Source organism: Streptomyces sp. NPDC057697, assembly GCF_042799335.1.
Lineage (GTDB): Bacteria > Actinomycetota > Actinomycetes > Streptomycetales > Streptomycetaceae > Streptomyces.
The window spans coordinates 114,213-198,632 of the sequence record NZ_JBHVJA010000015.1 but is presented as its reverse complement, the minus strand read 5'-3'; the positions used below and the strand labels follow the sequence as shown (position 1 = coordinate 198,632).

Genomic DNA, 84,420 nt, shown 5'->3' with positions numbered 1-84,420 from the left:
CGGGGCGCCGTCTCGGGGGGGGCGGGTCGTTTTTCGGGACCGCGTTCTCATTCTCAACCCCGGGGCCCGCGCCCCCTGGGGGGGGTGGCGCCCCCGCCTCTCTTTACTGTTTCTTGATGAATAAAATTTGTCTACTTTGCCCGTATATGGTGGTCGATAAGGTCAGAAAGGGACTTATCGCGGCACGCCGCAAGTTGCCACGGCGCGGCCGGGAGGCTTATAAGAGGGGCGTGGCCAAGGCGAATCCGGGAATTCCGGGGACTGCCGCCATGGAGGTTTCCCCATGTTTCTCACTCCGTCCGACACGGAGAAATTGCTGCTGAGTGTCGCGGGAATGGTCGCTCGTGACAGGCGGGACCGGGGCGTACGGCTCAATTACCCCGAAGCTGTCGCGCTGCTCTCCTGCTGGGCCATGGAGCGCGCCCGCGAGGGCGCCCGCGTCAGCGATCTGATGACCGCGGGGCGGACTGTCCTCACCCGCGCCGACGTGCTGGAAGGAGTGCCCGAGATGCTGCACGACGTCCAGGTCGAGGCGACCTTCCCGGACGGGCGCAAGCTCGTCACGATCACCTCGCCGATCCCATGATCCCCGGTGAGATCCGGACCGGATCCGGTGAACTGAAAATCAATGACACCCGCACCCAATTGCAGGTGACCGTGGTGAATGACGGCGACCGGCCCATTCAAATAGGCTCACATCTGCATTTCCCCGACGCGAATCCCGCGCTTTCCTTCGACCGGTCCATGACCGAAGGATTCCGGCTCGACATTCCGTCCGGCACATCCCTGCGTTTCGAGCCCGGAGTGGGCGCCGAGGTCACCCTTGTCGCCCTGGGCGGCCGCCGGAGGGTGCCGGGCATCGTCGTGCCGGGCACCCGGGCCGGACGGACGGACGAACCGCGGGCCGGAGAAGGCGAACCGCGGGCCGGAGAAGACGAACCGCGGGCCGGAGGAGACGAACCGCGGGACGCGGAAACGGATGGCATGTGACATGGCACGAATGACCCGCGAGGCCTACGCGTCGCTCTACGGCCCCACCACCGGCGACCGCGTCCGCCTCGCCGACACCGACCTCTGGATCGAGGTCGAGGAGGACCGCTGCTTCGGCGGCGACGAGGCCGTGTTCGGCGGCGGCAAGTCCATCCGCGAATCCATGGCCCAGTCCACCGCCCCGCGCGCCGACGGCGCCCTCGACCTCGTGATCACCAATGTCGTCGTCCTCGACCACTGGGGCATCGTCAAGACCGACGTCGGCGTACGGGCCGGAAGGATCGTCGCACTCGGCCGCTCCGGCAACCCCGACATCAGCGACGGCGTCCACCCCGACCTGGTGATCGGACCCGGCACCGACGTCGTCTCCGGCGAAGGCCGCATCCTGACCGCCGGAGCCGTCGACACCCACGTCCACTTCCTCATGCCGGAGACCCTGCACGAGGCCCTCGCCACCGGCACCACCACCGTCATCGGCGGCGGCACCGGAGCCACCGAGGGGTCCAAGGCCACCACGGTCACCCCGGGCGCCTGGAACCTCGCGATGATGCACCGCTCCCTGGACCGTGTCCCGCTCAACGTCATGCTCTTCGCCAAGGGCTCCACCGTCGGCGAAGAGGCCCTGCGCGAGGCGGCGCTCGGCGGCGCGGGCGGCTACAAGGTCCACGAGGACTGGGGCGCCACCCCCGCCGCCATCGACGCCGCGCTGAAGGCGGCCGAGGCGCACGGCCTCCAGGTCGCCCTGCATGCCGACAGCCTCAACGAGGCCGGCTACGTCGAAGGAACCCTCGACGCGATCGCCGGGCGCGGCATCCACGTCTTCCACGCCGAGGGCGCGGGTGGCGGCCACGCACCCGACATCATCACCGTCGCCTCCCACCCCCACATCCTTCCGGCGTCCACCAACCCGACGCTGCCGCACACCGTCAACACCGTCGCCGAACACCTCGACATGCTGATGGTCTGCCACCACCTCAACCCGCGCGTCCCCGAGGACCTCGCCTTCGCCGAGTCCCGCATCCGCGCCACCACCATCGCCGCCGAGGACGTCCTGCACGACATCGGCGCACTCTCCATCACCTCCTCCGACGCCCAGGCCATGGGCCGCATCGGCGAGGTCGTCTGCCGCACCTGGCAGGTCGCCCACGTGATGAAGCGGCGCTTCGGGGACCGCGGCAGCGAACTGCCCGCCGACAACGAACGCGCCCGCCGCTACGTCGCCAAGTACACGATCTGCCCGGCCGTCGCCCACGGCATCGACCATGTCGTCGGCTCCGTCGAACCGGGCAAGCTCGCCGACCTGGTGCTGTGGGACCCCGCCTTCTTCGGCATCCGGCCCGCCGCCGTCATCAAGGGCGGCATGGTGGTCTGCGCGCCGCTCGGCGACGCCAACGCCGCGATCCCCACCACCCAGCCCGTCCTGCTGCGCCCCACCGCCGCCGCCGAGGCCGCCCCGCATCTCTCGGTCAGCTTCGTCGCCCCGGCCGCCCTGGACGACGGACTGGCCGAACGCCTCGGTCTGGTACGCGAGTTGGTCGCCGTCCGCCCCACCCGCCACCTCACCAAGGCGGATCTGCCGAACAACACGGCCCTCCCGGACATCGACGTCGACCCGGAGACCTTCGCCATCCGGATCGACGGAGAGCTCGTGGAGCCCGCACCCGCCGCCGAACTGCCGCTGGCCCAGCGGTACTCGATGTTCTGATGGCCGGCCTGGCACCCCTGCTGCTCGGCGACGGACGGCTCCCGGTCGGCGCCCACACCTACAGCGCGGGACTGGAACCGGCCGTCGCCGCGGGCCTCACCCGCGACCGCGTCCCCGCCCTGCTGAAGGCCCGGCTGCACACCGCGGCCGTCACCGAGGCGGCCGCCGCCGTACTCGCCCTGCGGGCCGCCGGACGGGACCCGGTGGACTACGGCCCCGTACAGCGGGCGCTCGCGGCCCGGACCCCGGCCGCACCCCTGCGCGAGGCGTCGGCGGCGCTCGGACGCGGGGTGCGGCGCCTGGCGCGGCGGCTGGACTCCGGCCACCCGGCGGTCACCGCCCTGACCGGGATCCGCCCCCGCCCGCTGCGGCCGGTGGCCCTCGGGGCGCTCGCGGCCGTCATGCGGGTGACGGAGGAGGAACTGGCCCGGGGCGTCGTCTACGACGAACTGCAGACCATCGCCTCGGCGGCGCTCAAACTGCTGCCCGGCGATCCGCTGGACTCGGTCGTCTGGATCCTCGACGCCGAGCCGCACGCGGCGGCCGCCGTGGCCGAGGCCCTGGCGGTACGCACCCCGGCCGAACTGCCCGCCCGCACACCCCCGCTCACCGAACAGTGGGCGCTCGAACACGCACGACGAGAACGGAGACTCTTCCTTGCCTGACCAGCACACCGACACCACGTCCGGCCCGCACCTCGACACCGCCCCCGGCCCGCACGCCCACCACGACGCCCCGCACCCGCCGCACGGTCACCCGGGGCGCGCCCTGCGCCTCGGTGTCGCCGGGCCGGTCGGCACCGGCAAGAGCTCGATCCTCGCCACCCTCTGCCGTGAACTGGCCGGTGAACTCGCCATGGCGGTCGTCACCAACGACATCTACACCGACGAGGACGCCCGCTTCCTCCGCTCGGCCGGGGTGCTGCCCACCGAGCGCATCCGGGCCGTCGAGACAGGCGCCTGCCCGCACACCGCGATCCGGGACGACGTCAGCGCCAACCTGGACGCCGTGGAGGACCTGGAGGAGGCGTACGGGCCGCTCGACCTGGTGCTCGTCGAGAGCGGCGGCGACAATCTCACCGCCACCTTCAGCCCGGCCCTCGCCGACGCCCAGCTCTTCTGCATCGACGTCGCGGGCGGTGGCGACGTCGCCCGCAAGGGCGGCCCAGGCATCACCGGCGCCGACCTCCTGATCATCAACAAGACCGACCTCGCGCCCCATGTGGAGGTCGACGTGGCCGCGATGGTCACCGACGCTTCGCGGGCCCGCGACGGCCTCCCGGTCCTCGCGCTCTCCAAGCACGACCCGGCCTCGGTGGCCGAACTGGCCGACTGGGTCAGGAACCTGCTCGCGCGTCACCGCTCCGGAACCCATGTCCCCACGGACCCGGGCCCGATGGCGCCCCACAGCCACAGCCACGACGGCTCGTGACCGGGGAGCCCGCCGAGCCCACGGCCGTCGCCGTGGAGCTCGACGGTTCGGGCCGCCACGTCGCCCGGGAGCTGAGCCCCGGCGCCTTCCTCGCCCCCCGGCCCCTGCTGCCGTCCCCCGACCGGCTGCGGATCGCCCTGGTCGGCACCCGGGCGGGGCTGCTCGCGGGCGACGATCTGCGGCTGGACGTGTCGGTCGGCCCCGGCGCCCGGCTGGAGCTGTCCGAGCCGTCCGGCCTGGTCGCCTACGACCACCGCGGCGGCACATCGAGCTGGCGGGCCCGCGTCGACATCGCCGAGGGCGGCGAACTCCACTGGGAAGCAAGGCCGTTCGTGATCTCCTCGGGGGCGAGGGTCGCTCGCACCATGGAGGTGTCACTGGCCGCCGGGGCGCGGATGCTCTGGCGCGACACGCTCGTTCTCGGGCGTTCCGGCGAGCGGGGCGGCGGTGTGCGGGCGATGACGCGTGCCACGTACGACGGCCGCGAGCTGCTCGTCGAGGACCTGGATCTCATGGACCCGGACGTGCGTGAACTCCCCGGCATCCTGGGCCCCCACCGCGTCATCGGCTCGGTCACCGCCCTCGGCACCGTCCCGGGCGGCCGGCCCCACCCGTACCGCATGGACCTGGCGGGGCCGGGAGCCCAGGTACGGCTGCTGGACACGGTGGCACCGGCGATCGAGGCGGAACTGGCCGCCGTCTGGGCGCAATGGCGCGCGGACGGCGGACCGGGAACGCCGGGCCGCCCGGTCACGACCGGCTGACCGCACCGCCGTCCGCCGGGCCGCGGGTCATCGCGGCCACGCACAACAGCGCGGGGACCGCCGCGACCGCGAAGCAGACGGCCGGTGACAGGCGGTCCACCAGCAGGCCCACCACCGCGACGCCCACCGACGACCCGGCGTTGACGGCGGTGTTCACCCAGGCACCCGCCTGCGTACGGCTGCCCGCGTCCACCAACTCGTCCGCGATGAGGTACGCGGTGGTCAGGGCGGGCGCGATGAACAGCCCGGCCACCGCGGTGACCACGACCAGGACGTACACATCGGGCGACAGCCCCGCCCCGACCATGGTGACGCCCAGGCCGACGGCCGCCAGCGGCAGCCGCACCCGGTGGGACGCCCGCCAGGAAATGGCGCCGTAGGCCAGTCCGCCGACCGCGCTGCCGGCCGAGAGCGCGGCGAGCACCCACGACATCGCCCCGCTCCGGTGATGCTGCTCGGCGAACGCCACCACCAGCAGGTCCAGCCCTCCCAGACAGAGCCCCACGGCCGCCGTCACCAGCACCGCGTGGCGCAGTGCGACGACGCCGAGCAGCCGCCGCCCGGTCGGTGGGGCGTCCTTGCCGGCCGCCGTGTCCCCGGACGGCGCCGCGGCCGTGGCGCGCACCGCCGGTGAGGAGACCAGTGCCAGCGTGCCCACGAACACCAGCGCGGCGCTGATCGCCACCCCGGCCGCGGGCGGGGCGGACCTCACGACCAGACCCACCAGCAACGGGCCGCTGACGAAGAGGAGTTCCTCGGCCACGCCGTCCAGGCTGTAGGCGCGCCGCAGCAGTTCCCGGTCGGCGACGAGGTCGCTCCACAGCGTCCGCATCACCGGCCCCAGCGGCGGAGTGGAGGCCCCCGCCGCGGCGGACATCACCCCCAGCAGCAACGCCGGGGCCCCCGGCCGCCAGGTGGCGTACGCCAGCGCGGAGAGCAGCGCCGCGTACAGACCGGCCATCGGCGGCAGGACCCGGCGCGGCCCGTGCCGGTCGATCAGCGCGGCACGGGCGGGGGAGAGGAAGACACTGGTCGCCCCGAACACGGCCATGACGGCCCCGGCGACGGAGTACGAGCCGGTGGAGGCGTTCACCGCCAGCATCAGGGAGAGGGAGACCATCCCGTACGACAGCCGCCCCAGCAGGGCGGCGCCGAAGGTGCGGGCGGCGTGAGGGGTGCGCAGGACGGTGGCGTACGAAGGCGTGCGCGAAGGCACGGGTGAGGGCGAGAGCATCGAGACGTTTCCTCGTGAGGGCAGCGCGGCACGGGGCGCTGCGGGCGTGCGGGGACACCGGAGCGCCGCACCCGGCGGGAGCGGGGTGCGGTCGATGCGGGGTCCTACGCACGGGAGAGGAACATGGCGGTCAAGGTATCAGGGCGACAGGGCCGCCGGGAGGGGGAGTTCGCCGGTCGCCCCCGACGGCGACCGAGGTGAGGTGTGACATCGCCTCGGGTAATGTCGGCGCCCATGTCGCCCTCCTCGTACCCCTCCCGTACCCGCCCGGACTTCGAGGCGGACGAGCGGGCCCAGCTCGTCGGCTGGCTCGACACGCAGCGGGCGACCGCCCGCTGGAAGTGCGAGGAGCTGTCGGAGGCGGACGCGCACCGCGCCGTCCTGCCGTCCTCGCCGCTCATGACGATGGCGGGTGTCATGTCACACCTCCGCTGGGCCGAACACCTCTGGTTCGAGGTCGTCCTGCTGGGGCGCCCGGCCGTGGGGCCGGTGTTCGAGGAGCCCGAGGACTCCGACATGAGGGTGGCGGGCGTGCCGCTCGCTCAGCTGCTGGAGGAGTACGACCGGCAGGTCGCGGTGTCGAACGGGATCTTCGAGGGACGGTCGCTCGACGACGTGGGCCGGCACCCGGACTTCGAGGCGTCGGGCGCGAGCCTGCGCTGGATCATGTTCCACATGATCGAGGAGACCGCCCGGCACGCGGGCCACCTGGACGCCATCAGGGAGATCCTGGACGGCAGGACGGGCCACTACTGACCCCGCGCCCGCGTCATCCGGTGATCCCGGTGTTGGCCGCCACGATCTTCCCGGCGGTCAGCCGGAGTTCGGGGAGGAAGGCGACGACCTCTGCCCCCCGTCGCACGAAGTCGTCGGTGGACGCGATGCCCAGGTCCGCGACGGCCTCGCGGAAGGCCGGCAGGCGTGCGTGGTGCAGCTCGGGAGCGTCCGCCGCCAGTACGGTGTGACATCGCGCGAAGGTCGCGACGATCCAGAACACGGCCTCGCGGTGGTCGCCCCGTTCGACGAGATGCCGGCTGCCGTCGATCGCGACCGGACGGGCCCCGGTGGTCAGGTCCCCGCTGAAGAAGAACGGCGTACGGGCGACTCCCGCGGTGGCGTCGAAGGTGCGGGCCAGCTCGTCCAGGTGGTGTCCCGTCCGGGCGGCCGACAGCCGCGCGCACCCCAGGAGCTCCAGCAGTCGCGGGTACAGGTGCGCCTGCCCGTACGTGTCGAGGACCGCTCGGGCCGCCGGGTAGCGGAGCCGGATCGTGGGGTTGCGCAGGGCGGCGGCCAGCAGGACATGGGTGGTGACCCCGGTGGGGAACAGCCATGACAGGACCTGTGTGTGGAACGGCGCCGAGACGTCGAAGGAAGCCAGGCGGGTCTCGACGCGGCGCTCGGCGTCCAGGCATCTGCGGCGCACCCAGCGCCGCTCGGTGAACCGGCGCGACACCTCGGCCCCCAGCCCGCGCAACCGGCCCGTGGGGTCGTCGACGACCGTGTCGCGGCGGAAGCTCCCCGCCAGGTGGTACGAGGAGAGCACCTCGTCCGCGGAGCCGAGCAGGTCCCACGGCAGATGGCTGACCTCCAGCAGCGCGCCCCGGAAGCGGAACTTGCCCGGCCCGGTCGGCGGGGCCGCTGCGGCGGTGACGACCACGACGTCCACGTCCGAGTACGGGGACAGCTCGGCGTCGTCCGGCAGACCCACCGTGGACCCGCTGAAGAAGGCACCACGGAAACCGGGATCGGGCCGGGCGTGCTCGGCGACCCACCGGACCGCGGCCGACCGGGCCGTACCGACTCTCACTCGAAACCACTTTCCTCCGGGGAGGGACCACCGTACGCCGGACCCGGCGCGGGCCGTGCCGGGAAGCGTGACACTCGTCGCCGGGAGACCGGCGCAGGCGTCGACCGGTCCGGGGCGCCGGGCGACCGGACCGCGCCCCGTCGGACAGAGACCCGGGAGTCCGGCAACGGGGTGGTGCCGCTCCGCCGCGAACGCCGCGCGGTTGCTCCAGCGGAATGAACTCCCCGGGCCACGCCGGTGCGCGACCGGTGCTGTGCCGGGGGGCCGGGGAGCCCGCCCCGTATAACTGCCGCACCGTCGCGAGAGCTCTCACGAAAGGACCGGCGATGACGCTCAGTGTCGAGGACCGCCTGGACATCTCCGAACTGCTCGCCCTGCACGGGCACCTGGTCGACAACGACGAACTGGACCGGCTGGACGAGCTGTTCACCGACGACATCGTCTACGAGACCTCGAACCTCGGGCACGGGGAAGTGCACGGCCTGGACGCCTTCCGGGACATGGCGCGGGCGCGGGCGGGCACGCCGGGCGCGCCCGTCGGCCACCACGTCACCAACATCGTCCTCACCGAGGCCGGGGACGGGCTGATCCACGCCCGGTCCAAGGGGATCGGCGCGGGCCCGGACGGCCAGTGCGGGAGCGTGACCTACGACGACGTGATCGTGCGCGGCGAGCGGGGGTGGCGCATCGGCCGACGCCGGATCACCCTGCACTTCACGCCCGACGGCGCGCCGGACGGTGAGGAGTCCGGCCGCTGACGGCCGCGGCCGGTGGCGCCCCTCCCGGGCGGGCGGGGCGCCACCGGCCGGGCCGCGGTCCGCGCGTCAGCCGTTCAGCATCCCCGAGGTGTCGATCACCTGACGGATCGCCCGGCCCGAGGCCAGCTCCTCCAGCGCCGTGTTGATGTCGGCCAGCGGCAGCGTGCCCGTGTGCATCAGCTCCACCGGCATCAGGCCCGCCCGCCACAGCTCCAGGAACCTCGGGATGTCCCGGCGGGGCACCGCGTCACCCATGTACGAACCCAGCAGCGACTTGCCCTCGCCCGCGAACGCCAGAGCCGGCACCTCCAGCATCCGGTCGGGCGCGGGCAGCCCCACCGAGACGACCCGGCCGCCCCGCGCCACGGCCGACAGGCACTGCGCCATCACCTTCGGGCTGCCCACCGCCTCCACCGCCAACTCGACGCCCCCGGAGGTGAGTTCGCGGACCTCGCGCACCGCGTCGTCCGGCGCGTACGCATGGCTCGCGCCCAGCCGGAGGGCCAGCTCGCGCTTCTCCCGCACCGGGTCGACCGCGACGATCGGGTACGCCCCCGCCGCGCGGGCGCCCAGCACCGCGGCGAGGCCCACCCCGCCCAGGCCGTAGACCACCGCCGACTGCCCCGGACGCAGCGCCGCCGTGTTGATCACCGCGCCCGCGCCCGTCAGCACCGCGCAGCCGAACATCGACGCCACGGCGAACGGGACGTCCCGGGGGATCGGGACCACCGACTCCTGGGCCAGCACCGCGTGTTCGGAGAACGCCGAGACGCCGAGCTGGTGGTGGACCGGGGCGCCCGAGGCGTCGGTCAGCAGGGACGGGCCGTGCAGCAGCGCCCCCGAACCGTTGGCCGCCGCGGCCTGGGCGCACAGCGCCGGCCGGCCCGCCGCGCAGTCGCCGCAGAAGCCGCAGCTCGGCACGAAGACCAGCGCCACGTGGTCGCCCGGGGAGACCCGCCCGACACCCGGACCGGTCTCCTGGACCACCCCCACCGCCTCGTGGCCCAGCGCCATCGGCAGCGGACGCACCCGGTCGCCGTTGACCACCGACAGGTCCGAGTGGCAGAGCGAGGCGGCCGCGATGCGCACCAGCACCTCGCCCTCGCGCGGCGCGCCCAGCTCCAGCTCCTCCACCTCGACCGGGCGGGTCCCGGAGTAGGGGCGGGCCGTCGACGTCCCGCGCAGCACCGCCGCACGGGTCTTCACGCGCCCACCTCCGAACGCGGGGCGCAGCGCAGCACGTCGCGGCTCTCCAGCAGCGGGACGACCTTGCCGAGCACGATCTCCTGGAAGTGCGGGGTGGCGCAGTGGGCGGTGAAGTCGTCCTCGGAGGCGTACTCCTCGTACAGCACGACCGCCCGCGGGTCCTCGGTGCCCTGGTGGACCCGGTAGGCGAGGTTGCCGGGCTCCTGGCGGGAGGCGGCGGCCATCGTGTCGAGGAGCGGGAGAACGGTGCTCTCCTCGCCCTCCTTGGTGCGGTAGCGGGCTACGACCACGTATGTCATGGGGGTTACTCCTGGGGTGGGGCGGGCCTCTTCAGCGCGGAGGGCGGGACCGGCGGCAGCTGGTCCCGGCGCAGATTCCAGAGGCGGGGGTCGGACGTGGCGGCGGCGGCGGCCGACCCGAGGGCCAGCGCCAGCGCGACGTCCGCGGGGGTCTCCACGAAGCCCGCGGCCACCGACGGGGACATCGCGCGCTGTGCCTGCGCGCTCATCCGGGCGATGATCGGGGCGGGCATGATCTCGACCAGGTCCGGCGCCCCGCGCGAGATCGCGTCCGTGGAGCGGCGCAGATTGGACCGGTCGGTGACGAACACCTTCATCATCGTCAGCAGGCCGAGCGGACGGCCCTTCTCTATCAGGGAGAGCCGGGTGCTGACCACGCCGTGCGCGCCCATGTTCCTGATGAACTCCAGCGCGCCCCGGTCCTGGGCCAGACCGGGGCTGCTGTCCACGTTCACGAACACGGTCTTCCCCGCCCGGCCCAGCGCCGGCACCACCTGCGGCAGCTGCCCCACCGCGAAGGAGGCGAGGATGCACACCTTGGCCGGTGCGGTCAGGAACTGCCGCAGCGGCTGGGTGCCGACGACCGACGCGACGACCGGGACCTCGGCGAACGCCGCGGTGAGCCGGGGGTCGAGCGGGGCACCGGACCGGGACGGGGAAGGGGTCATGGCAAGGGCCTGCCTGGGGAGGGAGGGGTTCGTGGCTGCTGCTGGACCGGTGTCAGTTCAGCGGAGACGTACCGAATCGGCTGGGAAGGCCCAGTTTGCCAGGGTTGAGGATGCCGGCCGGGTCCAGGGCCTTCTTCACCGCGACGAAGGTCGCGAAGCCCGCCCCGAGGGATTCCTCCAGGTAGGGGCCGCGCAGCAGTCCGCAGCCGTGGTGGTGGCTGAGCGCCGCCGCGTGCTCGATCAGCACGGCGTTGGCCGCGTCCCACACCGAGCGGTACCAGTCCCGGCGCGACTCGGGAGCCACGTCGCCGCGCAGCGAGAAGTAGACGCAGGCGCCGTCGGTGTACGCGTGGGACTGGTGGGCCGAGGCGGCCAGGGTGCCGGGCACCGACTGGATCGCCGCGACCACCTCGTCGTAGATCACCGGGAGGTCGGTCCAGGACGCGGCCATCTCCAGGGTGTCGGCGACGAAGCCGGGGCCGGGCGCGAAGCCGTCGGCGGACTTGCCGACCAGCATCCGCTCGTCCAGCCACCGCTCGAAGACCGCCTGGCTGTCCAGCTCGGGGCCGTACGCCTCGCACACCTCGGACGCCACCTTGATCGAGGCGTCGACGATGGCCGGGTCGCCCTCGTCGGCGATCAGCAGCAGGTTGGTCTCCGGGTGGCCGAAGTGGGTGCCCGACTCCAGGGTGTCGTACAGCCGCAGGACGGCCGGGGTCGCACCGCGCTGCATGATCCGGCGGCAGGCGTCCAGGCCCTCCGCGAAGCTCGTGAAGCCGTACGCCACGGCCTTGGCGTACTCCGGCAGCGGGTGGACCCGCAGCCGCGCCGAGACGATGACGCCGAGGGTGCCCTCGGAGCCGACGAAGAGCTGGCGCAGGTCCGGGCCGACCGCGGCGCGGGCGTAGTCGCCGTACGTGGCGCGGGTGCCGTCCGCGTGCACCACGTCCACGCCGACGACCATGTCCTCGATCTTGCCGTACCGGGTGGAGAGCTGACCGGCGCCGCGGCAGGCGATCCAGCCGCCGACCGTCGAGACGGCGAACGCGGACGGCCAGTGGCCGGTGGTGACGCCGTACTCCTCCTGGAGCTGCTTCTCGAAGAGGTCGCCGAACATGCCGGCCTGGACGTCCACGATGTTGGACTCGGCGTCGAAGCCGGTGATCGCGTTCAGCCCGCAGACGTCCAGGACGACACCGCCGAAGACGGGGAGCGCCGCACCGGTGACGTTGGAGCGCCCGGCGGACGGGGTGACCGGGACGCCCGCCTCGTGGCAGATCCGCAGCACGGCCGCGACCTGGTCGGCGTCGGCCGCCTCGACGATCACGGCGTCCGGCGTCGCGGGACGGCCCTCGGTCTCGCCGATCATCGAGCCGGCCCACCAGTCGCGGGTCCGGGCGACGACCTCCTCGCGGGCGGTGTGCACCGCGTGCGCGGCCTCGCGCAGCGCCTCGACGACGCTCCCGGGGACCTCGACGGGGTCGGCCTGGAGGGCGGCCTCACCGTCGCCGATGGGGGTGTTCCGGGCCCACTTGGCGAAGCTGGGGGCGCCGATCGTGTAGTCGCCCCGGTTGAACGGATGGGTGATGGTCTGACGGCTGATCATGCTGCTGCCCCTTCGAGGAGTACGGACTTTTCGTGACGGACGGCCGCGAGGTATTCGGAGACCGAGCGCTCCACCTCGGCCTGGGTGAGGTTCAGTTCCCGGCCGAGGACCGCGCCCACGGCCCCGGCCGCCTCGGCGGAGGCGTCCCGGGCGAACAGCCGGGCGCGCAGCCGCCGGGAGAGGACGTCGTCGACCGAGCGGGCCAGTTCGGCACGGGCCGCGTACACGACCTCGGCCCGGGTGTACGGGAGCCCCGCGACGATCGGCTCGGCCAGCGTCGGGTCGTCCTGGATCAGGTCGCCGACGAACCGGGCCTCGGTGCCGAAGCGCTCGCCGAGGTGCGCGGCGATGCCGCCGGAGGCCGCGACGGCCTCGGCGTCGTAACCGGCGCCGCCGAGCAGCGGGAGGTCGGTGGTGCGGCTCCTGCCCTTGCGGCCGAGGACGGTCATCACCTTGTCGATGACCAGCTCGCCCATGTGGCGGCTGGTGGTGAGCTTGCCGCCGGTCACCGTCACCATTCCGGTGCGGCCGACGGTGATGTGGTGGTCGCGGCGCATGTCGAGGGTGGCGCCCTCCTTGCCGCCGACCAGCGGGCGCAGACCGCCGATGGAACCGACCACGTCGTCCGGGGTGAGCTTCCCCTCGAAGGCGGTGTTGGCGCCCTCCAGCAGGAAGTCCATCTCCTCGCGGGTGCAGTGCACATCGTCGGGGGAGCCCTGGTAGTCCTCGTCCGTGGTGCCCAGCACGACGCTGTTGCCCCAGCGGGTGCAGGTCGCGCGGCGGGCCCGGCCCGGGATCGGCACGGTGACCGTGCAGTTGATCCGCACCTTGTCCCACGGCACCACGATATGGACGCCCTTGGCGGGCCTGACCTGCGGCGCGTGACCGTCGTCGGCCTTCGCGTCCAGCTCGTCGGTCCATACGCCGGTGGCGTTGACGACGGCCCGCGCGCGGATGTCGAAGGAGTCGCCGTCCGCCGATACCCGGGCGCCGGCCACCTTGCCCCTCTGCATCAGCAGGCCCTCGGCCCTGGCCCCGTTGAGGACCGTCGCACCGAGCGCCGCGGCGGTCCGCACGATGGTGAGGACGAGCCGGGCGTCGTCGGTGCGGGCGTCGAAGTACATCAGCCCGCCCTTGAGGTTCTCCGCCCGCAGCGTCGGCGCCTGCGCGAGCACCTCCGGCACGGTGAGCCGCTGGTGGAGCTTGCCGATCCGCCAGCCGCCGACCAGGTCGTACGTCCACAGCAGCCCCTCGAAGCCCTTGGCGAGGCGGGCGTCGAAGATGCCCTCCTTCTCCAGGATCGGGAAGAGGAACGGCAGCCGGTGCACCAGGTGCGGGGCGTTCTTGCGGAAGCGGTGCCGCTCCAGCAGCGAGTGGCGGACCAGGTTGACGTTGCCCTGCTCGATGTAGCGCAGACCGCCGTGCACCATCTTCGAGGACTTCGACGACGTACCGGAGGCGAAGTCGTCCTTCTCGACCAGCGCCGCGCGCAGCCCGCGCGAGGCCGCGTCGAGCACGGCGTACGCCCCGGTGATGCCGCCGCCTATGACGAGCACGTCGTACGTGTCGTCGGCCAGCCGGCGCTTGAGGGCTGCCCGGTCGAGCAGCAGGGGCGTACGGCGGGTCGCCGCGGCGCTGCGCCTCGGCTTCCGGGCGGGCATGGTGATCACAACATCAACTCCTGGTGTTTCGGTGCGGCGGCCACGAGGTCGGTGGGGGCCGCCGGTGCGACGGCCGGGGCCGTCAGTGGGGGGTGTGAGGTTCGGGGGCCTTCAGGGGGAGCAGCGCCGGATCGCCGAGGTGGGCGATCAGCACGTCGCGCCAGGCGTACCGCTGCGCGGCGCGCTCGGCGGCGGTGATCGAGGGCTCGAAGATCCGGCCGAGCGGCTGTGCCTCGACGACCTCCTCCAGCGAGGACCACAGGCCCTGGGCGACCCCGGCGAGATACGCGGTGCCGCGCAGGCTGGCGGTGGCGGAGTCGGAGACCCGCTCCAGCGGCAGGCCGGTCAGATCGGCCTGGATCCGCATCAGCGGGTCGCTGCCGGATACCCCGCCGCCGACCCGGAGCCGGGTGAACGGGGTGCCCATGGTGTCGGCGACCCCGTCGATCAGGTCGCACACCGAGTGCGCGATCCCGTCGAGCACGGCGCGGGCCAGATCGGCGCGGGTGGTGGCGAGGGTGAGCCCGGTGAGGGAGGCGGTGGCCTCCGGGTGCCAGACCGGCGTACGGACCCCGGCGAGCGCCGGGACGAAACGCGGGGTGCGGCCCGGCCGGGTGGGGACCCGGCCCGCCTCCTCACCGAGCTCCTTCGGCGAAGCGAACAGGCCCAGGTCGTCGCAGAGCCAGCGCAGCGCCGACCCCGCCGTGGAGGTGTACGCCTCCAGGCTGTAGTGGCTGATGTCGCCCTGCCGCCGGCCGGGCTGGGCGAGCACCCCGGAGATGTCCGGCCGGGGCAGGGCGGGCGTGGTGCCGGTCGCCGCGTCGACGAAGGCGCCGGTCCCGTAGACGCACATGCCCTGCCCGGCGGCGAGGCCGCCGAGCGCGACGAGTGCGGCGTGCTGGTCGCCCATGGAGGCGGCCAGCGGGACGGCGATGCCGAGGGCGGCCGGGTCGGTGGTGCCGAAACCGGCGTCGTCGGAGCGGAGCTCGGGGAGCAGGTCGAGGGGGAAGCCGAGGTGGCCGATCCACTCCTCGTCCCAGGCGTGCCGCTCCAGCAGGTAGCCACCGGTGGAGGCGGCGTTGGTCGGTGTCGTGGCGTGCACGGCGCCGCCGGTGAGCCGCCAGATCAGCCAGGTGTCGACGGTGCCGAAGAGCAGCCGGCCCGCACGGTGCGCGGCGGCCGCCTCCGGGTGCTCGGCGATCTGCCGGGCGGCCCAGAGGAACGGTGCGCGGGCGCCGACCGGCCGGCCCTGGCGGGCCAGCAGCGCGGCGTCCCACTCCGTCTCGTACGAGGTCAGCTCGGCCGCGTACCGCCGGTCCTGCCACACCACCGCGGGCAGCAGCGGCCGCCCGGTCACCCGGTCCCACAGCATCGCGGTCGCCCGCTGGGTGGAGAGCGCCACCGCGGTGATGTCGATGCCCTCCTCGCGGGCCCGGCCGACGGCCCGGCGCGCCACCTCGACGGTGGCGGTCCAGATCTCCATCGGGTCCTGCTCGACCGAGAGGTCGTCCGGATGGCTGACCTTGATCGACCGGTAGAACACCTCGTGGGCCCCGCCGGAGTCGAGCACGACTCCGGCCCGGGTGCCCGTGGTGCCCTCGTCGATGGACAGCACACCGCGCCGTGCGGCGGCGCCGGGGAACGTCTGCGTCATTGCAGCCCTTTCATTGCGAGCATCGCGAGCGAGCCGTACGGAGGGAGAGGGAGGGGAGAGCACCATCGTGGGGTGCGGCGGGCCCGGCGGCCGGTCAGCGCGCGGTCACGGACGCCGCGGATCGAGGTGAGCCGTCCGGGGCCCCGGCCTGCCGGTCCGGTCCGGGGGCCTCGTCGGGGGAGGCGGCCTTCGTCGGGTCCCACTTGATCGCCAGGCAGGTGATCAGGCCGAGCAGCGGCACGACGGAGAGCACCAGGAAGGTGTCGGCGAGCCCCAGCGAGTCCTTGATCTGCGGGAAGACGTACAGCCCCACGACACTGCCGAAGCTGCCGACCATCCCGGTGACACCGGTGCCGAGCGCGCGGACGTCGCTGCTGTACGAGAGCGCGGCGATGGACTTGCCGTTGGCGCCGGGGCCCGCGGAGTGGCAGAGGATGAACAGCACCGGCAGCAGGAACGCCACGGCCGTGGGCACCTTCTCGAAGGTCAGCCCCATCGCGAGCAGCGCCACGAAGACCCCGGCGAAGCCCGCGGCGGAGCTGAGCCGCAGTCCGAGCCTGCGGCCGAAGTAGGCGGAGAGGAGCCCGCCCGCGATGCCGAAGGCGTTGAAGACCATCGATCCGATGGTGGCCTTCTCGAAGCTCTCGCCGAAGATCGTCAGACTGATCAGCGGCAGGTACCAGCCGACCGCGAAGTACTGCATCGACTGCCCGAGCGAGATGACCGAGGAGAGCACCGTGCGCGGCAGGTACTCGCCCTTGAAGAGCAGCCCGGCCTGGCGGAAGCCGATGGCGGGCGCCTCGGTGGCGGCGCGGGTCGCCTCGTCGGGCTTCCCGGCGACGGCCTTGATCCGGTAGATCCGGTCCAGGTTGACGACGGCCTCGTCCAGCCGCCCCTTGCTCGCCAGCCAGGTCGGGCTCTCCCGCAGCATCAGCCACTGGCCCAGCAGCAGCGCGGCGGCGACCACCGCGGCCGAGCCGACCGACCAGCGCCAGATGTCGGCGCCGACGTCCAGGTTGAAGAAGACCAGGGCGAGCGCGAGGTTGCTGGTGGTGGCGACGTACCAGACGGCCTGCCACAGATTCAGCCGGCCGCCCAGCTTCGCGGGCGTGTACTCGGCGAGCAGCGCCATGGCGACGGCGAAGTCGATGCCGTACGCCACACCCACCAGGACCCGGCCGAGCCAGACGACGGTGAAGTCACCGGCGAAGGCGGCCAGCAGGGCGCCCGCGATGGCGAACACCTTGGCGATGAGCAGCGGGGGGACGCGGCCGATCCGGGTGGCGAGCCAGCCGCCGACCGGGTTGAAGACGATCGCCAGGGCCGGAGCGGTGGCCGTGAGGATCGAGACCTGCGTGCTGGTGAGCTCCATCTGGGACGTCATCGGCCCCAGACCGGCGCTCAGCGCGGCGTTCGAATAGGCGTCGAGGAACAGCCCGCCGAACACGAGAAACCAGATGACCTGCGCCCGGCCGGTGATCTTTCCCAGCCCATCGATGAGCGCAACGACGTCGGCGACGCCTTTGACGCTCGGACGTTGTGCCATGAATCCGCCTTCGAGGAAGACCCATCGGCGGCACGGGGAGCACAGAGAAACAGGCATGACGAAACCACCGACAGGTGGTCTATGTCTGTGCCTGTCAAAACACTGCGGAAAGCGCCGCAGCACGTGAACTGCAAGGAATGCGAACTACGCAGTGAGGTTAAGAACGAGTCAGGAGAAACGTCAAGGGTTTCCGGCAGGTTACTCGAACGTGACACGGGTCCGGCCGCCGGTCCTCGGCGGCGGGTGCCCGGTGGGCGGAGCGGGGCGGTCCGTGCCCGGGGCCGCCCCGCCCCACCTGCCCGGACGGGGTCAGCGCCCCGTCTGGAGGGCCGCCCAGGTGTCCGGCCCCACGATGCCGTCGGCCGTCAGCCCCCGGCTCGTCTGGTAGCCGCGCACCGCGGTCACCGTCTCCGGACCGAAGCCGCCGTCGACGCCGACCGTCGAGCCGAGCGCCGCGGTCAGGGCGCGCTGGAGCCGCTTCACCCCGTCGCCCGAGGCCCCCTGCCGGAGGCTCGGCGTCGCGCCGGCCGACAGCAGCGCGGTCCAGGTCCCGGCCCCCACCACACCGTCGGCGTCCAGCCCGCGCGCCATCTGGTACGCCGTCACCGCGGTACGGGTCGCCGTGCCGAAACTGCCGTCCACCGCGCCCGCGGCGTATCCCTGGTCGTTCAGCAGCTGCTGGACCGCCTTGACCTGGGCGCCCGTCGAACCGCTCTGCTGGGTCGCGTACGCGGCGAAGCTCAGCGCGTCGGTGCCCGCGCCGCCGCCGGTGCTCTGGCCGACCAGCTGCATGTAGCGGGTCCAGTCCCAGTAGGGGCCCGGGTCGGTGTGGTCGTTGCCCGGCGCCTCGCTGTGCCCGATGATGTGCGCCCGGTCCTTGGGGATGCCGTAGCGGTCGCAGAGGTACGCGGTCAGCGCCGCGGACGACCGGTACATCGCGTCGGTGAACCAGGACGGGTCGTCGATGAAGCCCTCGTGCTCGATGCCGAGCGCCGAGGAGTTGGCGCTCCTGGCGTGGTACGCGGTGTCGCCGTCCCGGACCATCTGGGTGATCTGGCCGTCCGAGGAACGCACCACGTAGTGGGCGCTCACCTCCGCCGTCGGGTTCTGGAACCAGCTGATCGAGCCCGCGTACGAGCCCTGTGTGACATGGACGATCACCTTGTCGATCTTCGCCGTGCGGCCCGCGGCGAAGTTGTGCGCGTCGGCCGGGACCCAGAGCGCCGAGGGGTAGTCGGGGCTCTGGGCGCGCGCCTCGGCCGCGGCGAGCGCGCCCTTGTGCGGGGCGACCGGGCGGCTGGTCACCGAGATCCGCTCGCCGCCGGGGGCGACGGCCCTGAGCCCGTCGGCCAGGAAGGTGTAGACGGTGTCGGCGTAGAGGGCGGCGGCGGAGCCCTGTCCGCCGCCGTACCGGGCGACGGCCGGGTACCAGGCGTCGATGTCGTCGCGGTCCCGGGCGTCGAGGCCGAGCTTGTCCGCGTAGCCGCGCAGCACCGCCGCGCCGCCCAGGATGTTGGCCGCGGTGTCGGTGCGGAGCTCGGCGAGCGGCTTGCCGGTGAGGGCGGCCGCCCGCTCCAGCGTCCGGTCGCCGGGGTTGCTCACCAGGTGCATCACGCCGTAGCCGCCCGCCTGGCTGGGGCGCCCGGCGTGGCCGTCGAGCCGGGTCTCGCCGTAACCGACGGCGGCGAGCAGATCGCGTGGCACGTCGAACGCCGCCGCGGCCCGTGCGAACGCCCGGTTCATCGGGTGGCCGCCGTCCGGAGAGGCGAGGGCCGGCGAGCCGGTCACGGTGAGGACGGTGGCGGTGAGGGCCGCCAGGACGGAGGCGCGGCCCCTTGTGTGGGCTGCGGCGCGGCTGGGCATACCTGCTCCTGCTCGGTGGGGGAGAGGAACGGCCCCCGGGCCCGAGTGGGGCGGACCGGGGGGCCGCGAATCGCGCTCAGCGTAGCCATCTGTCCAGGGCATGACAATCATCTGCCCGGTGTGTCGAAATCCCTTTCACTCCAATGGAGTTGGCAGGGGATCCGGCGGCCTGCCCGGGGGCGGACGGCCCGTCACGGGCAGGCCGGGGAGAGGGTTCCGGGTTACCAGCGGTCGCGGTGGATGACGTCCGCGGCCGGCCGGCGCCGCACCGGTCCGAAATTACCCTGCGGCCATCCGACCGGAATGGCGGCGTAGGTGTGCATGTCCTCGGGGATGCCGAGGGCCTGCTTCCACTCCTGTTCCAGCATCAGGTGCCAGATGGTGATGTTCGCCGCGAGCCCCAGCGCCCGCGCGGCGAGCAGGACGTTCTGCACGCCCGGGTAGACGCAGGAGCCCTCGGCGAGCGCCTGGAAGCGCTCCTGGGTGTTCATCATGTGCGCGGTCGCGGCCGGGCCGAGCGCCTGGGCGGAGGCCAGCAGCCCCTCCTCGTCCAGCCGCGGCTCGGGGAAGCGGTAGCAGGGCACGATCAGGGCCGGGGTGTCGGCGAAGTGGTCGCGCTGGTACTCGATCGCGGCGACCATCCGGCCGTACGCCGCCTCGTCCATGCCCTTCGGCGCGTACTTCCCGGTCGTCGCCAGATAGGCGTCCACGCACCGCTTCCACAGCGGCGCCAGACGCGCCATCACCTCGCGATCGGTGACCACGACGTACTCGTAGCACTGCATGTTGCCGCCGCTGGGACCCCAGACGGCCGCCTGTATGAGCTGTTCCAGCGTCTCGTCCGGCACCGGTTCCGGCTTCAGGCGGCGCATCGCCCGCATGGTGGACATCGTCGGGAAGAGCGCGGGCCCGTCGGAGCGGGGCGTGTCGATCGTCATGATCGCGGAGTGTACGGGCCGGACACCGGCTCCGGGAGGGCTGCCGACCGCCCGGAACCAACGAATTCGTACACCTGGACGTCCCCCCACCGCACGGGGGAACGGCGATCGGAATCACCTTCGCGAAGGCGTATAAATGGTTCCTCCGGACCAGCCGGCGTCCCCCGATGGCACTCACACCTCACGCGGCAGGGCGTCACCGCGTACGAGAGCGCAGGAGCGCCGCATGAGCACGGCAGAAGAGATCAACACCTTGCTGGTGGCGAACTTCGGCACCGACCCGCTCGCCATCCGGCCCGAGGTGTCGCTCCGTCACCTCCGGCTCGACTCACTGGCGCTGGAGGAACTGCGGCTGCTCATCGAGGACCGGATGGGCATCGATCTGGACGACGTCCAGCTGACCTCGCGGGACACCGTCGGCCAACTTGTCGACGCGGTGCACCGCAAGGCCGCCGCGTGACGGGCCGCCCGTACCGCCCGGAGCCCTTCGCCGCCGCCGTCACCGGGATCGGCCTGGTGACCGCCGCGGGCGCCGGGACCGAGGCGACCTGGCGCGAGGTCTCTGCGCCATCGGCCGCCCCCTCGGTCCCGCACCGGCCCGAACTCCACGGCCTGCCCTGCGACTTCATGTACACCATCACCGGCCTCGACCCTCGGGAACTGCTCGGGGTGGCGACCGCGCGGCTGATGGACCGCTTCTCGCAACTGGCCGTCGTCGCGGCCCGCGAGGCCGTCGCCGACGCGGGCCTCGACCCCTCGGCCTGGGACGCCGGACGGGTCGCCGTCGTCATCGGCTCCGCACACGGCGGACTGCCGTTCTACGACGAGCAGCACACCACTCTCACCGAACGCGGCGCCCGCCGGGTCTCCCCGAAGCTCGCCCCGCTCACCGTCGTCAACGGCGCGGCCAGCAGTGTCGCCACCGACCTCGGCGCGCTCGGTCCGAGCCAGGCCGTCTCCACCGCCTGCTCCTCCGGCACCGTCGCCCTCGGCACCGCCCACCAGATGCTCCGCACCGGCGCCTGCGACATCGTCGTCGCGGGCGGCGCCGAATCGGTCTGCTCCCGGCTGCTGATCGCGAGCGCCTGCCGGCTCAAGGCCGTCTCCACCCGGCGCGACGCCCCGGAGACGGCCTGCCGCCCGTTCGACATCCACCGGGACGGCTTCGTCGTCGGTGAGGGCGCCGGGCTCCTGGTGCTGGAACGCCCCGAGCACGCCCGCGCCCGGGGCGCCACCGTCCGCGCGCACGTCGCGGGATACGGCGCCGCCAGCGACGCCTACTCCGCCGTCGCCCCCGACCCCGGGGGCCTGGGCATCGAACGGGCCCTGCGCTCCGCGCTCGCCGACGCCGGGCTCGGCGCCGGGGACATCGGCCATGTCAACGCCCACGGCACCTCGACCGTCGCCAACGACCTCATCGAGGCGACGATGCTGCGCCGGGTCCTCGGCGAGCACCCCCTGGTCACCTCGACGAAGGCGATGACCGGCCACACCCTGGGCGCCGCCGGCGGCATCGAGACCGCGCTGACCGTGCTGGCCCTCCAGCACCGGCTCGTACCGCCCACCGTCAACCTCGACGCCCCCGACCCCGCGATCCCCGTCGACGTGGTGCGCAAGGAGGCCCGGCCGGGCCTGTTCGACGCGGCCGTCAAGACCTCGCTCGGTTTCGGCGGACACAACGCCGCACTCGTCCTCACCAGGGCCTGACCCGGAAACCGAGAGGCACCGAACCATGGCCGAGGAGATCATCCGGACCCTGTCGGTGGACGGGCTGCGCTACGGCTACCGGGTCCTGCGGCAGCCCTCGCCGCGCACCGAGCCGGTCATCGTTCTCGGCGGCGCGCTCCAGGGGATGTACGGCTGGCCGCAGATGGACGACCATCTGGGACCGCTCGCCTCCGTGGTCACCGCCGACCTGCCCGGCATGGGCGGCGCGGACCCGCTCCCGCCCGGCGCGGGCGACGACATCCTGTACGACGCCGTCACCGGCATCATCGACGATCTGGGCGTGCCCGGGGTCAACCTGTTCGGCTTCTCCTACGGCACCTCGATCGCCTTCGGCTGCGCGCGCCGCGACCCCGGCCGGATCGCCCGGCTGGTCCTCGGCGGGGTGCCCGCCCACATCAGCGACGCGCAGCGGGCGGAGTGGAGCCGGGCCGTCGCCCGGCTGGACACCGGCGACCTGGAGGGGCTGGCCGGTCTGGCCGCCGGGGTGCTGATGTGCCAGGACCCGGAACGCAAGGTCCACCGGGGCGAGCTGGCCCGGCGCTATGTGCGCCGCTCGTTCCTCCACGCCCTCACCCACTCCCCGCACGCCGCCCGGTCGCTGCACCGGGCCCTGGCCCGGCAGCCGGACTTCTCCGGCGGACTGGCCGGAGTGCCGGCCCTGGTCTTCGCGGGCGAGCACGACACGGTGACCTCGCCCGAGCGGCAGCGGGCCTTCGCCGCCACGATCGAGGGCAGCAGGTTCGTCACGATCGGGGAGTCCGACCACTGGGTGGTCCTGGAGCGCCCCGACGACGTCGCTGACCTCGCGGCCCGCTTCTTCACCGACCGCCCGCTGGAGCCGGCGCCCGGACTGGCGGCCCTCCCGGCGCAGTCGCGGACCTCGCGGTCCGCGGCCGGACCGGACTTCGCCGATGTTCCGTAGCCCCCGGCCCGCTCCGGCGTGCCCCGTCACCGCCCCGCCCCGACCAGTCCCAGGAAGGAACGGTCATGGACAAGCCCGAGTTCGTCTACGCCCTCTACATCCAGACCACCGCCGATGAGCTCTACCGGGCGCTGACCGACCCCGGGCTCATCAGGGTCTACATGGGCGGCTACGGCCCCGACTCCACCTGGGAGGCGGGCGCTCCGGTCCGCTGGAAGATGGACCCGGACGGAGAGTTCGAGGAGGTCGGCCAGCGGGTCCTGGAGGCGGAGCCCGGCCGGCGGCTCGCGTACACCTGGCACACCCTCCAGCCCATGCACCGCCAGATGTTCGACTTCGCCTCGGACGAGGAGTGGGGGAGGGCGGTCCGGGAGCGGTCGAAGGTCGCCTTCGACATCGAGCCGGCCGAGGACCCCGAGATGGGGATCAGGCTGACGGTCACCCACGACGGCTTCGACAGCCCGGACAGCAGGATGCTGGAGGGCGTGCGTGAAGGCTGGATCGCGATCCTCTCGACGCTCAAGACGCTTCTGGAGGGCGGGAAGTTCCTCGACGAACCGGCCTGACGGGCGGCGCGGTGCGGGCCGGGCCCGCCCTCCGGCGGAGGCTCAGGCGCCCGGCACCCGGTCGAGGAAACCGCTGACCGAGGCGATGCGCCCGTCCTCGGCGAGGGCGATCACGTCCGACCCGGCGACGGGCGCCGAGCCGTCGGCGGAGACCAGCTCCCAGCTGAAGCGCACCAGGTCGTGATGCCCGTCCGGGGTGCCCGCGAGCCGGAACTCGAAGCCCGGGAACTGCTGGTGGGCGCCGTCGATCGCGGCCGCGAGGCCCTCGTGGCCCCGCACATCGGCCAGCGGGTCGGTGTACGTGGCGGTCTCGGTGAAGGCGGCCGCGACGGCCTTCGCCGTCTCCTCGGCGGTCGTCGCGTTCCAGGCGGCGAAGTAGCGCCGGACGGCGTCCTCGTGAACGGTCATCGTGCTGTTCCTCTCCTCGTGGCCCGGCCCCGGCCGGGCCCTCGTGGGCTCGTGAGGAACACGATGTCCGACCCGCGCGGAGGCGTCGATTACCTCCGGGGTCATGGTCCGGCGGGGGAGCCGGACCGCCTCCTCATCCCTGGCCGTCCGACACCACGTGCATGGCCGCCTCCTCGGCCGACGCCCCGGCTCCGTCGATGCCGACGTCCTCGCCCGCCATGGTGTCCGGCTCGTCGATGTCCAGCTGGCGGGTGAGCCGCCCGGCGCGTACCGTGCCGACCTCGGTGTCCCAGAGCTCGCCGTCGCCGTCGGTCAGATCGCCCAGGCCGTCACCGGCGCTGCCGGGGAAGTCGGGGAGCTCACGGGCCAGGCGGCCGTCCAGCGACTCGCCGTCGTGCTGCTCGGCGGCGGTGGTGCCCCGGTCCTCCACGGCCCATGGGCGCTCGGGCGGGGAGTAGCCCTCGTCGAGCGCGTCGGTCAGCCCCCGGTTGTCCAGGGTGTCCTCGACGTCGAGCTGCTCGGTGAGGTCCGCGGCCTCCGGCTGCTGGGGCTGGTAGACGTCGTCTCCCCTGTCGGCATCCATGATGGTGTCTCCCTTCCCGGCTTCGGGGATCCCGGGCGTGCGTGCCGTACACACGACTCGGGGTGAAGGGGGCTTCTCATGCGGTATGCACCCGAGTGCTGTCGAACCGCCCGTATGGCTTCAGGATAAGTGGGACGGGCGCGAGCCCGCAGCCGTGGACCTCCGGCCGGGCGCCGGGGCCCGGTCGGAGAGACGATGGAAGACGCGGGCGTAACAGGCCCTGCCCCATCCGCATCGGAGAACGGACATGGATTACCCGGAGAGCTACCAATTGGTATTTCAGGCGTCCGCCGTGGAGGACGACACGGTGACCGTGCGGCGCACGGAGCGGTCGGGGGCGGGCGGATTTCCGATCTACGAGGACGAGACCGGAATCGTGCGCGCGGAGATCAGCGACCGGGGCGAGGTGCGCATGCTGGCCAGCGGCGGACACCAGGTGCTCGGCACCCCGCTGGTGGTGCGGGAGACGAGCGGCTGAACGGGCCGGTGGCCGTCAGCCCTCGGTCCAGCCGTGGTTCTTGGCGAATTGCAGCAACCCGCGCCGGACCTGCAGGATCTGGGCCCCGGTCAGCGAGGGCGCGGACTCCAGCAGGACATCGGTCACGTCCCGGGTGTACTCGGCGGCGCTGAGCACATCGCACAGGGCGTCGTCGTCGGCCGCACCGGAGGCGGAGACCCCGAGCGGCCTCGGCGGAGTCAGCGGCTTTCCGTCGGGTCCCTCGGCGAGCCGGACGGAGGAGGCCTTCAGCCCCCGGTCGCCGTCCTCGATCTCGAACTCGACCGCCGTGCCCGTATGGACGTAGGACTCGGGGATCAGCATGTCGTTCACATGGAGGAAGACGTCCTCACCCCCGTGCTCGGGCGCGATGAAGCCGTATCCCCGAGCTCCGTCGAACCGCACAACGCGACCAGAAACCACACCGACCCCCAGAAAAGAACCGGGCCCCTTGCCCGTACACCACACATGGCTCGCTCGGAGAATAGCCCCGACCGGCCGGGTGGCGCGACCCGGCCGGGGGCAATTCCCCCTCCCCGGGCCGGGCGGCTCAGCGGACCCGGCGCGCGGGCGGGGCCGCGCTCCCGGCCGCCAGCGGGGAGCGGGCCAGCTCCATGCAGCCCGCCGCGATCAGGGCGATCGCGACCAGTTCCGGCAGCACCCACCAGCCGGTGCGCAGCTCCTCGCCGAACAGCGTCACCCCGTACACCACGCTGATCAGCGCGTCCCCGAGGGTCAGCATCGGCTGGACGGCGACCAGGGTGCCCGCCTGGAGGGCGTTCTGGAGGAGGAAGAGGGCGCCCACCCCGGCCGCCGCGGTGGCGTACAGCTGCCAGGACGTCAGCAGCGCCCCCGCTCCGCCGCCCCCTTCCAGCCGCGCCATGGCGTCCTTCATGAGCGCGGCCGTCAGCGCGTACCCGCACGCCGCGGCGAGGCCGAGCAGGGCGCCCCGGGTGTTGCCCCGGCTGCCCAGGGCCGCGGAGATCAGCGCGGCCTCGAAGAGCCCGGTCAGGATCAGGGTGGGGATCCAGGCCGCTCCGTGCACGGAGGTGCTGCCGCCGCCGGGCGCCGCGGAGGCCATGCCCAGGGCCAGTCCGAGGGTCACGGCCGCCACCCCGTACCAGACCCGCGGGGGCAGCCGGACGCGCATGACGCACGCGGCCATCAGCAGGGTGGCGGGCAGCTCGATCACGAAGATCGGCTGGACCACGGCGATCGCTCCGGTCGCCAGGGCCACGGCCTGGCAGACGGCCGCGACGATCACCAGCCCGATCCCGGCGAGCCAGAGCGGCCGGCGCAGCAGATGTCCGATCAGCGACAGGCGCATCGCCTCGCTGTCGGGGACGGTGCGGGCGGCGCGGCGCTGGAGCACGGAGGCGGCGCCGTTGCTGAGCGCGGTCAGCACGGCGAACAGGACACTGATCACCGCCCCATGATGCGGTCGGCGGGGCCGTGATCCGGGGTCCCGCGGCAGGACGGCATGGCGGGCCGCCCCCGTGGCGCGGACCGGACCCGCCCGCGGGGCCGCGCGGTGGGGCGTCCGCCCGTCCGCCCGGACTACGGCGTGGTCGCGCCGTGGTCCGGGCGGAGCGCCTGCCAGGCGTCGGCGGCGGCGGTCGCGGGGTGGACGGGGGCGTCGTGCAGCCAGTGGCTGACGAGCCCCATGACGGCCCCCGTGGCGCAGTGGGCGCGCATCTCGACGACCGGGGAGCCGGCCGGGCCGACCCCGGCCTCGACCAGCTGGAGTGTCACCTGCTCGGCGACCAGCTGGTGCAGCCGGTTGATGAAGCGTGCCGAACCGCACGGGCCGAGCATCCGGCGGTAGAGGACCGCGTTCGCGTCGACGTGGTCCAGGATGTCGACGAAGGCCGGGGGCATGTCCCGCGGCAGCACCACCAGAGGACACCGGGCGACCAGCCCGACCAGCCCGGCCAGCTCGTTCTCCATGGCGTCCAGCAGCAACTCGTCCAGGTCGCGGTAGTGCTGATAGACCGTCGCGCGGTTGATGGTGGCCCGCTCGGCGACGTGGGCGACGGTGATGGACTCGGGCTCGTGTTCGGTGGCGAGCTCCAGGACGGCGGCCCGCAGCAGGGCGCGGGTCCGCTGTACCCGGGGATCGACGCGCTTGGTCATTTGCCCAGCCTACACCGGTTAGGCGACAGGTGTCGCGGACTGTGAGCCGTCCAGCGCCCGCCCCGGCCCGCGGCTCGGGTCCTCCAGCAGCAGCCCGTATTCGAGGGCCCGGACGACCGCGAGCGTGCGGTTGGGACAGTTCAGTTTGGCCAGGACGTTGCCGACCAGCCGCTTCACGCCGTGCTCGGAGATCTGCAGCCGCCGGGCGGTCTGCTTGTTGCTCAGCCCCTCGGCCACCAGACGGAGCACCTGGAGTTCGCGCGGGGTCAGTCCGGTGCCCGGCGCTCCCCAGGGCTGTGCCTCGGTGGCCGGCCGGCCGTTCTGCCGCAGCACCCGCCGGGCGAGCGCCGTCGACACGTAGAACTTGCCGGCCATGACGTCCGAGACGGCGTCGGCGAAGACCCGCGGCGTGAGCCCGGACCAGTCGACCAGGGCCTGGACGCAGGAGTGGGTGGTGCGGGGCACCCCGAGCGCGTCGGAGTCGTCGACGAGCAGCAGGAGCCGGACCGGGCGCTCGGTCAGGCCGTCGGCGGTGGCCGGGTTCTCGGTGGCCGCGAGTTCGGCGGCGGACACCACGACCAGGTCGCAGCTGTCGACACCGGCGCGCAGGGCTTCCTCGCCGGTGCTGAAACAGCTGACGTCGGCGACATCCGGAAGGAGACGGAGCATTCCCTCGACCCCGTATCTGAGGACCTCGTTCTGCAGGATCAGCGCGATTCGGAGACCGGTCTCGTCTGATCGGGTTACCACTTGAAATCCTCCTATGTGGAATATCGACTGCAAGCAGGGACGGCGATCGCGGACACGAGGTCGGTCCGGGTGGGCAGGTCGGTGACCGACCAGCTGTCGAATTCGCATCCCGTGACCCTGTGGTTCACTCTCGCGCAAGCCTGTCCGGGGGATACCTCGATCGTCCCGAGTTCGGCTTCTATGCCTATTCCGCTGGCCTTGACGACCGCTTCCTTCCGGGTCCAGCAGCGGAGGAACTCGACCGCGCGGAATTGCGGCGCGACGTCACCGAGATGGCGTCGTTCACCGGCGCTCAGAACCGAGTGCGCGAGCGAGGACACATCCATCGGGCGCACCCGCTCCAGGTCCACGCCCACCCGGACGCCCTCGGCGGCGGCGCACACCCAGTACGGCCCGGACCGGGAGAGACTGAACTCCCAGCGTGTGCGCGGTCTGTCGATGCGCGGCCGGCCGTGGCGCACCCGGCCGCACCCTGCGCACGGGCGGCGGCCGAATCGGATCTCCGCCGGATCGCACTCCAGGATTCCGGCGAGACATCGTCGTACCCCGGCATGCGCGGCGGCGAAGTATACGGAACGCAGCGGATCGCGAAAAGCCGCGACACGCCCGTGCTCCTCGGGAGAGAGAAGGCCGAGATCGCTCGGGGCGACCCGGCCGGTGGACCGCCCGTACTGGACGACCACGCCGTCCGGTACCTCGTCGCGATCGATTTGTTTCAAAAGATCTGCGGCGAACATGTTCACAGAAACGAAACACCCCCCGTGTTCGTGCAGGACGACTCTCGGCCGTTCGCTGCGTTCCCAATGCAACACGGCTCCGCTGTACTTCCGCTGTACGTTCCAAATTCCGCGATGCCCGCATCGGACGTGACCCCCGGTAAGCCTCCTTTCATTTCGCCGTTGCCGTTCGGGCCGCCGGTGCGGACTACCCGATCGGGCAGCCCGGACGGGGCGCCCGGAGGCGGCCGCGGTGGACCCCGGACGGCCCCCTCGGGTCGGCCTCCCGACGGGGCGCCGGTTGCTGTGAGGATGCTCCCGAATCTGCCGACGCCCGTACGGAGGCCATCGATGACGACCACATCAGATCCCGACCTGAGCGGCCTTGAGACGGACGTGTGCGTGGTCGGCGGAGGAGCCACCGCCCTCTACGGCGCGCTGCTGTGCGCGCGGGCCGGCCGGTCGGTCGTCCTGGTCTCCCCGCAGCCCGGGTTCGAGGCCGCGGGGGCGGGCATCTCACCGCTGCTGGCCCCGCCGACCCTCGGGCTGCTGGCCGCCTCGGGGATCGACGAGCAGCTCACCGCGGCCGGCCGCGAGGTCCTGGGTGTGGACGACCACGGCAGCACGGGGATGCTCTCCAGCTGGCGGTACGCCGACCACGCCGGAATCGCCCGGCCCTACGGCCTGACCGTGCCGACCGGGACCACCGTCCAGGCACTCCTCGCCGAACTGCGCGCACAGCCGTCCGCCACCGTGCTGAGCGGCGAGCGCGTCGTCTCGGTGGAGCAGGACGCGGAACGCGTCCTGCTCGGCTTCGAAGGGACCGCCGGGCAGGACGGCGACGGTTCCGCGCGGCGACGGATCGCGGCCCGTTACGCGGTGGCCGCCGACGGCCGGCAGTCCGCGCTGCGCGACCTGGTGGGCGTCCGGCCGGAGGTCTCGGCCTTCGACCGCCCGGCCTGGCTGCTGGTCGCACCGGACGTGCCGGGGCGCGAATCCGTGCTGCTGGTCCGGCACCGGGCCCCGCGCGCCCTGTTCACCATCCCCACGCCGGGCCCCTCGTCGGCCATCGTCTGGTCGCCCGACCGGGACCAGGAGGAGCAGCTGGAACAGGGCGGCCCGGCCGCGCTGGCCGAACAGGTCAAGGAGGTCGACCCCGAGCTGTCCGAGTGGCTGGGCACCGTCGGCGGCCGTACCTCGCCGGTGATGCGGCTGGGCTTCTCGCTCTGGCGGGCCCCTTCCTGGCGGGTCGGCCGGGTGCTGCTGGTCGGCGAGAGCGTGCACGGGCTCCACACGCTCGGCGGCCAGGGGCTCAACCAGTCGTTGCAGAGCGCCGCGTCGGCGGCCGCGGCGATCGACGCGGCCCTCGCCTCCGGCGACCCGGCGGCGGTCGAGGAGTACGAGCGGGTGCGCCGCCCGCACGTCGAGCGGCTCCAGGACCTCCAGTGGAATCTGCAGGCGCTGGGCTACGGCACCGCTCCGGCGGTGAAGGGCGCGCACGAGGACTTCATCGACGTCATGACGGCGCTGCCCGCCGCACTCGCCGCCCAGCTCGCCGGCGGCGACCGCCGGGCCTGACCCGGCCGCGCGAGCGGGACCGATGAGAGGGAGGGCGCCCCCGGCCGGGGGCGCCCTCCCTCTCATCGGTCCCGTGGTCAGCGGCCCGGCGCCGGGACCCGCCGCTCCGGCGTGCGGGCGGCGGACGGACGGGTTCCGCCGCCGAGTTCGTACGCGGCCCGGAGCCCCTGCTCGACCGCCCGGACGGCGTTCAGGTCCCGGGCGTCGGCCGCGCCGCCCACCATCCGGTACGGGACGCCGAGGCCGCTCAGCAGCGGACGGAGTCCGTCCGCCGGAACCTGCCCGGCTGCGATCACCACCGAATCGGCGGGCAGCCGCCGCCGCACACCGTCCGCGTCGGTCAGCAGGACGCCGCCCGGCAGGACGGCCTCGTAGCGGACACCGGTCAGCCACTCGGTGCCATGGCGCCTCAGCTCGGCCAGCACCGCCCACCGGGTGCTGCGGCCCATGCCGTCGCCGATCCGGCCCGAGCGGCGCAGCAGCGTCACCGAGCGGCGCGGGACCAGCAGATGGGCCAGGTCCACGGCGATGCCGCCGCCGCCGATCACCACGACCCGGTCGCCCAGCGCCTGGGGGCGGGCGAACGCCTCCCGGTAGTCGACGACGTGCGGCAGGTGCTCGCCCGGCAGCCCGGCGGGCCGCGGGACCACCCCCGTCGCGGCCAGCACCCCGTCGAAGCGCCGCAGCGACTCGGCGTCCGCGCCCTCGACGGGGTGGTTCAGCCGCACCGTCACCCCGAGCCGGCGCAGCTCCCCGGCGAAGTACCGCACGGTGGCGCCGAAATCGGCCTTGCCGGGGACGAGCCGGGCGAGCCGGAACTGGCCGCCGAGTTCCGGCCCGGCCTCGAAGAGCTCCACCCGGTGGCCGAACGCCGCCAGCGCCCGAGCGCCCTCCAGCCCGGCGGGACCGCCGCCGACCACCGCGAAACGGCCGTGCCCGGCCCGGCGCCGACGCGCGGGCGCCGGGAACTCGGTCTCCCGCCCGGCCCTCGGATTGACCAGACAGGAGACCGGTTCGTCGCCGAGCGAACGGTCGATGCACGCCTCGTTGCAGGCGAGGCAGACGTTCGGCGCCGGGCCGTTCACCAGCCGGGACTTGCGGACGATCTCCGGGTCGGCCAGGAACGGCCGGGCCATGGACACGAAGTCGGCGTCCTCGCGGGCCAGGACCCGCTCCGCGAGCTCCAGCCGGTTGATCCGGTTGGAGGCGATCACCGGGGTGGGCAGTCCGGCCCGCCGCAGCGAACGGCGGATCTCCCGGGCGTGCCCCACCCAGGCGCCCGGCTCCACCACGCTCTGCACGGTCGGAGTCCGGGACTCGTGCCAGCCGACGCCCACGCCGAGCGCCGCGACCCCGGCGCGGGCCAGCAGGCGGGCGAAGCGGTGCACCTCGTCGGCCGTGCTGGACCCCTCCATCAGGTCGGCGCCGGAGATCCGGAACAGCACGGGGAACCCGGGGCCGACCGACGCCCGCACGGCGTCCAGCACCGCGAGCGGCAGCCGCATCCGGCGCCGGGCGTCACCGCCCCAGTGGTCCTCGCGCAGATTGGTCAGCGGCGAGAGGAACTGGTTGAGCAGATAGCCCTCGCAGGCCATCACCTCCACCGCGTCGAAGCCCAGCTCGCGGGCGCGCGCCGCACCGGCCGCGTACGCGTCGAGCAGCCGGGCCACGCCGTCCCCGTCCAGTGCGCGCGGCACCCCGAAGGGCCCCGGCACCGCCGACGGCGCGACCGGGGTACGGCCGGTCGCCGCGGGTGAGGTCCAGCGGCCGGCGTGGAAGAGCTGGAGGGCGATCCGCCCGCCCTCGCGGTGGACGGCGTCCGCCCAGGCCGCGAGGGCCCGGTGGCGGGCGGGGTCGTCGATCCGGGCGTAGTGCCGCCCGCCGGAGCCCTCCGGGCTCACCGCGCAGCCGCCGGTGACGATGAGCCCGGCGCCGCCCCGGGCGCGCTCGGCGTAGAAGGCGGCCATGGCGGCGCCGCCGTCCTCGCGGGTCTCCAGATTGAGGTGCATGGCACCCATGACGATCCGGTTGGCGAGCGTCAGCCCGCCGATGTCGCCGGGGCGGAACACATGCTTCAGCACCTGGGGGCCTTTCGTCGGGAGCGGACCGGAGCGGACCGGACCGGAGCGGACCGGACCGGAGCGGAGCGGGCCGGAGCGGGCGGGGCCCGGCGTGGGGCACGGAGCCGTCCTCAGCTCTCCCCGGCCGGCCGAGGGGGCAGGCTGAGCGGCGGGGAGGCGTCGGCGAAGAACGGCGGGGCGACCACGCTCAGCCCGCCGTCCACCACCAGGGTCTGCCCGGTGACGTACTCCGAGGCGGGCGAGAGCAGGAACGCGATGGCGTCCGCCACCTCCTGGACGCTGCCGGGCCTGCCCTTAGGAATCCGGTCGAGCACCGTGTCCATGCCGGGCATGCCGGGCACACCGTAGAAGAACTCCAGCGAGTCCGAATCGATCAGCCCGCCGTTCACCGCGTTCACATTGACGCCGTACGGAGCGAACTCCAGCGCCATGTAGCGCACCCAGGACTCCAGCGCCGCCTTCATCGACCCGAGCGCGGCGTACGTCGGATAGGCGCGGATGCTGCCGTAGCTCGACAGCGCCACGATCCGCCCGCCGTCGTCCATCAGCCGGACGGCCTGCTGGGCGCCGAGCACGAACGGCCGGAGGTTCATCGCGTACGACCGGTCCAGATGGTGCGGCTTCAGATCCATGATGTTCTTGAACGCGCCGGCCGCCGCGTTGGAGACGAAGTGGTCCAGGCGCCCGAACTCCGCCCGCACCGCCGCGAACAGCTCCTCGACGCCCTCCACCGACTCCACGTCCGCGCGCACGGCCAGACCCCGGCCGCCGGCCTCCTCCACCTCGGCCACCGTCTTGTCGGCCAGATCGGCGTTCTTCTTGTAGTTCACCACCACGGTGGCGCCGCCCCGGCCGAGGGTGAGCGCGAGCGCCCTGCCGATCCCCCTGGACGCACCGGTGATCAGCGCGACCCGGTCCGTGAACGGTCCGGCGACGGGGCTCACCGCCCGGCCCCCGCACCGTTCAGGAGCTCCCGGAACACGACCGCCTTCTGGATCTCGTTGGTGCCCTCCTCGAAGCGCTGGGCCCGCGCGTCCCGGTACACCCGCTCGATGGTGCTGCTCTTCCAGTACCCCGAACCCCCGTGCACCTGAAGGGCCTTGTCGGTGACCCGGGTGAGCATGTCGACCGCCGTCAGCTTGGCCATCGAGGAGAGCTTCGCCGCCTCCGGCCCACCGGCCTCCCAGCGGCGCGCCGCGTGCAGGGCCAGCTGGCGGCTCGCCTCGATGTCGGCCTCGTTCTCCGCGAGCATGAACTGGAGCGCCTGCCGGGAGGTCAGCGGCCTGCCGAAGGTCACCCGGCCACGGGCGTACTCCAGCGCCAGCTCCTGGGCCCGGCTCGCCAGCCCCACACAGCTCATCGCCACCGATATCCGGGACGGCGTCAGGAACCCGCCCAGGGCGACCGCCAGACCGTCCCCCTCGGCGCCGAGGCGGTTGGCCACCGGCACGGGGGTGCGGTCGAAGGTCAGCCGGGCGTGGTCGGTGCCCACCACGCCCATGGTCCGCGAGGTGTCCTCGACCGTCACGCCCGGGGCGTCGCGCGGCACCATGAGCGCCACCGTCCCCTCGTGGCCGCTGCTGCCCGCCACCCGCGCGGCCAGCAGCCAGTAGTCGCAGCGCACCCCGAAGGTGATCAGGTGCTTCGCGCCGGTCAGGTAGTACGTGTCGCCCTCCCGGACCACGGTCGAGCGCAGGTCCGCGCCGGAACCGGCCTGCGGTTCGGTGAGGGTGAAGGCGACCCTGATCCGGCCCGCCACCGAGGGCAGCACGAACCTCTCGCGCTGCTCGGGGGTGGCGAACGCGTCCATCGCCCGCCAGGTGCCGTTGACCACGTGCACGATCATCCGGATCGAGGCGTGCGAGCGGGAGAACAGCTCGATCAGCTCCATCCACTGCGGGAAGGAGACACCGCGCCCGCCGTACTCGGGCGGCGCGGCCAGCGACAGATGGCCGCGCTCGCGCAGCTCCGTCCACAGCTCCTGCGGCACCGTGCCCGAGGACTCGATCCGGTGCGCCCACGCCTCGGCGGGCCCGGCGACGTACTCGGCGATCTCGGCCCGGAGCAGCGCGAACGCCGCCGGGTCGAGGGCGGTCGCGCGCGGGGCGACATCCGTGGTGTTCATACGTGCTGCTCCTCGGGGACGGTCCGCGGCGGGGCGTCCGCCCGCTCGCGGAGGACGAACTTCTGTACCTTGCCCGCGGGGTTGCGCGGCAGCCGGTCCACCAGCCGGAGCCGCTCCGGCCAGTAGTGCTTGGAGACCTGGTGCTGTTCCAGGTACTTGCGCATCGCTTCCAGATCGAGGTCGCAGCCGTCGGCGAGCGCGACGAAGGCGCAGGCGCGTTCGCCGAGCCGCTCGTCGGGCATCGCGACCACCGCCACCTCGTCGACCGAGGGATGGCGGTGCAGCAACTCCTCGATCTCCGCGACCGGCACCTTCTCGCCGCCCCGGTTGATGACGTCCTTGACGCGCCCGGTGATCCGCAGGCAGCCGTCGGCGCCGATCACCGCCAGATCGCCGGTCCGGTACCAGCCGTCCCCGGTCCACACCTCGGCGGTGAGGTCGGGGCGGTCGAGATAGCCGACGAAGGGGGTCGGGGTGTGGATCTCCAGATTGCCCTCGCGGCCCGCCGCGAGCACCGTGCCGGTGTCGTCGGTGACCCGCAGCCGGACCCCGTCCATCGCGCGGCCGTCGGAGCCCCATGCCGTGGAGGGCTCGTCGTCCGGCGCGGACAGCGCCCCCAGGCAGGTCTCGGTGGTGCCGAACGCCCCGCACACGGCGGCGCCCAGCACCCGCGTGGCCCGCTCGGCGAGATGGCGCGGCACGGCGGCGCCGGCGACCACGAAGACCCGCAGCGCGGACGGGGCCGGGCGGCCGTCCGTCACCTCCCGCACCAGATCGGCCAGGAACGGGGTCGCCGCCTGGACGAAGGTGGCGCGGTGCTCCCGCAGCGCCCGCAGCGCCGTCCCGGCGTCCCACTGCGCCTGCACCAGCTGGGGCACGCCCAGGGTGACGCCCAGCCACATGCCGTAGAGGAATCCGGTCTGATGGGCGAGCGGGGAGGGGATGTGGACGACGTCGCCGTCGTCGAGGCCCAGCCGTTCGATCTGGAGGCGGACCGCGTGGGCGAGGGTGCCGTGGCGGTGCAGTACGCCCTTGGGCTCGCCGGTGGTGCCGGAGGTGAAGAGCAACTGGGCGAGCGCGTCGGGAGCGGGACCGCGGGCGGCGGAGGCGGCGGGGTCCGGCTCGGCGGCGGTGACCGTCGCGTTCCAGTCCGACCAGCCGAGTCCCGAGTCCTCGGCGGGCAGCTCCACCGGGGCACGGTCGGCGGAGACCACCGAGACATGGCGCAGCGCGCCCCGCGCGGCCGGGTCCTCGGCGAGCCAGGCCGCGGTCTCCCGGCCGTGCTCGCGGTCGCGGAAGCGGTCGGGGACCAGCAGCACCCGTGCGCCGGAGCGGCGCAGGGCGAAGGCCATCTCGCGCCGGCGGAAGATCGGCATCAGCGGGCAGCAGACCGCGCCGATCCGCAGCACCGCCAGCGACACCTCGACGAACTCGGCCCAGTTGGGCAGCTGGTAGGCCACCGGCTCGCCCGGCTCCACACCGAGGGACCGCAGGGTCGCGGCCGCCCTGTCCACCCGCCGGTCCAGTTCGCGCCAGGTGAGCGAGGTGTCGCCACCGGGGCGGACGTCCACCACGGCGGGGGCGTCCGGCCGCTGCCGGGCCCAGTGCCGCAGCAGATCGGGCAGCGACTCCGGCGGTTCGGCGGGCGCGGCCGGTTCGACGGACATCCGGAGCCCGAGGCCGGTCATGTCGTCCAGGAAGGCCGGGTAGGAGATCCGGTAGGCGCGCGGATAGGTCAGGGTGCTGGTCCCACGGGCCCTGGTGCCCGCCAGCGCGAGCGACATCAGCACCCGGTGGTCGTTGTACGAGGAGAGCCGGGCGCCCCGCAGTCCGGAGACCCCGCGGACCAGCAGCCGGTCGCCCGCCACACGGAGGTCGCCGCCCATCGAGTTGAGCTGGAGCATCGCCGCGACCCGGTCGGACTCCTTGAGCCGGACATGGCCGATGTGCTCGAAGACCGTCTCGCCCTCCGCGAAGGCCGCCAGTGCGGCGAGAGCCGGAAGCATGTCGGGGATGCCCCGGCAGTCCACGGTGGTGGCGCGCAGCCGGACGCCGTCATGGCGTATCCGCAGGCCGCCCGCCCGCGCGTCGAGCTCCATGGGCACGCCCATCCGCCCGACCACGTCGAGGAAGCGCGCCTCCGGGTGGTCCACCGGATCGCCGTCGAGCCGGGTGATGCCGCGCAGCAGCACGTCGGAGGGGTGCAGCGCGGCGGCGGCGATGCCGAACGCGGCGGAGCCGAGGTCCGGCGGGATCGTCAGATCGGTCGGGTCGGCCCGCTGGCCGGGCTCGATCTCGAACCGCCGCCAGTCGTCCGAGACGTCCACCCGCAGGCCGAAGCGGCGCATCATCGCCACCGTCAGCTCGACGTACGGCTGTTCGTTGACCGGGCCCGCCACCTCGATGACCGTGCGCCCGGTGGCGAACGGGGCGAGCAGGACCAGTCCGGACACCCACTGGGACAGGGTGCCGGGAACGACCACGTGCCCGCCGGACGGACGGCCCGGCCGCACCCGCACCGGAGGGCAGCCGTCCGCCGCGTCCAGCCGGACGCCCAGCTCGCGCAGGGCGTCCAGCAGCGGACCCGACGGCCGGCGCTGGAAGTACTTCTGGCCGGTGACGGTGACGGGGGTGTCGGCGAGCGCGGCGAGCCCCAGCATGAAGTACAGCGTGGTCCCGGAACTCCCGGCCGTGACGCTCTCGCGGCGCGGCCGGTAGGGGCCGCCCCGTACGACGTAGCTGTCGCCGTCGACGGTGATCCGGGTGCCGAGGTCGCGCAGCAGCCGGACGGTGTACCGCACGTGGCGGGCGTCCGAGACGCCGGTGATCCGGCTGGTGCCCTCGGCGAGCGAGGCGAGTATCAGCGCCCGGTGCACGTGGTACTTGGACGGCGGAACCGTGAGCTCACCCCTGAGTGGCTGCCGGTTCGGCCTGAGCGTGAGAAACATGAACTGCCTTTCCGGCTCGGCGGGTCGGGGCGGGGCGGCGGCTCATTCCGGGATCGTGCCGTGCTCCAGGTAGGCGACGGCGCGGCCCACCGTGCTGAGCCGGTCGAAGACCTCGTTCGGCACCTCGACACCGAAGCGGCGCTGGACCAGCACGAACACGGAGACGATCGACAGCGAGTCGAGTTCCAGGTCGTCGACGAACGAGGACTCCGGGGTCACCTGGTCGGCCGGGACCTCGGCGACCTCGTCGAGGATCTCCTTGAGGGTCTGCAGGGTGTCGCTCTGAACGGTGCTCATGGTGGTCTCCTGACGGACGGATCGGATGTCGTCGGTGAGGGCGGGAGGCGCGGCGGCCGGGACGGGCGCGGTCACCGGCGCCGAGGGCAGCCGGATCACCTGCCCCGCCCAGACCAGGCCGGTCCCGAAGGACAGCAGCAGGGCGAGGCCGCCGGGCGTCGCGTCGCCGGACGCCAACATCTCCTGCATGGCGAGGGGGATGGACACGGCGGAGGTGTTGCCGTGGGTCTCGATGCCGCGGGCCACCGACACGTGGTCCGGCAGCTTCAGTTCGCCGACCAGCTGGTCGGTGATCCGGGCATTGGCCTGGTGCGGGATGAAGGAGTCGAGCGCGTCGGCGCTCACCCCGGCGCGTTCCAGGGCGCGTTCGGCGACCGGGCCCAGGTGGTACGCGGCCCACTTGAACACCTCGCGGCCGTTCATGGTGATCCGCGGCCAGGGGGTGCCCGGGTCGTCGCGCAGCGCGCTCCAGGCGGCGCTCTGGCGGATGGCGTCCTTCCGGGAGCCGTCCGAGCCCCAGGCGACCGGCCCGATTCCGGCCTGCTCGCTCGGGCCGACGACGACCGCGCCGGCGCCGTCACCGAACAGGAAGGCGGTGCCCCTGTCCCGGGTGTCGGTCAGCTCGGAGAGCCGCTCCACCGCGATCAGCAGGACGTACGAGGCGCTCTCGGCGGCCACCATGTCGGAGGCCAGCGCGAGGCCGTAGCAGAATCCGGCGCAGCCCGCCGAGATGTCGAAGGCGCCGGGGGCCGGTGCGCCGATCCGGTGCGCGACCCCGGCCGCGAGCGAGGGGAACTGGTGCAGGTGCGAGACGGTCGAGACGATGACGCAGCCCACCTGGCCGGCGGTGATCCCGGCGTTCTCCAGGGCCCGTTCGGCGGCCGTGGCGGCCATGAACTCCACCGTCTCCGACGGGGCGGCCCAGTGCCGCAGCCGGATCCCGGAACGGCTGCGGATCCACTCGTCCGAGGAGTCGATCCGCTCGCAGATCATCGCGTTGGTGACCGGCCGCGAAGGAAGGTAGGTGCCGAGCCCCAGCAGCCCGGCCGCCGCGCCCCGCAACGTCGCGGAGGCCGCCGCCGAGGGGGCGCTCACGACGCGACCGCCACGGGCCCGAAGTCCTGCGGCCCGCACCAGCGCACCAGCGCGGCGCCCATGCTGAAGCCCGAGCCGAACGCCGTGAGCAGCACCTGGTCGCCGGGGGAGAGACGGCCGAGGTCCTCGGCCTCCCTGAGCACCAGGGGCACACTGGCGCCCGAGGTGTTCCCGTACTTCTGGATGTTGACGACCGTCCGGTCCATCGACACGCCGAGTTCGCGCATGATCCCCCGGAGGATGTACAGGTTCGCCTGGTGCAGCGCGAAGAGGTCGATGTCGTCGGCGGTCCGGCCCGCGGTGTCCAGCAGCTCCTTGATGAACCCCGGCACCTCGCCGACCGCGAACGCGTGCACGGCCTTGCCGTCCAGCGAACCGAAGTTGTCCCCGAAGCCGCTGCTCATCGGGGTTCCGTCGCGGCGGTGGCGCTTCTCGCGGGTCACCCGGACCGACTCGTAGCCGGACGGGTCGCTGCGCAGCAGCGTGGTGCCGATCCCGCGGCCGGGGGTGCAGCGCTCCAGCAGGTAGCAGGCCGCCCCGTCGCCGAAGATGACCGCCGGGCCGGGGTCCTTCCAGTCCATGGTCCGGGTGCTGACGTCCGCCATCACCACGGCGACCCGGCGGAACTGCCCGGTGGCGATGTACTTGGCGCCGACGTCCAGGGCGAACACCCCGCCGGGACAGGCGCCGCTGTTGATGTCGAAGCCGGTCGCGCCGGTCGCACCGGCCTTGCGGATGACGAGCATCGCGGTGGGCGGCGTCATGTTGTCCGGCGTGTACGTCCCGCAGACGACCAGGTCGACATCGGCGGGGGTGATCCCCGCGCGCTCGCAGGCGTCCAGCAGCGCCGCCGTGCCGAGGTCCGAGGTCCATTGGCCCTCGGCGGCCATCCGGCGGTTCTCCACGCCGATGTTCGCCCGGATCCAGTCGTCCCGGGTCAGGAGGATCTCCTCCAGATCGGCGTTGCTGAGGTTCTTCTCCGGCAGATAGCGGCCGACGGACCGGATGCCCACGCCCCAGGGCCGCTCTTCGGTGCCCGAATTATTCATGATCGGTCTGCAACTCACTTTCGGAATGGAGGAGTCGAACGCGGAATCAGGCGATGCGGCGCCGGGCTTCCCGGCGGTTCGCCCGTGCCTTCTCCCAGGCGGCGACCGCCTTTTCCACCAGATGCGGATGTCCGTGCAGCACCTCGGCCAGGGCCCGTTCCGCCTCGGCGGAATCGGCGAGGAATTCCATTTCCTGCCGGCCGTTTCGCGCGCGCAGGAAGTTGTCGCCCATCACCACGACCTTCCCGTCGCGCAGCACACGGGAGCAGAGCACCGTGCCCGCCAGCGGGGAGTCCTCGGAGGAGCGGTGGAAGTCGACGATCCAGGCGTAGTCGGCGGCCTCCAGGTGCTGGTCGCCGATCCGGTAGACCGGCGCCCAGACCCCGTCCGGGCCGGCCCGCAGCAGGGTGCGGAAGCCCTCGCGCTGCACCACCCGGAATCGCCATCCGTGCTGCTCCTGGGGCTCGTCGGTCATCAGCAGCGGCTCCGGCGGCGAGAGCATCAGGAAGCCGACGTCCACCAGCCATTCACGCCCCTCGGCCTCGACGACGAGCGCCAGGTGGTCCCAGTGCGGCCACCATTCGTTGCTGACCCGCCACATCTGGCCGGCCACCAGCCGCACCCCGAATCCGAGGGAGCGCAGGAACGCGCCGAACAGGGGCGTGGTCTCCAGGCACGTACCGCCGCGCCGCAGCCGCACCACCCGGTCGAACGCGTCCGCGAGATCCAGCGTCGGCACCCCGCCGTCGAGCGTGTCGAGCATTTCGTACGGAATCGCGAGCAGATGGGCCGAGCACAGTGCCCGAAGGCATTCGGCACTCGCCTCCAGGGGCCCGTCGTATCCCAGACGGCGCACGTAATCGCTCCACGGGAATGCTCCGGAACCCGAAGACGTGGACGAGTTGAATGCGGCGGATTCCAAGGGATTCTCCGATGGCTGTGGATACGGGAGTCACGGGGTGACCGGCCTGTGCCGTGATGAAGTCTCCGGGGAGCGCGGCAGCGGCCAGAAGACCCGACTGCCCTGACCGAAGGTGCAGCCCGATGACCCCGCTCCGGCGGTGAGATTCGGGTAGCTGGATCAGGTCTTGGCGGCTCCGGCGGGGCGGGCGACAGTACGCAGGACACCGGTCGTCGTCGGCGGAGCTCCCGCCGCCGGCCGGGACCCGCAGCCATCCTGCGGAGTCACCCGCGACCCTGGAGAGGCGACGATGAACAGCAACGCCGTGGAAGCGGACGGGGCCGGGACGGCCCGGCGCCCGGCGAACCGCAGCATCCTGTCGGTGCCGCCCGAACTGGCCGCCGAGCAGCTGATCGCCCGGATGGGCATCGAGATCACCTCGTGGGACGCGGACCGGATGGTCGGCACCATGCCGGTGGCGGGCAACCGCCAGCCGTTCGGCTGGCTCCACGGCGGTGCCAACGCGGTCCTCGCCGAGACGCTCGGCTCGCTGGCCGCCGGAATGCACGTGGCGCCCCGGGGCGCGGTCGCCGGGCTCGAACTGTCCTGCACGCACCACCGGTCGGCGCGCAGCGGGCTGGTCACCGGAGTCTGCACGCCGCTGCACCGGGGCGACCGGGTGGTCACCTACCAGGTCGAGATCACCGACAGCCGGTCCCGGCTCACCTGCACGGCCCGGCTGACCTGCCTGATCAGCAAGCGCTGAAACGAGAGGCGGTTCCATGTCCACGCACACCGCGCGGCGCGCGGGCGCCACCGCGGACCACGAACGCGACCGGGGTACGGAGCCGGGGCGGACCGACTTCCGCCGCGCGATGGGCCTGCTGCCCACCACCGTCGCCGTGGTCACGGTCGGCAGCGGCGAGCACACGGAGGCGGTGACGGTCGGTTCGCTGGTGTCCGTGTCGCTCGACCCGGCGCTCGTCCTGGTGAGCATCGGCTCGACCGGGCGCCTCGTCGCCGCCATCGACCGGGCCGGCGGCTTCGCCGTGAACGTACTGACGGCCGATCAGCGCGACCTGTCCGCCTGCTTCGCCTCCCACGACCGGCCGCACGGGCGGGGAGCCGAGGAGCGGCTCGCGGGCGTGACCGGTGCCGGCGGGCACGTACTGCTGCGTGACGCGGTGCTCTCGCTGGAGTGCCGCACCGAGCACCGCTATCCGGGCGGCGACCACGTGCTGTTCCTCGGCCGGGTCGAGGCACTGCACACGGCCGAGTCGGCCGGATCCCCGCTGGTCCACCACCGCGGCACCTACACCTCGCTGAAGGACCCGTGCTGAGCCCGGCCCGGCCGGTCCCCGGTGTCCGCGGCGAGTCCCACGACGAAGGAGCGGAACAGATGACACGTTCGGTACTGGTCACCGGTGGCAACCGGGGCATCGGCCTGGCCGTGGCCCGCAGGTTCGCGGCCAACGGGGACAGGGTCGCCGTCACGCACCGGGGCTCCGGCGCCCCCGACGGGCTGTTCGGCGTCGCGTGCGACGTGACGGACGGCGCCCAGATCGCCAGGGCCTTCGCCGAGGCGGAGGAGGCCCACGGGCCGGTCGAGGTGGTGGTGGCGAACGCGGGCATCACCGAGGACGGGCTGCTGATGCGCATGGGCGACGAGCAGTTCGGGCGGGTGCTCGACACCAACCTCGGCGGCGCCTTCCGGACCGCACGTCAGGCGGCCACCGAGATGGTGCGGCTGAGGCGCGGGCGGATGGTCCTCATGTCCTCGGTCGCCGGGCTGCACGGCTCGGCGGGACAGGCCAACTACGCGTCGGCCAAGGCGGGCATGGTCGGACTGGCCCGCTCGCTGGCCCGCGAGTTCGGGCCCCGGGGCATCACCGTGAACGTGGTGGCTCCCGGCCTCGTCGACACCGACATGAGCGCACACCTCGGCGAGCAGCGGCGGAAGGGAATCGTCGCCGCGGTGCCACTGGGCCGCACCGGAACCGCGGAGGACGTCGCGGGCGCGGTGTTCTGGCTGGCCTCGGCCGAGGCGTCCTATGTCACCGGAGCGGTGATCCCGGTCGACGGAGGACTGGGCATGGGGCACTGAGCCCGTACGACGCGGTGGCCGGCGGATTCCTCCGCCGGCCACCGCGTCGTACCCGTGTCCCGTGTCCTTCAGCCGCCTCCGGCGGCCCCCTCGGACCGGCCGAGTCCGAGCAGCAGCAGGGCGATCGACGTGCCGCGCCGTCCGAGGGCGCCGTGATAGCCGCGCAGCATCACGTTCTCGCCCGTGAGGTCGGTCCGCGGGCCGCCCGCCTTCCGGCACAGCTCCTCCAGTTCGTGCGCGGCCCTGGCGCGGGTGCGGATCAGGTGGATGAGCTCGGCGTCGAGTTCGCCGAGGCGTTCGCGCCCCCGCGCGATCCGGGTGTGCAGGGCCTTTGCCGCACGGGTCTCGCTCACGACGGCGCCCCCTGCGGTTCCGGGAGGCGGACCAGCGCCTCGCCCCGCACGGTGAGCGGGCCGTCGACGATCCGGACCGTCACCCCGATCCTGGCCCGGCGCGGTACCCCGGATTCCGCGACCGCCTCCTCGACGGCCTTGACCACCCCGGTGCAGCGCAGCCGCGCGTGCACCGGGGTGGGCGCCGAGAAGCGGACCCGGAAGGAGAGCAGGTCCCCGACCGGCACCCACTCGGTGAGCAGCCGCCCGAGCAGGGCCATCGACAGCATGCCGTGGGCGATCACGTCGTCCAGCCCGGCCGCACGCGCGGCGTCGGCGTCGATGTGGATCGGGTTGTGGTCGCCGGAGGCCCCGGCGAACAGGGCCAGCAGCGTCCTGGTGATGTGCTGTTCGGGCAACTCGGGCAGCGCGGTGCCTGCTTCGGCCGTCGACAGGCTGAACTCGCTCATGCGGATTCCCCGTCCGGCGCGGGGCGGCGGACCGCGATCACCTGGTGCAGCTCGGCCACCGGCCCGCCCGCGGCGTCGGTGACGGAGGTGTCGCGCACGACGAACTCCAGCGCGCCGCCCTGCCGGGCGTACACATCGGTGATGACCGGGGCGAAGGTGAGCCGGTCGCCCGCGTGGACCGTGCGGTGGTAGGTGAACCCCTGTTCCACGTGCAGGACGTGGGAGAGGTCGACGCCGATCTCTCCCAGCAGACCGGGGGCGGACTCCAGGTCGAGGCCGAAGAGGAAGGTCGGGGGCACGGGCAGGTCCGGGTGCCCGGCGGCCCGTGCGGCGGCCGGATCGACGAACACGCCCCCGGTGGCCCCCAGGACCCGGCCGAAGAACTGGAGCCGTCCCTGCTCCACGGTCACCGTGACGGGTTCCGGGCCGGTGCCCACGGCGCCGCGGCCGATCACCGGGCCACCATCCGCCTGCTGTGCTCACGCGCGGTGTGCAGCAGCTCCCGGTTGCGCACCAGCTTGCCGTTGGAGGTGCGCGGCAGGCCCGCCCGGAAGTGGAACGCCCTGGGGATCTTGTGCGGGCTGAGCCTCTCCTTGCACCAGGCCAGCAACTCCGCCCGGGGCAAGGCGCGTCCGACCACCAGATGGGCCTCGATGGCCTCGCCGTAGACGACCACCACCTCGGTGACGGCGGGATGCTCCGCCAGCGCCGACTCCACCTCCGTCAGATCGACCTTGAGCCCGCCTATGGCCACCATGGTGTCCGTGCGTCCGGTGATCTCCAGTACGCCGGAACCGGCCCGCACCGTGCAGCGGTCGCGGGTGTTCAGCCAGCCGTCCACGTACCGGTCGTCGGCGTCGGCGTGCAGATACGGGTTCTCGGGCAGCCGGACCCGCAGGGTGCCGTCGACCACCTCGGTCCGTGTGCCCGGGGCGGGCGGGCCCACCGCCGGCGGCGCGTCGCGCCCGGTCAGGTCGGTGGCGATGATGCCGGTCTCGGTCATGCCGTACGCCTGGCCGATCCGCACCCCGTACCGCTCGCGGAAGCGGTCGTAGGTCCCGATGGGCAGGATCTCGCCGCCGGACACCGCGAGCCTCAGGTCAGGCAGCCGGGGAGGCTCCGCGACCCGGCCCAGCAGGTCGAAGTGGGCGGGCACGCCGAGCACGGCGTTCACCCGGTGCTCGGCCGCCACCCGCAGCAGCTCCTTCGGCCGCAGGCTGCCGACGAAGTGCAGCTCGACGCCCGCGGCGAGTGCGTGCAGCACCCCGCCGACCAGGCCGAAGGAGTGGGCCAGCGAGCTGAGCAGCAGGACGCGTTCACCGGGGCCGGGCATGTCCGGCAGGAGCCCGAAGCGCTCCACCTCGCCGCGCAGCGACTCACCGGTGCGGCCGATCACCTTGGGCAGTCCGGTGGAGCCGGAGCTGAACTGGAGCAGCCGGTGGGGGCCCTGCGCGGCCCGGCCGGCGGGCCGGCGCTCCACCACGACCTCGCACGCGTCCCGGAACGGGGTGAAGGGCTGCGCGGAGGTGCCGGAGGTCAGCCGGAACTGCGGCTCGCACAGCTCCAGCAGCCGGGTGGTCTCGGCCGGGGTGAGCCGCGGGTCGAGCAGCATCACCTGCGCGCCCGCCGTCCACAGCGCGAACAGCGACCAGAGCAGGGTGAAGCTCGGCAGGACCTGGACCGCCACCGTGCTGCCCGCGCCGACACCATGGGCCTCCAGGATCCCGCGGGCCCGCGCGACCTCGGCCCGCAGTGCCTCGCGGCTCACCTCGGTCTGCCCGTGCACGGCCCAGGTCCGGCCCTGGTGGCCGCGGTCCGACAGCAGTGCGCCGAGCCATGTCTCGAAGTCCGTCTCGCCCGTCATCACACCTTCCCTTCCTCGGATTCAGGCGCGGCCCCCGGATGCGGCCGGGGACCGGTCGTGCCGGGCGGGCCCCGGTCCTTCCCGGTGCGCGAGGGGAAGGACCGGGGCCCGCCCCGGCCGTCCTACTTCTCGATGCAGAACTCGCCCACCGGCCAGCCGACGTGCCGCTTGTCCGTGGCGAGGTACCCGAGCAGCTTGTCGCCGGGCTTCAGCTCGGTGCAGTTGAGCACGGCCGCACCGGGGCCCAGCACCCGTACGTGCCAGTCGTCCTGGAGGGCCAGGCTGACCTCGGTGCCGTCGTCGGCCTTCGCCCGGACGGTCAGCAGCGGACGGGACTCCAGCTTCACCCGGCCCACGACGATCCGGCGGGTCCGTCCGTCCGCGGTGACCCCCAGCACGGTGCTGCCGGCCTTGAGCTCGCTGAGGTAGTTGGTGCGGTTGTCCGCGCCCATGACGTACGAGTGCAGGGCACCGGCGTTGACCCGGAACGGGCGGGTCGGCATGTACGGCAGCGGGTGGGTCTCGCTGACGCACAGCACGAAGCCGTGCGCGTACGAGCCGACCAGGATGCCCTCGTCCTTCTCGAAGTGCGTGCAGGTGTCGACGCAGACCCGGTCGCCGAGGCCGTTGTGCTCGATCGACTCGACCGTGAGCGTGGTCAGTTCGAGGTCCGGAGTGGTGGACCCGAGCAGGGCGGTCAGCCCGAAGACGTCGTTGGCGTCCCTGGGCGCGAGCAGCAGGCCGTCCGAGCCCTTCTCCAGGACGTCGACGATGATGCCGGCCTCCTCCAGGTCGCCCGCCTCGCAGATCAGCCGCCCGTCGCTCTTGTCCGCGGCCGCGATCACGATCTCCAGCGGGATCTTGGTCGGGTCGCGGAACCGCACCACGGTGTGCGCCAGCGCCTGCGCGGCGGCACAGGCCACCTTGAGGGTGGCGTCGTCGGTCACCTCGACGAAGGCGCCGGTGTCCTCCCCGGCGGTCAGCTTCAGCTTGTCCAGCTCCGCGGCGGACGCGATCCGGGTCAGCACGACGTCGGCGACGTCCCCCGCCTCCGGCGGGAGCACCGCGCCGGGCTCGGCGAGCAGCACCTTCCGGACCGTCGGCGGCAGCGTCGCCAGCGTGTCCAGGCGGTCGTCGAGAACCCCGGCGAGCCGGGCGTGGACCGCGGCGTCGACGACGGCCTCGCGCTGTTCCGCAGCGGTGGTACGGAGGTCAACCCAGGCGAATTTCAACGAGATCATCCTTACTGCGCAGGTCCGGCGGGGTCCGCCGACGGTGGTGGGCCGGTGTCCGAGTGCCCGGCGCTACGAGGGGCCTTCCGGGCTGGACTCTTCCAGCGGACACCCGCCCACGACAGGGCCGATAGGGCTGCTCGACCGGGCCCTGACCGGCGGGACGACACCCTGACCGATCAGCCACCTCCAACGTGCCGCCGCCGCCGGACCCCCGGGCCGCGACACCGCACCGCCCTCGGCGGACAGCCCCCGACCTGCGGCGACCCGGCCCGCCACCGGGTGGTGCACCCTGGTCGGCCGCCCGATCGGGCAGGCCGTCCGAATCTTCTCGCCGTACCGCGGCGCCGGAATGCTGGCGTGGCGCCGCGGAGCACCGCCACGCCCCGGCCCAGCAGCAGTCGCCCACCGAATCGAGGTCACCATGGTTGTTCCGGACGGCTGGTGGAGCCGGCACCGGGGCTACGCGGCCCGCATCATGTCCGCGCTCGACGCCGACCCCGGCCGCACCGCCGTGCACTGGCGGGGGCGGCCCGTCACGGCGGGGGAGTTCGCCCGCACCGTCACCGGCGCCGCCCGCACCCTGACGGAGCTGGGCGTGGGGCCCGGCCGCGTGGTGGGCGTCCTGGTCGCGCCCAACAGCCCCGAGATGCTCGCCGTGCGCTACGCGGTCCATCTGCTCGGCGGCGCGGTCTGCTACCTGCGCTCCACCAACCCCGGGGACACCTCCCGCGTCCTGTCCGCCGAGGCCCAGCTGCGCATCCTGCTGGACACCTCCGCCACCGTGCTGTTCACCGACCGGGAGCACGCGGCACGCGCCCTGCTGCTCGCCGACCGGGCGCGCGGCCGGATCGCCGTCACCGGCTCCGGTCTGCGCGAGGAGGGCATCGTCCCGGCGGACGACGGGGCGCGGGACGCGGTGGCCGCGGTCTGGGAGCCGGAGGCGCTGGCCCTGATCGCGTTCACCAGCGGCAGCACCGGGCGGCCCAAGGGCATCAGCCTTCCGGCCAGGGCCTGGGAGAGCGTGGTGTCGGCCACCGGCGCGTCGATCGCCGAGGGGGACCGCGCCAGACTGCTGGTCACCACCCCGCTCAGCCACACCGTCGGGCCGATGGCCGACGCGGTGCTCGCCGCGGGCGGCGCCGTCCACCTGCACGAGGAACTGGACGCGGAGGCGGTGCTGCGGACCGTCGCCGAGCACCGGATCACCCGCACCTTCCTGGCCACCACCCACCTCTACCGGCTCCTCGACCACCCCCGGACCGAGGCCCACGACCTCGGCTCGCTGCGTCAGCTGATCTACAGCGGCAGCGCCGCCGCCCCGGCCCGGATCGCGGAGGCGAACAAGGCGTTCGGCCCGGTCCTGGTGCAGGGCTACGGCACCAGCGAGGGCGGCCGGATCACCCTCCTCGACCCCGGCGACCACCAGGACCCGGACCTGCTGACCACGGTGGGCCGCCCGTTCCCCGAGGTGGAGGTCACCATCCACGACCCGGAGACCGGACGGGAGCTGACCGCCGGAACGGCGGGCGAGGTCTGGGTGCGCTCGCCGCACGTGATGTCCGGCTACTGGTCCGACCCCGCGCTCAGCGCCCGGGTGCTGCGCGACGGCTGGTACCGCACGGGCGACATCGGCCGCTTCGACGAGCGCGGCTATCTGCACCTCCTGGACCGGGCCGCGGACGTCGTCAAGACCGACGGGGTCAAGGTCTACCCGGCCGTCGTCGAACGCGAGCTGCTGGCGGTGCCCGGAGTGGCACAGGCCGCCGTGTACGGAGTCCGCGACCTGGACAACGTCGAGCATCTGCACGCCGCCGTGGTGCCCCGGCCGGGTGCGCGGATCGCCGTCGAGGACATCCGCTCGCGCGTCGGCGCGGCCCTGTCCCCCCTGCACGTGCCCGAGGAGGTCCTGCTGCTGGACGAACTGCCGCTGAACGCCTCGGGCAAGCCCGACAAGCCGCGGCTGCGGTCGCGTGAATCCGTACCGGCTCCCTACACGGAGAGTGAGTTGACCCGATGAACAAGCACCTGGACTTCTTCGCGCGCGAGATGGAGGAATTCGGCGCCAGGCGCCGGGAGTTCCTGGAGATCGGCCGGCGCGCCGGCCGGTTCCCGAGCGCCGTGGCGCGGCAGGGGCAGGACGGCGCCGATGTGGAGATCAGCGTCTGGTGCAGCAACGACTACCTGGGCATGGGCCAGAACCCGTTCGTCCTGGAGGCCATGAAGAACGCCGTGGACGCCTTCGGCGCCGGGTCCGGCGGCTCCCGCAACATCGGTGGCACCAACCACTACCACGTCCTGCTGGAGAACGAACTCGCCGCGCTGCACGGCAAGGAGGACGCGCTGGTCTTCCCGTCCGGCTTCACGGCCAACGACGGCGCGCTGACCGTGCTGGCGGGCCGGGCGCCGGGCACCCTCGTCTTCTCCGACGAGCTGAACCACGCCTCGATCATCGACGGCCTGCGCCACTCCGGGGCCGAGAAGCGGATCTTCCGCCACAACGACGTGGCACACCTGGAGGAGCTGCTGGCCGCCGCGGACACGGAGCGGCCCAAGCTGATCGTGCTGGAGTCGGTGTACTCGATGTCCGGCGACGTCGCGCCGCTGGCCGAACTGGCCGAGCTGGCCCGCCGCCACCGGGCGACCACCTTCGTCGACGAGGTGCACGCGGTCGGCATGTACGGGCCGCAGGGCGCGGGCATCGCCGCCCGCGAAGGCATCGCCGACGAGTTCACCGTGGTCATGGGCACCCTGGCCAAGGGCTTCGGCACCGCGGGCGGCTACATCGCCGGTCCCGCCCCGCTGATCGACGCCGTCCGCAACTTCTCCCGCGGCTTCATCTTCACCACCTCCATCCCGCCGGCCACCGCCGCGGGCGCCCTCGCGGCCGTCCAGCACCTGCGCTCCTCCGAGCGGGAGCGCACCCGGCTCGCGGCCAACGCCGGGCTGCTCCACCGTCTGCTCAAGGAGCGGGACATCCCGTTCGTCTCGGACCAGTCGCACATCGTGTCGGTCTTCGTCGGCGACGACGGCCTGTGCCGGCGGGCCTCCGCGCTGCTGCTGGAGCGGCACGGCATCTACGTACAGCCGATCAACGCCCCGAGCGTGCGGGCCGGCGAGGAGATCCTCCGGGTCGCCCCGTCCGCCACCCACACCGCGGGCGACGTCGAGAAGTTCGCCGAGGCGGTCGACGGCATCTGGCGGGACCTCGGCATACGGCGGGCCGGGGAGCGGTCCGGAAACTGACCGGCGCGCTCCACAGGCCGGCGCCGGACGGGCGGGGACGACCCGCCCGTCCGGCGCCGGTGTTGTGCGCGGACCCGGCGGAGGCCGCCGGGCGACGATCGACGAACGGAGTCCTGATGTCCCTCTCGGTGGCGGCGGTCCTCGCCGAGTCCGCAGCACGGCGGCCGGACCATCCGGCGCTGATCCTCGGCGATCAGCAACTGACCTACCATCAACTGTGGTACGCGGCAAGGCAGTACGCCACCGCACTGACCGGGCGCGGGATCGGCCCCGGCGACCGGGTCGCACTGCTGCTGCCCAACACGGCGCACTTCCCGATGGCGTACTACGGAGCCCTGGCGATCGGTGCGGTCGTGGTGCCGGTACACACCCTGCTCAAGGCCGACGAGATCGCGTACGTGCTGGGCGACAGCGGCGCCGACGTGCTGATCTGCGCCGGGTCCCTGCTGGACGAGGGCCGCAAGGGCGCCGAGCTCGCCGCGGTGCCGGTCCTCACCGTCCTCGACACGGAGGGGCCCGGGGAGTCCCGGCTCGACGCCCTCGCCGAGGCGGCCGCCCCGGTCGCGCGCTGTCTGCCGCGCCGCCCCGACGACCTCGCGGTGGTGCTCTACACCTCCGGCACCACCGGACGCCCCAAGGGCGCCATGCTCACCCATCTCAACGTCACGATGAACATCGGCGTGACGATGGTCTCCCCGTTCGACTTCACGGCGGACGACGTCCTGCTCGCCGTCCTGCCGCTGTTCCACACCTTCGGCCAGATCTGCGGCATGGGCGTCTGCTTCCGCGCCGGCGCGACGATGGTGCTGACGTCCGGCTTCGACGCGGCGGAGGCGCTCGACCTGATGGTGCGCCGCCGCTGCACGGTGTTCATGGGCGTGCCCACGATGTACATCGCCCTGCTCGACGCCGCCGCGCGCGACCCGCGCCGCCCCGCCCTGGACCGCGCGTTCTCCGGCGGATCGGCCCTCCCCGTGACGGTTCTGGAGGAGTTCCAGCGGACCTTCGGCTGCACCGTCTACGAGGGCTACGGACTCACCGAGACCTCGCCGGTGGTCGCCTACAACCAGCGGGCCTGGCCGCCGCGCCCCGGCACCGTCGGCAAACCGGTCCGGGGCGTCGACGTGGAGATCGCCAGGGCCGAGGTGGAGGGGCGGATCGAGGTGCTGCCGGCCGGGGAGGTCGGGGAGATCGTGATCCGCGGGCACAACGTCATGGCCGGCTACCTCAACCGGCCCGAGGCCACCGCCGAGGTGCTGGTGGACGGCTGGTTCCGCTCCGGCGACCTCGGCGTCAAGGACGCGGACGGCTACCTCAGCATCGTGGACCGCAAGAAGGACATGGTGCTGCGCAACGGCTACAACGTGTACCCCCGCGAGATCGAGGAGGTGCTGATGCGCCACCCCGCCGTCGCCCAGGTCGCCGTCGTGGGCGTGCCGGACCCGCGCCACGGCGAGGAGGTCTGCGCCGTGGTCGTCGCCGGTCCGCAGGCGTCCCCCGGCGCCGCCCTCGCGGCGCGGCTCGTCGACTGGGGCAGGGAACGGCTGGCGGCGTACAAGTACCCGCGCCGGGTGGAGTTCGTGGACGCGCTGCCGCTGGGCCCGAGCGGCAAGGTCCTCAAACGGGAACTGGCCGCCCGGTACGGCGGCTGAAGCCGTGGACGCGGGGGGGCCCCCCCGGGGGGGGGCACGGGGGGGGGAACCCCCGCCCCCCCCCCCCCCCCCCCCCCCCCCCCCCCCCCCCCGCCCGCGCCCCCCCGTCCCGCCCCTGTCGTGGAACAGGGGCGGGACAGCGCGTCCACCCGACCGGCGCCCGCCGGACGCCGGTCTACCGGACGGCGTCCCGCCGGGCCCGAGCCTGCTCGAAGACCCATCCGTACGACGCCGTGACACCGTTCAGCGCTCCGTTGAAGCGGGGCGCCACGAAGCGCGCGAACAGCTCGAAGCTCCGCTTCATCGCCTCCCGGTCCGCCCAGTCCAGGACGTTCACCAGCAGTCGGCCGAATCCGCCGGTCGCCTCCTGCACATCGCGCACCGCGTCGACGCACTCGTCGACCGAGCCGACGATCGTGCTGCGCCGGTCGATCAGTTCGGACAGGGCCTTGCGGGCCTCCGTCCGCGAGTGCACCGGCGGGGTGCCGAGCAGTGCCCAGTACTCGTTGCGGTAGCGCATCCAGCCGTCGACGAGATCGTCGAGCGCCTGCTCGCGGCTGTCCGCGACGTGCACCGACAGGGCGACCCGCCAGTCGGCCCGGTCGATCGTGCGTCCGTGCTCGGCCGCCGAGTCCACGGCGTGCTGCCACTGGGCGGCCAGGTCGTCGACGGAGGAGCCGGGCCGGGGCGGGACGCCGAAGGAGAGCGGGGCCGCGCCGTACCGCGCGGCCAGCCGCATGCCGAACGGGGAGACGGCGCTGGAGACCGCCAGCGGCAGACCGGCGGCTCCGCGCGGCCGCAACTGCAGCCGGGCGTCGTGCAGTTCGAACCAGTCGGTGACCTCGGTGACCGGTTCGTCCGTGGTGAGCAGCCGGTGGATCACGTCCAGCGACTCGGCGGTGCGTCGGCGGGTGTCCGCGGGATCGATGCCCAGGAAGTGCATGTCGGACGGGATCGAGCCCGCGCCGACCCCGAGGGTGAAGCGCCCGCCGGTCAGGTGGTCGAGCTGCACGGCGCGCGAGGCGACCATGAACGGGTGGTGGTAGGGGAGGCTGACGACCCCGGTGCCGAGCCGGATGCGCCGGGTGCGCTCGGCCGCGGTGGCGATGAACAGCTCGGGCGAGGAGAGCGTTCCCCAGCCGGCCGAGTGGTGTTCGCCGACCCAGAGCTCTTCGTAGCCCAACTGGTCGAGCCATTCGGCGAGTTCGAGGTCGCGCCAGAGGCTCAGTGCCGGGTCCTCGCCGAGCGGGTGAAGTGGTGACAGGAAGGCGCCGAAGCTGATTCTGTCCACGGGATGCTCCTTGGTGGGTTGAGTGGTCGGGGGCGTCAGACCGCGGGCCGCGGCCCGTCCGCCGGGCAGAGCGCGACCAGCGGGGCCAGCCAGCCGTAACCGTCCGGCCGCGGGGCGGCGGGGGACGGGGCGGTCGGAGGCGCGTCGGCGTCCGTGGCGCGGCGGAGCAGCAGGGCGACGACGGCGTCCCCGTCCGGCAGCGGGCCCAGGGGGTACGCCCCGTCCAGGTGGTCGCGCACCCAGCCGACGCGCTCGGCGGCCGCGACGTCGACGCCGATCAGGAGCACCTGGTCGAGCTGGTCGTCCTCCAGCATGATCCCGGCCAGCTCCAGTGCCTCCGGGGCGAGTTCCCCGCCGTCCGAGACACAGCTGACCGGGCCGGTGATGCCGTACCGCCTGCCGAGGTGCCCGAGCACCGAGGTCGTCACCGACTGGAAGAACAGCAGCGGGCTGTGCACCTGCCCGGCGACCATGCGCCGGGTCGCGGTGTCCGTCGTGGTGATGTCCCCGCAGGCGGTGGCGAGCACGATCGCGGTGCGCTCGCCGCGGCCCGCCACCGGGCCGGTGCCGTCCTGCGGTCCGCCCAGGCAGTCGTCCACGGCCGCGGCGACCAGCGGACTGAACCGCGAGGTCACGAAGCCGGGGACATTGGGCAGCGGGACCGGCGCCGCACCGGGCAGGCCGTCGGCGGCCTCCCCCCAGGGCACCCGGCAGGCCCCGGCCACGACGGCCAGGGGCTGTTCGAGCGGCATCGTCATCTGGTTCCTCCCGTGGAGCGGCGGCGGAACGGGCGGCGGCGGCAGGTCATGGCGCTCACGCCCGCTTCAGCACGAGTGCGGCGTTGACCCCGCCGAAGGCGGCGTTGAGCGAGAGCGCGTGGGTGACCTCGGCCCGCCGGGCCCGGTGGGGGACGTAGTCCAGGTCGCAGGCGGGGTCCGGTTCCTGGTAGCCGATGGTGGGCGGCAGCACGCCGTCGCGCAGCGCGAGGAGGGTGATGACCGCTTCGACGGCGCCGGTGGCCTCCAGCATGTGACCGGTGCTGCTCTTGGTCGAGCTGACCGGTACGTGGGGCGCGTGCCCGCCGAAGAGGCTGTGCAGCGCGGCCGTCTCCGCCACGTCGTTGAGCGGGGTGCCCGTCCCGTGCGCGTTGACGTAGCCGATGTCCTTCGGCGCCAACCCCGCCCGGCGCAGCGCGGTGGACGCGGCCCGCGCCAGGCCCTCGCCCCGCGGATGGGGTTTGACCACGTGGTACGCGTCGGCGGCCAGGCCCCAGCCGACCAGTTCGGCCAGCACCTCGGCGCCCCGGGCCCGCGCCCGTCCGGCGGACTCCAGCACCAGTACGGCGGCGCCGTCGCCCTGGAGCAGACCGGCCCGGCCCGCGGCGAACGGGCGTACCACGCCCTCCTTGCTGAGCGCCCTGCCGGAGTCGAACTTGGCGAAGACGTCCTCGGTGACCAGATACGCGCCGCCGCAGACCACGGTGTCGGCCGAGCCCCGCCGGATCAGTTCGGCGCCGTGGGCGATGCTGTTGGTCGAGGCGACACAGGCGTTGACGAAGGCCAGGCGCGGGAAGCCCAGGCCGAAGGCCTCGCCGATCCGCCGGGGCAGCGCCGCGGGCAGGCTGTCCAGGACGCGCGGGTCGGTGCTGTCGCGGCCCTCGGCCCGGTCCGTCCAGAACGTCCGGGCCGCCGAGTGGTCGCCGTTGGTGCCCAGCAGGACGGGGGCGCCGGCGGCGTCGGTGCCCGCGACCCGCAGCGCCTCGGCGGTGCAGGCGTGCAGCACCTCGGCCTGGGTCGGGGTGTAGCCGGGCTTGACCACGACCCCCGGGATCTCCGGCCCGGCGCCCTCGAAGGTGGCGGCCCGGCGGGCGCGGAAGGGCGTCGGGTCGAAGCGGGTGACGGGGACGAAGCCGGGCCTGCCCCCGAAGACCCCGTGGCGCAGGGCGTCGGCACCGAACCCGAAGGCGGTCAGGACTCCGTAGCCGGTGATCGCCACCTCATGAGGCACGGCCGGCCTCCTCCCGGCCGCTGCCGGCGGGAAGCAGCCTGAGCACGTTGCGGTGCAGCGCGCCGACGGAGTCGCTCGCGCCGAGCCGCTCCTCTTCCTCCTCCGGGACGACGACTCCGTGGCGCTCGTCCAGCAGATGGACCAGCCAGGTGAACGCCAGTGAGTCCAGGACCAGTTCGGTGCCGCTGTCCCACTCGCCGAGGGACAGCCCGCTGTCCTCCAGGAGCCGGACGACCTCCGTCTCCGTGATCACCGGGCCACGCTTTCCGCCGTCGCCGTGCGCCGGTCGACCACGGTCCGCACGAAGGCGCGGAGGTCCGGGACGAGGGCGGGGTCGAGCTCCTCCTCGGGCAGCTCGATGCCGTAGCGGCCCTCCAGCTGGAGCACCAGCTCGATCGTGGCGAGCGACTCCAGGCCCAGGCCGTCCTCGCCGAGCGGCAGGTCGTCCCCGACCTCCGCGGGCAGCGGAAGGTTGATCACGTCCCTGATCACGGTCAGGATGAACTCGCGGGTCTCTTCATACATGGGGTGTCTCCGTCGGTGGTTGTCCGAGGCGGTGGGCCGGCCGGGGGCCGGATTCCGCGCGGGGCGCCCGGCCCGTCCGGTCAGCGGACCGGTACGGTCCGGGCCGGGTCGGGCGGGTCCGCGGGCAGGGGTTCGTGACCGGCGTCGTCCGGGTTTTGGTGGACCACGGCCGAGAGCGCGCGGATCACCCGGGCGGGCGAGCCGCTCTGGAAGAAGGCGCGGCCGATGGCGAGCCCGGCACACCCGGCCGCCATCACCCCGGTGGCGTACGCGACCGGATCGGCACCGGGACTGCTCGGGCCGCCTGCCGCCAGGACCGGTATCGGGCAGCTCTCCACGACGTCCGCCATCCGCTCCAGCGGCACCGCCCAGGTCGTCTTCACCAGGTCGGCGCCGAGGTCGGCGGCCACGTTGACGACGTGGGAGAGCAGCGCCGGATCGTGCGGATCGGCGATCCGGGGCCCACGCGGATACACCATGGCCAGCAGCGGTACGTTCCAGCGCCGGCAGGCGTCGGCCACCGAACCGAGGTCGGCCAGCTGGCGGCTCTCGGTCTCGGAGCCGATGTTGACCTGCACGCTCACCGCGTCGGCGCCCAGCCGCACGGCCTCCTCGACATCGCCGACCAGCACCTTGGCGTCCGCGTCCCGGGCGTGCGCCGTGCTGGCGCTCAGATGCACGACCAGGGAGCAGTTCCGCAGCAGGCCCGCCTCGATCCCGGCCGCGCGCCCCTTGTGCACCACGACGGCGTCGGCGCCGCCCTCCACGGCGGTGCGGACGAGTCCGTTGAACCGCGCGGCGGGGACGATGGGGCCGTCGGCCACCGAGTGGTCCATGGGGACGAAGAGGAATCGTTCGTCGCGATGCCGGGACAGCCGCGCCAGGCGGACCGCCGTCCCTCCGGAACTTGGTCTCATGATCCACCCTTCAGCACAGGAAGTTGACGTTCGCGGGTCGAGTCTCGCCCGGTGCGCCGGTGCCGTTACCCCTCGAACGGACTGCTCCTGCGACTGCACCCGGCGGCTCTCATCGAGGTACCCGACCGGTCAGGCCGGACCGGCCCGTCGCGCCGCCGCTCGGCCTGCTCGTCCGCCGCTGTTCCGGCGGCGACGGCGGTGGAACGCTCGGGGGAGTCCGTCCGGTCGGTGACGGTGTCGGTACCCGGACAGGGAGGGGCGGCCGGATGGCGGCGGCGCGGACGGAGACGGACGGAGCACGGAATCCCTGGCTCCGGCGGCCGGCCGGCCAGGGTGCGGCGGGGCGGGTCCGGCTGGTCTGCCTGCCGTACGCGGGCGGCGGCGCCGGGGTCTACCGCGACTGGCTGCGCGCCGGGCCCGAGCTGGGCGTGGAGGTCCTCGCCGTGCGGCCGCCCGGACGTGAACAGCGTTTCGGGGAGCCCCCGTTCGACGACGCCCGGTCGCTGGCCGAACGCCTCGCCGTTGTACTGGAGCCGTATCTGGACGGCCCGTACGCGCTCTACGGCCACAGCGTGGGCAGCGTCGTCGGTCTCGCCCTGGCGCACGAGCTGGCGCGCTCGCCCGGGACGCGGCAGCCGCTCGGGCTCTTCGTCGGGGCGGGCGTCGCGCCGGGCGCACTGCGCCCGGAGCCGGAGTGGAGCGGCTCGGACGCCGAGCTGACCGAGTGGCTGCGGCGCACCGGCGGTACGCCGAGCGGCGTGCTGGCCCGGCCGGGGCTGGTGGCGCGGGTGCTCCCGGCGCTCCGGGCCGACCTGGCCATGGCGGCCGGATACCGCGGGCGGCCGGGCGAGCGGCTGGCCGTGCCGATCCAAGGCTTCGCGGGGGCCGCCGACCCGATGGCCACCGCGGCGGCGATGACCGGCTGGGGCGCCGAGACCACGGGCCGGTTCCAGCTCTCGCAGGTGCCCGGAGGCCATTTCTTCCTGGCGGAGTCGGGCCGGCAGGTGCTCGCCCGGATCGCGGAGCAGCTGCTCGCGGAGGTCTGACGGGAGCCCGCGGGGACACCCGGATCGCACTATCCAACACCTGTTGCACAGATGACAGCTGTTGTGGAACCATGGCGATCCAGGGCAAGGTCCACAAGGGAAGGCCAGCTGTGAAAGCGAACAAGGCTCCGGTCGAGGCCGTCGGCTCCGACCGTGTGACTCCGGAACTCTGGTGGCTGAGCGGCATCATGGCCTTGGGCGGCTTCGCCAGCCTGCTGGACGCGACCATCATCAACGTCGCCATCGGGCCGTTGGCCAAGGTGTTCGACTCCGACCTCGCCACCGTCCAATGGGTGGTGACGGGCTATCTGCTCGCCATCACCGCGGCGATCCCGATGAGCGGCTGGGCCACGGCCCGGTTCGGCGCGAAACAGACGGTCATCTTCTCCCAGGTCGTCTTCCTGCTCGGCTCGCTGCTCTCCGGACTGGCCTGGTCCGCGCCCAGCCTGATCATCTTCCGGGTGATCCAGGGCATCGGAGGCGGCCTGGCGGTCCCGGTGGGCCAGGCGCTGCTGGCCCAGGCGGCCGGGCCCAAGCGGCTCGGCAGGCTGATGTCCATCGTCACCGTCCCCGCCCTGTTCGCCCCGCTGATCGGCCCCTCGCTCGGCGGCGTCCTCATCGACCACCTCAGCTGGCGCTGGATCTTCTTCATCAACATCCCGTTCTGCGTCGTGACCATCGCGCTGGTGCTGGCCAAGGTGAAGAACGTCGTCGCCCCCTCGGCCGGCGCCCGGCTCGACCTGACCGGCCTGGTGCTGCTGCTCCCCGGCCTGGCCCTGCTCGTCTACGGACTCTCCGAGGCGGGTTCGGCGGGCGGCTTCGGGTCCGGCAAGGTGATCGGCGGCCTGCTGGTCGGCGCGGTCCTGCTCCTCGCCTTCGGCGTACGGGCGCTGCGCATCCGTACGGAGGGCCTGCTGGACCTGCGGCTGTTCAAGGTCGCGAACTTCAGGTCCGGCACCCTGGCCGGATTCCTGATGAGCATGGCGATGTACGGCGTGCTGATCCCGCTGCCGATGTACTACCAGGTCGTACGGGGCACCAGCGTGCTGAACTCCGCGCTGCTGCTCCTCCCGCAGAGCCTGGGCTACCTGCTGGCGATCGTCCTGATGAACGCGCTCACCGCCAAGCTGGGTGTCCGCAACCTCACCATCATCGGCATCGCGCTGGCCCTGGTCGGCACCGTGCCCTACGCGCTCATCGACGCCCATCCGAACCAGCTGCTCCTCGGCGCCACCCTGGTGGTCCGCGGATTCGGCCTGGGCGCGTCGATGATGCCGACCATGACGATCGCCTTCGCGAGCGTGCCGAAGGAGACCGCGCCGAGCGCGACCAGCGCGTTCAACGTCTTCCAGCGCGTCGGTGCCTCCCTGGGCACCACGGTCCTGGCCGTCGTTCTCCAGCAGCGGCTCAAGGACGAGCTGCCCGTCGGCGTGCACTCCCTGGGCCAGGTGGAGCCGGGCGGAACGGTCGCCCGCGGACTGGCCGAATCCTTCGGTGCCCCGTTCTGGTGGGCGATGATCTTCACCGCCCTCGCGCTGCTCCCGGCCTTCTTCCTGCCGGGACGGCGGCCGGCGGCCGACAGCTCCGCGGGCGGCGCGTCCGATGTCCCGCCCGCACGGGAGAGCGAGGCCGCGATCCTGACCGACTGACCGCCTCCGGCGGTCCCATGAACTGCCGTCGGCGCACGGGCCCGTGCGCCGACGGCGTCGGCATGCCCGCTCCCTCGCGCGGCCCCCGAACGGCCTCCGCGGACCAAGAACGATTCGATTCATCGACTTCGCGCCATATTCTCCCGGCGACCGCGCGGGCAGGCATTCGATTGCGAAGATTGGAGCGGGGACAGCGTGGGGTTCGAGTGGAACGAGTGACACGGATTCCTGTGGAACGCTCGGCCACCGGCCCCTCACGTTCGTTATGGGGGGCGAAGAATGTGTGATTTCCGGGTCCTCGGGGCGCTGGAGATACTCGACGGATCGACATCGACATGGAAGTCCGTGGGAGGGCCGAAAGTCCGGATACTGCTCGCCGTGCTGCTCGCCGCCGCCGGCCGGACCATCTCCATCGACCGGCTGGTCGAGGAGCTCTGGAGCCCCGGTTCGCATCCACAGCGCGACCAGCGCAATCTGGTCCAGCAGTACGTGATGCGGCTGCGCCGCCGGCTCGGCGACCGGGACCGCACGGTGCTGGTCACCAAGGCCCCCGGCTACCGGCTCGTCTTCGACCCCGAACGGCTGGACGCCTGCCGCTTCCAGGCCCTGCACGCCGAGGGCCAGGCCCTGTTCGCCGAGGGTGCCTACGACAAGGCGTTCGCCGTACTGGGCGGCGCACTCGAACTCTGGCGCGGCCCCGCCATGGAGGACGTCCCCGTCTCGCCCACCGTCCGCACCGAGGCCGAACGCCTCGAAGAGGCCCGCCTCGCCGCCGCCGAACTACGCATCGACGCCAGCCATCGCACCGGCGGCCACCTCGCCACCCTCGCGGAACTCCGCGCCCTGCGCGACAGCAACCCGCTCCGGGAAGGGCTCTGGGAGAAGGAGATGACCGCGCTTCTCGAATCCGGCCGCCGGGCCGAGGCCCTCGACGTCTACCAGCGCGCACGCCGGGTGTTCCAGGACGAACTCGGCCTCGAACCCGGCACCGCCCTGCGCGATCTCCAGCAGCTCATCCTCACCGGGGGCGCCGCCGGGAGCAGCAGGATCTGACCCCTCCGAGTCCCGCCGCGCGGCCACCGCCCCCGCCGCCCCCTACGGCAGCAGCCCCGCACGCCGGGCCGCCACCACCGCCTCCAGCCGGGTGTGCGCCCCCAGCTTGCGCATCGCCGAGCGCAGATACCCCTTCACCGTCTCCGGCCGCAGCCCGAGCCGCTCCGCCGCCACCGCGTTGGTGGTCCCCGCCGCCACACAGGCCAGCACGTCCAGTTCGCGCGGTGCCAGCCGCACCTCGCAGGGCTTCGACGCGCGGGCCCCGGCCGCCGAGGCGAGCCGCCCGCACACCGCGAGCAGCTCGTCACGCAGCGCCGGGTCGATCACCTTCGGCACCAGCGCCCGCAGCTCGCGATGGGCCTCACGGACGTCCTCCCACGCCCCCGGGGCCGCCCTCGGGTCCGTGACCTGCTCCCGGGTCACCGCCAGCAGCTGCTGCACCTCGTCCCGCACGACCAGGGCCTGCTCCACGTCGCGGGCGGCGGCGACCGCCGCGTCGAACGTACGGTCCCCGAGCGTGACCGGCGCCCGCAGCGCCCCGTACAGCACCCCGCGCACCTTGCGCCGCACCACCACGGGGACCGCGACCACCGAGCGCAGCCCCTCCGCCGCGACCGCCAGGTCGTACTCGTGGCTGATGTGGCGCGAGGAGGGGTAGTCGGTCACCGCGCACGGCCGGGACAGGGCGATCGACTTGCCGCCGAGCCCGCTGCCCGCCGAGATGACGAGCCCGCGCAGGGCGGAGGTCTGCGCCCCGTTCAGCTCGGCGATCCGGGCGTGACGGGCGTCCGAGAGCAGCCCGCCGAACGCCACCGGCAGCCCACTGGTCCGGCGCAGCCGCAGCAGCGCCCTCTGCATCTCGACCGCATCGACGGATTCCGGCACCCTGACGCCTCCCTGCCCGGGTCCAGGGGGCTCGGCCACCCCCTCGCTGCACCCCCGTTCGGGGGTGGTGAGACCTGGGTCACTGTTTACATGATGTTAAGTGACCGGTCCGGTCCGCAATGAGGAGGGCACATGTCGGCAACCAGCGCGACGGAAACGTTCCGGGCCGCCCGGGACTTTCTGCTGAAGCACCGCGAGGACTACCACGCGGCCTACGAGGGCTTCAGCTGGCCCCGGACCGACCACTTCAACTGGGCGCTCGACTGGTTCGACGTCATCGCGGAGAACAACGACCGCACCGCCCTGCACATCGTGGAGGAGGACGGCAGCCGCACCGAGGTGTCCTTCGCCCGGATGTCCGCCCGGTCCAACCAGGCCGCGAACTGGCTGCGCGCCCGGGGCGTGCGCGCCGGGGACCGGATCCTCGTGATGCTCGGCAACCAGACCGAGCTGTGGGAGACCGCCCTCGCCGCGATGAAGCTGCGCGCCGTGGTCATCCCCGCCACCCCGCTGCTCGGCCCGGCCGACCTGCGCGACCGTGTGGAGCGCGGCCGGGTCCGGCACGTCCTGGTGCGGGACACCGACACCGCGAAGTTCGACGAGGTGCCCGGCGACTACACCCGGCTCGCGGTCGGCGCGGACGTACCCGGCTGGGTGTCGTACGCGGGAGCGGACGAGCAGCCGGAGACCTTCCGGGCGGACCGGGAGACCGACGCCGACGAACCGCTGATGCTCTACTTCACCTCCGGCACCACCGCCAGCCCCAAGCTCGTCGAGCACACCCATGTCTCGTACCCCGTGGGCCACTTGTCGACGATGTACTGGATCGGGCTCAAGCCCGGGGACGTCCACCTCAACATCTCCTCGCCCGGCTGGGCCAAGCACGCCTGGTCGAACCTCTTCGCGCCCTGGAGCGCCGAGGCGACCGTCTTCATCTTCAACTACACCCGCTTCGACGCGGGCCGCCTGATGGCCGAGATGGACCGCTCGGGCGTCACCAGCTTCTGCGCCCCGCCGACCGTCTGGCGAATGCTGATCCAGGCCGACCTGGCCCAGCTGAAGACCCCGCCGCGCGAGGTCGTCGCGGCCGGTGAGCCGCTGAACCCGGAGGTCATCGAGACGGTGCGGCGCACCTGGGGCGTCACCATCCGGGACGGCTTCGGCCAGACCGAGACCGCCGTCCAGGTCGCCAACACCCCGGGCCAGCTGCTGAAGGCCGGTTCGATGGGACGGCCCAGCCCCGGCTTCAAGGTCGAACTCCTGGACCCGGTGACCGGTGAGCCCGGCGCGGCCGAGGGCGAGATCTCCCTCGACCTGTCCGGCCGCCCGGTGGGCCTGATGACCGGCTACCACGGCGACCCCGACCGCACCGCCGAGGCCATGGCGGGCGGCTACTACCGCACCGGGGACATCGGCTCGCGCGACGCGGACGGCTACATCACCTACGTGGGGCGCGCCGACGACGTGTTCAAGGCGAGCGACTACAAGATCAGTCCGTTCGAGCTGGAGAGCGCCCTGCTGGAGCACGAGGCGGTCGCCGAGGCCGCCGTCGTCCCCGCCCCCGACCCCGTCAGGCTCTCCGTGCCCAAGGCGTACATCGTGCTCGCGGAAGGCTGGGAGCCGGGGCCGGACACCGCGAAGGTGCTGTTCGAGCACTCCCGGTCGGTCCTCGCCCCCTACAAGCGCGTCCGCAAGCTGGAGTTCGCCGAGCTGCCCAAGACCGTCTCCGGCAAGATCCGCCGCATCGAGCTGCGCGAGCGCACCGCCCGGGGCGCCGGCACCGAGTACGACGAGGGTGATCTGCGATGAGCGAGCTCTCCTACGCACACGGCACCGGCACCACGGCGCTGCTCGGCGACACCATCGGACGCAACCTCGACCGGGCGGTCGAGGCGTTCGGCGACCGCGAGGCGCTCGTGGACGTCGCGTCGGGGCGGCGCTGGACCTACACCGAATTCGGCGCCGCCGTCGACGAGCTGGCCCGCGCCCTGATGGCGTCGGGCGTGGCCAAGGGGGACCGGGTCGGCATCTGGGCGGTCAACTGCCCCGAGTGGGTGCTGGTGCAGTACGCCACCGCCCGCATCGGCGCCGTCATGGTCAACATCAACCCGGCGTACCGCGCGCACGAGCTGGAGTACGTGCTGAAGCAGGCCGGGATCTCGCTCCTGGTCTCCTCGCTCGCGCACCGCACCAGCGACTACCGCGCCCTGGTCGGGCGGGTCCGCGGCGACTGCCCCGAGCTGCGCGCCGTGCACTACATAGGCGACCCGTCCTGGGACGAACTGCTCGCCGGAGCACCTGCGGTGACGGAGGATCAGCTCGCGGCCCGGGAGGCCGGGCTGTCCTGCGACGACCCGATCAACATCCAGTACACCTCCGGCACCACCGGCTTCCCCAAGGGTGCCACCCTCTCCCACCACAACATCCTCAACAACGGGTACTTCGTGGGGGAGCTGGTCGCCTACACGGAGCAGGACCGGATCTGTCTGCCCGTCCCCTTCTACCACTGCTTCGGCATGGTCATGGGCAACCTGGGCGCCACCTCGCACGGCGCCTGCATCGTGATCCCCGGCCCCGCCTTCGAGCCCGCCACCGTGCTCGCCGCCGTGCAGCGGGAGCGCTGCACCTCGCTGTACGGCGTCCCCACCATGTTCATCGCGGAGCTGAACCTCCCGGACTTCGGCTCCTACGACCTCTCCTCGCTGCGCACCGGCATCATGGCCGGATCGCCCTGCCCGGTCGAGGTGATGAAGCGGGTCGTCGCCGAGATGAACATGGACGAGGTGTCCATCTGCTACGGCATGACGGAGACCTCGCCGGTCTCCACCCAGACCCGCCGCGACGACGACCTGGAGCGCCGCACCGGCACCGTCGGCCGGGTGATGCCGCACATCGAGGTCAAGGTCGTCGACCCGGTGACCGGAGTGACGCTGGAACGCGGCGCGACGGGCGAACTCCGCACCCGCGGCTACAGCGTGATGCTCGGCTACTGGGAGCAGCCGGACCGGACCGCGGAGGTCATCGACGCCGGCCGCTGGATGCACACCGGCGATCTCGCGGTGATGCGGGAGGACGGCTACGTACAGATAGTCGGCCGGATCAAGGACATGATCATCCGCGGCGGCGAGAACGTGTATCCGCGGGAGATCGAGGAATTCCTCTACGGCCACCCGAAGATCGCGGACGTGCAGGTGGTGGGCGTACCGGACGCCACCTACGGCGAGGAGATCCTGGCCTGCGTCATCCCGAGGGACCCGGCGGACCCGCCGACCCTGGACGAGCTGACGACCCACTGCCGCGAGCAGCTGGCCCACTACAAGATCCCGCGGCGGCTGCGGATCCTGGAGGCCTTCCCGATGACGGTCAGCGGGAAGGTCCGGAAGATCGAACTGCGGGAGGGCTACGGGGAGTAGGACCGCCGCGCCCCGGGCGCCGTCAGGCGGCCTCGATGATGTCGCCGGTGACGCCCCGGGTCGCCGCCGCCCATTCGATCAGCAGCACCTCGTAGGCGGCGGACTCCACGGAGGACCAGTCCTGACCGGCGCGCGCGTCCACGAACGCCCGTATCGCCTCGTTCGCACGGGCGGCGGACGGGGGAGCGGGCCGGGACGTGTGCGGCCGGTCGTGGGGCGGTTCGTGCCGTGGAGTTAAAGCCATGAGCACTACCTTAAGGCCCGCCACCGACAGCGGACCGAACATTTGTGGCCCCCTGGCCCGAACGTGACCGATTGCACTCACTGTTGCCGGTCGGCTCCGGTGAGCTGCCGGAGGTGTCCGGTGTGCGGGATCTCGCGCCGCATGCACACCCTCGGCCACCGGTCCAGGCCGTGTTCCGCCTCCAGCGCCCTGATCCTCCGCAGCCCGTCGGTGAGTTCCGCCTCGCCGAGGGCGCGGAAGCCGAGGCGGGCGTAGTACGGCGCGTTCCAGGGGACCTGGGTGAAGGTCGTGAGCGTGAGCGCGTGCGAGCCGCGCCCGGCGGCCCAGTCGGCGAGGTGGTCGATGAGCCGGCTGCCCACACCGCGCCGCGCGGCGGACGGATGCACGGAGACCTGCTCGACGTGGACCGCCCCGTCCACGGGATCGGCGAGCAGATAGCCGACCGGGCGGTCGTCGGCGTCCGCGGCCACCCAGGCCCGGCCGGCCCGGCAGTAGGTCTCCAGCAGGTCGAGCGGCGGCGGGTCGTCGTCCGCGATGGCGGACATGCCGAGGGCACGGAACGGTTCTCCCGCGGCGCGCTCGATGTCTTGGAGCAGCGGGAGGTCGGTGGGGCGGGCGGTACGGATACGCATCCCGCCAGTATGTCGCCCCCGTCGCCGGGCTCAGGCCCCGGTGCTCAACAGTTCGTCCGCGGGGCCGTTGACCGGCCGGGGCGTCCCCGCCGGGTCCATCACGAAGAGCGGCATGCCCAGGCCGTCCGCGCGCGCCGCCGCGTCCGGGGCGTACCCCGCGACCGAGAAGAAGACACTGCCGACCGAGGCGTCGAGCGCGTTGAGCCAGAGGCACTCCACGGAGCGCAGGGAGGTCGGGCGGGGGTCCGTGTCGACCTGGGCGATCAGCCCGGTGGCCCGCAGGTCGATCCGCGCGGGGGAGGGGCGCGGCGGCCGTGCGACCTCGCGGTAGCCCAGCCAGCACAGGAACCGGGTCGAGGTCGCGAGCGCGTCGTCCGCGCCGTGGATGGCGACCGCCCGGAACGCGGGCCGGGGCGCCGGGGCCGTACGCGGCAGCGGGATGTGCGAGGGCCCGGTGGGGCGTATCCCGCGCCTCGGGGCGTCATCGGGCGCCGCCGGCCGCACCGGGACCCGCAGCACCGATCCGCACGGGCAGCACAGCTCCGGCCGCGGCCACTCGTCCCGGCGCCCGCAGGCGGAGCAGCGCACCGTCACCCAGTCGTCGTTCCAGGCGCGGTGCGTGATCGGCACGGCCGGAGCCCCGCGCAGCACGGCCGGCGCGGTGGGCGCGCCGCACGGGCAGGGGTAGGCCGGCGGGCTGTACGCGTGCTCGCGGCCGCAGGCCGGACAGCGTAACGGCACCGACTCCACCATGATCACCCTCCGGCCGCGCTCCGAGCCTCCATCGTCCATCAGCCGGGGGCTTCCGGGGAGGGACTTGGCGCACTTCGTGCACCGGCGTGCGCGCCCGGCGGTTCCGTGCGCCGTCCCTTGACGGCCGTCGGGGCGCGCTTTAGATTGACTTCCGTATAACAGAATCAAGTTTCCGTAATGCGGAATTGGTGCTCTCAGGTGGCGCGACAGAGCCCGACTCCACCAGGTCCGAGCAGGAGTACCCAATGCCTCGAATGACCGCTGCCCGTGCGGCAGTTGAGATCCTCAAGCGCGAAGGCGTCAGCAACGCGTTCGGTGTGCCGGGCGCGGCGATCAACCCCTTCTACGCGGCCCTCAAGGCCTCCGGCGGGGTCCATCACACGCTGGCCCGCCACGTCGAGGGCGCCTCCCACATGGCGGAGGGCTACACCCGCGCGCGCCCCGGCAACATCGGCGTCTGCATCGGCACGTCGGGTCCGGCCGGTACGGACATGATCACCGGCCTGTACTCCGCGATCGCCGACTCGATCCCGATCCTCTGCATCACCGGCCAGGCGCCGACCGCCGTGCTCCACAAGGAGGACTTCCAGGCGGTCGACATCGCCTCGATCGCGTCGCCCGTCACCAAGGCCGCCACCACCGTCCTGGAAGCCGCCCAGGTCCCCGGCGTCTTCCAGCGCGCCTTCCACCTGATGCGCACCGGCCGCCCCGGCCCGGTCCTCATCGACCTGCCGATCGACGTGCAGCTCACCGAGATCGAGTTCGACCCCGATCTGTACGAGCCGCTGCCGGTGCACAAGCCTGCGGCGACCCGCAAGCAGATCGAGCGAGCGATCGAGATGCTGAACGCCTCCGAGCGCCCGCTGATCGTCGCGGGCGGCGGCGTCATCAACGCCGACGCCTCCGAACTCCTCGTCGAGTTCGCCGAGCTGACCGGCGTCCCGGTCGTCCCGACCCTGATGGGCTGGGGCATCGTCCCCGACGACCACGAGCTGAACGCCGGCATGGTCGGTCTCCAGACCTCGCACCGCTACGGCAACGCGAACTTCCTGGAGTCCGACTTCGTCCTCGGCATCGGCAACCGCTGGGCCAACCGCCACACCGGCAAGCTGGACGTCTACACACAGGGCCGCACCTTCGTCCACGTGGACATCGAGCCCACCCAGATCGGCAAGATCTTCGCCCCGGACCTCGGCATCGCCTCCGACGCCAGGGCCGCGCTGGAGCTGTTCGTCGAGGTCGCCCGCGAGCTGAGGGCGGCGGGCCGCCTGAAGGACCGCTCGGCCTGGGCCGCCTCCACCCAGGAGCGCAGGGCGACCCTCCAGCGCCGCACCCACTTCGACAACGTCCCGCTGAAGCCGCAGCGGGTGTACGAGGAGATGAACCGCGCCTTCGGCCCCGAGACCCGCTACGTCACCACGATCGGCCTCTCCCAGATCGCGGGCGCGCAGATGCTGCACGTCTACCGGCCGCGCCACTGGATCAACTGCGGCCAGGCGGGCCCCCTCGGCTGGACCATCCCGGCCGCGCTGGGCGTCGCCACGGCCGACCCGGACGGCTCCGTCGTCGCGCTCTCCGGCGACTACGACTTCCAGTTCATGCTGGAGGAGCTGGCAGTCGGCGCACAGCACCGCATCCCGTACGTCCACGTCCTGGTGAACAACTCCTACCTGGGGCTGATCCGCCAGGCGCAGCGCAACTTCGACATCGACTTCCAGGTCAACCTGGAGTTCGAGAACCTCAACTCGCCGGAACTGGGCGTCTACGGCGTCGACCACGTCAAGGTCGTCGAGGGCCTGGGCTGCAAGGCGATCCGCGTCACCGAGCCGGACCAGCTGCTGCCGGCCTTCGAGGAGGCCAAGAAGCTGGCCGCGGAGTTCCGGGTGCCGGTGGTCGTCGAGGCGATCCTGGAGCGCGTCACCAACATCGCGATGAGTGGTACGGACATCGCGTCGGTCAACGAGTTCGAGGACATCGCGACGGACCCGTCCCACGCCCCGACGGCGATCAGGCCGTACGTGGCGTCCTGACGGCCCGCCCGCCGGACCGTGTGCCCCCGCCCGGAGAACTCCGGCCGGGGGCACACGGCGTTCGGCCGCGGAACCCGTCCCCCGCGCTGCGGTACTTCGGGGCGTCCGGGCTCGCGGCCTGCGGACCCGGCGCCGGTCCGGAGGGCCTGTGTGGCGGGCCGTGGCACGCGAACCGGTCCCGTACGAGCGGCCGTTCGCCTTCCCGGAGCGGCCGGAGCGGGTTCCCCCCAGGGCGCCCTCGCGGTGGATGCCGTGCGGAGGGACCCGCCGGCCGGTGACGGGCCCGGAACGCGAAGAAGGGCGCGGAGCGCGGACCGTGTCCGCACTCCGCGCCCCGGCGCGGGAAACACCGCGCATCGCGCCATGACGCCATAGGGGCCGCGGCGGCGGCGAGCGGGCCGGGAGAGCTCGTCCCCTTCAGGTCAGGGGGCGAGGAGGCATACCGGCCCTCACCACCGCACTGGCGTCGCACGACCGCCGCGGCCTCGTCCTGTCCGCGCCGCGCGACACCCCTCATCCGGGTGCGCGACGCGAGCAGGGCTTTCGGGTGATCAGTCCTCGCGCAGGGCGCGGACCGCTTCCTCCACGCGCTTGCCGTAGTCGGTGTCGGCGGCGTGGAAGTGGGCGAGGTTCTTTTCGATGACGTCGTCGCGGCTCACCTGGGAGAGACCCCCGGCGATGTTCGCGACCAGGCGCTTCTTCTCGTCCTCGGACATGAGCCGGTACAGCTCGCCCGCCTGGAAGAAGTCGTCGTCCTTGGTGTGGGCGGGCGCCGCGTGGGTGCCGGTCCAGCCGTGGATCGCGAGCGGGGCGGAGAGCGCCGCGTCGGTCTGGGCGGGGCCCGCGTGCGAGTTGGGCTCGTAGTTCTTGTCGTGGCGCGAGCCGTTGCGGGTGGCGTGCAGGCCGTCGCGGCCGTAGTTGTCGACGACGGCGGTGCGCGGGGCGTTCACCGGGAGCTGGGTGTGGTTGACGCCCAGCCGGTAGCGGTGCGCGTCCGCGTAGGCGAACAGGCGGCCCTGGAGCATCTTGTCCGGGGACGGGCCGATGCCGGGCACGAAGTTGTTCGGGGAGAACGCGGCCTGCTCGACCTCGGCGAAGACATTGTCCGGGTTGCGGTCCAGGACCAGGCGGCCGACCCGCTGGAGCGGGTAGTCGCCGTGCGGCCACACCTTGGTGAGGTCGAACGGGTTGAAGCGGTAGCCCGCGGCCTCGGCGGCCGGCATCACCTGGACGTACAGCGTCCAGGACGGGTTGACACCGCGCTCGATGGCCTGGAGCAGGTCCGTCTGGTGCGAGCTGCCGTCCTTGCCCGCGAGTTCGGCGGCCTGCTCGCTGGAGAGGGACCGTACGCCCTGGTTCGTCTTGAAGTGGTACTTGACGAAGAAGGCCTCGCCCGCGGCGTTGGTCCACTGGTAGGTGTGCGAGCCGTAGCCGTTCATGTGGCGGTACGAGGCGGGGATGCCGCGGTCGCCCATCAGCCAGGTGACCTGGTGCGTCGCCTCGGGGGCGTGGGCCCAGAAGTCCCAGACGTTGTCCGGCTCCTGACGGCCCGTGAACGGGTCGCGCTTCTGCGAGTGGATGAAGTCGGGGAACTTGATCGGGTCCTTGATGAAGAACACCGGGGTGTTGTTGCCGACCAGGTCGTAATTGCCCTCGTCCGTATAGAACTTGAGGGCGAAGCCGCGGGGGTCGCGCACCGCGTCGGCGCCGCCCAGCGAGTCGGCGACGGTCGAGAAGCGGATGAACGTCTCGGTGCGCCTGCCGACCTCGGAGAGGAAGTCGGCCCGGGTGAAGGCGGTGATGTCGTCGGTCACCTCGAAGTAGCCGTACGCGCCGGAGCCGCGGGCGTGGACCACGCGCTCCGGGATGCGCTCCCGGTTGAAGCGGGCCAGCTTCTCCAGCAGGTGCTGGTCCTGGAGGAGGATCGGGCCACCGACGCCGGCGGTGGCGGAGTTCTGGTTGTCGGCGACCGGGGCGCCTGACTCGGTCGTAAGCACACGCTGCGTCATGGTGTCGGGGCGACCTTCCGTACGGGAGCTGCTGAGCTGCTGAACTGGGACGGCTCGGGGCTCCAGGAGCGTAAGTACGCCCCGAACCCGGCGTCAACAGTTTGTTGAATTTGGTGGCTGGTGTTCCGGACGGCGCCGGTGCCTGGGCGCGACAGGACAGGTGTCGGCGCCGACGCCGCCCGGAAGTCTCTGGGGTGCCGGGCCGGTCAGGCCCCGACGGGCTGCCCCGAAAGGCGCTCGACCGAGCGCAGCAGGGCGGAGTGGTCCAGCCCGCCGTCGCCCTGCGCGCGCAGCGAGGCGACCAGTTGGGCGACCACGGCGCCGACGGGCAGCGCGGCACCGACGTTGCGGGCGGCGTCGGTGACGATGCCCATGTCCTTGTGGTGCAGGTCGATCCGGAAGCCGGGGGCGAAGTCCCGGTTCAGGAAGTTGTCCTTCTTCCGGGTCAGCACGGTCGAACCGGCCAGACCGCCGTTCAGCACGTCCAGCGCGGCGGCGAGGTCGACCCCGGACTTCTCCAGGAAGACCACGGCCTCGGCGCACGCCTGGATGTTCACCGCGACGATCAGCTGGTTGGCGGCCTTCACCGTCTGGCCGGAGCCGTGCGGGCCGCAGCGCACGATGGTCCTGCCGAGCGCTTCGAGCAGCGGCTTCGCGGCGTCGAAGTCCGCCTGCTCGCCGCCCACCATGATGGAGAGGACGGCCTCGATCGCGCCGGCCTCACCGCCGGAGACGGGGGCGTCCAGGACCCGGATGCCCTTCTCGGCGGCGTTCTTCGCGAGGTCCACGGAGGTCTGCGGGGTGATCGAGGACATGTCGATCAGCAGCGCGCCGCGCCTCGCGTTCTCCAGGATGCCGTCGGGGCCGTACGCGACGGCCTCGACCTGCGGGGACGCGGGCACCATCGTGATGACCACGTCCGCGTCCCCGACCGCCTCGGCGATCGAGGAGGCGCCGGTGCCGCCGGCCGCGGCCAGCCGGTCGACCTTGTCCTGCTCCAGGGTGTAACCGGTGACGTCGTAACCGGCCTTGATCAGGTTCTCCGACATGGGCGAACCCATGATGCCGAGACCGATCCACGCAACCTTGGGGAGGTTGTTGCTCATGAGGGTGCCTTCCGATCAGCGTGTACGGGGGCTCCGGCGCCCTAGCGGGCGGGCCGCGCGGCGGCCGGGAGCCAGTCGAAGGAGTCGGCGCTCGGGCGGTCGCCGGGCTTGTACTCCAGCCCGACCCAGCCCTCGTAACCGGCCTTCGTCAGCTCGTCGAGGAGCTGCTCCAGGGGGAGCGAGCCGGTGCCGGGCGCGCCGCGGCCCGGGTTGTCGGCGATCTGGACGTGGCCCGTCCTGTCGGCGTACGCGGTGATGACCCGGCTGAGGTCCTCGCCGTTCATCGACAGGTGGTACAGGTCCAGCAGGAACTTCGCGTTGCCGAGGCCGGTCGCGGCGTTGACCCGGTCGACGACCTCGATCCCGGCCGGTGCGCTCACCAGCGGGTAGCGCGGGGACTCCGGCGCGTTGAGGGTCTCGATCAGCAGCACCGCGCCGATCCGGTCGGCCGCGCGGGCGGCGAGCACCAGGTTCTCCAGGGCCAGTGCGTCCTGGACGGCCGGGTCGACGCCGTCGACGCGGTTGCCGTACAGCGCGTTGAGCGCCTTGCAGCCCACCGAGGCGGCGAAGTCGGCCGCGACGTCGATATTGGCGCGGAAGCGGTCCGACTCCGTGCCGGGCACGGAGAGCGCGCCGCGGTCGGGGCCGGGGAGCTGTCCGGCGTAGAAGTTCAGGCCCACCAGCCGGGTGCCGGCGTCGTCGAGCGCCTTCTTGAGGGCGTCGAGCTCGGCCTGGTCGGGGGTGGGGGTCTCGATCCAGGGCCACCACAGCTCGACCGCCGTGAAGCCCGCCGCGGCGGCGGCCGCGGGGCGTTCCAGGAGCGGGAGTTCCGTGAAGAGGATCGACAGGTTCACATCGAAGCGCTGGTCCGGGTAGCCCATGAGGGTTCGGCGCTCCTTCCGTATTGCGGAAGTTAGTTTCTACGTAACGGAAGATTGCCCGGAGGTGTGGCGGCTGTCAAGGGGGTGCCCGGAATTCGGCCCCGGCGCCTTCGGGCGGGTTGTGCGAGGTGAACCCCAATTGGGCCGGTTGCCGAGGGGGTCCGGGGCGGGCCAGGGTTGCCGGTGCGCCCGATGCAGCCGACCCCCCCCACGAGGTGCCCCGCATGAACCACGCCACCAGCCGACGCACCGTCCTCGGCGCGCTCCTCACCGGCGCCGCGCTGTCGGCGGCCCCCTCGCCGCCCGGCTCCCCCGGACCCGCACCGGACCCCGCCCCCGCGGCCGCCCGGCGCCCGCGCGCCACCGGGCGGCTGCTGCTCGGCACGTACACCTCGGCCGAGGGCGGCGGCACCGGGATCGGGACGGCCACCTACGACCCCGCCACCGGGGCGATCGTCCCCGGCGGTGTGATCACGGGCGTGGCCGACCCCTCGTACCTGGCCGCACACCCCTCGGGCACCACCGTCTACGCGGTGGACGAACAGGACGCGGGCGCGGTGACCGCCGTGGCCCTGTCGCCGGACGGCGGCCACCGGGTGCTGGGAACGCGCTCCACGGGCGGGGCCGGACCCACCCATCTCTCCGTCCACCCCACCGGACGGTGGCTGCTCACCGCGAACTACACCTCGGGCAGCGTCGCGGTGCACCCCGTCCGGGACGACGGCTCGCTGGGGGAGCGCACGGACCTGGTCGCCCACACCACCCCGCCGCCCGGCCCCGGCCAGAACGGACCGCACGCCCACCAGATCATCACCGCCCCCGACGGCGACCACGTCCTCGCCGTGGACCTCGGCAACGACACCGTGTACACGTACCGGCTGGACGAGCGGGCGGGCACCCTCGGCCAGGTCTCCACCGCGGCGCTGCGCCCCGGCGCCGGGCCCCGGCACCTCACCTTCCACCCCGGCGGCCGCTTCGCCTACCTGGCCTGCGAGGTCGACAACACCGCGGTCGTCTGCGGCTACGACCCGGCCACCGGCACACTCTCCCCGGGCGCCCCGCAGTCCACCGGGACCGGCGCGGGAACCAGCTACCCGGCGCAGTTCCTGGTCACCGCCGACGGCCGGTTCGCCTTCCTCGCCAACCGGGGGCACAACAGCCTGACGCGCTACGCCGTCGAGGACGACGGGGCCGCGCTGCGGCTGCTCGACACCGTGCCCGTGGGCGGCGACTTCCCCCGGCAGATCGCCTTCTCGCCCGACGGGGGACTGCTCTTCGCGGCCAACCAGAGATCGAGCACGGTCACCGTCTTCCGGGTCGGCGCCCAGGACGGCGGCCTGACCCGCACCGGCCGGGCGTTCCCCGCGCCCGTCGCCGTCTGCGTACTGCCGGAACCGAGCGCGCCCCCGGCCGGGAACTGAGCCGGATCCGCCGACGGACGGCCCCCGCCCCGGTCCGTTAGGGTCGGGCCCGAGCCGCGGGCCGCACAGCCGCGCGGCGAACGCATGAGGGAGGCACAGTGCGCTTGAGAGTGGAGTTCACCACCGAGCCCTTCGATCTCGACGAGGCGCCCGCCCACGCGGTCGTGGCCCGGGAGGTCATCCAGGCGGCCGACCTGGACGCCGTGGACGTCGGCCCCTTCGGCAACACGGCGGAGGGCGGGGCGGACGAGGTGCTCACCGCGGTGGACTCCCTGCTGCGCCAGGCCCTGGCATCGGGTGCCACCCGGGTGTCCCTCCAGGTCAATGTGATCGGGGAGGACTCCCAGTGACCGAACCGGCGGACCACCCACTCGTCGCCGCGGTCAAGCCGCTCGTCGACGCCATGGGCGCCGAGCTGCTCGGGCCCGAGCAGGCCGAGCCCGACGACGTCGTCCTGGCCTGGGAGGGCGAGGACGTCATAGCCGTAAGGCTGCCCCAGCTCTCCGAGTCGCTCGATCACATCCTGGCCGCCATGGAACGCCGGCACGGCATGCCGCTGGCCGAGCTGGACCGCCGGACCAAGCAGTCGGTGGTGCGGACCCTGGAGGCACGTGGTGCCTTCTCGGTGCGGCACGGTGTGGAGACGGTCGCGGGCGCGCTGGGGGTCAGCCGCTTCACCGTCTACAACTACCTGAACAGGGAAAATGCCGCCAAAGGCGAGTAGTTGAGGTCGTAGTCGAGCGAACGCCGTGGAAGATCGCGGAGGGCCGTCGTCCGGAGAGCCGGGCGGCGGCTTCTTGTATTCGCGTAATTTCAACAAAGTGTTGACGTGGTGTTGCGGAGGGCGTTAGCTATCCGCAGCCCGACCGAAGCGAAGCGGAAACGCACAGCGAAAACAGCCACGGAGGCTCCCGTGACTTCGAGCTCCACGCCGGGCCTCGCCCGGTTCAACACCCTGGCGGACGACGAGGCCACCACCGCCTTGCACGAGGTGTGCGCCAGTGCGGCATGGGGAAGAGCGATCCTCTCCCGACGCCCGTACGCCACCGCGGAAGCCCTCCTGGACGCCAGTGACGCCGCCACGGCCGCACTGACCGAGCAGGACCTGGCCGACGCGATGGCCGGTCATCCGCCGATCGGCCGCCCGAAGCCCGGAGACCCGACCTCCTCCCGCGAACAGCGGGGGATGGCCGGGGCCACCGAGGAACTCAAGGCCGAGATGCTCGAACTGAACCTGGCCTACCAGGAGCGGTTCGGACATGTCTTCCTGATCTGCGCCACCGGGGCCACCGGTGAGCAGATGCGCGACGCGGTGAAGTCCCGGATCGGGAACCCGCCCGAGCAGGAGCGCGAGATCGTGCGCACCGAACTGGGCAGGATCAACCGCATCCGGCTGACCCGTCTCGTAACCGAAGGAGAGTGACGGTCTTGAGCACCGACACCACCGCATCGGTGTCCACCCACATCCTGGACACCAGCATCGGCCGCCCCGCCGCGGACGTCGCCATCACGCTCGCCGCCCGCAGCGGCGGCGACGCGCCCTGGGTGACCCTCGGCGGGTCGGCGACCGACACGGACGGGCGATGCAAGGATCTGCCGGCACTGCCGGAGGGCACCACCCATGTACGTCTCGATTTCGAGACCGAGGCGTACTTCGCAGCCAAGAAGCAAGCCGAGGCGCAGCAGGACGCCCCCCGCGTAAGGGACAGCGGTGCGTTCTTCCCGGAAGTGGCGATCACCTTCGCCGTCGTACCGGGCGAGCACTACCACGTACCGCTGCTGCTCAACCCGTTCGGCTACTCCGTTTACCGAGGGAGCTAGCAGACATGCCCACGATTCTCGGCCAGAACCAGTACGGCAAAGCAGAGAACCGCGTCGTCAAGATCACGAGGGACGGCGACACCCACCACATCAAGGACCTGAACGTCTCCGTCGCCCTCTCCGGCGACCTGGACGACGTCCACTACAACGGCTCCAACGCCCACTGCCTCCCGACGGACACCACGAAGAACACCTGCTTCGCGTTCGCCAAGGAGTACGGCATCGAGTCGGCCGAGCAGTACGGCATCCACCTCGCCCGGCACTTCGTGGACAGCCAGCCCTCGATCCACCGCGCGCGCATCCGCATCGAGGAGTACGCCTGGGAGCGCATCGCCGGTTCCGACGGCAACTCCAGGTTCATCGGTGCCGACGAGGTCAAGCACTCCTTCGTCCGCAAGGGCCAGGAGACCCGCCTCGCACAGATCACGTACTCCGCCGAAGGCGACGGGGGGCCGAAGTTCGAAGTCCTCTCCGGGCTCAAGGACCTGACCGTGATGAACTCCACGAACTCCGAGTTCTGGGGCTACATCAAGGACAAGTACACGACGCTCCAGGAGGACTACGACCGGATCCTCGCCACCTCCCTGTCGACGTGGTGGCGCCACAACTGGACCTCCGACGACCAGCGCATGCCGCAGTGGGAGAAGTCCTACGAGCAGTCCAGGAAGCACATCCTCCAGGCGTTCGTGGAGACGTACTCGCTCTCGCTCCAGCAGACGCTGTACCAGATGGGCTCGCGGGTCATCAACAACCGCAGCGAGATCGACGAGATCCGCTTCTCCGCCCCCAACAAGCACCACTTCCGGCAGGACCTCTCCGCCTTCGGGCTGGAGAACGAAGCCAAGGACGGCGCCGTGTACTACGCCGCCGACCGCCCCTACGGCCTGATCGAGGCCACCATCCTGCGCGACGGCTGCGAGCCGCACATCCCGGTCGACATGACCAACCTCTGACGCGGGGCGCGCGTCCCCGCCGCCCGCAGTCGGCGGGGACGCGCCACACCGGAGGGAACAACCAGCCATGGCAACGCCTGCACAAGGGCCGGCAGAAGGCCCGTGTTCCACCGCACCGGAAGGACCCGAGGTCCACCCGGTCGACCAGAAGCTCCACCCCTCGCGGCTCGTCCCCGCCGCGCTCCAGCACATCGCCGCCATGTACGCGGGTGTGGTCACGCCCCCGCTCATCATCGGCCAGGCCGTCCGCCTCGACACCGCGGGCCAGACCCGGCTCATCGCCGCGAGCCTGCTCATCGCCGGTGTGGCCACCCTCCTGCAGACGCTCGGGGTCAAGGGCCTCGTCGGCAACCGGCTGCCCTTCGTCAACGCCGCCTCCTCCGCCGGCATCGCGCCGATGCTCGCCATCGCCGAGACCAACGCCACGGACGACCAGCTCCCGGCCATCTACGGCGCGGTGATGGTCGCGGGCGTGTTCTGCCTCGCCGTCGGACCGTTCTTCGGCAAGCTCCTGCGGTTCTTCCCGCCGCTGGTCACCGGAGTCGTCATCACCCTCATCGGGGTGACCCTGATGCCGGTCCCCGTCGCCTGGGCACAGGGCGGCGACAAGGCCGCCGCCGACTTCGGGAGCATGAAGCACCTGGCACTCGCCGCCTTCACCCTGGTGGTCATCCTGCTGATCCAGCGCTTCGGCCGCGGCTTCCTCCGGCAAGTCGCCCTGCTGCTGGGCCTGTTGATCGGCACCCTGGCCGCGATCCCGTTCGGCATGGCGGACTTCGGGGCGCTCGGCTCGGCCCCCGTCGCCGCGCTGCCGACCCCCTTCGCCTTCGGAGCGCCCGAGTTCCAGCCCGCCGCGATCATCTCGCTCTGCCTGGTGACGCTCGTCCTGATGACGGAGTCCAGCGCCGGAATGCTCGCCATCGGCGAGATCTGCGGGCGCGAGACCGACGGCAGGACCATCACCCGGGGCCTGCGCACCGACGGCATCGCCACCCTCCTCGGCCCCGTCTTCGGCGGCTTCCCCACCTCCGCCTTCGCCCAGAACGTCGGTGTCGTCTCGCTGACCAAGGTCCGCAGCCGCTACGTCGTCGCCGCCGCGGGAGGCGCGCTCCTGGTCCTCGGCGCCTTCCCGGTGCTCGGCGCGGTGGTCTCCACGGTGCCCATGCCGGTCCTCGGCGGCGCCGGCATCGTCCTCTTCGGCTCCATCGCGGTCAGCGGCATCCGTACGCTCTCGGAGGCCGGCCTCGACGACAGCTCCAACATCATCCTGGTCGCCGTCTCGCTCGGCGCGGGCATCATCCCGCTCGCCGCGCCCACCTTCTACGTCGACTTCCCGGCCTGGGCACAGACCGTGCTCGGCTCCGGCATCAGCGCGGGCGCCCTGGTCGCCGTCGCGCTGAACCTCTTCTTCCACCATCTCGGCACCCGGGGCGGCGCGTCCGCCCCGGCACTCAAATCCTCCTAGGGTCCTGCCGTGCCCGCACCGCCACTCCCTCCGGAAGGAAGCACCATGGCACCCTCGGCAGACCCCCTGTCCCGCATCGTCATCGAGAACGTCGCCATCGCCACGGTCGACGCCCACGACACCGAGTACGCCTCGGGTCATCTCGTCGTCGCGGGCAACAGGATCGAGTCCATCGGCGCGGGCCCGGCCCCCCAGGGCCTCCAGAACGTCGTCCGCCGCGTCGACGGCACCGGACACCTGGCCACCCCCGGGCTGATCAACACCCACCACCACTTCTACCAGTGGATCACCCGGGGCCTGGCCACCGACCACAACCTCTTCGACTGGCTGGTCGCCCTCTACCCGACCTGGGCGCGCATCGACGAGCCGATGGTCGGCGCCGCCGCCCAGGGCTCGCTCGCCATGATGGCCCGCGGCGGCGTCACCACCGCCATGGACCACCACTACGTCTACCCGCAGGGCTCCGGAGACCTGTCCGGCGCCATCATCGGGGCCGCCCGCGACATGGGCGTACGGTTCACCCTCGCCCGCGGCTCCATGGACCGCAGCGCCAAGGACGGCGGACTGCCGCCGGACTTCGCGGTGGAGACCCTCGACGGAGCACTCGCCGCCACCGAGGCGACCATCGACGCCCACCACGACGCGTCGTTCGACTCGATGACCCGGATCGCCGTCGCCCCCTGCTCCCCGTTCTCCATCTCCACCGAACTGCTGCGCCAGGGCGCCGAGCTGGCCCGCCGCAAGGGGGTGCGCATGCACACCCACGGCTCGGAGACCGTGGAGGAGGAGCAGTTCTGCCACGAGCTGTTCGGCATGGGACCGACCGACTACTTCGAGTCCACCGGCTGGCTCGGCGACGACGTGTGGATGGCGCACTGCGTCCACATGAACGACTCCGACATCGCCGCCTTCGCCCGCACCGGAACCGGCGTCGCCCACTGCCCCTCGTCCAACGCCCGGCTCGCCGCGGGCATCGCCCGGGTCCCCGACATGCTCGCCGCGGGCGTCCCGGTCGGCCTCGGCGTCGACGGCACCGCCTCCAACGAATCCGGCGAACTCCACACCGAGCTGCGCAACGCCCTCCTCATCAACCGGCTCGGCGCCCACCGGGAGAAGGCCCTCGACGCCCGCCAGGCCCTGCGCCTGGGCACCCACGGCGGCGCCCGGGTGCTGGGCCGCGCCGACCAGATCGGCTCCCTGGAACCGGGCAAGCTCGCCGACCTGGTGCTCTGGAAGCTCGACACCCTGGCGCACGCCTCCATCGCCGACCCGGTGACCGCACTCGTCTTCGGCGCGGCCGCCCCCGTCACCCTCTCGCTCGTCGACGGCAAGCCGGTCGTCGAGGACAACCGCCTGGTCACCGCGGACGAGGACGCCATCGCCCGCGCCACCCGCGACGAGGCCCGCCGCCTCGCCCGGATCGCCGCCGGAGCCTGACGCTCCCGCGACACCCCCGAGACGGCCGGCCGAGGGGGACGGCCCTCGGCCGGCCGCCGCGGACCCGAGCGGGGTCCGCGGCAACCGGCGCGGGGGCGTGTACTCATCCGTACGCGCCCCCGCGTCGGCGCACCGAGCTGCCCGCACCAGCTGCACGACCTGCCCCACCTGTTTCAACGCCCCACATGCACCACCTCCCTGACACCCACGTCACCGCAGACGTGTACCCGACCGGAGGAACCGCCGTGGCAGCTACGCCCAGGTTTCGCAACGACGCAGACGCAGCATCCGACCCCCACCCCGCCCCCGAGCCGGGCTCGGCGGACCGGAAACACCCGGTCGACGAGACGCTCCCCCCGCTGAAGATGTTCACCAGCGGCCTCCAGCACGTGGCCGCGATGTACGCGGGCGTGGTGGCCCCGCCGATGATCGTGGGGCCCGCCGTGGGCCTCGGCCCCAAGGAGACCGCCTTCCTGATGGGCGCGAGCCTGTTCACCGCGGGCATCGCCACCCTGCTCCAGACCCTCGGCTTCTGGCGGATCGGCGCCCGGCTGCCGTTCGTCAACGGGGTCTCGTTCGCCGGAGTCACCCCGATGGTGGCGATCGGCAAGGACCGCGGGCACGACGGCATCGCCGTCATCTTCGGCGCGATCATCGTCGCCAGCCTGCTCGGCTTCCTGCTCGCCCCGTACTTCTGCAAACTGGTCCGCTTCTTCCCGCCGGTGGTCACCGGCACCGTGATCACCCTCATCGGCGTCTCACTGCTTCCGGTCGCCTTCAACTGGTCCCAGGGCGGCAACGCCACGGCCGCCGACTACGGCTCCACCACCAACATCACCATGGCCGCGGTGACCCTGGTGATCGTCCTCGCGCTGCGCAAACTGCTGCGCGGATTCCTCCAGCAGATCGCCATCCTGCTCGGGCTGGTCGTCGGCACCCTGATCGCGATCCCGGTCGGCATCACCGACTTCGGAGCCATCAAGAACGCCGACCTGATCGGCTTCCCGACGCCGTTCCACTTCGGTGCCCCGCAGTTCGAGATCGCCGCGATCGTCTCGATGAGCATCGTGATGCTGGTCTGTATGACCGAGTCCACCGCGGACATGCTCGCGCTCGGCAGGATCGTCGGCCGGCCGGCCGACGAACGGACCATCGAGGGCGGACTGCGCGCCGACACCCTGGGAAGCGCCATCAGCCCGCTCTTCAACGGCTTCATGTGCAGCGCCTTCGCCCAGAACATCGGCCTGGTCGCGATGACGAAGGTCCGCAGCCGCTTCGTGGTGGCCGCGGGCGGCGGCATCCTGATCGTGCTCGGGCTGGTGCCCGTCGCGGCGTCCGTCATCGCGCTGGTCCCGCTGCCCGTCCTCGGCGGCGCGGGCATCGTGCTCTTCGGCTCGGTCGCCGCCAGCGGCATCCAGACCCTGGCCACCGCCGCGCTGGAGAAGGGCGAGAACGCGCTGATCGTGGCCGCTGCCGTGGGCATCGGCCTGATCCCGATCGCCGCGCCGGAGTTCTACCACTCGTTCCCGAAGGACCTGCTGGTCGTCCTGGACTCCGGGATCTCGACCGGCTGCGTGGTGGCGATCGTGCTCAACCTGGCCTTCAACCACCTCGGCAGGAAGCCGGAACCGGAACCCTCGGAACGGGAGCGGAGCCACACGGCCGCGGACCCGGTGGCCGCGCACTGATCGGGACGGCCCCGCCCGGCTTCCGGAACCGGGCCGGAGCGCGGTGCGGCGCGTACGGCGGCATCCCTCGGGAGCCGCCGTACGCGCCGCGGTCGTTCCGTCCGGTGCGTCAGCCGATGTGGTAGCTGTCGCCGTACACCTTCCAGTCCAGCGGCGGGTCCAGGTTCAGGTTGCCCTTCTTCAGGAAGACCCGCTGGGCGGTGTCCACCCGGCTGGTGTCCTCGTGGGCCTCCTCCTGCTTCATCGCCCAGACCCGGGCGTCGAGGAAGGCGTTGAGATACGTGGTCTCGTTGCCGCCCTGGGACGGGGGCTTCGCCTTCGCCAGGGCCCGCTTGCGGATGGCGCCGAAGCCGGTGCTGTCGTCGCCGTCACCGTGCATGACGATGGCGTCGTAGTACGCGAACTGGCCCAGCGTGCCGATGCCGTCGGCCTTGCCCTGCTTGACGGCCGGGTTGAAGTACACCCGGTCCCGCTCGTCGTCCTGGGCCTTCTTGAACGCCGAGTCGGAGGCGGCCTTCGCCCAGTCCTTGGTGAAGTTCGGGTCGAGACCGCTGTGCGAGGGGGTGCCGTTGACCTTCCGCAGCGCGGGGAGGTACTTCGCGAGGACGTTGTCCGGCTTGCGCTCGGTGTACAGCTCGACGAGGTCGAGCATGTCGCCCGTTCCGGAACAGAAGCCGATGATGCCGCCGGTGTAGCCGCGGTCGTCGTCGATGTCCTCGATGTACTTGTACTGGGACTTCCAGTTGAGGGAGGAGTTCTCGGCGCTGGAGACCAGTTGCATGGCGATCTCCTTCTTCGCCGGATCGTCCAGCCCGGTCGCGGCGGCGGCCCGGGGGGCCTCGGCCGCCGGGTGGGGGGCCGCCTGGTGGGTGAGGCCACCGGCGTAGGCGGTGACGGGAATGGCCGTGAGGGCCAGCCCGACCGCGATGACCGTGATGCGCACGGGGCGGTTGTTGCGACGTGCGGCGCGCTTATGGGGAGCGTGCACCAGTCCTCCAAAGGGAGTTCTTCGTTCCGACGGTCTGTTAGGAAGCTTTCCTATCAGAGTGGGGCGTGGCCGTACAGCCCTCCGGCACCGAGGAGTTGAGAAGTTCACCCGGAACGCGAGAGGCCCCGCATCGCGGAAGGCGCGATGCGGGGCCGGGGCGGACGGTGCGGCGGGGCCGCAGGTCCGCGGGGTGGACCGAGGGCGGGAAGCCTCAGCAGTCGAGGTAGGCCACGTGGATCCAGACGCCGGTGGGTCCGCCCCACAGGTCGCCCATGATCCAGTTGCCCTGCTGACCGCGGTAGTTCAGGTTCTGACCCCGGTTCACCGTCCCGAGGACCGGGTAGTCGGTGCCCGGTCCGCCGCGGAAGTTCACCCCGTTGTCGTTGACGGTGCAGACCGCCGCGGGCGCCTTCGCGGCCTGTGCGGTGGCGGGGCTCTGCGCGGCCTGGGCGGCGGGGCTCACCGCCAGCCCGAGACCGGCGGTCAGCACCATCGCCGCCAGCAGCATCTTCTTCATCATGTCGCTTTCTCCTCCGTATTCCGGCCCACGTCGGCGTGAGCCGTACACAGCCACAACGGAGCCGCCGACCGCCGGGTCACGGGTCCGGAGCGATCTACGGGCAGGAGCGAAAGCGCTGGTCATGTGCGGTGCGCACCGGCGTGCGCGGGTGGGTCGGACGCCTGCCGCGCACGCCGGGCGCGGGCCCGTGCGGGCCTGCTCCGGCGACCGCCGCCGGACGGGCGCCGGGGACGAGCCGTACGGCGGTCCCCGGGAGACGGCGGAACGGTCCGGCCCCGCGCGCCTGTAGCGTCATGGGTATGGAAGATCAGTCTGTAGTGGATGTCGGCGACGTACGGCTGGCGTACCGGACCTGGGGCGACCCCTTCGGCTCGCCCGTGGTCCTGCTGCACGGGCTCGGCGGCTCCGCCGCGAGCTGGGAGGCGGTCGGCGCCCTGCTCGGCGAGGAGTGGCGGGTGTACGCCCTGGACCTGCGCGGACACGGCGAGAGCGACTGGCCGGACGCGTACTCCTGCGAGCTGATGCGGGACGACGTCCTCGGCTTCCTGGACGAGTGCGAGCTCGACCGGGTCGGCCTGGTCGGCCACTCCATGGGCGGCGTCGTCGCCCATCTGCTCGCCCAGGAGCACCCGGACCGGGTGGAACGGCTGGTGCTCGTGGAGACCCCGCCGCCGTTCCCGGTCGAGCTGAGGGCCGCCGCCGAGCCGACGGGCCCCGTGGACCACGACCCGGCCGTGGTGGCACCCGTACGGGCCGAGGTGGCCGATCCCGACCCCGCGTGGGCGGCCGGTCTCGGTGAGATCGTCGCGCCCACACTGATGATCTCGGGCGGCCCGGAGTCCACCATGCCCCAGGGCAGGCTCCAGGACATGGCCTCGATGATCCCGGACTGCCGGCTGATCACGATCGGGGGCGGCCACCGGGTGCACGAGGTCCACCCCGACCAGGTCGCCCAGCAGATCACGGAGTTCTTCACCAGCTGAGGAGGCGGCGTCCGGGGGACCGGGGGACGGGCCGCCGGGTGTCCCCGGTGCGGGGCACCGGCCGCGCCGCCGGTCCGGCCCGGTGGCGCGGCCCCTGCCCGCGTGCATCGCGCGCGGGCGCCCTGCCCCGGCACACCCGCACCGGTCGGCAGCACTTCCGCGTGCGTCGCGCGCGGGCGCACCTCCCGTGCGCCCCGCTCAGTCGCCCGGCTCCCAGTCCGGGCGGCGGCCGCTCATCGCGACGGCCCGGTCGAGGAGGGGCGCGCCGTCCGGGACCGGGACCGGCGGACCGAAGACGCTGCTCCCCCGGGGCCGGCCGTCGCCCGGTGTCAGCATGTCCAGCACCAGGCGAAGAGTCGTTCCGTCCGCCTCGTACGCACGGCCGGTCGACCGGGCCAGGTCCCAGCCGTGGATCACCAGCTCGTCCAGGACGACCCGCAGCGCCACCTCGCCGGGCAGGTCCACGCCGCCCGCCCTCGTCATGCCCTGCCGTGCGGCCGGATCGCGCCAGGCCGTCACCAGCTCGTCCAGCAGGGGCGGCAGCGTTTCGCGCCAGTCGTCGGCGAGGACCGGAAGGCCCGCGCCGGGGGCCGTGTCGGTCATGGGGCCGAAGTTCTTGCGCGCCGCCTCGCGGAACGCCGCGCCGAGCCCGGCCACATGGGCGAGCAGCTCGCGCACCGTGTAGTCGGGGCAGGGCGTCGGGCCGTCCAGCCGTGCTTCGTCGATCCCGTCGAGCAGGGCGGCGATCCGCCGTGCCGCGGGCTCCAGGTCGACGGGGGGAGTGGGTGTGGTGTGCGTGTCCATACAGTGCCGACTCCTCCCGCTCCCCGAACTCATCGCTCACCGCACGACGCGTCCCCGGAGCACGATCCGGCTCGGGTGCCTCAGGGCGTCCGGGTCCAGGGCCGGGTCGGTCGGGTAGGCGACGACATCGGCGGGGGCGCCGTCCACGAGGCCCGGCAGACCGAGCCAGGCCCGTGCCGTCCAGGACGCGGCACCGAGTGCCGCATGGGCCGACAGGCCCGCCCGTACCAGCCACTCCATCTCGCCCGCGACCGTCCCGCAGGGGAAGGAGTCCGTCCCCGCCAGCACCGTCACCTTCGCCTCGTGGGCCGAGCGCACGGTGTCGAGCATGCTGTCCCAGCCGGCCAGCCACAGGTCACGGCGCGCGCTCGGTTCCCGTGCCCGCATCGCGTCCGCGCCGGCACCGAAGACGCTCAGCGTCGGCACGAGCGCGGTGCCCTGCGCGGCCATCCGGTCCAGCAGCGCCGGGTCGAGGTGCATGCCGTGTTCCAGG

The 84,420-nt window shown here is 72.8% G+C and carries 83 protein-coding genes and 1 pseudogene (1 of these 84 cut by a window edge); 36 read left to right on the top strand and 48 right to left on the bottom strand.

Annotation, left to right across the window (positions count from 1 at the left end):
* Positions 1 to 283: 283 nt before the first annotated feature.
* From ACFVFH_RS31175 to ACFVFH_RS31150, 6 genes are read left to right on the top strand one after another with little or no spacing between them, the layout of a single operon-like run.
* The gene (locus ACFVFH_RS31175; protein WP_093542036.1) at positions 284 to 586 is read left to right on the top strand and encodes an urease subunit gamma; all 303 of its coding nucleotides are present in this window, start codon (positions 284 to 286) and stop codon (positions 584 to 586) included.
* Complete coding sequence (gene ureB / locus ACFVFH_RS31170; protein WP_383774810.1) at positions 583 to 990, top strand: urease subunit beta; 408 nt, start codon at positions 583 to 585, stop codon at positions 988 to 990. Before ACFVFH_RS31175 ends, ureB begins: the two co-directional genes overlap by 4 nt.
* 1 nt (position 991) lies before the next feature.
* Complete coding sequence (locus ACFVFH_RS31165) at positions 992 to 2,695, top strand: urease subunit alpha (protein ID WP_383774807.1); 1,704 nt, start codon at positions 992 to 994, stop codon at positions 2,693 to 2,695.
* A complete protein-coding gene (locus ACFVFH_RS31160) occupies positions 2,695 to 3,360 on the top strand; it encodes an urease accessory protein UreF (protein ID WP_383774805.1) in 666 nt (221 codons plus the stop codon). Before ACFVFH_RS31165 ends, ACFVFH_RS31160 begins: the two co-directional genes overlap by 1 nt.
* The gene (ureG, locus tag ACFVFH_RS31155) at positions 3,353 to 4,126 is read left to right on the top strand and encodes an urease accessory protein UreG (RefSeq protein ID WP_383774802.1); all 774 of its coding nucleotides are present in this window, start codon (positions 3,353 to 3,355) and stop codon (positions 4,124 to 4,126) included. Before ACFVFH_RS31160 ends, ureG begins: the two co-directional genes overlap by 8 nt.
* Positions 4,123 to 4,890: an urease accessory protein UreD gene (locus tag ACFVFH_RS31150; RefSeq protein WP_383774799.1), complete on the top strand. Its 768-nt coding sequence runs from the start codon at positions 4,123 to 4,125 to the stop codon at positions 4,888 to 4,890. The genes ureG and ACFVFH_RS31150 overlap by 4 nt, the downstream gene beginning before the upstream one ends.
* On the opposite strand, the gene ACFVFH_RS31145 is transcribed toward ACFVFH_RS31150, so the two are convergent.
* On the bottom strand, positions 4,877 to 6,124 hold the full coding sequence (locus ACFVFH_RS31145) for an MFS transporter (protein ID WP_383774796.1): 1,248 nt from the start codon (positions 6,122 to 6,124) through the stop codon (positions 4,877 to 4,879). The genes ACFVFH_RS31150 and ACFVFH_RS31145 overlap by 14 nt on opposite strands.
* 234 nt (positions 6,125 to 6,358) lie before the next feature.
* Between ACFVFH_RS31145 and ACFVFH_RS31140 the strand changes: the two genes are divergently transcribed.
* Entirely contained in the window at positions 6,359 to 6,880 is a 522-nt protein-coding gene (locus ACFVFH_RS31140) for a DinB family protein (RefSeq protein ID WP_383774794.1), read from the top strand.
* Between the two features lie 13 nt (positions 6,881 to 6,893).
* On the opposite strand, the gene ACFVFH_RS31135 is transcribed toward ACFVFH_RS31140, so the two are convergent.
* Complete coding sequence (locus ACFVFH_RS31135; RefSeq protein ID WP_383774792.1) at positions 6,894 to 7,931, bottom strand: hypothetical protein; 1,038 nt, start codon at positions 7,929 to 7,931, stop codon at positions 6,894 to 6,896.
* Between the two features lie 326 nt (positions 7,932 to 8,257).
* On the opposite strand from ACFVFH_RS31135, the gene ACFVFH_RS31130 reads away from it, so the two are divergent.
* Positions 8,258 to 8,689, top strand: coding sequence for a nuclear transport factor 2 family protein (locus tag ACFVFH_RS31130; RefSeq protein WP_383774790.1), 432 nt, complete (start codon positions 8,258 to 8,260; stop codon positions 8,687 to 8,689).
* 66 nt (positions 8,690 to 8,755) lie between these two features.
* Here ACFVFH_RS31130 and ACFVFH_RS31125 read toward each other — a convergent pair whose 3' ends face one another.
* The 9 genes from ACFVFH_RS31125 to ACFVFH_RS31085 form a co-directional block, all read right to left on the bottom strand.
* On the bottom strand, positions 8,756 to 9,895 hold the full coding sequence (locus ACFVFH_RS31125) for a zinc-binding dehydrogenase (protein WP_383774788.1): 1,140 nt from the start codon (positions 9,893 to 9,895) through the stop codon (positions 8,756 to 8,758).
* On the bottom strand, positions 9,892 to 10,194 hold the full coding sequence (locus tag ACFVFH_RS31120; protein WP_383774785.1) for a putative quinol monooxygenase: 303 nt from the start codon (positions 10,192 to 10,194) through the stop codon (positions 9,892 to 9,894). Before ACFVFH_RS31120 ends, ACFVFH_RS31125 begins: the two co-directional genes overlap by 4 nt.
* Positions 10,195 to 10,199: 5 nt before the next feature.
* Positions 10,200 to 10,862 carry a glycerol-3-phosphate responsive antiterminator gene (locus ACFVFH_RS31115; RefSeq protein WP_383774783.1) on the bottom strand — a complete coding sequence of 221 codons (663 nt, stop codon included), beginning with the start codon at positions 10,860 to 10,862 and terminating at the stop codon, positions 10,200 to 10,202.
* Positions 10,863 to 10,914: 52 nt separating this feature from the next.
* Positions 10,915 to 12,468, bottom strand: coding sequence for an FAD-binding oxidoreductase (locus ACFVFH_RS31110; RefSeq protein WP_383774781.1), 1,554 nt, complete (start codon positions 12,466 to 12,468; stop codon positions 10,915 to 10,917).
* Positions 12,465 to 14,138 (bottom strand): FAD-dependent oxidoreductase, encoded by a 1,674-nt coding sequence (locus ACFVFH_RS31105; protein WP_383774779.1) that lies wholly within the window; start codon positions 14,136 to 14,138, stop codon positions 12,465 to 12,467. The genes ACFVFH_RS31110 and ACFVFH_RS31105 overlap by 4 nt, the downstream gene beginning before the upstream one ends.
* Before the next feature lie 73 nt (positions 14,139 to 14,211).
* On the bottom strand, positions 14,212 to 15,783 hold the full coding sequence (locus ACFVFH_RS31100) for an FGGY family carbohydrate kinase (RefSeq protein WP_383774776.1): 1,572 nt from the start codon (positions 15,781 to 15,783) through the stop codon (positions 14,212 to 14,214).
* A gap of 94 nt (positions 15,784 to 15,877) precedes the next feature.
* Positions 15,878 to 17,329 (bottom strand): MFS transporter, encoded by a 1,452-nt coding sequence (locus ACFVFH_RS31095; RefSeq protein WP_383774774.1) that lies wholly within the window; start codon positions 17,327 to 17,329, stop codon positions 15,878 to 15,880.
* Between the two features lie 309 nt (positions 17,330 to 17,638).
* Complete coding sequence (locus ACFVFH_RS31090) at positions 17,639 to 19,192, bottom strand: peptidoglycan-binding protein (RefSeq protein ID WP_383774771.1); 1,554 nt, start codon at positions 19,190 to 19,192, stop codon at positions 17,639 to 17,641.
* A gap of 221 nt (positions 19,193 to 19,413) precedes the next feature.
* The gene (locus ACFVFH_RS31085; protein ID WP_383774769.1) at positions 19,414 to 20,130 is read right to left on the bottom strand and encodes a nitroreductase family protein; all 717 of its coding nucleotides are present in this window, start codon (positions 20,128 to 20,130) and stop codon (positions 19,414 to 19,416) included.
* Positions 20,131 to 20,356: 226 nt separating this feature from the next.
* Here ACFVFH_RS31085 and ACFVFH_RS31080 point away from each other — a divergent pair, with 226 nt between their 5' ends.
* The 4 genes from ACFVFH_RS31080 (at position 20,357) to ACFVFH_RS31065 (ending at position 23,346) form a co-directional block, all read left to right on the top strand.
* Entirely contained in the window at positions 20,357 to 20,590 is a 234-nt protein-coding gene (locus ACFVFH_RS31080) for an acyl carrier protein (protein WP_383774767.1), read from the top strand.
* Positions 20,587 to 21,837, top strand: a complete 1,251-nt coding sequence (locus tag ACFVFH_RS31075; protein WP_383774764.1) for a beta-ketoacyl-[acyl-carrier-protein] synthase family protein — start codon at positions 20,587 to 20,589, stop codon at positions 21,835 to 21,837. Before ACFVFH_RS31080 ends, ACFVFH_RS31075 begins: the two co-directional genes overlap by 4 nt.
* Before the next feature lie 25 nt (positions 21,838 to 21,862).
* Positions 21,863 to 22,780, top strand: coding sequence for an alpha/beta fold hydrolase (locus ACFVFH_RS31070; protein WP_383774761.1), 918 nt, complete (start codon positions 21,863 to 21,865; stop codon positions 22,778 to 22,780).
* 65 nt (positions 22,781 to 22,845) lie between these two features.
* Positions 22,846 to 23,346, top strand: a complete 501-nt coding sequence (locus ACFVFH_RS31065) for an SRPBCC domain-containing protein (protein ID WP_383774758.1) — start codon at positions 22,846 to 22,848, stop codon at positions 23,344 to 23,346.
* 42 nt (positions 23,347 to 23,388) lie between these two features.
* Here the strand turns inward: ACFVFH_RS31065 and ACFVFH_RS31060 are convergent, their stop codons facing one another.
* A complete protein-coding gene (locus ACFVFH_RS31060) occupies positions 23,389 to 23,754 on the bottom strand; it encodes a nuclear transport factor 2 family protein (protein WP_383774756.1) in 366 nt (121 codons plus the stop codon).
* 133 nt (positions 23,755 to 23,887) lie between these two features.
* Positions 23,888 to 24,340 (bottom strand): DUF5709 domain-containing protein, encoded by a 453-nt coding sequence (locus tag ACFVFH_RS31055; protein ID WP_383774829.1) that lies wholly within the window; start codon positions 24,338 to 24,340, stop codon positions 23,888 to 23,890.
* Between the two features lie 244 nt (positions 24,341 to 24,584).
* On the opposite strand from ACFVFH_RS31055, the gene ACFVFH_RS31050 reads away from it, so the two are divergent.
* The gene (locus ACFVFH_RS31050) at positions 24,585 to 24,815 is read left to right on the top strand and encodes a DUF6296 family protein (protein ID WP_383774753.1); all 231 of its coding nucleotides are present in this window, start codon (positions 24,585 to 24,587) and stop codon (positions 24,813 to 24,815) included.
* A 15-nt stretch (positions 24,816 to 24,830) separates the two neighbouring features.
* Here the strand turns inward: ACFVFH_RS31050 and ACFVFH_RS31045 are convergent, their stop codons facing one another.
* The 5 genes from ACFVFH_RS31045 to ACFVFH_RS31025 all read right to left on the bottom strand — a co-directional run bounded on the left by ACFVFH_RS31045 (position 24,831) and on the right by ACFVFH_RS31025 (position 28,453).
* Entirely contained in the window at positions 24,831 to 25,256 is a 426-nt protein-coding gene (locus ACFVFH_RS31045) for a cold-shock protein (protein ID WP_383774750.1), read from the bottom strand.
* A gap of 127 nt (positions 25,257 to 25,383) precedes the next feature.
* On the bottom strand, positions 25,384 to 26,259 hold the full coding sequence (locus ACFVFH_RS31040; RefSeq protein WP_383774748.1) for a DMT family transporter: 876 nt from the start codon (positions 26,257 to 26,259) through the stop codon (positions 25,384 to 25,386).
* 131 nt (positions 26,260 to 26,390) lie between these two features.
* The gene (locus ACFVFH_RS31035) at positions 26,391 to 26,966 is read right to left on the bottom strand and encodes a TetR/AcrR family transcriptional regulator (RefSeq protein WP_383774745.1); all 576 of its coding nucleotides are present in this window, start codon (positions 26,964 to 26,966) and stop codon (positions 26,391 to 26,393) included.
* An 18-nt stretch (positions 26,967 to 26,984) separates the two neighbouring features.
* Positions 26,985 to 27,716 (bottom strand): LuxR C-terminal-related transcriptional regulator, encoded by a 732-nt coding sequence (locus tag ACFVFH_RS31030; RefSeq protein ID WP_383774742.1) that lies wholly within the window; start codon positions 27,714 to 27,716, stop codon positions 26,985 to 26,987.
* An 11-nt stretch (positions 27,717 to 27,727) separates the two neighbouring features.
* Positions 27,728 to 28,453: a 4'-phosphopantetheinyl transferase family protein gene (locus ACFVFH_RS31025; protein WP_383774827.1), complete on the bottom strand. Its 726-nt coding sequence runs from the start codon at positions 28,451 to 28,453 to the stop codon at positions 27,728 to 27,730.
* Between the two features lie 330 nt (positions 28,454 to 28,783).
* Between ACFVFH_RS31025 and ACFVFH_RS31020 the strand changes: the two genes are divergently transcribed.
* The gene (locus ACFVFH_RS31020; protein WP_383774739.1) at positions 28,784 to 30,010 is read left to right on the top strand and encodes an FAD-dependent oxidoreductase; all 1,227 of its coding nucleotides are present in this window, start codon (positions 28,784 to 28,786) and stop codon (positions 30,008 to 30,010) included.
* Positions 30,011 to 30,087: 77 nt separating this feature from the next.
* Here the strand turns inward: ACFVFH_RS31020 and ACFVFH_RS31015 are convergent, their stop codons facing one another.
* The 8 genes and pseudogenes from ACFVFH_RS31015 to ACFVFH_RS30980 form a co-directional block, all read right to left on the bottom strand.
* Positions 30,088 to 32,091, bottom strand: a complete 2,004-nt coding sequence (locus tag ACFVFH_RS31015) for an FAD-dependent oxidoreductase (protein WP_383774737.1) — start codon at positions 32,089 to 32,091, stop codon at positions 30,088 to 30,090.
* A 110-nt stretch (positions 32,092 to 32,201) separates the two neighbouring features.
* Entirely contained in the window at positions 32,202 to 33,035 is an 834-nt protein-coding gene (locus ACFVFH_RS31010; protein ID WP_383774734.1) for an SDR family oxidoreductase, read from the bottom strand.
* Positions 33,032 to 34,216, bottom strand: coding sequence for an acyl-CoA dehydrogenase family protein (locus ACFVFH_RS31005; RefSeq protein WP_383774732.1), 1,185 nt, complete (start codon positions 34,214 to 34,216; stop codon positions 33,032 to 33,034). Before ACFVFH_RS31005 ends, ACFVFH_RS31010 begins: the two co-directional genes overlap by 4 nt.
* On the bottom strand, positions 34,213 to 37,164 hold the full coding sequence (gene aroA / locus ACFVFH_RS31000) for a 3-phosphoshikimate 1-carboxyvinyltransferase (protein ID WP_383774730.1): 2,952 nt from the start codon (positions 37,162 to 37,164) through the stop codon (positions 34,213 to 34,215). Before aroA ends, ACFVFH_RS31005 begins: the two co-directional genes overlap by 4 nt.
* Positions 37,165 to 37,206: 42 nt before the next feature.
* Complete coding sequence (locus tag ACFVFH_RS30995; protein ID WP_383774825.1) at positions 37,207 to 37,461, bottom strand: acyl carrier protein; 255 nt, start codon at positions 37,459 to 37,461, stop codon at positions 37,207 to 37,209.
* Between the two features lie 84 nt (positions 37,462 to 37,545).
* Positions 37,546 to 38,523, bottom strand: a pseudogene (locus ACFVFH_RS30990) (beta-ketoacyl-ACP synthase III); the annotation flags it as partial.
* Positions 38,524 to 38,552: 29 nt separating this feature from the next.
* Positions 38,553 to 39,605 carry a 3-oxoacyl-ACP synthase III family protein gene (locus ACFVFH_RS30985; RefSeq protein WP_383774727.1) on the bottom strand — a complete coding sequence of 351 codons (1,053 nt, stop codon included), beginning with the start codon at positions 39,603 to 39,605 and terminating at the stop codon, positions 38,553 to 38,555.
* Positions 39,606 to 39,651: 46 nt separating this feature from the next.
* Positions 39,652 to 40,461: an arylamine N-acetyltransferase gene (locus ACFVFH_RS30980; RefSeq protein WP_383774724.1), complete on the bottom strand. Its 810-nt coding sequence runs from the start codon at positions 40,459 to 40,461 to the stop codon at positions 39,652 to 39,654.
* Positions 40,462 to 40,816: 355 nt separating this feature from the next.
* Between ACFVFH_RS30980 and ACFVFH_RS30975 the strand changes: the two genes are divergently transcribed.
* The 3 genes from ACFVFH_RS30975 to fabG are packed head-to-tail and all read left to right on the top strand — an operon-like array spanning position 40,817 to position 42,610.
* Positions 40,817 to 41,272: a PaaI family thioesterase gene (locus ACFVFH_RS30975; RefSeq protein WP_093541970.1), complete on the top strand. Its 456-nt coding sequence runs from the start codon at positions 40,817 to 40,819 to the stop codon at positions 41,270 to 41,272.
* 16 nt (positions 41,273 to 41,288) lie between these two features.
* The gene (locus ACFVFH_RS30970) at positions 41,289 to 41,846 is read left to right on the top strand and encodes a flavin reductase family protein (protein WP_383774722.1); all 558 of its coding nucleotides are present in this window, start codon (positions 41,289 to 41,291) and stop codon (positions 41,844 to 41,846) included.
* Positions 41,847 to 41,905: 59 nt separating this feature from the next.
* Entirely contained in the window at positions 41,906 to 42,610 is a 705-nt protein-coding gene (fabG, locus tag ACFVFH_RS30965; protein WP_383774719.1) for a 3-oxoacyl-ACP reductase FabG, read from the top strand.
* A gap of 68 nt (positions 42,611 to 42,678) precedes the next feature.
* On the opposite strand, the gene ACFVFH_RS30960 is transcribed toward fabG, so the two are convergent.
* The 5 genes from ACFVFH_RS30960 to ACFVFH_RS30940 form a co-directional block, all read right to left on the bottom strand.
* Entirely contained in the window at positions 42,679 to 42,963 is a 285-nt protein-coding gene (locus ACFVFH_RS30960; protein ID WP_383774716.1) for a hypothetical protein, read from the bottom strand.
* Positions 42,960 to 43,412: a MaoC/PaaZ C-terminal domain-containing protein gene (locus tag ACFVFH_RS30955; RefSeq protein WP_383774714.1), complete on the bottom strand. Its 453-nt coding sequence runs from the start codon at positions 43,410 to 43,412 to the stop codon at positions 42,960 to 42,962. The genes ACFVFH_RS30960 and ACFVFH_RS30955 overlap by 4 nt, the downstream gene beginning before the upstream one ends.
* Entirely contained in the window at positions 43,409 to 43,867 is a 459-nt protein-coding gene (locus ACFVFH_RS30950) for a MaoC family dehydratase N-terminal domain-containing protein (protein WP_383774711.1), read from the bottom strand. The genes ACFVFH_RS30955 and ACFVFH_RS30950 overlap by 4 nt, the downstream gene beginning before the upstream one ends.
* Entirely contained in the window at positions 43,864 to 45,276 is a 1,413-nt protein-coding gene (locus tag ACFVFH_RS30945) for a class I adenylate-forming enzyme family protein (RefSeq protein ID WP_383774708.1), read from the bottom strand. The genes ACFVFH_RS30950 and ACFVFH_RS30945 overlap by 4 nt, the downstream gene beginning before the upstream one ends.
* Before the next feature lie 122 nt (positions 45,277 to 45,398).
* Positions 45,399 to 46,508: a 3-dehydroquinate synthase II family protein gene (locus tag ACFVFH_RS30940; protein WP_383774705.1), complete on the bottom strand. Its 1,110-nt coding sequence runs from the start codon at positions 46,506 to 46,508 to the stop codon at positions 45,399 to 45,401.
* Between the two features lie 424 nt (positions 46,509 to 46,932).
* Between ACFVFH_RS30940 and ACFVFH_RS30935 the strand changes: the two genes are divergently transcribed.
* The 3 genes from ACFVFH_RS30935 (at position 46,933) to ACFVFH_RS30925 (ending at position 51,406) form a co-directional block, all read left to right on the top strand.
* The gene (locus ACFVFH_RS30935; protein ID WP_383774703.1) at positions 46,933 to 48,528 is read left to right on the top strand and encodes a class I adenylate-forming enzyme family protein; all 1,596 of its coding nucleotides are present in this window, start codon (positions 46,933 to 46,935) and stop codon (positions 48,526 to 48,528) included.
* A complete protein-coding gene (gene hemA / locus ACFVFH_RS30930; RefSeq protein WP_383774700.1) occupies positions 48,525 to 49,754 on the top strand; it encodes a 5-aminolevulinate synthase in 1,230 nt (409 codons plus the stop codon). The genes ACFVFH_RS30935 and hemA overlap by 4 nt, the downstream gene beginning before the upstream one ends.
* 116 nt (positions 49,755 to 49,870) lie before the next feature.
* Positions 49,871 to 51,406, top strand: a complete 1,536-nt coding sequence (locus tag ACFVFH_RS30925; protein WP_383774698.1) for a long-chain fatty acid--CoA ligase — start codon at positions 49,871 to 49,873, stop codon at positions 51,404 to 51,406.
* A gap of 175 nt (positions 51,407 to 51,581) precedes the next feature.
* On the opposite strand, the gene ACFVFH_RS30920 is transcribed toward ACFVFH_RS30925, so the two are convergent.
* The 6 genes from ACFVFH_RS30920 to ACFVFH_RS30895 all read right to left on the bottom strand — a co-directional run bounded on the left by ACFVFH_RS30920 (position 51,582) and on the right by ACFVFH_RS30895 (position 56,146).
* Positions 51,582 to 52,697 (bottom strand): LLM class flavin-dependent oxidoreductase, encoded by a 1,116-nt coding sequence (locus ACFVFH_RS30920; protein WP_383774695.1) that lies wholly within the window; start codon positions 52,695 to 52,697, stop codon positions 51,582 to 51,584.
* Between the two features lie 35 nt (positions 52,698 to 52,732).
* Positions 52,733 to 53,455 (bottom strand): ketosynthase, encoded by a 723-nt coding sequence (locus tag ACFVFH_RS30915; protein ID WP_383774692.1) that lies wholly within the window; start codon positions 53,453 to 53,455, stop codon positions 52,733 to 52,735.
* A gap of 55 nt (positions 53,456 to 53,510) precedes the next feature.
* Positions 53,511 to 54,704, bottom strand: coding sequence for a beta-ketoacyl-[acyl-carrier-protein] synthase family protein (locus ACFVFH_RS30910; protein WP_383774690.1), 1,194 nt, complete (start codon positions 54,702 to 54,704; stop codon positions 53,511 to 53,513).
* Positions 54,694 to 54,957: a hypothetical protein gene (locus tag ACFVFH_RS30905; protein WP_383774688.1), complete on the bottom strand. Its 264-nt coding sequence runs from the start codon at positions 54,955 to 54,957 to the stop codon at positions 54,694 to 54,696. The genes ACFVFH_RS30910 and ACFVFH_RS30905 overlap by 11 nt, the downstream gene beginning before the upstream one ends.
* On the bottom strand, positions 54,954 to 55,229 hold the full coding sequence (locus tag ACFVFH_RS30900) for an acyl carrier protein (protein WP_383774685.1): 276 nt from the start codon (positions 55,227 to 55,229) through the stop codon (positions 54,954 to 54,956). The genes ACFVFH_RS30905 and ACFVFH_RS30900 overlap by 4 nt, the downstream gene beginning before the upstream one ends.
* Before the next feature lie 80 nt (positions 55,230 to 55,309).
* Positions 55,310 to 56,146 carry a 2-amino-3,7-dideoxy-D-threo-hept-6-ulosonate synthase gene (locus ACFVFH_RS30895; protein WP_383774683.1) on the bottom strand — a complete coding sequence of 279 codons (837 nt, stop codon included), beginning with the start codon at positions 56,144 to 56,146 and terminating at the stop codon, positions 55,310 to 55,312.
* 266 nt (positions 56,147 to 56,412) lie between these two features.
* Here ACFVFH_RS30895 and ACFVFH_RS30890 point away from each other — a divergent pair, with 266 nt between their 5' ends.
* The 3 genes from ACFVFH_RS30890 to ACFVFH_RS30880 all read left to right on the top strand — a co-directional run bounded on the left by ACFVFH_RS30890 (position 56,413) and on the right by ACFVFH_RS30880 (position 59,894).
* A complete protein-coding gene (locus ACFVFH_RS30890; protein ID WP_383774680.1) occupies positions 56,413 to 57,192 on the top strand; it encodes a thioesterase II family protein in 780 nt (259 codons plus the stop codon).
* 110 nt (positions 57,193 to 57,302) lie between these two features.
* Positions 57,303 to 58,841 (top strand): MDR family MFS transporter, encoded by a 1,539-nt coding sequence (locus ACFVFH_RS30885; RefSeq protein ID WP_383774678.1) that lies wholly within the window; start codon positions 57,303 to 57,305, stop codon positions 58,839 to 58,841.
* A gap of 345 nt (positions 58,842 to 59,186) precedes the next feature.
* Positions 59,187 to 59,894 (top strand): BTAD domain-containing putative transcriptional regulator, encoded by a 708-nt coding sequence (locus tag ACFVFH_RS30880; RefSeq protein WP_383774676.1) that lies wholly within the window; start codon positions 59,187 to 59,189, stop codon positions 59,892 to 59,894.
* Positions 59,895 to 59,936: 42 nt separating this feature from the next.
* Here the strand turns inward: ACFVFH_RS30880 and ACFVFH_RS30875 are convergent, their stop codons facing one another.
* Positions 59,937 to 60,779: a response regulator transcription factor gene (locus ACFVFH_RS30875; RefSeq protein ID WP_383774674.1), complete on the bottom strand. Its 843-nt coding sequence runs from the start codon at positions 60,777 to 60,779 to the stop codon at positions 59,937 to 59,939.
* A 132-nt stretch (positions 60,780 to 60,911) separates the two neighbouring features.
* Between ACFVFH_RS30875 and ACFVFH_RS30870 the strand changes: the two genes are divergently transcribed.
* The gene (locus ACFVFH_RS30870) at positions 60,912 to 62,588 is read left to right on the top strand and encodes an AMP-binding protein (RefSeq protein WP_383774672.1); all 1,677 of its coding nucleotides are present in this window, start codon (positions 60,912 to 60,914) and stop codon (positions 62,586 to 62,588) included.
* Positions 62,585 to 64,192, top strand: a complete 1,608-nt coding sequence (locus tag ACFVFH_RS30865) for an AMP-binding protein (protein ID WP_383774670.1) — start codon at positions 62,585 to 62,587, stop codon at positions 64,190 to 64,192. The genes ACFVFH_RS30870 and ACFVFH_RS30865 overlap by 4 nt, the downstream gene beginning before the upstream one ends.
* Before the next feature lie 22 nt (positions 64,193 to 64,214).
* Here the strand turns inward: ACFVFH_RS30865 and ACFVFH_RS30860 are convergent, their stop codons facing one another.
* From ACFVFH_RS30860 to ACFVFH_RS30850, 3 genes are all read right to left on the bottom strand, one after another.
* Positions 64,215 to 64,436, bottom strand: a complete 222-nt coding sequence (locus tag ACFVFH_RS30860; RefSeq protein ID WP_383774668.1) for a hypothetical protein — start codon at positions 64,434 to 64,436, stop codon at positions 64,215 to 64,217.
* Between the two features lie 77 nt (positions 64,437 to 64,513).
* Complete coding sequence (locus ACFVFH_RS30855) at positions 64,514 to 65,068, bottom strand: GNAT family N-acetyltransferase (RefSeq protein WP_383774665.1); 555 nt, start codon at positions 65,066 to 65,068, stop codon at positions 64,514 to 64,516.
* A 30-nt stretch (positions 65,069 to 65,098) separates the two neighbouring features.
* Positions 65,099 to 65,818, bottom strand: a complete 720-nt coding sequence (locus ACFVFH_RS30850; protein ID WP_383774822.1) for a hypothetical protein — start codon at positions 65,816 to 65,818, stop codon at positions 65,099 to 65,101.
* Between the two features lie 257 nt (positions 65,819 to 66,075).
* On the opposite strand from ACFVFH_RS30850, the gene gcl reads away from it, so the two are divergent.
* Positions 66,076 to 67,851, top strand: coding sequence for a glyoxylate carboligase (gcl, locus tag ACFVFH_RS30845; RefSeq protein WP_383774663.1), 1,776 nt, complete (start codon positions 66,076 to 66,078; stop codon positions 67,849 to 67,851).
* A 551-nt stretch (positions 67,852 to 68,402) separates the two neighbouring features.
* On the opposite strand, the gene ACFVFH_RS30840 is transcribed toward gcl, so the two are convergent.
* The 3 genes from ACFVFH_RS30840 to ACFVFH_RS30830 form a co-directional block, all read right to left on the bottom strand.
* A complete protein-coding gene (locus tag ACFVFH_RS30840) occupies positions 68,403 to 69,860 on the bottom strand; it encodes a catalase (protein ID WP_383774661.1) in 1,458 nt (485 codons plus the stop codon).
* A 206-nt stretch (positions 69,861 to 70,066) separates the two neighbouring features.
* Positions 70,067 to 70,966: a 2-hydroxy-3-oxopropionate reductase gene (locus tag ACFVFH_RS30835; RefSeq protein ID WP_383774658.1), complete on the bottom strand. Its 900-nt coding sequence runs from the start codon at positions 70,964 to 70,966 to the stop codon at positions 70,067 to 70,069.
* A 41-nt stretch (positions 70,967 to 71,007) separates the two neighbouring features.
* Positions 71,008 to 71,847: a TIM barrel protein gene (locus tag ACFVFH_RS30830; RefSeq protein ID WP_383774655.1), complete on the bottom strand. Its 840-nt coding sequence runs from the start codon at positions 71,845 to 71,847 to the stop codon at positions 71,008 to 71,010.
* Between the two features lie 224 nt (positions 71,848 to 72,071).
* On the opposite strand from ACFVFH_RS30830, the gene ACFVFH_RS30825 reads away from it, so the two are divergent.
* The 9 genes from ACFVFH_RS30825 (at position 72,072) to ACFVFH_RS30785 (ending at position 80,632) form a co-directional block, all read left to right on the top strand.
* The gene (locus ACFVFH_RS30825; protein ID WP_383774652.1) at positions 72,072 to 73,268 is read left to right on the top strand and encodes a lactonase family protein; all 1,197 of its coding nucleotides are present in this window, start codon (positions 72,072 to 72,074) and stop codon (positions 73,266 to 73,268) included.
* Positions 73,269 to 73,366: 98 nt separating this feature from the next.
* Complete coding sequence (locus tag ACFVFH_RS30820) at positions 73,367 to 73,618, top strand: thiamine-binding protein (RefSeq protein ID WP_266428750.1); 252 nt, start codon at positions 73,367 to 73,369, stop codon at positions 73,616 to 73,618.
* On the top strand, positions 73,615 to 73,992 hold the full coding sequence (locus tag ACFVFH_RS30815; protein WP_383774648.1) for a helix-turn-helix domain-containing protein: 378 nt from the start codon (positions 73,615 to 73,617) through the stop codon (positions 73,990 to 73,992). The genes ACFVFH_RS30820 and ACFVFH_RS30815 overlap by 4 nt, the downstream gene beginning before the upstream one ends.
* A 189-nt stretch (positions 73,993 to 74,181) precedes the next feature.
* Positions 74,182 to 74,691, top strand: coding sequence for a 2-oxo-4-hydroxy-4-carboxy-5-ureidoimidazoline decarboxylase (gene uraD, locus ACFVFH_RS30810; protein WP_383774645.1), 510 nt, complete (start codon positions 74,182 to 74,184; stop codon positions 74,689 to 74,691).
* A 5-nt stretch (positions 74,692 to 74,696) separates the two neighbouring features.
* Complete coding sequence (uraH, locus tag ACFVFH_RS30805) at positions 74,697 to 75,089, top strand: hydroxyisourate hydrolase (protein WP_383774642.1); 393 nt, start codon at positions 74,697 to 74,699, stop codon at positions 75,087 to 75,089.
* Positions 75,090 to 75,094: 5 nt separating this feature from the next.
* Positions 75,095 to 76,042 carry a factor-independent urate hydroxylase gene (pucL, locus tag ACFVFH_RS30800; protein WP_383774639.1) on the top strand — a complete coding sequence of 316 codons (948 nt, stop codon included), beginning with the start codon at positions 75,095 to 75,097 and terminating at the stop codon, positions 76,040 to 76,042.
* Between the two features lie 67 nt (positions 76,043 to 76,109).
* The gene (locus ACFVFH_RS30795; RefSeq protein ID WP_383774636.1) at positions 76,110 to 77,507 is read left to right on the top strand and encodes a nucleobase:cation symporter-2 family protein; all 1,398 of its coding nucleotides are present in this window, start codon (positions 76,110 to 76,112) and stop codon (positions 77,505 to 77,507) included.
* 45 nt (positions 77,508 to 77,552) lie between these two features.
* Positions 77,553 to 78,944: an 8-oxoguanine deaminase gene (locus tag ACFVFH_RS30790; protein ID WP_383774634.1), complete on the top strand. Its 1,392-nt coding sequence runs from the start codon at positions 77,553 to 77,555 to the stop codon at positions 78,942 to 78,944.
* A gap of 245 nt (positions 78,945 to 79,189) precedes the next feature.
* Positions 79,190 to 80,632, top strand: a complete 1,443-nt coding sequence (locus ACFVFH_RS30785; protein ID WP_383774631.1) for a nucleobase:cation symporter-2 family protein — start codon at positions 79,190 to 79,192, stop codon at positions 80,630 to 80,632.
* Positions 80,633 to 80,741: 109 nt separating this feature from the next.
* On the opposite strand, the gene ACFVFH_RS30780 is transcribed toward ACFVFH_RS30785, so the two are convergent.
* Together ACFVFH_RS30780 and ACFVFH_RS30775 are read right to left on the bottom strand one after the other, a co-directional pair.
* Positions 80,742 to 81,620, bottom strand: coding sequence for a chitosanase (locus ACFVFH_RS30780; RefSeq protein WP_383774629.1), 879 nt, complete (start codon positions 81,618 to 81,620; stop codon positions 80,742 to 80,744).
* 211 nt (positions 81,621 to 81,831) lie between these two features.
* Complete coding sequence (locus ACFVFH_RS30775) at positions 81,832 to 82,140, bottom strand: SH3 domain-containing protein (RefSeq protein ID WP_383774626.1); 309 nt, start codon at positions 82,138 to 82,140, stop codon at positions 81,832 to 81,834.
* A 299-nt stretch (positions 82,141 to 82,439) separates the two neighbouring features.
* On the opposite strand from ACFVFH_RS30775, the gene ACFVFH_RS30770 reads away from it, so the two are divergent.
* A complete protein-coding gene (locus tag ACFVFH_RS30770; protein ID WP_383774623.1) occupies positions 82,440 to 83,123 on the top strand; it encodes an alpha/beta fold hydrolase in 684 nt (227 codons plus the stop codon).
* A gap of 198 nt (positions 83,124 to 83,321) precedes the next feature.
* Here the strand turns inward: ACFVFH_RS30770 and ACFVFH_RS30765 are convergent, their stop codons facing one another.
* Positions 83,322 to 83,927, bottom strand: coding sequence for a TIGR03086 family metal-binding protein (locus tag ACFVFH_RS30765; RefSeq protein ID WP_383774620.1), 606 nt, complete (start codon positions 83,925 to 83,927; stop codon positions 83,322 to 83,324).
* Positions 83,928 to 83,963: 36 nt separating this feature from the next.
* Positions 83,964 to 84,420, bottom strand: the end of a protein-coding gene (locus ACFVFH_RS30760; protein WP_383774618.1) for an amidohydrolase family protein. Its footprint extends 605 nt past the window's final position; 457 of the gene's 1,062 nt are visible here — the last part of the coding sequence; its start codon lies beyond the right edge, outside the window; the stop codon is at positions 83,964 to 83,966.

What these genes read in the sequence shown, in the direction of transcription:
- ACFVFH_RS31175 (WP_093542036.1), top strand. Translation starts at nt 284, where the DNA reads ATGTTTCTCACTCCGTCCGACACGGAGAAATTGCTGCTGAGTGTCGCG.
- ureB (WP_383774810.1), top strand. Translation starts at nt 583, where the DNA reads ATGATCCCCGGTGAGATCCGGACCGGATCCGGTGAACTGAAAATCAAT.
- ACFVFH_RS31165 (WP_383774807.1), top strand. Translation starts at nt 992, where the DNA reads ATGGCACGAATGACCCGCGAGGCCTACGCGTCGCTCTACGGCCCCACC.
- ACFVFH_RS31160 (WP_383774805.1), top strand. Translation starts at nt 2,695, where the DNA reads ATGGCCGGCCTGGCACCCCTGCTGCTCGGCGACGGACGGCTCCCGGTC.
- ACFVFH_RS31145 (WP_383774796.1), bottom strand. Translation starts at nt 6,124, where the DNA reads ATGCTCTCGCCCTCACCCGTGCCTTCGCGCACGCCTTCGTACGCCACC.
- ACFVFH_RS31140 (WP_383774794.1), top strand. Translation starts at nt 6,359, where the DNA reads ATGTCGCCCTCCTCGTACCCCTCCCGTACCCGCCCGGACTTCGAGGCG.
- ACFVFH_RS31130 (WP_383774790.1), top strand. Translation starts at nt 8,258, where the DNA reads ATGACGCTCAGTGTCGAGGACCGCCTGGACATCTCCGAACTGCTCGCC.
- ACFVFH_RS31120 (WP_383774785.1), bottom strand. Translation starts at nt 10,194, where the DNA reads ATGACATACGTGGTCGTAGCCCGCTACCGCACCAAGGAGGGCGAGGAG.
- ACFVFH_RS31115 (WP_383774783.1), bottom strand. Translation starts at nt 10,862, where the DNA reads ATGACCCCTTCCCCGTCCCGGTCCGGTGCCCCGCTCGACCCCCGGCTC.
- ACFVFH_RS31110 (WP_383774781.1), bottom strand. Translation starts at nt 12,468, where the DNA reads ATGATCAGCCGTCAGACCATCACCCATCCGTTCAACCGGGGCGACTAC.
- ACFVFH_RS31100 (WP_383774776.1), bottom strand. Translation starts at nt 15,783, where the DNA reads ATGACGCAGACGTTCCCCGGCGCCGCCGCACGGCGCGGTGTGCTGTCC.
- ACFVFH_RS31095 (WP_383774774.1), bottom strand. Translation starts at nt 17,329, where the DNA reads ATGGCACAACGTCCGAGCGTCAAAGGCGTCGCCGACGTCGTTGCGCTC.
- ACFVFH_RS31090 (WP_383774771.1), bottom strand. Translation starts at nt 19,192, where the DNA reads ATGCCCAGCCGCGCCGCAGCCCACACAAGGGGCCGCGCCTCCGTCCTG.
- ACFVFH_RS31085 (WP_383774769.1), bottom strand. Translation starts at nt 20,130, where the DNA reads ATGACGATCGACACGCCCCGCTCCGACGGGCCCGCGCTCTTCCCGACG.
- ACFVFH_RS31080 (WP_383774767.1), top strand. Translation starts at nt 20,357, where the DNA reads ATGAGCACGGCAGAAGAGATCAACACCTTGCTGGTGGCGAACTTCGGC.
- ACFVFH_RS31070 (WP_383774761.1), top strand. Translation starts at nt 21,863, where the DNA reads ATGGCCGAGGAGATCATCCGGACCCTGTCGGTGGACGGGCTGCGCTAC.
- ACFVFH_RS31065 (WP_383774758.1), top strand. Translation starts at nt 22,846, where the DNA reads ATGGACAAGCCCGAGTTCGTCTACGCCCTCTACATCCAGACCACCGCC.
- ACFVFH_RS31060 (WP_383774756.1), bottom strand. Translation starts at nt 23,754, where the DNA reads ATGACCGTTCACGAGGACGCCGTCCGGCGCTACTTCGCCGCCTGGAAC.
- ACFVFH_RS31050 (WP_383774753.1), top strand. Translation starts at nt 24,585, where the DNA reads ATGGATTACCCGGAGAGCTACCAATTGGTATTTCAGGCGTCCGCCGTG.
- ACFVFH_RS31035 (WP_383774745.1), bottom strand. Translation starts at nt 26,966, where the DNA reads ATGACCAAGCGCGTCGATCCCCGGGTACAGCGGACCCGCGCCCTGCTG.
- ACFVFH_RS31025 (WP_383774827.1), bottom strand. Translation starts at nt 28,453, where the DNA reads ATGTTCGCCGCAGATCTTTTGAAACAAATCGATCGCGACGAGGTACCG.
- ACFVFH_RS31020 (WP_383774739.1), top strand. Translation starts at nt 28,784, where the DNA reads ATGACGACCACATCAGATCCCGACCTGAGCGGCCTTGAGACGGACGTG.
- ACFVFH_RS31005 (WP_383774732.1), bottom strand. Translation starts at nt 34,216, where the DNA reads ATGAACACCACGGATGTCGCCCCGCGCGCGACCGCCCTCGACCCGGCG.
- aroA (WP_383774730.1), bottom strand. Translation starts at nt 37,164, where the DNA reads ATGTTTCTCACGCTCAGGCCGAACCGGCAGCCACTCAGGGGTGAGCTC.
- ACFVFH_RS30995 (WP_383774825.1), bottom strand. Translation starts at nt 37,461, where the DNA reads ATGAGCACCGTTCAGAGCGACACCCTGCAGACCCTCAAGGAGATCCTC.
- ACFVFH_RS30985 (WP_383774727.1), bottom strand. Translation starts at nt 39,605, where the DNA reads ATGAATAATTCGGGCACCGAAGAGCGGCCCTGGGGCGTGGGCATCCGG.
- ACFVFH_RS30975 (WP_093541970.1), top strand. Translation starts at nt 40,817, where the DNA reads ATGAACAGCAACGCCGTGGAAGCGGACGGGGCCGGGACGGCCCGGCGC.
- ACFVFH_RS30970 (WP_383774722.1), top strand. Translation starts at nt 41,289, where the DNA reads ATGTCCACGCACACCGCGCGGCGCGCGGGCGCCACCGCGGACCACGAA.
- fabG (WP_383774719.1), top strand. Translation starts at nt 41,906, where the DNA reads ATGACACGTTCGGTACTGGTCACCGGTGGCAACCGGGGCATCGGCCTG.
- ACFVFH_RS30955 (WP_383774714.1), bottom strand. Translation starts at nt 43,412, where the DNA reads ATGAGCGAGTTCAGCCTGTCGACGGCCGAAGCAGGCACCGCGCTGCCC.
- ACFVFH_RS30945 (WP_383774708.1), bottom strand. Translation starts at nt 45,276, where the DNA reads ATGACGGGCGAGACGGACTTCGAGACATGGCTCGGCGCACTGCTGTCG.
- ACFVFH_RS30935 (WP_383774703.1), top strand. Translation starts at nt 46,933, where the DNA reads ATGGTTGTTCCGGACGGCTGGTGGAGCCGGCACCGGGGCTACGCGGCC.
- hemA (WP_383774700.1), top strand. Translation starts at nt 48,525, where the DNA reads ATGAACAAGCACCTGGACTTCTTCGCGCGCGAGATGGAGGAATTCGGC.
- ACFVFH_RS30925 (WP_383774698.1), top strand. Translation starts at nt 49,871, where the DNA reads ATGTCCCTCTCGGTGGCGGCGGTCCTCGCCGAGTCCGCAGCACGGCGG.
- ACFVFH_RS30915 (WP_383774692.1), bottom strand. Translation starts at nt 53,455, where the DNA reads ATGACGATGCCGCTCGAACAGCCCCTGGCCGTCGTGGCCGGGGCCTGC.
- ACFVFH_RS30900 (WP_383774685.1), bottom strand. Translation starts at nt 55,229, where the DNA reads ATGTATGAAGAGACCCGCGAGTTCATCCTGACCGTGATCAGGGACGTG.
- ACFVFH_RS30895 (WP_383774683.1), bottom strand. Translation starts at nt 56,146, where the DNA reads ATGAGACCAAGTTCCGGAGGGACGGCGGTCCGCCTGGCGCGGCTGTCC.
- ACFVFH_RS30890 (WP_383774680.1), top strand. Translation starts at nt 56,413, where the DNA reads ATGGCGGCGGCGCGGACGGAGACGGACGGAGCACGGAATCCCTGGCTC.
- ACFVFH_RS30870 (WP_383774672.1), top strand. Translation starts at nt 60,912, where the DNA reads ATGTCGGCAACCAGCGCGACGGAAACGTTCCGGGCCGCCCGGGACTTT.
- ACFVFH_RS30865 (WP_383774670.1), top strand. Translation starts at nt 62,585, where the DNA reads ATGAGCGAGCTCTCCTACGCACACGGCACCGGCACCACGGCGCTGCTC.
- ACFVFH_RS30860 (WP_383774668.1), bottom strand. Translation starts at nt 64,436, where the DNA reads ATGGCTTTAACTCCACGGCACGAACCGCCCCACGACCGGCCGCACACG.
- ACFVFH_RS30855 (WP_383774665.1), bottom strand. Translation starts at nt 65,068, where the DNA reads ATGCGTATCCGTACCGCCCGCCCCACCGACCTCCCGCTGCTCCAAGAC.
- gcl (WP_383774663.1), top strand. Translation starts at nt 66,076, where the DNA reads ATGACCGCTGCCCGTGCGGCAGTTGAGATCCTCAAGCGCGAAGGCGTC.
- ACFVFH_RS30840 (WP_383774661.1), bottom strand. Translation starts at nt 69,860, where the DNA reads ATGACGCAGCGTGTGCTTACGACCGAGTCAGGCGCCCCGGTCGCCGAC.
- ACFVFH_RS30835 (WP_383774658.1), bottom strand. Translation starts at nt 70,966, where the DNA reads ATGAGCAACAACCTCCCCAAGGTTGCGTGGATCGGTCTCGGCATCATG.
- ACFVFH_RS30830 (WP_383774655.1), bottom strand. Translation starts at nt 71,847, where the DNA reads ATGGGCTACCCGGACCAGCGCTTCGATGTGAACCTGTCGATCCTCTTC.
- ACFVFH_RS30825 (WP_383774652.1), top strand. Translation starts at nt 72,072, where the DNA reads ATGAACCACGCCACCAGCCGACGCACCGTCCTCGGCGCGCTCCTCACC.
- pucL (WP_383774639.1), top strand. Translation starts at nt 75,095, where the DNA reads ATGCCCACGATTCTCGGCCAGAACCAGTACGGCAAAGCAGAGAACCGC.
- ACFVFH_RS30795 (WP_383774636.1), top strand. Translation starts at nt 76,110, where the DNA reads ATGGCAACGCCTGCACAAGGGCCGGCAGAAGGCCCGTGTTCCACCGCA.
- ACFVFH_RS30790 (WP_383774634.1), top strand. Translation starts at nt 77,553, where the DNA reads ATGGCACCCTCGGCAGACCCCCTGTCCCGCATCGTCATCGAGAACGTC.
- ACFVFH_RS30775 (WP_383774626.1), bottom strand. Translation starts at nt 82,140, where the DNA reads ATGATGAAGAAGATGCTGCTGGCGGCGATGGTGCTGACCGCCGGTCTC.
- ACFVFH_RS30770 (WP_383774623.1), top strand. Translation starts at nt 82,440, where the DNA reads ATGGAAGATCAGTCTGTAGTGGATGTCGGCGACGTACGGCTGGCGTAC.
- ACFVFH_RS30765 (WP_383774620.1), bottom strand. Translation starts at nt 83,927, where the DNA reads ATGGACACGCACACCACACCCACTCCCCCCGTCGACCTGGAGCCCGCG.